At 38.9% G+C, this 104119-nt stretch carries 93 protein-coding genes and 2 riboswitches; of the genes, 17 read left to right on the plus strand and 76 right to left on the minus strand.

Annotated features, from left to right (window positions below):
* The 6 genes from ABH902_RS11495 to ABH902_RS11520 form a co-directional block, all read right to left on the minus strand.
* The coding region (locus tag ABH902_RS11495) for a DUF916 and DUF3324 domain-containing protein (RefSeq protein ID WP_404590860.1) at positions 1 to 1049 on the minus strand (1049 nt) is incomplete at its 3' end.
* Between the two features lie 72 nt (positions 1050 to 1121).
* Complete coding sequence (locus ABH902_RS11500; RefSeq protein WP_404590861.1) at positions 1122 to 1946, minus strand: WxL domain-containing protein; 825 nt, start codon at positions 1944 to 1946, stop codon at positions 1122 to 1124.
* Between the two features lie 37 nt (positions 1947 to 1983).
* Entirely contained in the window at positions 1984 to 2823 is an 840-nt protein-coding gene (locus ABH902_RS11505; RefSeq protein ID WP_404590862.1) for a WxL domain-containing protein, read from the minus strand.
* Positions 2820 to 3149 (minus strand): LPXTG cell wall anchor domain-containing protein, encoded by a 330-nt coding sequence (locus tag ABH902_RS11510; protein ID WP_404590863.1) that lies wholly within the window; start codon positions 3147 to 3149, stop codon positions 2820 to 2822. Before ABH902_RS11510 ends, ABH902_RS11505 begins: the two co-directional genes overlap by 4 nt.
* A gap of 158 nt (positions 3150 to 3307) precedes the next feature.
* Complete coding sequence (locus tag ABH902_RS11515) at positions 3308 to 4009, minus strand: winged helix-turn-helix domain-containing protein (RefSeq protein WP_404590864.1); 702 nt, start codon at positions 4007 to 4009, stop codon at positions 3308 to 3310.
* Positions 4010 to 4168: 159 nt separating this feature from the next.
* Entirely contained in the window at positions 4169 to 5287 is a 1119-nt protein-coding gene (locus tag ABH902_RS11520; RefSeq protein WP_404590865.1) for a tyrosine-type recombinase/integrase, read from the minus strand.
* Positions 5288 to 5660: 373 nt separating this feature from the next.
* On the opposite strand from ABH902_RS11520, the gene ABH902_RS11525 reads away from it, so the two are divergent.
* Positions 5661 to 6419: a LytR/AlgR family response regulator transcription factor gene (locus tag ABH902_RS11525; RefSeq protein WP_404590866.1), complete on the plus strand. Its 759-nt coding sequence runs from the start codon at positions 5661 to 5663 to the stop codon at positions 6417 to 6419.
* A 780-nt stretch (positions 6420 to 7199) separates the two neighbouring features.
* Positions 7200 to 7805 carry a GHKL domain-containing protein gene (locus ABH902_RS11530; protein ID WP_404590867.1) on the plus strand — a complete coding sequence of 202 codons (606 nt, stop codon included), beginning with the start codon at positions 7200 to 7202 and terminating at the stop codon, positions 7803 to 7805.
* 161 nt (positions 7806 to 7966) lie between these two features.
* Here ABH902_RS11530 and ABH902_RS11535 read toward each other — a convergent pair whose 3' ends face one another.
* The 4 genes from ABH902_RS11535 to lepA form a co-directional block, all read right to left on the minus strand.
* Positions 7967 to 8368 carry a MerR family transcriptional regulator gene (locus tag ABH902_RS11535; RefSeq protein WP_404590869.1) on the minus strand — a complete coding sequence of 134 codons (402 nt, stop codon included), beginning with the start codon at positions 8366 to 8368 and terminating at the stop codon, positions 7967 to 7969.
* Positions 8369 to 8385: 17 nt separating this feature from the next.
* Positions 8386 to 9219 carry an SDR family oxidoreductase gene (locus tag ABH902_RS11540; protein WP_404590871.1) on the minus strand — a complete coding sequence of 278 codons (834 nt, stop codon included), beginning with the start codon at positions 9217 to 9219 and terminating at the stop codon, positions 8386 to 8388.
* Between the two features lie 670 nt (positions 9220 to 9889).
* On the minus strand, positions 9890 to 10183 hold the full coding sequence (locus tag ABH902_RS11545; RefSeq protein ID WP_404590873.1) for a hypothetical protein: 294 nt from the start codon (positions 10181 to 10183) through the stop codon (positions 9890 to 9892).
* 943 nt (positions 10184 to 11126) lie between these two features.
* On the minus strand, positions 11127 to 12962 hold the full coding sequence (gene lepA / locus ABH902_RS11550; protein WP_404590875.1) for a translation elongation factor 4: 1836 nt from the start codon (positions 12960 to 12962) through the stop codon (positions 11127 to 11129).
* Between the two features lie 263 nt (positions 12963 to 13225).
* On the opposite strand from lepA, the gene eis reads away from it, so the two are divergent.
* From eis to ABH902_RS11565, 3 genes are read left to right on the plus strand one after another with little or no spacing between them, the layout of a single operon-like run.
* Entirely contained in the window at positions 13226 to 14446 is a 1221-nt protein-coding gene (gene eis, locus ABH902_RS11555) for an enhanced intracellular survival protein Eis (protein WP_404590877.1), read from the plus strand.
* 46 nt (positions 14447 to 14492) lie between these two features.
* Positions 14493 to 14990, plus strand: coding sequence for a nucleoside 2-deoxyribosyltransferase (locus ABH902_RS11560; protein ID WP_404590879.1), 498 nt, complete (start codon positions 14493 to 14495; stop codon positions 14988 to 14990).
* On the plus strand, positions 14987 to 15664 hold the full coding sequence (locus ABH902_RS11565) for a hypothetical protein (protein ID WP_404590881.1): 678 nt from the start codon (positions 14987 to 14989) through the stop codon (positions 15662 to 15664). Before ABH902_RS11560 ends, ABH902_RS11565 begins: the two co-directional genes overlap by 4 nt.
* Before the next feature lie 84 nt (positions 15665 to 15748).
* Here ABH902_RS11565 and ABH902_RS11570 read toward each other — a convergent pair whose 3' ends face one another.
* The 14 genes from ABH902_RS11570 to ABH902_RS11635 all read right to left on the minus strand — a co-directional run bounded on the left by ABH902_RS11570 (position 15749) and on the right by ABH902_RS11635 (position 32681).
* Positions 15749 to 16153, minus strand: coding sequence for an organic hydroperoxide resistance protein (locus tag ABH902_RS11570; protein ID WP_404590883.1), 405 nt, complete (start codon positions 16151 to 16153; stop codon positions 15749 to 15751).
* Positions 16154 to 16313: 160 nt separating this feature from the next.
* Positions 16314 to 16754 carry a MarR family winged helix-turn-helix transcriptional regulator gene (locus ABH902_RS11575; RefSeq protein ID WP_404590885.1) on the minus strand — a complete coding sequence of 147 codons (441 nt, stop codon included), beginning with the start codon at positions 16752 to 16754 and terminating at the stop codon, positions 16314 to 16316.
* Positions 16755 to 16950: 196 nt separating this feature from the next.
* On the minus strand, positions 16951 to 19551 hold the full coding sequence (clpB, locus tag ABH902_RS11580) for an ATP-dependent chaperone ClpB (RefSeq protein WP_404590887.1): 2601 nt from the start codon (positions 19549 to 19551) through the stop codon (positions 16951 to 16953).
* A 314-nt stretch (positions 19552 to 19865) separates the two neighbouring features.
* On the minus strand, positions 19866 to 20795 hold the full coding sequence (gene dnaI, locus ABH902_RS11585; protein WP_404590889.1) for a primosomal protein DnaI: 930 nt from the start codon (positions 20793 to 20795) through the stop codon (positions 19866 to 19868).
* Entirely contained in the window at positions 20795 to 22195 is a 1401-nt protein-coding gene (locus ABH902_RS11590) for a replication initiation and membrane attachment family protein (protein WP_404590891.1), read from the minus strand. Before ABH902_RS11590 ends, dnaI begins: the two co-directional genes overlap by 1 nt.
* 20 nt (positions 22196 to 22215) lie before the next feature.
* A complete protein-coding gene (gene nrdR, locus ABH902_RS11595) occupies positions 22216 to 22686 on the minus strand; it encodes a transcriptional regulator NrdR (protein WP_154775411.1) in 471 nt (156 codons plus the stop codon).
* Positions 22687 to 22913: 227 nt separating this feature from the next.
* Positions 22914 to 23516 (minus strand): dephospho-CoA kinase, encoded by a 603-nt coding sequence (gene coaE, locus ABH902_RS11600; RefSeq protein ID WP_404590893.1) that lies wholly within the window; start codon positions 23514 to 23516, stop codon positions 22914 to 22916.
* A 3-nt stretch (positions 23517 to 23519) separates the two neighbouring features.
* A complete protein-coding gene (gene mutM / locus ABH902_RS11605) occupies positions 23520 to 24356 on the minus strand; it encodes a DNA-formamidopyrimidine glycosylase (RefSeq protein WP_404590895.1) in 837 nt (278 codons plus the stop codon).
* 89 nt (positions 24357 to 24445) lie between these two features.
* Positions 24446 to 27091 (minus strand): DNA polymerase I, encoded by a 2646-nt coding sequence (polA, locus tag ABH902_RS11610; protein ID WP_404590897.1) that lies wholly within the window; start codon positions 27089 to 27091, stop codon positions 24446 to 24448.
* A 269-nt stretch (positions 27092 to 27360) separates the two neighbouring features.
* Complete coding sequence (locus tag ABH902_RS11615; protein ID WP_404590899.1) at positions 27361 to 28272, minus strand: aldo/keto reductase family oxidoreductase; 912 nt, start codon at positions 28270 to 28272, stop codon at positions 27361 to 27363.
* A gap of 60 nt (positions 28273 to 28332) precedes the next feature.
* Positions 28333 to 29172 carry a hypothetical protein gene (locus tag ABH902_RS11620; RefSeq protein WP_404590901.1) on the minus strand — a complete coding sequence of 280 codons (840 nt, stop codon included), beginning with the start codon at positions 29170 to 29172 and terminating at the stop codon, positions 28333 to 28335.
* Between the two features lie 141 nt (positions 29173 to 29313).
* Positions 29314 to 29808 (minus strand): helix-turn-helix domain-containing protein, encoded by a 495-nt coding sequence (locus ABH902_RS11625; protein ID WP_404590903.1) that lies wholly within the window; start codon positions 29806 to 29808, stop codon positions 29314 to 29316.
* Between the two features lie 111 nt (positions 29809 to 29919).
* Positions 29920 to 31950 (minus strand): heavy metal translocating P-type ATPase, encoded by a 2031-nt coding sequence (locus ABH902_RS11630; protein WP_404591022.1) that lies wholly within the window; start codon positions 31948 to 31950, stop codon positions 29920 to 29922.
* 170 nt (positions 31951 to 32120) lie between these two features.
* Positions 32121 to 32681 (minus strand): hypothetical protein, encoded by a 561-nt coding sequence (locus ABH902_RS11635; RefSeq protein ID WP_404590905.1) that lies wholly within the window; start codon positions 32679 to 32681, stop codon positions 32121 to 32123.
* A 289-nt stretch (positions 32682 to 32970) separates the two neighbouring features.
* Between ABH902_RS11635 and ABH902_RS11640 the strand changes: the two genes are divergently transcribed.
* The 3 genes from ABH902_RS11640 to ABH902_RS11650 all read left to right on the plus strand — a co-directional run bounded on the left by ABH902_RS11640 (position 32971) and on the right by ABH902_RS11650 (position 35830).
* On the plus strand, positions 32971 to 33771 hold the full coding sequence (locus ABH902_RS11640; RefSeq protein WP_404590907.1) for a helix-turn-helix domain-containing protein: 801 nt from the start codon (positions 32971 to 32973) through the stop codon (positions 33769 to 33771).
* A gap of 194 nt (positions 33772 to 33965) precedes the next feature.
* On the plus strand, positions 33966 to 35264 hold the full coding sequence (locus ABH902_RS11645) for a murein hydrolase activator EnvC family protein (RefSeq protein ID WP_404590908.1): 1299 nt from the start codon (positions 33966 to 33968) through the stop codon (positions 35262 to 35264).
* Positions 35265 to 35392: 128 nt separating this feature from the next.
* Complete coding sequence (locus ABH902_RS11650; RefSeq protein ID WP_404590910.1) at positions 35393 to 35830, plus strand: universal stress protein; 438 nt, start codon at positions 35393 to 35395, stop codon at positions 35828 to 35830.
* Between the two features lie 39 nt (positions 35831 to 35869).
* On the opposite strand, the gene ABH902_RS11655 is transcribed toward ABH902_RS11650, so the two are convergent.
* The 14 genes from ABH902_RS11655 to ABH902_RS11720 all read right to left on the minus strand — a co-directional run bounded on the left by ABH902_RS11655 (position 35870) and on the right by ABH902_RS11720 (position 52504).
* Positions 35870 to 36685, minus strand: a complete 816-nt coding sequence (locus ABH902_RS11655) for a DUF2877 domain-containing protein (protein ID WP_404590912.1) — start codon at positions 36683 to 36685, stop codon at positions 35870 to 35872.
* A gap of 33 nt (positions 36686 to 36718) precedes the next feature.
* A complete protein-coding gene (locus ABH902_RS11660; protein ID WP_404590914.1) occupies positions 36719 to 37942 on the minus strand; it encodes an amidohydrolase family protein in 1224 nt (407 codons plus the stop codon).
* Positions 37943 to 37961: 19 nt separating this feature from the next.
* Entirely contained in the window at positions 37962 to 39320 is a 1359-nt protein-coding gene (locus ABH902_RS11665) for a citrate transporter (protein ID WP_404590916.1), read from the minus strand.
* Between the two features lie 394 nt (positions 39321 to 39714).
* Positions 39715 to 39873 (minus strand): hypothetical protein, encoded by a 159-nt coding sequence (locus ABH902_RS11670; protein ID WP_404590917.1) that lies wholly within the window; start codon positions 39871 to 39873, stop codon positions 39715 to 39717.
* Between the two features lie 10 nt (positions 39874 to 39883).
* Positions 39884 to 40453 carry a class I SAM-dependent methyltransferase gene (locus tag ABH902_RS11675; RefSeq protein WP_404590919.1) on the minus strand — a complete coding sequence of 190 codons (570 nt, stop codon included), beginning with the start codon at positions 40451 to 40453 and terminating at the stop codon, positions 39884 to 39886.
* Positions 40454 to 40713: 260 nt separating this feature from the next.
* Positions 40714 to 41985, minus strand: a complete 1272-nt coding sequence (locus ABH902_RS11680) for a glycoside hydrolase family 125 protein (RefSeq protein ID WP_404590921.1) — start codon at positions 41983 to 41985, stop codon at positions 40714 to 40716.
* Positions 41986 to 41997: 12 nt separating this feature from the next.
* On the minus strand, positions 41998 to 42795 hold the full coding sequence (locus ABH902_RS11685; RefSeq protein WP_404590922.1) for a MurR/RpiR family transcriptional regulator: 798 nt from the start codon (positions 42793 to 42795) through the stop codon (positions 41998 to 42000).
* 54 nt (positions 42796 to 42849) lie between these two features.
* On the minus strand, positions 42850 to 44172 hold the full coding sequence (locus ABH902_RS11690) for a PTS sugar transporter subunit IIC (RefSeq protein WP_404590924.1): 1323 nt from the start codon (positions 44170 to 44172) through the stop codon (positions 42850 to 42852).
* Between the two features lie 22 nt (positions 44173 to 44194).
* The gene (locus ABH902_RS11695; protein ID WP_404590926.1) at positions 44195 to 46816 is read right to left on the minus strand and encodes a glycoside hydrolase family 38 C-terminal domain-containing protein; all 2622 of its coding nucleotides are present in this window, start codon (positions 46814 to 46816) and stop codon (positions 44195 to 44197) included.
* A gap of 168 nt (positions 46817 to 46984) precedes the next feature.
* A complete protein-coding gene (locus ABH902_RS11700) occupies positions 46985 to 48406 on the minus strand; it encodes an ABC transporter ATP-binding protein (protein WP_404591024.1) in 1422 nt (473 codons plus the stop codon).
* Positions 48406 to 49101: an energy-coupling factor transporter transmembrane component T gene (locus ABH902_RS11705; protein WP_404590928.1), complete on the minus strand. Its 696-nt coding sequence runs from the start codon at positions 49099 to 49101 to the stop codon at positions 48406 to 48408. Before ABH902_RS11705 ends, ABH902_RS11700 begins: the two co-directional genes overlap by 1 nt.
* Positions 49076 to 49693: an MptD family putative ECF transporter S component gene (locus tag ABH902_RS11710; RefSeq protein WP_404590930.1), complete on the minus strand. Its 618-nt coding sequence runs from the start codon at positions 49691 to 49693 to the stop codon at positions 49076 to 49078. Before ABH902_RS11710 ends, ABH902_RS11705 begins: the two co-directional genes overlap by 26 nt.
* 4 nt (positions 49694 to 49697) lie before the next feature.
* A complete protein-coding gene (locus ABH902_RS11715) occupies positions 49698 to 50834 on the minus strand; it encodes a hypothetical protein (protein ID WP_404590932.1) in 1137 nt (378 codons plus the stop codon).
* A gap of 161 nt (positions 50835 to 50995) precedes the next feature.
* Positions 50996 to 52504, minus strand: a complete 1509-nt coding sequence (locus ABH902_RS11720) for an Lsa family ABC-F type ribosomal protection protein (RefSeq protein ID WP_404590934.1) — start codon at positions 52502 to 52504, stop codon at positions 50996 to 50998.
* A gap of 439 nt (positions 52505 to 52943) precedes the next feature.
* Here ABH902_RS11720 and ABH902_RS11725 point away from each other — a divergent pair, with 439 nt between their 5' ends.
* The 3 genes from ABH902_RS11725 (at position 52944) to ABH902_RS11735 (ending at position 55145) form a co-directional block, all read left to right on the plus strand.
* Positions 52944 to 53324 carry a VOC family protein gene (locus ABH902_RS11725; RefSeq protein ID WP_404590935.1) on the plus strand — a complete coding sequence of 127 codons (381 nt, stop codon included), beginning with the start codon at positions 52944 to 52946 and terminating at the stop codon, positions 53322 to 53324.
* Positions 53325 to 53342: 18 nt separating this feature from the next.
* Positions 53343 to 54182, plus strand: a complete 840-nt coding sequence (locus ABH902_RS11730) for a Cof-type HAD-IIB family hydrolase (protein ID WP_404590937.1) — start codon at positions 53343 to 53345, stop codon at positions 54180 to 54182.
* Positions 54183 to 54293: 111 nt separating this feature from the next.
* Positions 54294 to 55145, plus strand: a complete 852-nt coding sequence (locus ABH902_RS11735) for a MurR/RpiR family transcriptional regulator (RefSeq protein ID WP_404590939.1) — start codon at positions 54294 to 54296, stop codon at positions 55143 to 55145.
* Between the two features lie 16 nt (positions 55146 to 55161).
* Here the strand turns inward: ABH902_RS11735 and ABH902_RS11740 are convergent, their stop codons facing one another.
* From ABH902_RS11740 to ABH902_RS11750, 3 genes are read right to left on the minus strand one after another with little or no spacing between them, the layout of a single operon-like run.
* Entirely contained in the window at positions 55162 to 55947 is a 786-nt protein-coding gene (locus tag ABH902_RS11740; protein ID WP_404590941.1) for an NUDIX domain-containing protein, read from the minus strand.
* Positions 55948 to 55996: 49 nt separating this feature from the next.
* Complete coding sequence (gene pnuC, locus ABH902_RS11745) at positions 55997 to 56806, minus strand: nicotinamide riboside transporter PnuC (RefSeq protein ID WP_404590943.1); 810 nt, start codon at positions 56804 to 56806, stop codon at positions 55997 to 55999.
* Positions 56807 to 56827: 21 nt separating this feature from the next.
* Complete coding sequence (locus tag ABH902_RS11750) at positions 56828 to 57919, minus strand: AAA family ATPase (protein ID WP_404591026.1); 1092 nt, start codon at positions 57917 to 57919, stop codon at positions 56828 to 56830.
* Between the two features lie 334 nt (positions 57920 to 58253).
* Between ABH902_RS11750 and ABH902_RS11755 the strand changes: the two genes are divergently transcribed.
* Entirely contained in the window at positions 58254 to 59114 is an 861-nt protein-coding gene (locus tag ABH902_RS11755) for a restriction endonuclease (protein WP_404590945.1), read from the plus strand.
* An 87-nt stretch (positions 59115 to 59201) separates the two neighbouring features.
* On the opposite strand, the gene ABH902_RS11760 is transcribed toward ABH902_RS11755, so the two are convergent.
* Positions 59202 to 60374, minus strand: coding sequence for a glycoside hydrolase family 3 N-terminal domain-containing protein (locus ABH902_RS11760; protein ID WP_404590947.1), 1173 nt, complete (start codon positions 60372 to 60374; stop codon positions 59202 to 59204).
* Between the two features lie 219 nt (positions 60375 to 60593).
* Between ABH902_RS11760 and ABH902_RS11765 the strand changes: the two genes are divergently transcribed.
* Positions 60594 to 60992: a VOC family protein gene (locus ABH902_RS11765; RefSeq protein ID WP_404590949.1), complete on the plus strand. Its 399-nt coding sequence runs from the start codon at positions 60594 to 60596 to the stop codon at positions 60990 to 60992.
* A 62-nt stretch (positions 60993 to 61054) separates the two neighbouring features.
* Here ABH902_RS11765 and thiT read toward each other — a convergent pair whose 3' ends face one another.
* Positions 61055 to 61645 carry an energy-coupled thiamine transporter ThiT gene (gene thiT, locus ABH902_RS11770; protein ID WP_404590951.1) on the minus strand — a complete coding sequence of 197 codons (591 nt, stop codon included), beginning with the start codon at positions 61643 to 61645 and terminating at the stop codon, positions 61055 to 61057.
* 52 nt (positions 61646 to 61697) lie between these two features.
* Positions 61698 to 61796, minus strand: a riboswitch (TPP riboswitch).
* A 189-nt stretch (positions 61797 to 61985) separates the two neighbouring features.
* Between thiT and nrdI the strand changes: the two genes are divergently transcribed.
* Positions 61986 to 62417 (plus strand): class Ib ribonucleoside-diphosphate reductase assembly flavoprotein NrdI, encoded by a 432-nt coding sequence (nrdI, locus tag ABH902_RS11775; RefSeq protein ID WP_404590953.1) that lies wholly within the window; start codon positions 61986 to 61988, stop codon positions 62415 to 62417.
* A 14-nt stretch (positions 62418 to 62431) separates the two neighbouring features.
* Here nrdI and ABH902_RS11780 read toward each other — a convergent pair whose 3' ends face one another.
* From ABH902_RS11780 to ABH902_RS11860, 17 genes are all read right to left on the minus strand, one after another.
* The gene (locus ABH902_RS11780; protein WP_404590955.1) at positions 62432 to 62848 is read right to left on the minus strand and encodes a polyketide cyclase; all 417 of its coding nucleotides are present in this window, start codon (positions 62846 to 62848) and stop codon (positions 62432 to 62434) included.
* A gap of 108 nt (positions 62849 to 62956) precedes the next feature.
* A complete protein-coding gene (locus tag ABH902_RS11785) occupies positions 62957 to 63418 on the minus strand; it encodes a phage tail protein (RefSeq protein WP_404590957.1) in 462 nt (153 codons plus the stop codon).
* 181 nt (positions 63419 to 63599) lie between these two features.
* On the minus strand, positions 63600 to 64295 hold the full coding sequence (locus tag ABH902_RS11790; RefSeq protein WP_404590958.1) for a hypothetical protein: 696 nt from the start codon (positions 64293 to 64295) through the stop codon (positions 63600 to 63602).
* Positions 64296 to 64489: 194 nt separating this feature from the next.
* Positions 64490 to 64894, minus strand: coding sequence for a hypothetical protein (locus ABH902_RS11795; protein ID WP_404590960.1), 405 nt, complete (start codon positions 64892 to 64894; stop codon positions 64490 to 64492).
* Between the two features lie 251 nt (positions 64895 to 65145).
* Entirely contained in the window at positions 65146 to 65829 is a 684-nt protein-coding gene (locus ABH902_RS11800) for a hypothetical protein (RefSeq protein ID WP_404590962.1), read from the minus strand.
* Positions 65830 to 65995: 166 nt separating this feature from the next.
* Positions 65996 to 70759: a pectate lyase-like adhesive domain-containing protein gene (locus tag ABH902_RS11805; protein ID WP_404590964.1), complete on the minus strand. Its 4764-nt coding sequence runs from the start codon at positions 70757 to 70759 to the stop codon at positions 65996 to 65998.
* Positions 70760 to 71273: 514 nt separating this feature from the next.
* A complete protein-coding gene (locus tag ABH902_RS11810; RefSeq protein WP_404590966.1) occupies positions 71274 to 72377 on the minus strand; it encodes an NADH-dependent flavin oxidoreductase in 1104 nt (367 codons plus the stop codon).
* A gap of 84 nt (positions 72378 to 72461) precedes the next feature.
* Entirely contained in the window at positions 72462 to 72836 is a 375-nt protein-coding gene (locus ABH902_RS11815) for a MarR family winged helix-turn-helix transcriptional regulator (RefSeq protein ID WP_404590968.1), read from the minus strand.
* A gap of 159 nt (positions 72837 to 72995) precedes the next feature.
* Positions 72996 to 74837 (minus strand): ABC transporter ATP-binding protein, encoded by a 1842-nt coding sequence (locus ABH902_RS11820; RefSeq protein WP_404590970.1) that lies wholly within the window; start codon positions 74835 to 74837, stop codon positions 72996 to 72998.
* Positions 74838 to 74850: 13 nt separating this feature from the next.
* Positions 74851 to 77232 (minus strand): ABC transporter ATP-binding protein, encoded by a 2382-nt coding sequence (locus ABH902_RS11825; protein WP_404590972.1) that lies wholly within the window; start codon positions 77230 to 77232, stop codon positions 74851 to 74853.
* A complete protein-coding gene (locus ABH902_RS11830) occupies positions 77232 to 77678 on the minus strand; it encodes a MarR family winged helix-turn-helix transcriptional regulator (RefSeq protein WP_404590974.1) in 447 nt (148 codons plus the stop codon). Before ABH902_RS11830 ends, ABH902_RS11825 begins: the two co-directional genes overlap by 1 nt.
* A gap of 228 nt (positions 77679 to 77906) precedes the next feature.
* A complete protein-coding gene (locus tag ABH902_RS11835) occupies positions 77907 to 78578 on the minus strand; it encodes a hypothetical protein (protein WP_404590976.1) in 672 nt (223 codons plus the stop codon).
* 233 nt (positions 78579 to 78811) lie between these two features.
* Positions 78812 to 79591: a sulfite exporter TauE/SafE family protein gene (locus ABH902_RS11840; RefSeq protein WP_404590978.1), complete on the minus strand. Its 780-nt coding sequence runs from the start codon at positions 79589 to 79591 to the stop codon at positions 78812 to 78814.
* Positions 79592 to 79607: 16 nt separating this feature from the next.
* On the minus strand, positions 79608 to 80711 hold the full coding sequence (locus ABH902_RS11845; protein ID WP_404590980.1) for an SPASM domain-containing protein: 1104 nt from the start codon (positions 80709 to 80711) through the stop codon (positions 79608 to 79610).
* Positions 80704 to 81570 (minus strand): formylglycine-generating enzyme family protein, encoded by an 867-nt coding sequence (locus ABH902_RS11850; RefSeq protein WP_404590982.1) that lies wholly within the window; start codon positions 81568 to 81570, stop codon positions 80704 to 80706. The genes ABH902_RS11845 and ABH902_RS11850 overlap by 8 nt, the downstream gene beginning before the upstream one ends.
* 70 nt (positions 81571 to 81640) lie before the next feature.
* Positions 81641 to 83137: a sulfatase gene (locus ABH902_RS11855; protein WP_404590984.1), complete on the minus strand. Its 1497-nt coding sequence runs from the start codon at positions 83135 to 83137 to the stop codon at positions 81641 to 81643.
* Positions 83138 to 83151: 14 nt separating this feature from the next.
* Entirely contained in the window at positions 83152 to 84579 is a 1428-nt protein-coding gene (locus ABH902_RS11860) for a PTS transporter subunit EIIC (protein WP_404590986.1), read from the minus strand.
* Between the two features lie 124 nt (positions 84580 to 84703).
* On the opposite strand from ABH902_RS11860, the gene ABH902_RS11865 reads away from it, so the two are divergent.
* Positions 84704 to 85468, plus strand: coding sequence for a MurR/RpiR family transcriptional regulator (locus tag ABH902_RS11865; RefSeq protein ID WP_404590987.1), 765 nt, complete (start codon positions 84704 to 84706; stop codon positions 85466 to 85468).
* Positions 85469 to 85519: 51 nt separating this feature from the next.
* Here ABH902_RS11865 and ABH902_RS11870 read toward each other — a convergent pair whose 3' ends face one another.
* The 9 genes from ABH902_RS11870 to ABH902_RS11910 all read right to left on the minus strand — a co-directional run bounded on the left by ABH902_RS11870 (position 85520) and on the right by ABH902_RS11910 (position 96045).
* Entirely contained in the window at positions 85520 to 86407 is an 888-nt protein-coding gene (locus ABH902_RS11870; RefSeq protein WP_404590989.1) for an ROK family protein, read from the minus strand.
* Between the two features lie 42 nt (positions 86408 to 86449).
* Positions 86450 to 86758: an SdpI family protein gene (locus tag ABH902_RS11875; RefSeq protein ID WP_404590991.1), complete on the minus strand. Its 309-nt coding sequence runs from the start codon at positions 86756 to 86758 to the stop codon at positions 86450 to 86452.
* A 16-nt stretch (positions 86759 to 86774) separates the two neighbouring features.
* Positions 86775 to 87404 carry a DUF4767 domain-containing protein gene (locus tag ABH902_RS11880; protein ID WP_404590992.1) on the minus strand — a complete coding sequence of 210 codons (630 nt, stop codon included), beginning with the start codon at positions 87402 to 87404 and terminating at the stop codon, positions 86775 to 86777.
* A gap of 123 nt (positions 87405 to 87527) precedes the next feature.
* Positions 87528 to 89234, minus strand: coding sequence for a DUF4091 domain-containing protein (locus ABH902_RS11885; protein WP_404590994.1), 1707 nt, complete (start codon positions 89232 to 89234; stop codon positions 87528 to 87530).
* Positions 89231 to 90205, minus strand: a complete 975-nt coding sequence (locus ABH902_RS11890) for an alpha/beta hydrolase (protein ID WP_404590996.1) — start codon at positions 90203 to 90205, stop codon at positions 89231 to 89233. Before ABH902_RS11890 ends, ABH902_RS11885 begins: the two co-directional genes overlap by 4 nt.
* A gap of 3 nt (positions 90206 to 90208) precedes the next feature.
* A complete protein-coding gene (locus ABH902_RS11895; protein ID WP_404590998.1) occupies positions 90209 to 91576 on the minus strand; it encodes a glycoside hydrolase family 1 protein in 1368 nt (455 codons plus the stop codon).
* Complete coding sequence (locus tag ABH902_RS11900; protein WP_404591000.1) at positions 91566 to 92459, minus strand: ROK family protein; 894 nt, start codon at positions 92457 to 92459, stop codon at positions 91566 to 91568. Before ABH902_RS11900 ends, ABH902_RS11895 begins: the two co-directional genes overlap by 11 nt.
* A gap of 18 nt (positions 92460 to 92477) precedes the next feature.
* Entirely contained in the window at positions 92478 to 93824 is a 1347-nt protein-coding gene (locus tag ABH902_RS11905; protein WP_404591002.1) for a PTS sugar transporter subunit IIC, read from the minus strand.
* 19 nt (positions 93825 to 93843) lie between these two features.
* Positions 93844 to 96045: a glycoside hydrolase family 3 N-terminal domain-containing protein gene (locus tag ABH902_RS11910; protein WP_404591004.1), complete on the minus strand. Its 2202-nt coding sequence runs from the start codon at positions 96043 to 96045 to the stop codon at positions 93844 to 93846.
* Positions 96046 to 96230: 185 nt separating this feature from the next.
* Here ABH902_RS11910 and ABH902_RS11915 point away from each other — a divergent pair, with 185 nt between their 5' ends.
* Positions 96231 to 97406: a helix-turn-helix domain-containing protein gene (locus ABH902_RS11915; RefSeq protein ID WP_404591006.1), complete on the plus strand. Its 1176-nt coding sequence runs from the start codon at positions 96231 to 96233 to the stop codon at positions 97404 to 97406.
* Positions 97407 to 97484: 78 nt separating this feature from the next.
* Here ABH902_RS11915 and ribE read toward each other — a convergent pair whose 3' ends face one another.
* From ribE to ABH902_RS11950, 7 genes are all read right to left on the minus strand, one after another.
* A complete protein-coding gene (gene ribE, locus ABH902_RS11920; RefSeq protein WP_404591008.1) occupies positions 97485 to 97949 on the minus strand; it encodes a 6,7-dimethyl-8-ribityllumazine synthase in 465 nt (154 codons plus the stop codon).
* Positions 97950 to 97967: 18 nt separating this feature from the next.
* On the minus strand, positions 97968 to 99143 hold the full coding sequence (gene ribA, locus ABH902_RS11925; RefSeq protein WP_404591010.1) for a GTP cyclohydrolase II: 1176 nt from the start codon (positions 99141 to 99143) through the stop codon (positions 97968 to 97970).
* Entirely contained in the window at positions 99140 to 99760 is a 621-nt protein-coding gene (locus tag ABH902_RS11930) for a riboflavin synthase (protein WP_404591012.1), read from the minus strand. Before ABH902_RS11930 ends, ribA begins: the two co-directional genes overlap by 4 nt.
* The gene (gene ribD / locus ABH902_RS11935) at positions 99745 to 100818 is read right to left on the minus strand and encodes a bifunctional diaminohydroxyphosphoribosylaminopyrimidine deaminase/5-amino-6-(5-phosphoribosylamino)uracil reductase RibD (protein WP_404591013.1); all 1074 of its coding nucleotides are present in this window, start codon (positions 100816 to 100818) and stop codon (positions 99745 to 99747) included. The genes ABH902_RS11930 and ribD overlap by 16 nt, the downstream gene beginning before the upstream one ends.
* A gap of 109 nt (positions 100819 to 100927) precedes the next feature.
* Positions 100928 to 101060, minus strand: a riboswitch (FMN riboswitch).
* Positions 101061 to 101139: 79 nt separating this feature from the next.
* The gene (locus tag ABH902_RS11940) at positions 101140 to 101691 is read right to left on the minus strand and encodes a hypothetical protein (protein ID WP_404591015.1); all 552 of its coding nucleotides are present in this window, start codon (positions 101689 to 101691) and stop codon (positions 101140 to 101142) included.
* A gap of 21 nt (positions 101692 to 101712) precedes the next feature.
* A complete protein-coding gene (locus ABH902_RS11945; protein WP_404591017.1) occupies positions 101713 to 102627 on the minus strand; it encodes a helix-turn-helix domain-containing protein in 915 nt (304 codons plus the stop codon).
* 66 nt (positions 102628 to 102693) lie between these two features.
* Positions 102694 to 103074, minus strand: coding sequence for a DUF7006 family protein (locus ABH902_RS11950; RefSeq protein WP_404591019.1), 381 nt, complete (start codon positions 103072 to 103074; stop codon positions 102694 to 102696).
* A 691-nt stretch (positions 103075 to 103765) separates the two neighbouring features.
* Here ABH902_RS11950 and ABH902_RS11955 point away from each other — a divergent pair.
* Positions 103766 to 103969, plus strand: a complete 204-nt coding sequence (locus tag ABH902_RS11955; protein WP_404591021.1) for a DUF2798 domain-containing protein — start codon at positions 103766 to 103768, stop codon at positions 103967 to 103969.
* Positions 103970 to 104119 lie beyond the last annotated feature (150 nt).

Genomic DNA, 104119 nt, shown 5'->3' on the forward strand with positions numbered 1-104119 from the left:
TCTTGACGGCGCCGTTTTTTCCTTTTTTTCGCTAAAACAACCAATAAAATAATCAGTAAAATCACAAGGACTAAAATGACCGCAGCACCAATAATAATATACAGTAGATAATCTTTTTCCAGATCTACCGCTTTGTCATTCAGTTCTCGCGCTTCTTTGGCGCTAATGACAAATTCCTGTTTGAATTCCCAGGTTTGACCGGTTTTCTCCGACTTGGCTTTGACCTTGGCAACATATGTCCCGGCTGTAAACGGTTGGTTTTCCCAACTGACCGGTACATTGTAATTCGTGTTCGGCGCCACCCGATAACCTTTGACTTTGTTTTCGTGCAGCGGTGCATCATCGCCTTTTTTACTGATCGTTGCTTCATAAGAAACCTCATTAATAATAGTCGGCGTTGGATTTTGTAAATTGATCTTGACTGTATTTCGACCCGCGATTTGAGTGGCAAAAACCTTTTTTATCGCTAAATCTGACTTCGGCATATCGTCTGATTCCCGTAGCTGAATTGCCACTGAATAGGCGAAATTATTGACAATATTAAAGCCTTTCCTCGCATTCTCCGTTTGCTCGTCAGCGCTTTTAGCACTGGTCACACGAATCGCTCCAAGAATGACGCCTTCAAACGGTTCACTAGGGATTGCCAACTTGATTTTGGTGATTGTGCTACCTTTTGCCGGAATACTGACCGTTTGTTCAGAAGTTGCAATACTTGAAAGTGGATATTTCATAGACGGATCTTTGTTGCTTTCATTGTCCGTGTAGATGAAGGACCCACCATCTCCTGTATAGGCAGGATTGATTGCCACGTTCACCGTTGTATCCTTATCCCCTTGATTATTTAGTTGAAATGATAATTCTTGCTTCTCATTCGGGCTCACTTTTAAATCATAGTAGCCAACATTTTTGTCTATTTGGTTCTCCGGTAAAATAGCTTTGACCGAAATGGGAATTTCTGCTCCGTAAGCGCTGGTAAAAGGAGTCAAGGTTATACAAAACACGAAAAAAAGCAGTATTTGCCAAAAAATAGATCGTTTTAATACACTCATCACTTATTCCTTTCTAACTAAGTGGCAAAAAGCTCCCCTTGCAGGAACTTTCTACCAACAAACCACTAAGTTTTACGGTTCTACCGTTAATGTCCAAGTTAATTTAGCATTATAAGCTTTGGCTTGTACCCCATCATTTTGAGGAACGTTTAGTTTTACATCATCATTTTTCGCCGTTGTTGCCGGTGAAGTAGATGTACCAAAATCTGCTGCATTATAATCTTTTTTAAAGACAACGGTACTGATAGTTCCGTTCGTCGTTGCAGCATCAGTTTTTGCAGCTTTTGAGGTTAAAACAGCAATGGCTCCAGTTGTTTCTTCTCCTTTTACTGGGATCTTTGCGGAAGAGCTACTGGGAATTGAGAGTCCAGTTACCACATCTGCTACGTTTGTTGCATGGACATTATTGGTCAACGTTTGATTATAAATATTGATACGCGAGTTTTTTAGTGAATGTCCGCCCGCTTCTTTAAATAATGCATCTTGTTCCACAGTCACGTTCCATTTTGTTCCTTGAACACCGGAAACATCGCCGACTTGGACAAAGTGAGGAATTGCGAATTTTTCTGTTTCCCCTTTTTTAGTGTAGCTTTCATAAATCGCTTGATAATCTTGCGTATTCACACTTGTTTCATTAGCACCAAAGTCAAAATCCGGCACATGAATCATTTGAATATTAGCTACTTTAATCGGGTCAGTATTCCCACCTTCTACATCAATTTTTTCATCCGTACCTGGTTTAATCGCATCAATGTCCGTGGTTTGCGGTGAAAAACTTGCGCGTCCATCTGTTTTAACTGAATCCTTTTGCGGTGCTGCTGCTACCGGTATTGAAAAGCTAGTTACCGCCAACGTTGTCAAACTTAGACCTAAAATACTCTTTACTGATTTTTTCATTGTTCTCCTCCTTTTTTGTAAAACCATTCCTGCACTTTTATGGCTCAACAGTTAATGTCCAAGTTAAGCTTGCTTTATACGCCTTTGCTTGTACTTGATCACTTGCTGGTACATTCAATTTAATTCCTTCATAACGACTTGCAGCAGCTGTTTTCGTTGCATCATAATTTGCAGCATCATAATTATTTTCAAAAACGGCTGATGTATAAGAGTTCAAGGTAAATCCTGCTGTTTTGTTTTCCAGAACGACTAAATCACTTTGATTTTGTGCTGCTACTGGAATTTCAGAATAAGCGCCAAAGGCATCGGATTGACCCAGTGCTACTCCAACGATTTTACTTGCTAAATCTGCTGAAGAATTTGTTGTGTTGGTCAACGTATTTCCATAGATACGAATCCGTGTATTTGCTAACTCGTGTGGTGTTGTATCTGCCGTTTTGAAGACTTTGTCCTGTTTCACACTTAGTTTCCACTTGGTCGCGCTATTTCCTGATAAGTCTGCGACCTGCACAGAATGAGGCATATAAAAGGCCTCTGCGCCTTGATTTTTCGTTCTTTCCTCTGTTAAGGCTTTGTATTCCGTTGTTTTTAAGTCTGTTTTATTACTGCCGAAGCTAATATTTGGCAAATGCGTTACATAAACATTATTGGCATCTGGCAGTGGCGCAGGATCACCTTTTTCATCAGTATCTGGATCAAGCGCTTCAGGTTCATCGGGGCCTTCTTCTGGCTTTGCCGGATCTGGACGATCTCCGGCTGTAAAGGTCGCATCTGCCTGCGTAGTTCCTGTAGCATCATCAGCTAAAGCCACAGGTGCTGCAATATTACTTAACAATACGCTGCTCAATAATAAACTTGCACATAATTTCTTTTTCATTTGTTTCTCCTACTTTCTATTTTCCTTTTTACTTGAACAACGAAACCAATCATGAAAATAAGCGTTATTCCTATTATCATCAAATAAAGACCTCGTTGTTCCCCTGTACTGGGTAATACTCCTTTAGGAAATACTTTTCCAATTGGGTCGTCCTTTTCAGGAACATTTGGATTCGGCTCATCCTTTTTGGATTCTTGTCTTTTTGGTCCTTGAGTGAAAGTAACTTCTGCTTGCGTTTGTCCAGAGGGATGATCTGCGTAAGATACTACTGGAGTAAATAGCAATAGAAAACACACATAAATCCCATACAAATATATTTTTTTCATAGCTGCCTCCCCTCTTACTTTTAGTATTTGCTTGTAGTTGACATTTTTAAGATCCTGCAAATATAACCTCACTGTCAAACAGTTCTTTCACATAAAAGGGCTATGTTTCATCTCAAAGGGTGCCAGCGTAATAACTCACCTCCTCTCCATGTGTTATGTTAAGCGGTCAACGTTAACATATAGCCTCTAGAACGAATTGTTTTGATTAGATTTAATTCGCCACGATTAACCTGGGCGATTTTAGCTCGAATCTTGCAAATAATATTGGCTACTCGATTCTGTCCCAACACAAAATCAGCCTGCGCACCAGCCTCTAATAATGTCTGCGCCAACATTTCATACGTACATACTTCTTCTTTATTTTCATAGAGCGTTTTTACTAACCGGTATTCCAGTTTAGTCAACTGAACCTCTTTTCCATTTTCAATAATAATGCTCAATTTTGAATCCTTCAGTTCAAGGGGTGATTCTCCTCTTTGATTTGCATTAGAACTAATATATGTAAATTTCGAATCAATCTTAATGATATAATTACGAATAAGCATTGCCACTTCATTTATTCGTTCTGGTTTTGTGACGATTCCATTTACACCCAACTGTAAAAGAATGTCTCTTTCTTTTTCACTGCATTGAGGAAAAAAAATCCAGATCGGTGTTTTCAAATGTTCTTGAGCAAAAATGACCCACTCTTGTACTTGGCGAAATTTCATCTGATCACCGCCTAAAATAACGAGGCTTTCAATAGAAACCCGTTCTTTCTTATCTTCAATAGCCCGTACCTCATAACCATTTGATTTTAATAATGTACATATCGTTGAATGACTTTCAGATTCTGTCGAAACTATTCCAATTTTATACATCTACAACCACTCCCCTGTCTTATGTTGATACCGAAAATCTTGTTAAGCAAATCAATTGTATTTTTTCGTAAATTATATACATTTACGATAAATAGCCAAAACACAGGATTAAACAGCTCCAACTCCTTTCCTTCGACCATTTGAATGACGGCTTTTCTTTTAAAATGAATGATTAAACATTCTATCCAGCTTGGTCATTGCCATTCGTCTGGTTTCTAATAATGAACCTGTATAGGTATCTAACGTCATTTTTGTTGACTGATGTCCTAAAATTTTACTCAAACTCACAATATCCACGCCTTTTTCAATGCAACGCGTAGCAAATGTATGCCGCAATACATGAAAATTCGTATCTGGCAGGCCAGCTTCTTTTAGTGTTTTTTTAAACCGATACGTAATAATTCTTGGCTCGGTGATACTGCACGTTTTAGAAACAACATAAATGGATGAAGTCCTTTGACTATATTGTTTCAAGTATTCCTTCAAATTTTTAGCAAGTGGAATTTCACGATTGGAATGCTTAGATTTCGGTGATCCTTCAATTAACTTCGTTTTCGCATCATAAGAATTTTCTGCAACAATTCGCGACACAGTCCGTCTAACTTGAATTAAATTATTTTGAAAATCGATGTCTGACCATTTCAACCCGCTAATCTCTCCGACTCTCAATCCTGAGTAAAGGGATAAAATAATTGGTGAGCACCATTCTTCTTTTAAGGCTGCTACTTCAAGCTTTCTTTGTTGCTGCACCGTTAACACACGAATCTCCTTTTTAATACTCTTTGGCAAGGTTGCCGAATAACACGGATTTTCAGCTATGAATCCCTGTACCTTGGCTGCATTTAAACATTTTTTTAAAATTGAAAAAATATTATAAATTGTTCTTGGTGAGAGCCCCTGTTCTTGCAGAGAAACGACAAAATTTTGAATAACGCTAATTGTCATTTTCTTCAATTCATAATCTCCTAGAAATGGTAAAATATATTTTTTGATCATACGATAATAGCTGGAATAGGTGGTTGGTTTTACTTCATTTTTCACCTTAGATGTAAACCAAAAACTTAACCATTCTGAAAATGTACCGGCATAAGGATTTATTTTTTGCACGGGTTCTATATGTTTTGCTTTTAATACGATTAATTTTTGTTTTGTTTCACTGTATGTTTTTCCATAAACAGAACCATAAATAATTTTATTTTCAGAGGTTCGTCCTTTAATATACCTGCCCTCCCAACGTGAATCCTTTCTTTTATAAATATTTTCACCCTTCTTTGTCACAATAGTTATCTCCCTTCTTTTAAATAATATTGACAATTAAAATGACGGCTTATGTCCGAAAAACCTCTTTTTAATTGTTAGAATATCGTTAGTTTATTATAAAAAACGATACTTATTTGAGAAGTATTGACATTTTAGTCAAATGATAATAAAATTAACCCATGTGTTTGACAATTCACTAATTATTTTTACATTCTTAATTGTATATAATTTACGAAATCTAATTTATGTTTTTATTTAAACTTCTTATTATTTAAGAAGTTTTTTTATATATTCATATCTAGATGATATAATAATGATAACTTTATTTATTTTTATTTATATGTACTTTCGGGATGGTTTTTAGACCATTGGGAAGATTGGGGGTTTTATAATGGAATTAATTCGGGTATTCATTATTGAAGATTTATTTACTCATCGTTCCTTATTAACGAGAGCTGTCAAAAATATTGGTCTGCCTAACTTGTCTTTTGAGGATTTGCCTATTGAGGATTACATTGGCTTTTATGAGGAAATTGACCATTTGATCATTCGAGACACAGATATTTTTATTATTGATTTAGATTTAAAGTCTTTTTATAACGGGATCGATTATGCTAAAAAAATTCGAAAATATAATTTATATAGCGGCATTATTTTTTTAACGGCTGATGATCAGCAAGGTATTAATGTGATTAATCAACGGATTCACGCCACAAGCTATTTAGTAAAAGATGTTTTTGATATTGCGACAATTGAAAGTACACTAGGTGAAGCAATTTTGGCGATTCGAGAGCTTCACGAAAAAATTTATGTGGAGCATAATGACCAGTATCTATTTGTACAAACAGAAGGCAAATATCTTAAAATTCGGCTCTCTAGTGTTCTTTATTTTGAAACAATTAAAACAATGAAGGGTTATTTACATTTAAAAACATTGTCTCATGATGTAATTATTAGAGGAACGATTTCAGAAATGAGAACCAAATTGGAAAATATCCATTTTTTTATTACAAATTTACGATCTTTAATTATTAATTTACATACGGTAGAAACGATTAATCCTTCTGAAGGACAGATTATTTTTTGTAATGACGAACAGCTTTTTGTTGGCAGAAAGGTGTTGAAAAAGGTGAAAGTCCATATCTATTAATGATTACGACTACTTGTTAATAAGCAGATGAGTTTGAAACTACTAGGGGGAGTTATGTTTTTTTTGGAGTGTTTTAAAGAGGTTGGGATCTCTGTATTATTTATTATTAACTTATTTACTATTGACTTATTTATTATTCACTTTTATATGTTTAAAACGATTTTGAAGGAGTATAAAGCCTTTCTATTATTGTGTTTATCTAATTTTTTCAGATTGATGATTATATTATTATTATATAATTATTTCCCACTGACCTTTAGGGAAATTTACTTAATCATAATGTTTTGCAGTCCTTTTATATGGGCAACAGAGTTTTTACTCTTATTCAAATTGACCAAAAACTATTTTCCACCGCTTATGATTATTGCTACGAACTTAGTTATGCTGCAATTATCTTTTACATTTTTGGACTTATTTGTTTTCTTTAAAGATACGGCTTCAAATTTATATTTCAATGTAGTCGCCTATTCGCAGCCAGTCCTATTAAGTTTATTATTATTTTTACATCATAAATTCAATTCAAAGTTCAAAATCTTATTTCATTTACTTCATTTAAGAAAAAAATATAAGCTTTATTCACTCATTGGTTTTGGTAGTTTTTCCATTGTTTTTGGCTATCACATGCTATCTGAGCATTCAAAGGAAAATTTTAATATATATGTATATACCTCTTTGCTTACTTACATCTCGCTGATTTTTCTTTATATGCTGTTGAATATAACGCTTCGACAACGACAAGAAAACAATCAGCTACGTATGCAAGCACAAAAAGCATTTCGTATGAATGAACAACTAACTTTGGCGCAAGAATTTCGGCACGATTATAAAGCGATTCTAATCAGTCTTTCAGAGTCACTGGCTCAAGAAAATCTCCAAGCCGCCAAACAACAGTTAAACGATATTATTGACTATTCTAAGCCAGTAATAGAATCCTTTTACGGAGAGCAGCTTGCAAAAATGCAGCTGCCGACCATTCAATTCCTACTGTATGATTTTTTACAGAGATGTGAAGAACATGGCATTCAGACTAAAGTAAGCATCAATAAGGAAATTACGGATGTCGCTATGAACATAATCGACTTATCCCGGTGTATTTCTATACTATGTAACAATTCCTTTGAAGCCGTTATGAATTCCCCAGCAGCTTCGATTGAACTTTTGATTAGTCACTCGGAAAATCAGTTCACCTTTTCCATAAAAAACACTGTAACAGAGCCTGTAAATTTAATGGCTGCCATGAAAAAAGGGATGACAACAAAGAAAATGCATCAAGGCTATGGACTGTTTATCTTTGTAAAAACGCTTAGTAAATATTCAAATACTCACTATTTTTTTGACAATGAAAAGGATTATTTTACCGCTTCCTTCTCTATTTTACACAAATAAAAAAGCACCTTCACTTTGTAGTGATCAAAAAAAGAAAGTGATTTTAGAGAATACAAAGCTCTTATTTGATACTTACATTGGTTCATTCATTCCATTCCGATCTTATAAATAAAAATAGACTAACAACTATTTAAACAATAAATCAGCTGTTAGTCTATTTTTTATTCGTTAAATGCAGCGTTCATTTTTTTGATCATTGCGGTTGTTTTTGGGAGCAAATCCTCGTAATAATCCTTGATTTTTAAATCGATCATGGACTGGCGCTGTTTTAAAGCAAAAATTTTCTCTGAAATCCGTTCACGCTCTTCTTCCAACAAATTTTTGCGGGCTTCAATCGTGGTGTCGCCAATATTAGCTAAACGGACATATTCGATGATCATTTCCAAGGTCATTCCGGAGGCTTTCAATTTTAAGATAGATTCGATCCACTCTAAATGAACCTCGCTGTAGGTCCGAACCCCATATTCTGTTCTGGGGACTGCTGGTATGACTCCGATTCGTTCATAATAACGAAGAGTATCTGCTGAAAGACCTACACGCTCCGACATCTCTTTAATTATCATTTTATAACCTCTTTTTCTTAAAAATCAACTGATCGTGACAAGTCTTGATATTTTTCAGTCATTTCAATTTTTTCCTTCGCTTTTTCTATCGCAACCTCATACCCGTCGCTTCCCACCATTAACTCTAGTGGTGGTTCGTCCATTGCAACAATTGTTTGATATAATTCTGCCACCTTTTCCGGATCTCCCGCTTGATTTCCATTCATTGCAGCTACAAACTCTAAACGTTCCTCAACATAGCTACGATAAGGATCACTAATTGTTTTGGACATACTATATGAGGTTTCTGTAAGAAATTCTGTTCGTAAAAAGCCGGGTGCAGCATTGATGACATGGATACCAAACGGCTTCATTTCTTCTGCCAAGGCTTGCGTGATTCCATTAATGGCAAACTTTGTTCCTGAATAAGCACTTTCAAAGGCACCTGAACGTAATCCTGCTATTGATGAGGTATTGATAATATAGCCGGATCGCTGTTCTCTCATGACCGGGATGACTGCTCGCAACATATTTAGTGTACCAAATACATTGACATCAAAACAAGCGCGCACTTCAGCATCCGCCAAATCTTCAACAGCACCTGCTACCATGTATCCTGCATTGTTTACCAATACATCGATCCGCCCAAATTTCTCAAGTGCTAAATGAACAACCTCAGCAACTGCTTTTTCGTCCATTAGATCTAGACTAACAGGTAAAAAATCTGTGCTTTCAGCACCAACTTTTTGCATCAACGACTCTTTCGTTCGACTTGTCGTAACCACTTGATGACCATTTTCCAATAATGATTTTGTTAGAATTAATCCTAGTCCTTTTGAACCGCCTGTGATAAGCCATACCTTTTTATTCATTTTTCGTATACTTCCCTTCTTTTTCTGCTTTGTCGATCGCTCAACAAGGAAAGTATAGACCTTGGAGCCACGTCCAAGGCAAGCATCTTTTTCACTTTTCTTAAAAATTAAATTTGAGATTAGCGTGATTAGAATCATTCTAGCAGCTTAACTCCCATTTTTTAATTATATTTAGTGCTGGAATGCTACATTTTTTCTACTTCTGATAAACAATTTTGATATAAGAAAATTAAACTTTTATTTAGATCTTTATAAAAGATCAAAAATATTTAAGTATCTGAAAGCTCGAAAAAATTGTTTTAAAATCCATCGACTTCGATTTTTAACTGAACAAAGATTTTTTTATAGGTGTCTGAACACAACCACTAATATACCTAATAGAATCAATCCAAGTAATTTGGCACTGTTGATCTTCATTTATTACCTTATTTATTCACGCTAAAAACTTCAGACGTGAGATATTCTTCTGAAGTTTCAAGTAATAGTAGTTCCTGTTTAAATAATTTTTTAGGAGGATATATAATAGCTACAGTTAGCAGCCAGGCTTATCCTACACAGATGCATTCGAATCAATCAACAAAACACCTAGATCTTATACAGCGAGTGCAAAAAATCTAGGTGTTTTGTATACTTCGAGAAATTTTCTCAAAAACAGCTGTTTCGCTCATGCTTATAGTAAATTTCTTTTCTCCATTTCTGCACGATATAATTCATAGACAGCATCGCTTTGCTTTGCATGGCTTCGGTAAAAGATACCGTAAGAGAAAATCGCTTGAAAAGTGCTTCCTTGATTTGCTCGTGCCACAGCTTGATACAAATTTGCCAGCTGCTGATCAGACATTTTTCCGCTTTTGATACGTTTGGCAACTGCTTTTTGTGAAAGGGTAAATAAAATCGTTGTAAACAATTGATAAACCAGCCAAATAGCTAGAATAACCAAAATGAATTTCATTAAATCAAGCATAACTTTTCAACTCCTTATAAAAAGTAAATCATTGAAACTATTTTATGTCAATAATAATGTAATGGAAAATTTTACGGCCCGAACAAGTTATTTACTCTTAAAAAAGTCGGCTATAAATTTGCACTTTGTTCTTTACTCAATAGACAGAAGCCTCTCTTGTGTTTAACAGGTCTACTCAAGTTAAATCAGTAGGAGGACTTACTTAAAAAGATAATTTCTGACCCTTTTTAAAGTAAGGCACCTTCAATATCTTTTTGTTCTATTTAATGCTGATTTCTCTAGTCAGAGAAATATACTTTTTAGCATTTAGATTGGGGATTACATCAAGTATATTTTTTTATAAACTATCCTTCCAGAGTAATAGGTGCACTAGTGATATACACGGTATACTCCTTCAGAACTATTATTTAATTTGGAGTATCATAATATTTCACTAAAATGCTCTATATTATAAAGACATTTTTATTAAAAAAAATTAAGCCCGATGAATATTTTGAATTATTATTCGGAAAAATATTTCTTTTTCTCTAACCAAATTACTATTTTTATCAATAACAAGTTTTTTTCACATTTTAATTAATATAATTAATTAAAACTAAGCAAAGAAAGTTATTATACCGTTTTCATATTTTACAATCATAATTTGAGAAGTCTAAAAATGTTTTTGCTAACGCTTTTTTCATTTAACTGCTTACATTAGCCGTACTTTTTTTAGTAATTCCGCTTCAATTTTTATTTAAGGTATGAAAAAAAGCACCTCCTTATGAGATGCTTTCATCATACTGCTGACGGTTAAAAACCTTCAGAGAAACTATTCCGTTTTCGTTAATTTTAACATTGCCGTGACAACCGTATGACAGTTTAAACTTTTTTGAACGACTAAATCACACTTTTTCCGCCACACGAAAAGATTGATTTAATAGGCTTTTCAATTTGAAACAAGCTATTTCTTCGGTTCGTCTTCATCCATTTTCAAAACGGCCATGAAGGCTTCCTGTGGTACTTCTACTGAACCGATTTGTTTCATGCGTTTTTTACCTTCTTTTTGTTTTTCCAGCAACTTACGTTTACGGGAAACATCTCCGCCGTAGCATTTTGCCAAAACGTTTTTCCGCAAGGCTTTAATATCGGAACGTGCCACGATTTTTTGGCCGATTGCCGCTTGAATCGGCACTTCAAATTGTTGTCTTGGAATCAGCTTTTTCAGCTTTTCAACAATCGCTTTACCACGCTCAAAGGCAAAGTCACGATGGACGATAAAGCTTAAGGCATCGACTTTTTCCGCATTCAATAAAATATCCATTTTCACTAAGCGGCTGGTCTTATAGCCGGTCATTTCATAATCTAATGAGGCATAGCCCTTAGTTCCTGATTTTAATTTATCGAAAAAGTCATAGACAATTTCAGAAAGTGGAATTTCATATACTACGTTAACCCGATAATCATCCAGATAATCCATCGTAATAAAATCACCACGTTTTCGCTGAGATAATTCCATCACAGCCCCAACGTATTCATTTGGCACCATAATTTGAGCTTTAACATAAGGCTCCTCTACAGAATCAATCGTTACTGGTTCCGGAAATTCTGCCGGATTATCAACGACTACTTGTGTTCCATCCGTCTTATTGACATGATAAATAACAGACGGCGCCGTTGTAATCAGCTCTAAATTAAACTCTCGTTCCAGACGCTCTTGAATAACATCCATGTGCAGTAAACCTAAGAAGCCACAACGAAAACCAAAGCCAAGAGCTTGTGAGGTTTCAGGCTCAAACTGTAAGGCTGCATCGTTTAGCTGCAGCTTTTCTAACGCTTCTCTTAAATCATTATAGCGTGAGGTATCAATTGGATACAAACCGCAATAAACCATAGGATTCATTTTCCGATAGCCAGGCAAAGCTTCAGTAGCCGGATTTTCTGCTAAGGTCACCGTATCCCCCACACGTGTATCCTGCACTGTTTTAATACTAGCAGTAATATAGCCGACATCTCCTACCATCAAATAATCTCTAGGAAGCGCCTTTGGTGAAAAGACACCGACTTCAGTTACGTCAAAGGTTTTGCCGTTGCTCATCAGCTGAATCTTATCTCCCGGACGGACTACACCGTCCATCACACGAATGTTCAGAACTACTCCGCGGTAGCTGTCATAAACAGAATCGAAAATCAACGCTTTTAACGGCGCATTCAAATCCCCTGAAGGAGCAGGCACATATTCCACCACCTGCTCTAAAATATCCTCAATCCCAATCCCAGCTTTCGCGCTTGCCAGAACAGCTTCGCTGGCATCCAATCCAATAACCTCTTCAATTTCAGTCCGCACCCGTTCAGGATCAGCAGCAGGTAAATCAATTTTGTTAATTACCGGTAAAATTTCTAAATCGTTGTCCAAAGCTAGATAAACATTCGCCAAGGTCTGGGCTTCAATCCCTTGCGCTGCATCCACAACCAGCACCGCACCCTCACAAGCCGCTAGACTGCGGGAAACCTCATAGGTAAAATCGACATGCCCCGGTGTATCAATTAAATGGAAAATATAGGTTTCACCATCTTTAGCCGTATAGCTTAACTCAATGGCATTTAGTTTAATGGTAATCCCGCGTTCTCTTTCCAAATCCATGGAATCCAGCAGTTGATCCTGCATTTCACGACTGCTTACGGTATTGGTTTTTTCAAGAATTCGATCCGCTAAGGTAGATTTTCCGTGGTCAATATGAGCGATAATGGAAAAATTACGAATCTTTTCCTGTCGCTGTTTCATTTCATTTATATTCATTGGTTATCCTCATTTCTTCGATAAAAAGCTAGGTAAGCGGATTTTCCAACAAAATAAAAAAAACGCCCCCTGCTCCGATCATTTTCAATCAGCACTTCCCATTATAACAAGATTTAAGGAAGATTTAAAGAACTTTCCTGTTTGCTTGTCACAGGTATTTCATCCTTCTCTTATTTGGTTTTCTTTGGTTTGATACGCAATTACTCTAATTATTTGCAATTTTTTGTTATACTTAAGTTATTAATGTAATTGGAGATGGAAAAATGGACCAAAAAGAGTTCAGAGAAAATTTAGAATTAAAGGTTGTTGATGAAAAATATGTCGATCAGTTCAATGAACTGCTAAGTTATGTCTTTCAGTTTACAGAAGCTGATTTAGAAGAAAGTGGCTATGAAAGCAAAAAGGAATTGATTAAATCAAAGCAGCCGATTTTAGAACAATCCAAAGTATTTGGCTGGTTTCATGAAGATAAGCTGATTTCACAAATTGCCATTTATCCTTGTGAAGTGAACATTCACGGAATGTTATTTAAAATGGGTGGCGTAACCGGTGTTGGTACTTATCCAGAATACGCCAATCATGGGTTAATGCAGGATTTAATTCATTTAGCACTGAAGAATATGCGCAAGGACAAGCAGTGGATTTCTTATCTTTATCCCTACAGCATTCCTTATTATCGCCGTAAAGGCTGGGAAATCATGTCGGACAAGCTTACCTTCCGGATTCGTGATACGCAGCTGCCGAAGCAGGTTGACGTGCCGGGTATGGTGGAACGTGTAAGTGTGGATCATGCAGACGTATTCACCGTTTACGCGAAATTCGCCCGTCAAAATCATGGTGCACTCATTCGCAGTGCCTTTAACTGGGAAGAATATTGGCGCTTTGAAAATGAGGAAGAGCGCACGGCTGCGGTTTACTATGGCGCTAATCAGGAACCTTTAGGAGTGTTATTTTACTGGGTTGCTGAAGAGGTTTTTCACGTGAAAGAAATGTTTTATCTCAATCAGGAAGCCCGCAACGGACTATGGAACTTTATTTCTGCTCACTTTTCAATGATTTATTGGGTTCAAGGTGATATCTACAAAAATGAACCGCTGGCGTTTTTACTGGATGACAGCCAGATTAAAGAAACGATTGAGCCTTATTTTATGGCTAGAATCGTAGACGTGAAGGAAATCTTGTTGGCTTATCCTTATAGCAGCACCGCCAAACCGTTTCACTTTATAGTGACGGATCCGATCGCTGAATGGAACAATGGTGTTTTCAGTTTAATTTGGGATGAAGAGGATCAGGTTTCTATTTCGAATGAGCCACTGGGCCAGCCAGTAAAACTGGATATTCAGACCTTAACCTGTCTGTTGATGAACTATCGCAGACCGACTTACCTTAATCGAATTGAGCGACTTGAAACGGATAAAGAAACGTTGAAATCGTTGGAAAGAATTTTGCCGGATCAGGAAGCTTATTTTAGCGATTACTTTTGATTGAATGCCCCTTTATAATGAACAAAGTCACTGGAGGAAAATGACAATGAAACTATATTTTGCAGGACCAATGTTTGCGAAAGCAGATTTACTTTATAATGACTACTTGGTGAAAAAAATCCGTGCGCTGGACGACTCCTTTGTTGTCTATCTGCCACAGGAAAATGCGTCCATCAACGACAAAGCAGCCTATGCAGACAGTAAAATGATTGCTTTGGCGGATACAGAAAAAGTGTTGGAAAGTGACCTGTTGGTTGCCGTATTAGACGGATTAACGATTGATCCGGGTGTCGCTTCTGAAATTGGGATTGCTTATGCAAAAGGCATTCCAATTATTGGTTTATATACCGATACACGCCAGCAAGGCGGCGATAATCAGAAAAAATTAGCCGCTTTATCCGAAACTGCCGAAAATCAGTTTCATTATTTAAACTTATATACGGTTGGTTTAGTCAAGCTGAACGGTACGATCACCAACAATGAGGAAAGCTTCTTGGAAAAAATTCAACAACAGAAAAAATCATCGTCTGGAGGTGCTTTATGAAATTAGACTTTGAAGATCGGCAGGAAAAATTGGTCTTTTATGCTTTAGTAATTTTTGGTTTTGCTACCTTAATCGTCAATATAATCAAATCGTTTATCGTGCAGCCGACAAGTCAATATGTACTATTAAGTGCTGAAATGATTGCAGGAATTGCCATTATTTTTGTGCCATTCATTTTTACCCGCTTTACTGGGCTGGTGTTTCCAAAAATGGTGCGGCTTTATTACTGGTTTTTTATTTGGATCGCGGTATTTTTAGGAACAGGTCTGCGGTTAATTATCGTGATTTCGTTTTGGGATAAGATTTTACATGCAGTAAGTCCGATTCTGTTGGTTGCTGTCGGCTATGCAATTATTGGTTATTGTCTACGTGAAACGGATTTTGCCAAAATTAGCCCTTGGTTGTTTATCATAATGGGCTTTGCTTTCGCTGGTTTGTGCGGTGTGTTTTGGGAATTCTGGGAGTTCATTTGTGACTCCATCGGCAACATGAATTTACAGCGCTACATGACAGAAGCTGGTCAGCCCTATATTGGGCGCGCAGCTTTGATGGATACCATGGGTGATTTGCTGACCAATACTATTGGCGCCCTGATTTTGACAGTGTACAGCTTTACGCAGCGGCATAAACCAGATTATTTTAAGGCTTATGCATTTCGAAAAGCGCAAAAATAGAACAAACAAAAAAGAGCGGATGTCAGCCATCCACTCTTTTTTGACTTAGTTGATAAATGAGTTTGTCGCTTCTTGCACTAACGTTTATTCTACTTCCAATTCGACTGAAATATTGCCTTTTGTCGCTTTAGAGTATGGGCAAACTTCATGGGCTTTTTGAACTAACTCTTCTGCTTGTGCTTTTTCTACACCATCAATTGCTACAGAAAGGACTACTCCAACTTGAAAACCAGAAGTTTCATCGCTGAATAGTGAAACCGTTGCCTTCACTGTACTTTTTGCATCAATGCCAGCTTGTTCCATCACAAGCTCTAACGCACTATTAAAACATGAGCTATATGCTGCAGCAAATAATTGTTCTGGATTAGTTTTGTTTTCTTTATGCGGTCCTGGTGATGTCACTTGATAGCTGAAAGACTTATCAGGGGAAAATACCTCACCTTCTCTACCACCTGTATTAATGATTGTTGTTGAATAAATTTTCTTCATGCCTGTTTCCTCCATTCCTTTTTTTATTTTCACTCTAAATATATTGTACACAACCTTTTTTTGTTTGTACAGTTATCTGTTTGTCTTTTTTAACTCTATATGGAAGAACAAAAAAAATAAGCCTCGTTCAAAGAAAACTCGGCTTACCATCTTTTTATATTTAATACGTAATCTCGCTGATTTTTTGACTTAGCTCATTTAACTGCGTAATCAGCTCAAAATATTCCTGTTTCTTAAAATCCAACTGTTTAATACAGCTTTCCACACTATTATAAATCTCCGCTTCCAATAACTTTGCTTTTTCTGAAAGAGAGATAATCACGATTCTTTCATCATCTTCCAGTCGATTGCGCTGAATATAGCCGTTGCTTTCCATTCGTTTCAGCATTGGCGTCAGTGTGCCGGTGTCCAACTGCAGTTTTTGACCAATGTCAGAGATACGCTGATCTGAAAATTCCCATAAAACGAGTAAAACAAGATATTGAGGGTAAGTAAGATTGAAAGGTTTCAAGGCCTTTGCATACATCCGATTAAATTGCTTTGATGCCGTTTGTAAGGAAAAGCATAATTGTTCTTCTAGTCGTCTTTTTTTGTTTTCCATATAATCCCTCTTTTTACAATGATGGTTAATTTGATTCTACACAACTGCTTGCTAACAAGCAACCTTTTTCATGAGTATTTTATTTCAGCGACGACTATTTCACTTATTATGACTTCTTTTTAGTTCATATTCAGAATGCTTATTTCTCTATAATGAAAAAAAAGACAACCAAATCTGGCTGTCTTGTTTTACTCTTCTATTCAGCGATTGCTTCATTTTCAAAGACTAGTTGTCCGTTTAATAGGCTAATCGTCACCTTGGTTTTCGGCATAACTCGTCCGGAAACAATTTCTTTCGCCAATGGTGTTTCGACTTCTTTAGTAATAAAACGTTTCAGCGGTCGTGCACCATAGGCTGGATCATAGCCGCTTTCGGCAATCCAGGTTTTGGCTTCATCAGAAATTACTAACTCGATTTCCTGATGTTCAAGTCGTTTTGCTAATTGGGCCGTCATTTTGTCAATGATGCCCTTTACGTTATCCAGACTAAGCGGTGTAAATAGAATAGTATCGTCAATCCGATTTAGAAATTCTGGTTTAAAATGACCACGTAAAATCGTCATGACTTGTTCCTTCACTGCTTCTGGAATCGTTCCTTCAGCGGTTACACCTTCAAGCAATAATTGAGAACCAATATTGCTAGTCATAATTAGTACCGTATTTTTAAAATCAACCACCCGTCCTTTAGAATCAGTCAATCGTCCATCATCTAAAACTTGTAGAAGAATATTGAAAACATCAGGATGCGCTTTTTCGATTTCATCAAGCAGAACAATCGTATATGGATTTCTGCGAACGGCTTCCGTTAGCTGACCGCCTTCTTCATAGCCAATGTAGCCTGGAGGAGCTCCAACCAAACGGGAAACACTATGTTTTTCCATATATTCACTCATGTCAATCCGCACCATATGCTCTTCTGAATCAAACAAATCCTGAGCTAAGGCTTTCGCTAATTCGGTTTTTCCGACTCCCGTAGGACCTAAGAATAAGAATGAGCCCAGCGGCCGATTTGGATCCTGTAGTCCGGCTCTTGAACGTATAACGGCATCACTGACAGCATCGACTGCTTCATCTTGACCGATCACACGTTTATGCAAAGTTTCGTTCAATTTCATTAATTTTTCCCGTTCGCCTTCAACTAGTTTCGTCACTGGAATCCCTGTTAGACGCCCAACAACTTGAGCAATTTCATTTTCTGTGACAGCTTCCTGTACCATTTTAATACTGTCCTTATCAGTTTTTGCTTCGAGTTGTTTTAACTCCTGCTCTAATTGCGGAATCGTTCCGTGGCGTAACACTGCAGCTCGCTCTAAATCATAGTTATTTTCAGCATCTTCTAGTTCATGCTTCGCCTTATCAATTTCTCCACGCTTATTGCTGACGGCGTTAACTTCTTCTTTTTCCGTTTCCCACTGCATTTTTAAAGCATTGGCTTCTTCGCGCAGATCAGCCAGCTCTTCCTGCAAATTATTCAAGCGTTTTTTGCTGGCATCGTCCGATTCCTTTTTCAGCGCTGCTTCTTCAATTTCAAGCTGCATTAAACGTCTTGTTACTTGATCTAGCTCAGTCGGCATGGAATTCATTTCCACACGAATCGTCGCACTGGCTTCATCGACTAAATCAATGGCTTTATCTGGTAAGAAACGATCTGTTATATAGCGGTCGGACAAAGTTGCCGCTGCTACTAAGGCATTATCGTGAATGTTTACACTGTGGTGAATTTCAAAGCGTTCTTTCAAGCCACGCAAAATACTAATTGTATCTTCAACTGTTGGCTCTTTTACCAGAACCTTTTGGAAACGGCGCTCCAACGCTTTGTCCTTTTCCATGTATTGACGATATTCATCTAATGTTGTGGCACCAATTAAATGCAATTCACCACGAGCCAGCATTGGTTTCAATAAGTTACCGGCATCCATGCTGCCTTCTGTTTTGCCTGCACCGACAATATTGTGAATTTCATCAATGAACAAAATAATTCGTCCATCACTTTTTTTCACTTCTTTTAATACCGCTTTTAGCCGTTCTTCGAACTCACCACGGAATTTCGCTCCGGCGATTAAAGCCCCCATATCCAAGGAGAAAATGGTTTTATCTTTAAGGTTTTCCGGAACGTCTTTTCGGACAATTCGTTGGGCCAAGCCTTCGACGATGGCAGTTTTACCAACACCAGGCTCACCAATTAGAACCGGATTATTTTTTGTTTTACGAGATAAAATGCGAATCACATCACGAATCTCTTCATCCCTACCGATAATCGGGTCTTGCTTCCCACTTTTGACCTGCTGTACCAAATCCACGCCGTATTTTTCCAAGGCTTTATATTGTTCTTCCTGATTTTGAGAAGTCACGCGATCCCCTCCTCTGATTGCTTCAATATTTTTTCGTAATTCCTTTTCATTGATGCCGATACTGGTTAAATATTTGGTTAACCGATAATTTTTCAGTTTCATTAGCGCTAGAATAACGATTTCTGTCGCTAAAAATTCATCTTGAAAAGCTTCTCTTAATTTGTCTGCTTCATTTAATAAGTTAAACAAATTCTGGCTCATAGTTTGACCGTACTGGACATTCCCGCTGACACTAGGATATTCATCCAGCGCTTGATCGACCTCACGTTCAAAGGCTTCTACATCCACACCAGCATCTGTATAAAAATTACGACCAAAGTGATTTGGCTGTAAAAATATTTTCCATAAATGAGCAATGTCAATTTCTTGATGATGTCTTGTAATGGCAATTTGCTGGGCTTCAGCAATCGCCTCTTGTAATGTAGTTGTCATTTTTTCACTATTCATGCTCATACCTCCTAAAAAAGTTGATAGCATTATGCATACTTTGTTTCCACTCGTTATCCTGTTTATCATACTATGAAAAAGCCGTTACAGGCTTCCATCCTACGACTGATTTTTTCAAGGAATAAAGTTTGATCTTTTTTGACCTTATGAATTTATTATATACCATTGGTCAATTAAGGTCAAACAAAAACAACAGATATCTTTAACTATCATGATACAACTTCTGCTATTTTACGCAACTAATTATAACGCTGCTTTGGCTTATTTTAAAAAAAAGGCAGAGACAAAAGTAGCATGTACTTCTGCCTCGACCTTTAGCCGTTTCGACGATCGTTTCCGATCATAATGATTTCTTTAGATAAATAACGAATACGTTCCATAATGCGGCGTGCTTTTAACGGTTCTTCATCTCCGCGCTGACTAACAGTCAAATGGGCTTCTAACTCCTTCATCTTCAAATTAGAAGAGAAAAATGTCGGCAGCTGTTCTTGCATTCTATATTGTAAAATAACACTCAATACATCATCGCGAATCCAGCTGGTCATTGATTCGGCACCAATGTCATCAATCATCAACACCGGTGACTTCTTCACAGCATCCAGCTTTTCACCGACCTGATCTTTGCCTATTGCCTGCTTCATTTCAACCGAAAACGTTGGAAAATGTACAATAGTGGTCGTAAAACCTTTTTCAGCCAAGGCATTAGCAATTGCTCCCAACAAGAAGGATTTGCCTACACCGAACTGACCAACTAAATACAGACCTTTGTGAAATTCCTTCGGTGCAGTCGGATAGTTTTCCAGAAAGTCAGATGCTTCTGATAACGCACGCACTCTGCCTTCAGAGGATAAATCGAAACGATCCAACGTAGCTTCTTTAATATCTTTAGGCATATCCATAGCTTTCACACGCTTACGAATTTCTTCTTCACGCTGCTTCGCAATTAATGCTTCTGTTGGAATATACGTTACGTCAATATAATGAAAGTTCATAGCCAAACGCGGCTCATATCCGGGAGCAATCATCGTGGGATCATTTAATTGGAATTTGCGCTTTTCTTGAACGAATTCATAAAGCTTGGCATAGCTTTTTTGAATATCTTCATCTGTTAATCGTTCTCTGTTTTCAGAAATAAAGGCTTGTACATCACTATCCTGTAGAACTTTTGCCATTAAATCCTGATAACGCTCAGTATAATCCCTATTTTGAATCATTTTCGTAAATTCTTTGCCGACATCTTCCATTATTGATCACCACTCTTCCCTGTTAATTTGTTGATGCGTTCACGTAATTTGGCTTGCTCTTCCTGTGAAAGCGTCTGCTCTTCGCTTGGCTTATCCAGCCAATCCGGCAGTACTTCCTTGCGGGTATTGCGATTACTAAAGGAAGATTTTTTTGGCTGCTGCTTGCTTTTTTCTGAGCGCTCCTTAACGTAAATCATGGCTTCTTCGGGTGCCGTGATTTGTTTACGTGCCCAGTCATTGGCAATTTTATTTAAATGCTCTGATTCTAATACAGGCTTCTTTTCAATGTAGCAAACATAATAAATCAGCATGTTAATCACGCTATTGGGCAATTTGGAATGCTCAATTAAAAAGCGGACGTTGTATTTCTCAATGTTCGTTGGAAAACCGCTGACAGCTTCTTTTAATGCGCTTAAATACTGTTCAGGAGCCAGTCTTTCACAATCCATGATGACTTGAATATCCTTATCAGAAAATCCAGAAAGCTTTTTCAGACTATTGTACCGATAGGTTTGCTGATCGTCTTTTGAAAGAGCAGGATTCACATATAAGCTTGTCGCTTCATTTTGTCTTTTTTTAGGATAATAAACAGCATCAATTTGCTTTTTCAGCTCTTTACCGTCCAGCTCACTCGTGTAATAATCAAAGGACTTGGAAGCAAAATTCACCATCTCCAGCTCATCAATGCCATAGCTTTCGTGAAAAAGGAAAATCATATTTTTCACTGACTTAGAATCCTCCGGTAAACGAATACCCAGCTTGTTTAATTGTTCGGAAAACAACGCCCAGTCGAACGTCGTGGATTCAATCGCTAAAGGCTGCTTGGGTCTGGGATCATCGAAATTCCGCTGAATGTCTGCTAATAATTCAGCTTCTGCAATAATTTGTTCTTCTTTGAAAAGATATACCTCTTTGAAACTTGCCGAAATATTTTCATACCCAGTAAGCTTAAGAAACTTTGGCTTAAAGCAATCCAATAACAAATCAAATTTTCTTTGACCAATTCGATTCAACAAGGTAATACTTAAAATCTCATCTTTGAAGAAACGTTCCGCTGATTCTGGTGCGTTTAAGCGATATACATAGACAGTCCCTAATTGAGGATCGTCTTTAACAAATGTATCTAATAAACCGATGCCTTCCAGCTTTCTTCTGGCAGTTAGCACTTGTGGTAAACTACAATCCAAAAGCATCACCAAATCCGCATGAAGCAATTCTTCACTTTGATTTGTTGCAGGTTTAATTTCCGACAGTAAGGTTAAATATAAGCTAAATGCCGTTGCACCAATGATAGGCTGATATAGTTGGACTACTATTTCTTTTTCTAAATCAGACAGCGGTGAACAGATAATCGCTTTAAATATAGTTTTAGGCAGGATTTCTTTCCAAGTGTCTTTCATGGAAAGACCCCCTTTTTTGTTTAAGATTGTTCATTTTTAGCTTTTTCAACAATATCCTGTAATTCTTTTAAGAACACACTCATATCTTTAAACTGGCGATAGACACTAGCAAAGCGGATATAAGCAATCTCATCCAGATTAACTAAATCTTCCATAACATATTCGCCAATTAGTGTAGACGAAACTTCATTTTCTCCTAAGCTGCGAATACGATTTTCAACATTATCAACAATTTGTTCCATTTGTTCCATAGCAACAGGTCTTTTTTCAGCTGAGCGGATCAGACCACGTAGGATTTTTTCTCTATTAAATTCTTCACGATCACCATTTTTCTTAATAACCAGTAATGGTGTTGCTTCGATTCGTTCAAAAGTAGTAAAACGATAATTACAGTTTTCACACTCTCTCCGCCGACGGATTGCACGTCCATCATCAGCCTGACGACTGTCAATGACGCGTGAATTATTGTGATGACATCTTGGACAACGCATAGTGTTCACCTCTTTTTATCTGATAATTTCATTTTCATACATTTGGATATGTATTCATCGTATGTATTAGTATTATAACATGAAATGCTTCAGAAACCAGACTTAAAGTGTTACTTTTAAAGGAATTTCTTGCAATTGTTTACGATTCATTTAATAACGTTTTTGTTCAATTATTCATTCATTTTTTCAAAGAGAAGAAAGCGATTCTAAACATTTTTATGCAATTTTTAAGCATGATTGAAATGATTAAGCGTCAGCCATTCTTTTACGACATTTTTTGTTTCTTCCTTTGTTCCTTGGTTGTCGAAAACAATCTCAGCCAGCTGTTTCTTTTGTTCGATCGGCCATTGACTGTTGATTCGCTGCTGTGCCTCTTTTGCTGTTAATTGGTCGCGCTGTATCAAGCGCTGCAGCTGAATTTTTTCTGGAACGTAAACAACAGCAACTTGATCAACAAATTGCTCGTAGCCGCCTTCATAAAGTAAGGGGATATCAAGGACTACCAAAGGAGCTTGTTGCTTTTTCTGCTCTAATTCAGCCAAAATCGCTTTACGCAAATAAGGCGACATGATTTTGTTTAGCTGCACCCTTTTCGTAGAATCGTTAAAAATGATTTTACCAAGTTTTTTGCGATTTAAACTTCCCTTAGCATCAATCATTTGAGAGCCGAAAGCAGCGGCAATTTCTTTTAAAGCCGGTTGTCCGGGTTCTACTATTTCTCTTGCGATAAGATCCCCGTCAATAATCGGAAAGCCAGCCTCTTTGAATACTTGGCTGACAGTGCTTTTGCCAGTCGCAATCCCACCGGTCAGACCTAAAACCATGCTCATAACCTATTTCCTCCCTTTTAGGGTTTGACAAGTAGGACAAAAATGCGTCCCTCTTTGAGCCACTTTGATTTTTTGAATAGGTGTGCCACAGCGCGGGCAAGGCTGGTTGGTTTGGCCATAAACATTCAGCATAATTTGAAACTTACCGGCTTCACCCAAGGCATTTAAATAACTGCGAATGGTTGTTCCACCTGCCTCTACTGCGCGGGCAAGCACATCAATAATCGCATAATACAAGGTTTCAACTTCTTTATTTTTTAGTGAATCTGCCGGCTGCTCCGGATGTATTTTAGCTTCCCATAGCGCTTCATCTACGTAGATATTACCTAGTCCCGTCACTAGTCGTTGATCCAGTAGCAGTGGTTTAATCGCCTTATGATGTTTTTTTAGCCCTAAACGAAAGTCAGCTAACTTGAAAGCTGCTGGAATCGGTTCTGGTCCGAGCGCTAAAATCCCTTTGTAATTTTGTCCTTGATCCTTTTCAACTAACACCATACGACCAAATTTCCTTACGTCTAAATAGCGCAGCTGAGTACCATCTGTAAACGTAAAAATAACATGAGTATGCTTCGTGCGCTCGTCATCTTTTTCATGGACTTCATACTTTCCTTCCATTCGCAGATGAGAAATCAAATCAAAGTCTGTCAATTTAAATATTAAAAATTTCCCGCGACGCTCCATTTTCTGAATGGTTTGGCCGATTAGTTGATGTTCGAATAGTTCTATTTCCGGTGTTTCAATAATTTTTGCCCAAAGGACGGTTACCTCTTGTATGGTTTTTCCTACGACTAAACGTTCCAGCCCTTTTCTGACAGTTTCTACTTCCGGTAGTTCAGGCATTTTTTCATCTCCTTAGCAGAAAAAGACTGCTTGAACCACAGAAACATTGCAGCAACTTTTGGTTTTTCAGTCTTTTCCATTTTTGTTATCTATTTTGCTTCATACCAAGTTTCGCCCCAGCTGCTGTCTGTAATCAGCGGTACTTGAAGAGAAACGGCATTTTCCATCACATCTTTCACTAGCTCGTTTAATCGCTCTAATTCAGCTTTTGGTGCTTCAAAAACAAGCTCATCGTGAACTTGCAGCAGCATTGTTGCCTGCAGGTTTTCTTCTTTAAGTCGCTGTGCCATATTAATCATTGCGATTTTTAATATGTCGGCCGCACTCCCTTGAATTGGCGTATTAATGGCGGTACGCTCCGCAAACGAACGCAAATTATAGTTGCGAGAATTAATATCCGGCAGATAGCGACGGCGATGGTAAAGTGTTTCAACATAGCCCTTATCTTTAGCTTCACGAACGATTTCTTCCATGTATTGTTTGACGCCAGGATATTTTTCAAAATACGTATCAATGTATTCCTGTGCTTGCTTTCTCGTGATGCCCAAATTTTGCGATAAGCCGTAATCACTAATTCCGTAAACAATGCCGAAGTTAACTGCCTTAGCCTGACGACGCATGTTCGGCGTAACATCTTCCGGATTTTCAATACCAAAGACCCGCATTGCTGTACTAGAATGGATATCTTGTCCTTCAATGAAGGCTGCTTTTAAATGCTCATCGTTTGAAATATGAGCCAAAACCCGCAGCTCAATTTGCGAATAGTCAGAAGAAAAAATCAGCCACTCTTTTTCTCTCGGTACAAAGGCTTGACGAATTTTCCGACCTTCTTCTAAGCGAATCGGAATATTTTGCAAGTTGGGGTCAATCGAGCTTAGACGACCTGTTTGCGTCAAGGTTTGAACGTAGCGAGTATGAATTTTATCATCAGGCTGAATCACTTTCAGCAAGCCTTCAACATAGGTGGATTGGATTTTAGCAATTTGACGATACACTAAAATATCTTCCACAATCGGCGCTTGCTCCTTTAATTGTTCCAACACATCAACTGCTGTTGAATAACCTGTTTTCGTCTTTTTAATGACTGGCAAGCCCATTTTTTCAAATAAAATAACACCTAGTTGCTTCGGCGAATTTAAATTAAACTCTTCACCGGCCTCCGCATAAATTTTATTTTCAATTTCTTTAAGACGATCGGAAAACTCAATGCGCATTTCTTTCAAGCGGGTCGCATCTACACGAATACCCGTAATTTCCATATCGGCTAAGATCGTTGATAGAGGCAGTTCCATTTTGTAGAACAAATCACTTTGGTTCTTTTCTGCAAGCTCTGCATCTAGTTTTTCAGAAAGAAACTGAATCGCTTTTACTTTACGCGCTAAATGACTGAAAAAGGCTTCTTCATCTTCCGGCAGGCCTTTTTTAGCTCCTTTACCATAAATTGCTTCATCTGATTGAATTTCTGTGTAACCATAATGAGCAGCTACTCCTTCGATGTCCGCATTGTTGTCATTCGTATCCAGCAAATAAGCGGCCAGCAGCACGTCAAAGCTTGTACCTTGCATTTTACCTACATAACGATTTAAAGCGACATAGGTACGTTTGGCATCGTACACGAATTTTTTATACTTATCGGATAATAGCCAGTGAATGAATGCTTCATTTTCAAATAGTGCTAAGCTGCTAGTTGCGTAAATCTTTTTCTTTGTGCCCCAAGCAACGCCCACGATTGGAGAAGTATGATAATTATCTTCCATCATTTCAACATAAAGAGCCATGTCTTCAGTAAACATTTCTTCAGTAAAAGTATCCACTACGTCAAAATGAACATCTTCCATTTCAACAGCTTCTTCTTCGATATCCAGCTTGCTTAGAAATTGTTTAAAGTCCATTTCTTTGTAAAAAGGAACGAGCTTATCCAAGTTCTTGCCTTCATATTTCAAGTCATCAATGTTAACGTCCACTGGAGAATTGGTGTCAATTGTCGCCAAGCGTTTGGACATGAAAGCTTGTTCTTTGTCGTTGATCAGATTTTCTTTCATTTTGCTGGCTTTCAGCTTGTCGATATTTTCATAAATGCCTTCGACAGAACCGTATTCTTTTAATAATTTAATCGCTGTTTTTTCACCGATTTTTGTGACTCCGGGAATATTATCCGAAGCATCCCCCGCCAGGCCTTTCATATCAATAATCTGATTAGGTGTCAGCCCGTCATATTTTTCTGCTACATGCTCAGGTGTATAGGATTCAATATCACTAACGCCTTTGATGGTAATATCCACCTTGATCGAATCGGTCGCTAACTGCGTTAAGTCGCGGTCACCAGAAAGAACGACCACATCAAATTCTTCCTTGGAAACTTTATTGGCAAGTGTACCGATAATATCATCCGCTTCATAATTGTCCAACTCGTAATATTTTACCCCTAAACCAGTCAGCAATTCGCGAATATAAGGCATTTGCTCTTTAAATTCGCCGGGAGTTTTAGAACGGCCTGCTTTGTATTCCGCATAAAATTCTGTACGGAAAGTGGTTTTTCCTGCATCGAACGCCACCAAAACATGGGTGGGATTCTCTTTAGCCATTACATTTTCAAACATATTGTTAAAGGCATAAATTGCATTGGTATGCAGCCCATTTTTATTTTTAAAACGTTCTAAAGAATTGTGTAAAGCAAAAAACGCTCGAAATGCCACACTATTCCCATCGACTAATAATAATTTGTTTTTTGTCATTTTGTTTTCTCCTCATCTTCGGCAAACTGATTTCCTTCTTATTCTAACAAAAATTGAACAACTTTGCAGTAGCTGGGGATTAAAGAAAAATAAAAGACTTCTTCGTGGCAAAAAAAATCCCGCTCTGCACACTCAGAACGGGAAATCTAGAAATTCACACACATGAAATTCTCTACATTACGTATCATACAACTTATGTTTGAAAAAAATGTGAACGAATCGTTTATAAATTGTAAATTATTGTATCAATTGAAAACAGCAAGCATGCATTAAGGTAGAATGTTCCCTGCTGCCCGATAAATTTCGTACCAGTCTTCACGACTAAGAACAATATCCGCGGCCGCCGCAATTTCCTTGATGCGAGTCTTATTCATGGTTCCAGCAATCACTTGCATATTCGCCGGATGTCTTAAGATCCAGGCAGAAGCAAGCCCAGTTTGGGTACAATTATATTTTTCTGCAAATTTATCTAATGCTGCATTTAATTCAGGGAATTTTTCGTTGCCGATAAATACTCCTTCAAAAAAGCCGTACTGATATGGAGACCACGCTTGAATCGTCATTTGATTTAACCGAGAATAATCCAACACACTGCCGTCACGTTCCGCACTGGCTTCATCCGTCATATTAACGTGAATTCCTTGATCAATCATGCCTGTGTGTTTTAAGCCAAATTGAAGCTGATTCGCCATAAGTGGCTGCTTCACAGTCTTTTTCAGTAATTCGATCTGCATAGGTTTTTGGTTGCTTACACCGAAATATTTAACTTTACCTTGTGTTTCAAGCTGATCGAAGGCTGCAGCCACTTCTTCCGGCTCAACTAAGGTATCTGGACGATGTAAAAGCAGGGCATCAACATAATCTAAGCCTAAACGCTGCAGGCTCCCTTCAACGGAAGCAACGATATGTTCCTTGGAAAAGTCAAAAAAGCCCTTTCTTATGCCGCATTTGGTCTGAATAAATAGCTCTTCTCTGTTAATGCCGGTTTCTTTTAATGCTTGGCCAAAAATAGTTTCACATTCGCCGCCACCATAAATATCTGCATGGTCGAAAAAGTTAATGCCGTTTTCGACGGCTGTTTCAATGATTTTTGCTGGATTTTCAGCATTAATTAGGCGCATGCAGCCCAAAATAACCGCTGCTGCCTGTATATCACTGGTACCGAATTGAATTTTTTTCACTGGAAGCCCTCCTAGTATTTATACTACTTAGCTATTTTACCACATAAAAATGAAAGGGCTTCAATAATTTGTCTTACTTAAAAATTCTTCAAGATCCTCAAGCATAGTATTTGGTTCATCTGCTTCAATCAGCAGAATTTTAGTTGCATGCTCTTTGTAGAAAACTGGGTCGATTCTCGTTACTAGTATAATGTCAGAATATATAAACGAACTGATCCTTCTTGCGTATATAACTTCGATGTTATATGTATTTGCAAAAAATCGATAAATTCTTTTGCCAAGCGCTACTTCTTTTTCAAGAGGAAAATCAGTCATTAAGCAAATAAATATTTTTCTTTCACATAAAACGGGAGAAATCAAAGATGAAAGAATAAGAAAATAACGATAAAACAGACTTTTTTCTGAGATTTGCTTATAATCGTTCCTTTCTATCTTTAATTCATATAAACATTTTTCCAACTTCCTTGAAAAATTAGGATATTGCTCTTTCATTTTTAACTGCTTGGGGATTTGCTCGAAGAGAATCTCAATCACAATCTCATGATATAAATGAAATCCTAAAAGAGCTACGACTGTTTCTTTTGAATAATTTATAGAATGCTCCCAAAAAACCTGTTTAAACTTGTTCACTGCAGCCAAAGTTTTTGCATAGCAGCTAGTTTTATTACAATAATGCTCATGAATAAATCCCGACTGTCTATGTAAACTAAAATAAGATAGATATTTTGCTTGAATAATTAGAAAGAGAAAAGCTAATTCATCACGACTAATAGAATTAGTCGGCTTAGATAGGTAAAAAGTTTGATAGAACACAGGAAAATAATAACTTTGACTAAGGTACTCATGCCATTCATTTTTTATTTTAATTACTTTTCCATTTAAAAATCGCCATAATGACACTTGAATCAAACGCCCTAGCGAGCTTTTCTGTAGCTCATTCAAGTGAAGGTGAAAAAAAGAATAGACATGATTCGTTACTTGCTGCAGCAGTTTTTTATCAATCGCTAAAAAAGACGACTTGCTAGAACGATAAACAAACTCCTAGAAATAAAAAATAACCAGCCGCAGCTTTGCTTCATCTCCTATCAATTCGTAGGTGCCTCTCTTTAACTGTATATTGTTCGCCCGCAGCCAATCGTGAATCTTTTTAACTCTCTTTCTTAAGTTTGATTCACTCATTGACAATTGTTCGGCAAGTTGTTTCGTTTGAATCTCTTTTGCTTCAATCGCAGTTTTTAGAAAAATAATTTCCGGTATATTAGAAAGGTAACGTATGCGAAATTGCTCCAAAGATAGGCTCTGTTTACATTCTAAACAAACATGTGCTCTGATTGTATTATTGATAGTTAATTGATCCTTTAGATCAAATTGGTGTACAAGTCGTTGTAACTTTTTGATGTATCTAATAATTGTTTTTGGATTTAGCTGTAAACGGCAGGAAAGCTCCTCTAATGGAATTATCTTATTAGGCGTCATTGATAAGAATAGATTCAATAGCTTTGTTGATTCAAAGTCTAATAATTGCATAAAATCCATTGAATTCCTCCTTTTTCTTTCTGTCAGCTTTCGCATCAAAAAAAGCAATGTTATATAGAACATACGCTCTAAACATTGCTTTTCATTATTTATTTTAAATAAATTTGATTTTTAGTTCTTAATTCTTAGTGTTAACGCGTTAGCCGCAACAATGATTGTACTTAAAGACATCAACACGGCACCTACAGCAGGACTTAAAAGAAAGCCCCAAGGTGCTAAAATCCCAGCAGCAAGTGGAATCGCTAAAATATTGTACCCTGCTCCCCACCATAAATTTTGAATCATTTTTCGGCGGGTTAATTTCGCTAAATCCAAGAAACGTAAAATATCATTGGGATCGCTATCTGTTAGTACAACATCCGCTGAATCAATTGCTACATCAGTTCCCGCTCCTATAGCAATGCCGATTGCTGCTCTTGCTAGACTTGGTGCATCATTAATACCATCGCCCACCATCATTGTCTTTTTACCTTTCGCTTGATAGCTTCGGATAATTTCTTCCTTGTCTTCCGGCAGTAAAGAGCTGTAATATTCTTCAATGCCCAAATACTGAGCGACTGCTTGCGCTGCTGCAGGATTATCACCAGTAAGCATTACTGGAACAATTTTTTCTTGCTTTAGGGATGCGATAAAACGTTTGGCATCCGGCTTAATTGAATCGCCCAATGCTAGAAGCGCTGTCAGTTGATCCGCAACAATTAAATAACTGAGCGTATTTCCTTGCTCTTCATATTTGGTCTTTAAGTGAGCATCAACGTTTAAATGCAGGCGTGCCACTTCTTTTTCATTAACAATTTTTATGGTCCTCCCTTGTACCTTTCCGGAAAGTCCCACTCCAGAAAGGTTTTCAACGGATTCAGCCTGATAAGGAGTAATATTATTTTCCTTTAAATAGTTCATTATGCCAATAGCTAAAGGATGGTTAGCATTATTTTCCAAGGCACCGATTAACTTCAAAACTTCTTCTCGATCAAGACTATCTGTCAGTAATTCCACGCCTGTAACTGAAAACTTGCCTTCAGTTAAGGTACCTGTTTTATCCAGCATGATATACTGCATGTTGTTTACTTGCTCTAAAGCAGTCCGCTTTTTGATAAGCAGACCATTTTTAGCAGCTATTGAAGTTGATCGTGCAATAACTAAAGGAATTGCTAAACCCAAAGCATGTGGACAGGCGATAATAAAAACGGTGACCATTCGTTCGAAGGCTGCGCTGACATCTTTACTAATCATCAGCCAGATCACAAAAGCAAGAAAACCCACCGTTAAGGCCACGTAAAACAACCATTTCGCCACTTTATCCGAAAGTGACTCCAACGCTGATTTTTCGCTTTGCGCTTGTTTTACCATAGTCATTACTTGCGCAAGATAACCGGATTCACCCGTTCCTGTCACCGTGATTTCAATCGTGCCATTGCCATTTACGGCTCCGCCTATAACCTTATCTCTTACAGTCTTAGTCACCGTTTTTGATTCTCCTGTGACCACTGATTCATCTACAGTCGTGCTTCCTTTAATGATAATACCATCCGCCGGAATCTTATCTCCCGGGCGAACAAGTAAATGATCCTTTTCCTGAACCTGCTCCAGCTTAATAACTTGCTCCTTACCGTCCTGATCAATTTTTTTGACTTCATCAGGTAAAAGCTCCGCCATTTTTTGTAGAGCATCACTGGCATTCATGACGGCATTCATTTCCAGCCAATGACCGAGCAACATAATGACAATTAACGTTGCCAGCTCCCAAAAAAAGTCCATTGTATGTTCATGCGGTCTTAGCTGATTCATAATAAACGCATACACACTGTAAAAATAAGAAACAGTAATCCCCATAGCGATTAAGGTCATCATCGCAGGACTTTTTTGCTTTAATTCAGATTTGGCGCCGCTTAAAAACGGCTGACCACCATAGAAAAATAGGATCGTAGCTAGAATCAGAACCACCCACTGAGAACCGGGGAATGTAAATTGAAACGGCAAATCTACTCCCATCATCGGAGATAAAAAAATAATGGGAATCGCTAATACGAGAGAGAACCAGAATTTCTGCTTAAAATTGCCCATATGCATGGAATGATCCATACCTCCGCTCATCTGCTTATGGTCGGGCATATGCTTTTCATGCTCCATATGTTTCTTCATATTATCCATTAAAAAACCTTCTTTCTTTTTTCACTATCATTCGTTAAAAAAAGGATCCAGAAGACCGTCAGCACTTCAATTTAAGCATAGCACAACACAAGTTTTAGTAAAAATAAAGCATCTCGAAAAAAATGACAGTTTTTTTGCGTATATTATTTTGTAGCCCTACTTTAGCGCCAAGTATAACTTTTTAATACCCATAGTGCATAACTACGCTTTTCTTTGATTCTTTTATGTTTTCTATTAAAGGAGTCCCTTATGTAACGCCAAAAGCTCTTTTCTGATTCTGCTTTAATTTCAAGATATATTTTTTTAATTACTTTTCTGTTGGACTGATATTTTTTTCGATTGCCACCGGTAAAATTATAAAAAATATCTAGGCCTACCGATTTTTTGACCAGCGGCGACTGCTGCAGTAATTCCTTTTGTGCTTTTTTCAGCCTTTTTAGCAAGTCTTCAGCAAGCTGCGTTTCGTAATCTTGGTTAATGATCACTTTACACAGACGCTTATACTCAACTTTTACTACGTGATTATAAAGTTTACCAGCAAAGTCTAATCCTTTATACAGAATATTCGCGCTAAAGGACATGTTTACCAGTAGTTTGTATTGATTAACATACGTGTCTTCCAGCTTGGCTTCATTATGGTTAGGTATTTCCCGATTTAATCTTTCTAAAAACTGATGAAGTAGCTGCGTTTTTTGCTCTTCGATTTTTTCAAATTTTCTCATAGCTTTTTCCTTTCTTTTTGAATATTTTTCGGCACACTCAATAGAAATAAAAGTTTCAGAATATGCCAAACCAACCAGACAAACAATCTTTGTTCTAAATTTATTTTAGAACGTAAACATTCATGCAACTTTTTACCAATTGTCTTAACCACTAGTTAAATGAATACAATTCGGTATAAAAATAATAACATTTAGAAAGAAATAACACAATAGCAAAATGTAAAAAAAATAGTACAAATTTTTATTGAATAATGATATAGTAAAATAAAGTTCTTTAGGAGGTTATATTTTGGAAATAGATTTACATGCATCAGGAAAAAGAATCAAGTCTATCCGCACAAAACACAAATACTCAATGGCTCTTTTTGCAAAACTGGTAGGTAATTCTAGTGCCAGTACTGTCAACAATTGGGAAAAAGGCAATAATCTACCCAAGCAGGAGCGTCTGGAAAAACTAGCCATTTTAGGCAACACCACCGTTAATTGGATCAAATATGGAGAATTTGAAGACTATGTGATCGCCCTACTCCGGCAAAATAAACCCAAGGAGCCGCTTTCTACTAAACAGTTACAACAGCTCCTTAAATATCTAACTAAGAAAAGAATCACCTACACTGAGGATTTAAAAATCTTAACCGCAGCGCAAAAATTATTTCCCAATTTATTTGAAAATAGTTATCAACTTAACTACACTCAGCACCAAGATGCTTTAATTGCAGAAGATTTTCCAAGCTACAGTATTGAGAAAAACAACCGCTATCGAAGTGAGTTTTTACCAATGATTGAAGAATTACTAAGCGATTCCAGTAAGAAAGAAATCAATGCCATTGCATTTAAAGAGGTATTTGAGCTGTTGCAGCGCTCGGAAGATTCCACTCATTTTTCATCTATTCCGCAGCTTATTTCACTTATTAAAGCGATAGTAACCAATGATGTTTCGTACAAGCTTCATTTTGAAGAAGCAGCTGATCAATATACATTATCGAGCCAACAGCGGCTCTCTAAAGATAAGGCAGCTAAACAGTACTGCCAATTCAAAGAAAAATTAATTGATCTGTTGGACACTTTTTATGAAGAGTACCAAACATAAAAGTAATGATAAAAATTTCGTATATTACAATTTAATGATAGCTTTATTGCAGGATTTTAAATTTTGTTATCCTCCGTTAATTCTGCTCATTTCATCAGATTATTTTCTTATAATTATGGTATACTGTGACTTGTACATTTGTTTTTTTCTAAAGACATTGATGTCTTTTATCAATGATAAAGCGGGGAATTTACTTGAAGAAAAAATTATTAGTCACTCTTTCTTTTATATTACTGGTCCAAGCGGCACCGGTGACTGTTAAAGCGGAAGATTTTGATCAGAAAATAGAAAGTCAAACCAAAAAGATTGAAGAGATTGTCAAAAATGAAAATGATGCCAAAGCCTATTTAGCAGAATTAGAAGAGCAAATTAGTACTATCGAAACAGAATATCAAAGCGTTCTTACTGAAAAGCAAACACAAGAAAGAAAGATGAACCAATTAAACCTTGATATTGCTAATTTGAAAACAAAAATTGAAAAAAGAAATGATCAGTTAAATGCACAAGCTCGTGTCACTCAAACGAATCAAGAGCAAGAATCTATGCTGAGTGTGCTACTAAGTGCAGAGTCTTTATCTGATGCCATCTCAAAAGCACTGGCAGTAAACACCATCATGACTGCCAATAATGACATTTTAACTGCTCAAAAAGAAGACCAAGAAAAGTTAGAATCGTTAAAAACAAACTTAGCCAAAACGATTCGTTCACTTGAGAAAAAAACAGCGGAGCTTGAAGAAAAAGAGACAGCTTTAGCAGAAGCAAAACTTGAACAAAACGTCAAGATTAACGAAATTGCAGCAACTCTCGCTACTGAGAAAGCTGAAAAAGAAAAATACGTTCAACAAAAAGAGGCCGCCATTAAGAAAAAAGAAGCACAATTAAAAGCAATTGCTGAAGAAAAAGCTAAAGAAGCACAGGCTCAAGCAAAAGCTGAAAAACAAGCTGCCGAACAAGCGAAAAAGACAGCTCAAGCACCTGAGAGCAACACAAGTACGTCTAGCAGCAACTCAACAGATAATACAAGCTCAACAACTACCAATACTCCAGAAGAACCTGCTGCAGCCCCTACTCCCGTGCCTACCCCGGCTGCTTCTTCCGGTGGTTGGTCAACACCTGTTGCTAGTCTCATTGTCACCAGCGGATTTGGCGGACGTGCTGACCCGACAGGCATTTCGGGTACATTCCATGATGGTATTGATTTCGGTGGGGCCAGCGGTACACCGATTATGGCCGCTCGATCTGGTGAAGTAGTTTCCGCAAATTATGGCGGTATGGCTGGGAATCACGTAGTAATCAAGCATGATAATGGCTATTATTCTTATTATTTGCATATGAGCAGTTTGAGTGTGTCTGCCGGTCAAAGCGTGAGTGCTGGTCAAACACTTGGCGGCATGGGAACGACGGGCAACTCTACTGGAGTTCATTTGCACTTTAGCATTTCAACTGGCTTATGGAGCGGCTTTGTTGATCCAGCACCATTTTTAGGCTTATAATACACAAAAAGAAGAAATCCAGCCGGATTTCTTTTTTTTGTGAAATACATATGCACAGCAATTCTTTTACCGATATTGAACAACATGGTATACTTTAAGTGAAAAGAGAAAGAAAGGTGCTGATCAAAATGCTAAATAATTACAAAAGTATCTTAGTCGCCGTTGATGGGTCAAAAAACGCTGAATTAGCGTTAAAGCACGGTGTTGCTATTGCAAAAGAAAAGAATGCAACTTTGTACCTGTTGTCGGTTGTTGACGAAAATGCAATCAGCCATAGCTCTTATGCCTTCACAAAAGTACTAGCCGAAGAAAAAGAAGCTCTTGAAAAAGAATTATTGAAGAATATTTACTATGCAACCGAAGAAGGCTTGAATGATGTTAAACCAATCGTAGAAATTGGAAATCCTAAAGAAATGATTGCGACGATTGTTCCTGAAAATCAAGCCATTGATTTAATCATTGTTGGCGCAACCGGAAAAGGAAAAATTCAATCTTCGCAGCTAGGAACCACAACAAGCTACGTTGTCCAGTCTGCACCTTGCAATGTATTAGTCGTTAAGGAATAATACCAAACAAAAAGCTGCGACCTTTGAGGTCGCAGCTTTTTAGTTATTTCTCACAGCCAAAGCACCTAACAATATGCCAAAGCACATATCTTTTCCGGATGTATGCCCCACCTGTGATAGATGAACAACACTTTTTTGAAACTCTTCCAGAGAGCCACCTTTTTTCAACAGCTCCCATAAAGCAAAAATAACCGAACTTACAAAACCATCTAGCAAGGCATAAAAATAATTCTCGCTGATGCTTGTTGTTGCTGTAATATTTTCCTGTAAATGAGCTGCAAGGAATCGCGCTTGCGGATGCTGATAGGTTTTCAGCATAAAAAGATACCCTAAGAGAATGTCATCTCCACTTGGCGTTAACCCTTTTCCGCGTCCAACTAGATAAGTCACTAGTTCAGACCAATCCTTCACTTGATTTTCTTGCAATTGTTGAAAATAGCTTCGACTTACTTCATTCAATTCAATACCAATTTTAGCTTCTAACTGCTGATCGCTTAGAACCTGAATAATCTTTTTAAGCACATTAGGCTGTATAGGAACTGCCGAAAATTCTAAGTCTTTAACATGAATCGGAGCAAGATCCACCTCTTCCATTCCTCTGCTGCCAGAAAGAATCAACCGACTATTCATAATAGTTACGGAATTGCCTTGTTGACAATATGGCTGCATTTTTTGGAACTTCTCCTGTGAAATCTGAACACCAAAACTCGAAAGAAATTCAGCAGCCGTATTAAAATTAATCAACCGGTTATTGACTATAATATTAAATGAATTGGCAAAGGTACTATGAATTTTTCCATTCTTTCCAAACCGGTCTAGTCGAGAAAGATAGGAGCTTATAAGCGTTTCTACCATTACATGCTCCTCCTTACAAACAGTCTATTGCCATTATTTAACAATTGTTACCTTTTTGTCAACTTTAACCGTGATTTTTCCGTTTTTAATCACATAAGAACGCTCAGGAAAATCAATTAAAGCGGTCGCCACAGCCTTTGTATCCAATAATACCAAATCAGCTTTTTTACCAACAGCCAAGCCATAATCTTTTAAACCTAGCGCTTTTGCCGGATTTTCTGTAATCATCGGTAAAACCGTTGGTAAATCATCCGCACCGCCAAGATGACCTACTGGAACAGTCAACATGGCAATTTGGATCAAGTCGCCGTTTCCATAAGGAGTAAAGCCGTTCCGAATATTATTTGTTCCCAGAGAAACATTCACACCTGCATCACGCAGTTTGCGAATTGGAGTGACTGCTCGGCGCACATTATACTTGTCATTACGCGCACCTAAATGTAAATCTGTTGCTGGCAATGGCATGACGTTAATTTTCGCTTGCACCATCAAATCTATAACTTTTTGTAAGCGTTCCGGCTCCATGGCATGCAATGCAGTCAAGTGACCAACGGAAACACGCCCTTCATAGCCTTCCTTGATCGTTTTTTCGCATAGGTATTCAATCGAGGTATTATCCGCTTCATCCGCAAAATCCTGATGCAGATCAATGTCTTTATCGTATTTTTTAGCAATTTCAAAAATCAAATCAATATGTTCATTCGCCGGTGCATCGTTATAAGGGATTCCCCCTACAACATCAGCCCCCATTTCCATCGCTTCATACATCATTGCTTCTGTTCCAGGTGCTTTGAAAATTCCTTCCTGCGGAAAAGCCACCACTTGCATATCAATTAACTCTTTGTATTCCTCTTTTAATTTCATAATGGTATTAAAACCGGTAAAGCCTTGCGCCGGATCAAATTCTGCATGCGTTCTTACTGCTGTCGCTCCATGGCTAATAATCATTTCCAACGCCTTTTTTGCTCGTTCGTAAATATCTTCTTCTGTAAAGGTTGGTTTTAATTTAGCCGTAACCTGAATTGCTTCCTGCAGCGTACCTGATTTATTTGGTTCTCGATCCGCGATTAACGCTTTATCCAAATGAATATGGCTTTCGACTAGGCCAGGAATCAAGACACGTCCATTTGCCTCAATCACTTCCTGCGCTTCACCAGAAATTTGTGGCGCGATTTCAATGATTTTGCCATTTTCAATAGCAACGTCCTGCAAGGGTTCGCCATCTTTAATGCGAGCCTGTTTAATTAATAAATCCATTTTTCCCACTCCTTTTCATTTATCCAAAAATAAAGCCAATGACCAATAGAATAACAGAAGCTAGACTAAGCCACTTCACATTGCCTTTTACAACATCCAAAATTGGAATTTGGAAACCGGAAGATAAGGCCTGCATTGTAATATTTACAAAGCTCATTTGACTGCCTAGACCTACACCTACTGTCACAAAACCTAAAGCTAATGGTGGAAATCCCAATGATACAGCGACAGGCAGTACTAACGTTAACACCGAGCCGACATAAGCCCCCGCCGGTACTCCAATCAAAATCCCGGTCAAAATAGCTACTGGAACCACCACAAACTCTGGTGCATTTTGCGCAACACCCGCTATTACAGCAAAGGTTCCTGTTTCAGCAATAACATTAATAAATGCTAAGAAAATCCCTACTTGAAACAGGCGTGTTAAAATATAAGTCGAACCATCCACCATAGCTTCCACTGATTCGTTCATTGAAAAATCGGTACAGATAAAAACCAAAGCTAAGGTTAAAACCATATAAACTAGCGGTGTAAAGAGTGCAAAACCAATCAGCTCATTGATCAGCGGTCCAAAAATAACGGCAAACAGCAAGAAAATAGCCGGTAAAGTTATTTTGAATAATTCACCGTTACTCTTTTGATCAAATACGTCATCTTTAGATTCCTTAAAGCCGATATTCCGATGCTTCGTTCCCCAAAAAGCTAAAACAATCGCCAGAATTACGAATAATAACCAGTAGGGGCGCATTTGTGAAACGTAAGACGCAACACTTACATCGCCTAATTTTGAAACAATACTTGATTCTAAAGAAGCAGGTGATGTCGTAAATGAAACTGCTGCTGCTAAAGACATCGCCGCAATTAACTCAGGTACCACGCCTACTGCAGCAAAAGCTAACGGTGCAATAACCATAGCGCTCCCACCGCCAATACCGGACATATAGGTGGCCGCTGCCAATAAAATAACAATAAATGCTGAAACATACTCGACTTTCCCTTTAGTTCCACGTTTAGCAAGGGTTAAAGCTGCGGAATAACTTCCTGCTTTAAAAACTGCCATAGCCACTGCGGAGTTAATAATCGGAACTGTAATACTCAACATTGCAGGAATACTTTCCAACAGCTGTTTGTTCGCTTCGGCTAAGCTGACACCGCCAATCAGCATTGCTAAAATCCCTGCTATTAGCCCTGCAATAATCATATCTACTTTTTTAAATAACAAGACCAAAACTAACACTAATGGTACTAAAACTAAGAGTGCCTTAATGCCTGTTGGTGCAACTACCTTATCAATTTCTTCGGCATATGCGGTAATGCCTGATAATCCACCAATCAAAATTGAAAGCAATAAAAATGATACTTTCTTCCTAGTTCCCATAATTTAACCCCTCATCCATTTTTTATTAAATGCGTTGACTCCTTTCATCAGAATCTGCTCATCCATCCTTTTAAAGCACTCCATGCCGGTATCAAAGACTGCCGAAAAAGTTTAAAAGCAGGCCTCTAACGCAAACAAATCAACCACTTCAATCGTTAGCGTTTTCATTCTTTTGCTAAAGCCAATTGAAGCTAATACAAATAGTACCAATTCCTCTTTAAACAAGCAAATGCTCTGCTTGAATTCGTATAAGTTAGAAGCGGACGCTATAAATCTGTTTCTTTTTGTAGAAAACGCTTGTAAAAAAATAACTAGGACATAACTTATAAAGTTACATCCCAGTTACTTGTGGTTCGAAAATTAATCAGAAATGGCTTTTCAAATAAATAACAAACTAAGTCGTATTTTTAGCTAGAATGATAAAGCGATGTTGATTATTTACCAACTGTTTCTGTTCGTTTAGCTCGGCCTGCAAAGCCAACAACTGATCAAAATATTTTTCTACACTAAAATTAGGATATTCCCAAGGAATTTGTTTGACATAATAAATCAATCCTCGAATATCATAAAAATATTGTACTGGAAAAGACTATCTCAAAGTCAGCCTCCATTAATTGTTGCTTTGCAACTGCTAACGACCATTCAAGTCGTTCTGGTGGATCTATCTGTAATTGATTCGCAAGCTTCTGACCATTTTTGGAACCTACCTGCTGTGTAATAAAATGACCATTCTTCTTTAGAACTCGCCGTACTTCTTGAATATCATAGTCCGCATGATGATTTAAAACAATATCAAAAGCATTATTTTGAAAAGTCAATCGATTGTTTTTAGAAATCCATTCAACCGCTATTCCTAAAGGCTCTAACCGCTTTTTTACCAAGTGGTAATTGGGGAGCCAACCTTCGGTAACTGATGTCTTGTTATAAGGATGCTTAAAAGCTTGTAGCAACTCACCGCCGCCTGTTCTTATATCTAACAGCTCATGACTTTCCTTCAGTATTTCTCCGACTATTGAAAAATAGTTCCAAGGCAAAACTTCATTTTCCCATTTTCCTTCTAAATAAGAAAAATCCCAGCCTATAATTTTTTGCTGTTCGACTTCCAACCATTCTTTTTTAAGTGTTTCTTTCATAACTTTTTCTCCCTTACATTCTTTATAATTGTAAGTACGATACAGTTATGTTGACAGCGAAATAATTCTGCTCGATACAGGTGCTATCAAAAACTAAACTGTATCGAGTTGCTACATACTGTCGCTTTTTTGATCATAAATGATCCCCTCCAGTTTATTCGCTTAAATTCTCATAGAGCTTTTCTTCACTATATCATATAGGCTTTCTTCAATCTATCTTATTTAACGAAAAGAAATATATTTATACCTCGTTTTGTTATTTATTCATTCAACCCTAAATATTCCAAAAGGAATTCACAAAACATCATGTTTGCCCAAGAAAACCATTCTCTTGTATAGTGTGACGGATCATCAACATTGATGCCTTCATGCATGTGATTCGTACCGTTTTCTGTAGAAACTAGCATATCCAGTAGTTCTTTTTGGCGGTTTCTCTCTGTAGTAGTCAAGCCTTCCATCGCCAAGGCAATCGGCCAAACGTATTGTTTAGGCGTGTGCTCGCTGCCGATTCCCTGTAAATAGTTTCCTGTATAATAATATGGATTTTGCTTCGATAAAATCAGCGCTCTGGTATTTTGATAAATCGGATCTTCAATTCGGCAGTAGCCTAAATACGGCGCTGCGAGTAAGCTGGGCACATTGGCATCATCCATCAATAAAAAGTTTCCTAAACCATCCACTTCATAAGCGTAAACTTTTTTGCCTTCATGCTCAACAATGCCCCATTTCTCTATTCCAGCAGTAATCTCTGCTTTCAATTGTGCTGCTTGTTCAGTCAATTCCTTATCCTGATAAATCACGGTAAATATTTCTGCTAAATAGCCTAGAATGACTGCGGCAAACATATTTGCGGGTACTAAATACGGATAGGTACAACTGTCATCACTGGGTCTAAAGCCTGACCAGGTCATGCCAGTATAACCACAAGACTCACCGCGTCCTTGATGACTTAAGGTATCTTCTGGTCGTTCGCCAAAGCGTTCAAACCGATAAGGCGAGTGTTCATGGCGCTGCTCTGTTTTGAACACTTGAATAATAGATGCGGCGGCTTTTTTAAAGGCGGTCGTAAAATGACTGGTTTCTCCTGTTTTCTGCCATAAGAGATACGCCAGCTCAACAGGATAGCATAAGGAATCCACCTCATATTTTCGTTCCCAAATCCAGCCGTTCATCTCCGTCTGATCCTGATGATAGCACTGGCCATTTTCTGTTTCATTAAATGCATTTGCATATGGATCAATTAATATGCATTTTATCTGACGCTTAACCAAACCACAAATCATCTTTCTAATCGCCGAATCAGTTTGAGCTAGGCCCAGATAAGGCTTCATTTGCGCAGTAGAATCTCTTAACCACATCGCGGGAATATCCCCGGTGATCACAAATGTATCCCCTGCAGTTATTTTGACTGTGGTTGCTAAGGTATTATCAAAGCAAGCTGAGAATACTTCGCTCCATCTGGGATTACTGGCTGTTTGAGCGACACGATGCTTTAGCTGTTCGATAGCTGTTGTTGAATAGAAACTTGTCATTACTTATACGGCCTACTTTCCTTTTAAAATTACTTCAGATTTAATCCAAGATTTAATCGTTTCTTGATGATACATCGCTAAAATTTCGGTATAAAAAGCATCTATCACCGTCAAAACTGGTATTTGTGGAGAAATCCCGCCCATATCTTTTTTGCCCATAGAGCTGGTTAAACAGAAAACTGCGACATTTTCTTTATACGGGCTACTTTCATTGGCGGTGATCACAATTACCGGTACCTCTTTTTCAGCAACTGTTTTGACTGCTGCAGCGATAGTTTCATTATTTCCTGATAACGAAGAGAGAATCACAAGATCCCCCGGCTGAACAGTGTGGGCCATCATGGCAATCGAATGCTCGTCTTTAATGACGTTCACCAGCTTGCCTAGCCGCGAAAATTTAAATTGAAAATCTTCACCACAAAAAGCATTGTAGCCGGTTCCCCAATAATGAATAATCCGACTTTTATCAATTAGCAATGCAGCCTCTTTCACAGCTTCTGTATCCAGCTTTTCAATAAGGTCATTCAGCAACAAAGAATAATTCAATTGTACGTAGCTGATACCGGAAGTTTGTTCCTTTTGTGTATTTTTATTGGAATATTTATATAAGTAAATCAATTCCTTATAATTGCTTAACCCAATTTTCTTGCAAAATCGAGTGATTGAAGAATTGGATACATTCAACGTTTTCGCTAATTCCTGAATGCCCAGCGCTTTACGCCCAGCTAGAAAGTAAGCCGCAATGACTTTCTCTACATCAGTAAATTTCTTTTCATTCGCTTGAATAATCAATTCGATATAGCTTTCCATTTCGTTGCACCCCTTCACGCTATTCTACGACGACACCGACTATTGACTTTGAGATTAATTTTTTGCGTTTAACAGCTGACTTTCATCAAATTTCATATTCATACGAACGAATGGCGCATAGATGAAAATGTCTAAAATGACTAGGACAGCGGTTAAAACAACAGGACTCAAATGAAATGCGCCCAAAATCCATGTGCTGACAAAAATCGGTTCATTCCCTGAATTTAGCACCACTAGCGGTACAACCCAGCCAATTTTGGTTACAATAAACGCAATAACCGCATTCATCACTGGTACTAAAACAAAGGGGATAAACATCAACGGATTTAAAACAATTGGAAAACCAAAGATGATCGGCTCATTGATACCAAACAGCCCGGGAATGAGCGATAATTTTGCTACTTCTCGACCAGCGTAGGTTTTCGGCGTAAATATTAAAATCGCCAAAATTAAACCAAAAGTAGCTCCTGAGCCGCCAATCATCGCATAAACATTAGTCATTGTATTTGGAGCAATCGAAATGTCGGCAAAACTTTTCGTTTCCGCAAATTTCGCTACATTTTCTAAGAAAATAGGCAACCATAAAGCAGAAACCACACCCCACACAATATTAAAGCCATGCAGTCCCAAAAACCAAAGGATTTGTTCGAGTAAAATAACCACAATAATCGCTGGTAAACCGGTTCCTACGGATGTTAACGGCTGGACGAATAGTTGACTGACCAGCGCCATGAATGAATTAAAGTGAAAAGCTTCAATAACGACTTTTAACACAGAGCAAATCAATAGCACAAGCGAAATTGGAATAAGAGCAAAGAATGAATCGAAAACATTTGGCGGCACATTTCCAGGTAATTTAATTGCGATTTTATGTTTGGCTAAAAGCGAATAGATAAACACAGCCAATAATCCTACAATCAATGCGGTAAACATGCCTTCATAGCTAAAGAAATTATTGGCATAGCCTTGAATTATCTCAGCAGTACTATCCGCAAAATTAACGTTGTTTGGTACCATGACAAAATACGCAGCAAAAGCTAATAAAGTGGCCAGCAGTGGATTAATATTGGCTTCCGGCTGCTTTTTCATTAGCTCTTTTGCATAGTTATAAGCGGTTGAAAAAACAATCAATAAGGCCACAATGCCTAAGGTTGCCTGATAAACGTTCCCGAAAATAGCTGATACCGTTGGTCCCCATGATGTTTTACCAAAAAAGGCATCGATCTGCATTTTAATCAAATTTGAAAAAGAACCGACAACAGTAAATGGAATACTGCTGATAAAGGCATTTTTAATGGCTTGCAGAATGCTGTTATTGTCGACCTTATTCGCTATTTTCAATAACGGCTCTTGAATCTTTTCAATTTCTACTTTCATTTTTTAACTCATCCTTTCCCACTTATCTTTTAATTGAAAATGTTTTTATTTCCCCCGGCTTAAAGGTGCCTAATTCGAGTCGTTTGCTTGGTTCCATGCGATGTACGATTTCGCCCTTAAGATTTACCTCGGTGATGGTACAGGTTGACGGTAAGGAAATGCTTTCCCCTTCTACAACAGCTGTTAACGAAGGATTGTATAAACGCACTATGATGCTTTGATCAGCCTGATTTTGTTCAATTGCACTAAGAACTAATGCTGTATTTGTTAGATCAATTATTGGCTTCAACGGCTGTAGCTGATCCACTTTGTTGCTTTGGAAATATTGAATTGGATTGGTAAAACGATTTAAACTTTGAATATGATAATATACGATTTCTGTCGCATAGTGCTGATATTCCTTTTGAATCGTAGCCGGGTCGAAGGTCTCTGAAATTAGTAATGACAGCTCCATTTCTCTTTCGCCCAACAGCTGACTGTCCGGTGTTGGAATATAGCGGAACTGATTACCGGAAGCATCTCCGGGCCGGCGCAACAATTCTGGTCTGCCTAAATAGCCGACGCCTCTAAAAAGTGTCAGGTACAAGGACTGATCGATTACCTGATATTCTTTAATTCCTTTGCTTAGCATCGTCCAGCTTGCTTTTGCATCATGAACATTAGCATAATGAATCATCGGATAAATTTCTGTCGGCTCTTCTTTCCAGCCAAGCTCGCACCAGTCGTGGATATGCGGATCCTGATTCGCTCTTTCGACTATACCGAACAACGTGTCAGCGTAGCTCACTTGACTTACTACTGGTGTTTTGACGACCAAACGCATGCGATGATCCTTTGCTTGATTATCGATTTTCAGTTTTAAATCAATTCTTTTGCTCCCTTTCGCTAAAGTCACAGTCAAGCTATAAGGGATTTCTGCATCTCGTCTCTGATCTTTTCTGGAAGCTAAATCTTTTGGCACTTGAAATCTGCCCTTAACCGTCAGCGTAGAAAGAAAGGGGCCGTGTTCTGCCACAACTGAATCGCCGCTAAACGACAGCTGGTATATAGCATCATGATAGGCAGGAGAATAATCATACGTATCGCCTTCATCTCCAGAATCCTCTAGATAGAAGCAATTAGCGTACATCTGATCCTCTTCTTTAACATAAATAGTAAATTGTCCTTGGTTATAGGTTAGCTTGTAAGCCTCATTTTCGATAACGTTGTTTTCTTTGTTTACTGCTGTCTCTGTTGTTTGCTCCGTTTCTTTCACATGAATTACTTGATAGGACAGTGGTTCAATTGGCTGCATCACGCTTAGTCGATGAATGTAATAATACTTTTCTTCAGCATAATCTGCTTCTGATCTTCTTACTTCTCCTCCGTACACCCGCTCTGATGATAAAACTTGGATGGCAATTTCACTTCCTTTCTCGTCCATTAGTTGAATCATCGGTTTTTTAGTACTTACTTCCACCACAAACGGCTCTGCCCGTCGATAAGGTAATGTATTGAAAAGCACAAGATCATTTTCCTGTACATGATCAAGTGATTCTGCAATTTTTCGAACTAAATAGTCCACTGTTGAATAAGATAATTGATCTGCTTCTTTGTAGCGCGCTTCGATCATTTGATTGGTTTTATCTGTGTTGCAGCCGCCGATACTGTCGTGCGCATGATTTTTTAAAAGTAGCTTCCAAATATATTCCAGCAAGCCCGGCTTAGACGGAATTCCCATCTCCTGTGCCATCAGCATTAATGGCGCCAGTTGAAAAATCAGTCGATGCTCCACAACATCATTTAATCGCTTCAAATCGTAGCGCGAAGAATAAATCGAGCGATGAATTTTTGACACACTACCGCTGATAAATTCCCCTTGTACATTTGGTAGCTCCTTGGCAGAACGCCTTAACAATTCAAAAATGTGAGGATAATTGCTTTCAAGTATCTCGTAATCTGGACCTAGCTGCTGGTTTACCTCATGAATAATTTTTTTCAGATGTCGATCCACTGCTCGCTGATCACCGCCTACCGGCAACGTTACAATTTCCGTAGCTGTATCTTCTGACACAAGCTCTATTATGTTCTTTTGCTGATAAAGATCTCCTTCTACTAAAGCAACTCCAGCATAATAACCATTGCGAATATTGATAGCTAATACTTGCGAGCTATCCTCAGCAGTCCAGTAAAACTCCCGATTCTTCGTGACTTCACCCGGCATGCCGCGCCAAAAAACAGCATCCGTAATCCCAAAGCCGTTATATATTTTAGGCATGTCCTTTCCTTGACCAAAGGAATCCGGCAAATAACCCAGAGCAGTGGCACCGCCCAAACGTTTAGCCAAAGATAAACCGATTTGTAAATTCTTTACTACTGATTCTCCTGCAACCACGAACTCATCCATTTGTGTGTACCAAGGACCAATAAATAATTTTTCCGCCGTGACCAGCTCTTTGATCACCGTTTCTTTTTCCGGAAATACCTTTAAATAATCGTCAAGAATACTCAACTGACCGTCCAAATAATAATAGTCTAGCTCATGATGCTGCAATGCGTAAATCACTTCATCCATATGATAGGCAAACTGGACAAATGCTTCATTATCACTAAAATACCATTCACGATCCCAATGAGTATGGGCTACAATGTGAATCTTCTTCATGGTGATGCTCCTCTCCTCTTACTTCACGATAAATATACCTTGAATTACTAACAAAGAAAACGCTTTAGGTAATACTTTCAACTATTTTCTTATTTTTGTCATTTCACTGAAAATACTTTCAAAAACCATAAAAAAATAGAACAAAAGTCTGAGACTTCTGTTCTATCTTTAGTACTCCGTATGAAGTAAATCGTCTGCTTTAAGCTGACCCTTTTCAATATGCACCACTCGCTGACAGGTACGCGCTAAAAATTCCTTGTCGTGAGTAATAACAAGCACCAGTATATTTTCCTGCTGCAGCCAAAGCAGCGTATTGCTGACTTCTTCCATGTGGACCAAATCCAAACCGCTGGTAGGCTCATCAAAAATAATGATTCGCTTTCCGGACAAAAGAGCGCTGGCAATCGCCACACGCTGTTTCTCTCCACCCGATAAGGTTTGCGGATGTCGGTCAAGCAAGGGTTCTAAATGAAGCATCTGCACAACCTTATCAAACACCTTAAGATTTTTTGCCTTAACAGTGATTTCTTTTTCAACCGTTTCAAAAAATAACTGCAAATTAACATCCTGCATCACAACAAAGCTTTCCTTTAGCAGCTGTTTAGCGGTTAGTTCCTGCCCATTTAAAAGAATCCGTCCGCTTTTTGGTTTGATCAAGCCCGAAAGCAACTTGGAAAATGTTGATTTGCCTGCACCGTTTTTACCGATAATACCGGTAATGTACTGACTGGACAGCTGCAGCTGGTCAATAGCTAAAGCAGTTGCTTGCTTGCGATAATGATAACGAAGCTTTTGACATTCTAAGATAAGCGCACCAGTATTTTCCGGCGTTTTACTGCTTCGTGCAAGTCCTGGTTGTGTCAAAGCTCTCAAGCCCTGCTCCTGTAAAAACGCAGGGGCTTTTGCCAACAGCTCAGCCTTTGTCCAATTTGCTACGATACGTCCATCTTCCATCATTAAATAGCGATCTGCTAAATCGGTTAAATAAAACAGGCGATGCTCTGAAACGATGATCGTCATGCCTTGTGCTTTCAAAATTTCCAGATAGCTTTTCAATTGCTCAATCGTTTCCACATCCAAATTACTGGAAGGCTCATCTAATAGAAACAAGCGATGCTCTAACATACTGGCTGAAGCAAAAGCGATCAACTGTTTTTGTCCGCCGGAAAGATGAAACATGCTTTTTTCCAGAAAAGGCTCTAAGGAAAACTGCTGCGTAATTTCCTGCAAACGTGTGAGCATTTCTACTTTGGGAACCCCATAATTTTCCATGGCAAAAGCTAATTCTGAATACACATCACTTGTAAAAAACTGTGTTTTAGGATTTTGAAATACCACGCCAATGTCTCGCACATAGCTGTTGAATTCCTTCGTTAACAGTGGTTGGTTCAATACCGTGCCTTGCCCTTTTAATTCCCCTGAATACAATTCTGGAATGAGCCCGTTGATAATTCTTAGTAATGTAGATTTTCCGCAACCACTTTTTCCGCAAATTACGACAAATTCGCCTTCTTCGACTGTTACATCAACAGAATGAAGAATTTCTATTTGATCCTCATAGGCAAAAGACAGATTCTTTAGCTCAATCATCATAGCGTCCTCCCAAAAACAAGCAAAATGATAAGTACAGCAAATAGGAAATAATCCTGCAACCTTAATTGAATCGTATAAATACTTGTATGCTGTTTCGGATTGCCAAGTCCGCGTACCAAAGCCGCGGCAGACAAATCAGACGACGTATTTTCAGCAGACATCAGGATCGGTACAATGATATATTCCAAGGTCTGCAGCGGATGAATAAACAAATCCATTGTCGACACAGCAATTCCCCGATACTTCATCGCGTTGCGGATGCTTTTAAAATCCTGAACAATCGTCGGGAAAAAACGAAATAGAACTGTTAAAGGAATCAACAACGCAAACGGCACCTGCCATTTTTTTAATGCAGCAATCCATTCGCTGATCGTTGTCCGGTTCACCGCAAAGGCGGCCGCCATAATCGTTGGCAGCATGCGCCGATTCCCCACAAAAGCAAAATCAAAAAAAGCCGCAACTGGATGATCAATCAAAGGAAAAAGCAGCTGGTCGCCAAGAGTCAGCAGCCAAAAAAACACATAAAAAATCGTGCCTTTTTTCCAGCCGCCATTTAACAGAAATCCCACATACAGCAAAGTAACGAAAAGACATTCTCCCTTAAACGAAGCTGGTAAAATCAAAAATAAGCTGGCGCAAATAATCGCAGCCAATTTACTTCGCGGATCAAATTTCACGTACACGTTTGCCATAATTTTTTCCTTTTGCTTTATCAAAGTGTTTGACATAAAGATTCTGTCCGATTGCTAAACCAATGATGCTGCAAATAATCACAGCTGCCACACTGACAAAGAAGGTCGTCGTCGTAATCGGTGCAAAAACCTTGTTAATATAAGCCGCATCTTTTCCTCTAGCCACTAGCGAATCAACGTAAGCATTTTTCATGAACCACAAAGGCAGAACCGGTCCCATCAGCCCAAAGCTAAAAACGGTATAGCTCAGTAAGGTTCGTATTTTTTCATTGATTGAAGTCTTATATTGCAACCAATCCGCAAGAACGGCACAAATAATATTTGGCAAAAATGACAACGGAAAGTGTCCGCTAATGAGGAAAAATCCCCCCATAACTCCGCCCATAATCGTGATCGCGCCAAAACGCGGTACGCGTTTAATCATCAATAAATAAACAATTCCTGCTAATAAAGCTGTGCCGCTTGGAATAAAAATAGAATGAAATAATGGCACTGTAAAACGCAGAATCAACATAGCAACAACCACTACTAAAAAATAAATTGCTGTATAAATACCTATGGAAATAAAATCTTGAATCCTTAACTTTTTCAATTCTTTAGTGCTCCTCTCTAAGCATAAATAAAAACAACAGCTGGCCATAATTCGAACGATTGATCTTCAACTGATAATGTCCTGCTTCTGTAAATTGTTCCCCAACAAGAATCAAACGTTCTTCCTTCGTATCACAAATAACCGCAGGATGATTCATACATTCTTTCCCTTTAAGTACTGTTAGCTGTGCCTGATGATCCAGCTCTGCCAGTAGCTCAGCATCAACCGAAAGAATCACATCTTCTCCCAATGAATAAGCCCTTTTTGACAACATCGGTCGTTGTTTTAGCGCTTGTTTCATCGTAGTTGTCAAAACTACATCCTCAAAGCCTTCCGCTAAAATCTCAACAGCAATTTCCTCGCCAGCTTCCCATTGCTGAAACGGAGCATAACGCTGAGCTTCAGTATCCGCCAAAAGTCCAAACTCTAAGTGATTTTCGGGCTGATGGTACAAATAATCCGGCCAAAGCAAAGGAACAACCTGATTGCCCTTTTTAAGGGTTACGCTGTAGATATATTTTCCATAAGTTTCATGAAATTGCTCATAGGTCTCAATCTGATATTCCGGTAAAAACTGAATGGTTCCGGCATAAGTATAAAAACCGAAATAATAATATTCTTCCCCGAAGGTCAGCTTCTTCTGTATCGCTTGAACAGGCGCCTCTTGCACTCCTTCTATCAACGCTCTTGAGCCAAAGGTACCATCTAAATATAAACGCTTCCGTTGACAATCTGTCGTCATTTCTAAAAACTGCAGCCGTGACAGCTTGGTTAACTGTTCATTAAAATCAGGATAATGCTCCGGCATTAAGAGTGCTAAAAGATAATCCTTCGTAGCAATGCAAATTGGGACTTCCTTTATCCTGTAACTGCCTTTGCCGTCAAACTGAACTTGTTGATTCGTATGGGGAAATCTATTGATGATCTGCTGAAATTGCTCTGTCAGTTGATAATCATTCTTTTGAAGCTGCGGACACTCTGCCTGATAATACTCAAAAAGATTCAACGTACTAGTCCCGGTTAAATAACGCGGTAATGCTTGCTCTTCAATATAAAGTGACTGCTCCAGCCTAACAGGACATGCCGTTGTCATTTTTGTATCGTATTGAATAGAAAGCAGCTCGGTGGTTAGCTGTGCCATTCTTTCACCTCTTTTCTTATTTCAATTAGTATAACATAGTTGATAATGAGAATCATTATCATTTTGTGAACTTTTTTATTTTCCAATAAATTAGGTAGATGACAATCATATTAAGGGTACGAAAGAATCCTATCCTTCTTCCGCACCCTCATTATCACTGCTTAAATTGATGACTGATCTTGTGTTAATGAAATGACTTGCGTTGCAATTTTTGCCAGAAAGGTTTGGTCATGTTCTACCAGCAGCATACTTGGCTTAACAGACAAAATCAGCTCTTCCAGCTGCTCCTGATTGAACACATCCAAATAGTTCAGCGGTTCATCCCAGATATAAAGCTCCGCAGGTTGAGCCAGAGATTTTGCTACTTCGACCTTTTTGCGCTGCCCCATGCTCATCTGTTCAATTCGATTATGAAAAACGGAGCGCTCCATCCCCAGCTTATGAAGATTATTAAGAAATTCCTGATAGTCTAAGCCCTGCTCCTTTGAGAATTCTAGCAACGTTCCCCGATTGTCTTCATAATTTTGCCGAACATAGCTGATCTTTAGCTGCTGGGGCATTACGCATTCACCTGTATGCTCTCCTGCAAATTGCCCTAAGAGAAAACGAATAATAGATGATTTCCCCGAACCGTTTGCTCCATTCAAAGCAATCCGCTCTCCCTGCTTCAATTCAAAGGAAATGGGCATAAATAATGGCTGATCATAGCCCAGAGATAAATTCTCGACAGTGATTAAGCGCTGATGGTGACTCGCTTGAGCATTCATCGTTAACGGATCAATGTATTCGATATCCTTTAAAAGCTGTTCCTTTTCAGAGAGCTGAGCCTGCATACGATTAGCAATCGCCTTTGACCGTTTCATCGTCCGCGCTGCTCTGGCTCCGATAAAGCCTGTGTCATAAATTGCGCCGCTGCCTTTTTCTGACGCCTTGCCATACTTGTCCTGCTCCTTTGAACGGGACCATTCAGCTTTTTCCGCAGCTGTTTTTTTCAAGCGGCTAACTTCTTTTTTCAGCTTTTCATTTTGAGCGAATTCGTAGGCATCCTTGCGCTGCTTTTGCTCTTCATAAACTGAAAAATTGCCTTGATATAGCTCCAACTGACTTTTTTCGATAGATAAAATATGATCAACTACCTCATCCACAAAGCTGCGGTCATGACTAACAACAATAAAGCCCTGCTGTTTTTTCTTCAAATAAGCTGCGACCTGCCGACGACCAGCTTGATCCAAATGATTGGTCGGTTCGTCAATTAACGGAAAATATTGATCATTAATAAAAAGCAATGCCAGTAAGACCTTCGTTTGTTCACCGCCGGAAAGCGTCGTAAACTCTCGCCATAAAATCTCGGGATCGACCTTTAAAAGATTCAGTTCTCGCTCAATCTCCCATTGCTCAAAATCGCTAATTTCCTGTAAAACATAATAGGTCAGCTGTTCCTTATTTTTCAGCGGCTGAGGAAAATACAAAAACTCCAGCTGATGCAGCACCTGACCGCTATACGGCAGCTTCCCCTGCAAAATATTCAGTAAAGTCGTCTTCCCTCTGCCGTTTCGGCCGATCAAACCAAGCTTCCACTGTGTATCGATAGTTAAATCCGCCTGATCAAATAATAAAGTTGCCTGACTATCAAACCCAAACGTTACGTGTTTCAATTCAATTTTGGACATTTTCTCACCTCTATTAAAAAGCACAAAGAATCCTTCGATTCTTTTAAAAGGCTTTTCAGAACTGACGATCAGAAAATGAGCATACAAAAAGACCCATACACCGAAAAATCATCGTCAATCCTGAAAATCTGCACACTGCTCCCCCGTAAACACAAGGTACAGTCTGAATGCAGCTTCAACAATTGACTTAATTTTTCAATGCACGGATCCCTCACTTCGTTTTTGATTAAATTCAATATAGCATGCGTAGTTAATTATTGTCAAGAACACGCTTCGTTTCCTGCATTAGGAAGAAAAAATGAGTTGAAACTTTTTTTTCAAACTAATAAGTTGTTATTTCTTCGTTTTGAGAAATTTCTGTCAATCGTCAAGCCGTTTCGCTTCATCTTTCTTTTTTGCTTTATACTAGAAGAGTAATGAGGAATTGGGAGGGATTCAATTGAAAATCGAACATGTTGGTTTGTGGGTAACGGATTTGGAAAGGATGCGGCAATTTTATGAAACCTATTTTAATGCAAATGTTTCAGAGCTGTACCACAATCCAAAAACAAATTTTCGGTCTTATTTTCTGATGTTTGCTGACGGTGCCCGACTAGAGCTTATGCAGCGTGATGATCTCAATCACAGGAATGATCATGAGGTCTTGGGCTTTGCTCATCTGGCCATCGCTTTGGGCAGTAAAAATAAAGTAGATCTATTAACGAAAGTCTTAATAATGGAGGGCTATCAATTAGTAAGTCCCTGCCGTACCACCGGCGATGGTTACTATGAATCAGTTATTGCTGATCCAGAAGGCAATCGTCTTGAATTAACCGTTTAAAAATCAGGAGGAAATAAAATGACAATCAAAGCAATTGTGTTGGATATTGACGGAACTTTATTAAACAACGAAAAGCAAATTTCCAAAAGAACAAAGGATGCACTGATTCATGCGCAAAAAGAAGGCATCAAAGTTGTATTAGCCTCCGGACGACCTACGCCGGGCATGATGCACTTTGCTGCTGAGTTGAAAATGCACGACTATAATGGTTTATTAGTTTCATATAATGGCGCGCATGTCTTGGAGGTAGCAACGCAGAAAGAGCTTTTCAGCCAGCCGCTTACTGTTGAAACAAGCCGCGCGATTTTAGAACACTTAAAGCAATTTGACGTGAAGCCAATGATCGCAAATGAGGGCTATATGTATGTCAATGATGTGTTTGACGGCATTCTTAATCTTGGTGAAATGGGCGAACAATTCAATATTATAGAATATGAAGCTCGCGGTGGTCACTTTCAATTATGCGAAAAAGCAGATTTAGCAGCCTTTGTCGATTTTCCACTGCATAAAATCTTAGTAGCAGCTGACCCGGCTTATCTAAAGGCCAATGCACCAAAAATTCTTGCTCCTTTTGAAGGTCAAGTCAGCGGGGTCTTTTCAGCGCCAATGTATTTTGAATTTACCGATTTAGGCATTGATAAAGCCAACGCCTTGGAACAAACCCTGAAGCCTTTAGGCATTCAGCAAGAGCATATCGTTTCGTTTGGCGACGGACACAACGACTTGTCTATCATTAACTATGCGGGCACTGGCGTTGCTATGGGCAATGCCGTTCCCGAATTAAAAGCCGCGGCGAATAAAATTACTGTCTCCAACAATGAAGACGGCATTGCAGAAGCATTGGCGGAGCTGCTTTAATCAAAAGCTGAAACACACAAATTTCTAGTGGTGTTTCAGCTTTTTTTTCGTAAAAGTAAATTATCAGGTATACTAAAAAAGGATAAACATAACGGAAAGGTGCCTGATAGTATGAACTTACTTGCCAAGCTGAAAAATTTAGAATCCTTAACAGCCAGTGAACAAACCTTGGTTCACTATATTTTAGAATTTCCTGATCAAGTTATTCGGTTTTCACCTCAAGAATTAGCCGAACATTCTTATGTTTCGATTTCAACAATTTATCGTTTAATTAATAAGCTGGAGCTTGATGGTTTAAATGACTTAAAACTCGCTTTAGTCAATAACCTGAATGAACAGCGGACGGAACCCATCATTGATATTGATTATCCGATTTCTGCTGAAGATAATCTCTATGCTATGACAAAAAAATTAAAAACCGTTTATGAGCAAACACTTCAAGCAACGATGGATACCAATGATTTGGATCGGATGTCAATCAATAGTGAATTGTTGAAAAACGCCAAATATATTGATATTTATGCCAGCTCGGCGAATATTTACTTTGCCCAAAATTTTCAATTTCAAATGCAGGAAATCGGCAGGCAAATTCAAGTGCCAATTGATGATTATATGCAAAATTTGAGTGCCGCTAATAGTACCGCCGAGCATTTAGCGATCGTCGTTTCCTATGAAGGACGAGGCTCCAGCGTTAAAAAAATTCTCGCAACTCTTCAAAAAAATCAAACTAAAATTCTTTTAATAACAGCGAAGAACAGTCCTTTACGCCAGTTGAAGGTTGATGGCTTATGCCTGTTCCCTTCGCTTGAGAATCATTACAATAAGATTTCTTCCTTTTCTACGCGGATGTCTTTAATGTATCTTTTTGACAGCTTATACCTCAGCTATTTTAATCAGGATTACGAAAAAAATCTTGCCTATAAACTGGAAAATTATCAAAAAATGAACCCTAAGTTGATTTAATCCTGCGGCAAGCTTTTTAAACTTTTAGTTTATAGATTTTTCTGGGTCGGCCTTTGGTTGTTTTGGTTTCAAAGCCGACCTCTGTAAAAAATTTGCCATGAGTTTTCCGAAAATTACTGTTGTCTAATTCATCTACTGAAATGCCTAAAAACTTACTGTAAACTTTTCGCGCTTCCGTTAAAGTAAAGGTCGTTCCTAAAATCTGGAGAACAGTTGGCTGATAATCTAAACGATTTTTAATTCTAATGATCGCTTCACGAATAATCTCTTTGTGATCAAAAGCCAGCTCGTCCAAAGGAATATTTTTTCCTTTATAAGAAAGCCTTGGTGTACCGGTTTTCGTTGCTTCAAGAGTAACCCAATGTGCTTCTTTGGCATCATCGCCAGCCGTAATCTTCACATCGTCCATTGACGGCAGATAGGTCAAATGTGCCACTGTAATGGTCCATGACCGCGGATCACGATTTGGGGTAGCAATAGTTTTCAACTGCTCCACATAGTTTTCGCTCAACCGAATCCCGACTTCTTCTTTTACTTCGCGCAGTACCGCTTCAGTTGTATCTTCATTTTTGTCAATAAAGCCGCCGGGTAAAGCGTAATGATCCTTGAACGGATTGGCCTTTCTCTTTATCAGCAGCAACTTCACTGATTCCTCTGACCAGCCTAAGATAACATTGTCTACTGTTACCGAAGGTTTTTCATACATTGGCAGGTCTTGCTTTTGATACCAATTTAAAAACTCTGACTCACTTGCTTCTTGTTCATAATACTTTTTTTCTTCTTGGTAATTTTTAAATTCCACTAGCCTCACTCACTCTATCTGTCATTTGATTACTCGCTAAATTCGACTTTTAACTATTTTTCGTCCAGCGAATATATCCTACTATTGAGTTTACTAGAAAGACCCAGTACATGACAACCATTTCTAGGCTGGCACCCCACCATAAATAAATACTAAAGACATTCGTGCCAATCCAAAATAGCCATTGCGCAGCATAAGAACCATTCATTAACCATTGGCCTACATAGTTTGTACCGTCCGTCACAGAATCCCTAAATGGGCGATTTGCCCCAATTCCGCGATAAATAAAACCGAACAAGCCCCAGATAAAAAGCATACCGACTATGGCCTTTACCCAGCCGAAGAGTGATAATTTTTTAGGCTTGATGTAGACAGGCTCTTTTTTACTTTGGTCCTTTTTATCAACGTTTAATAACCATAAATACGCTCCTACGAACTGCATCAGGAAGAAATAAACTGAGGTCAGCACCTCACCATAAAAACCACTGATTACACTTAGATAAAGATAAATGGTCACATTAATCAAGCCAAAAAAGTAATTACTGATTTTTCCTTTTGTTACAAAAATAACATTAACAATTCCGGAAACGCCGGCAATCATTCCTAAAAAGCTCTCCGGCTGCTTTAAATAAACGCCGATTTGAATACCAACCAAGAACAGCATATAGACTAGCTCCCAAGGCTTCCAGCCAAGACAGACATCCTTCAGTAAAGCGCCTACTACACCCTTCCAGCCAACTTTTCTGGCCTCTCTTGCCAGCTTTTTAAGGTTTAAACTACTCTCTGTTACACGCTTTTGCCAATAGCGGATACTAACTTTTTCAATTGCCCATTTTTTTGCCATTTTTACTGTTTCCATTTTACTCACTCCATTCTTTTTTTACCAAACTTTAACGTTTAAACGACCCTCAATAACCTCTTGAGCCATTACGTACCTGCCGTAAAATCCTTGCGGGTCTGCTTCAGTTGATTCTACGTCCAAAAATACCATTTTTTCTTCTAAGCCTGCCTCCACAAAGAGCTTCACTAAATGATGATGAAACGCCCAGCGAATACTTTCAGTTGCCATACTCATATCCCGAAACTGGTCATCCACATACTTCGTGACAGGCGGTATGATAAAAATCAAATCCCATTTTTCTTGCTGAACGATTAGCTGATATTGGCTGTTCAAGGCTGCCAGTTCTTCTTGGCTGATCAGACTCTTGCCGCTTTCTTTTGCTTTTTTTGCATCTGTGGTGAGATACCAGTCGATATAAGCCTTGGTTACCGTGCTGTTGGTGTCTGCAAAAACGAGTCCGTTATTAGCGGTTCCTTCAATTTCATTGGAGGTTTGGCGGTATTGATTGGTTAAAAGATACATATAATCTCTTCCATTTAGCTCTTCATCAAGAACATTGTATTTTTCCTGATAATGGCGCGCATATTCGAGTGAAAAAGGACTGCCATAGCTCCGAGCCAGATCCTTGACCAATGTCGTTTTCCCGCCAGAGGCTGAGCCGGCAATCAAAATATTTTTACTAAAGTGGCGCCGAAACGGACGCGCAATTTTTTGCCAATATTTTAACGGATTTTCACGAACCATACTTGCCGAAAGAGGCAACAACTGACGATCGATAAGCTCAACCTTCCATGCAGGACGCAGCTTATTCAATTGTTCTTGGTATACCTTTTCACCAACAAAAATCGTTAGTTTTGGTGTCTGTACCTCACACTTTTCTTCAATAAGTTGTTCCAATAAAATCAACCACTGCTGCCAGCCCTCTGGATATCTGGGAATCCCTGTTTCATCAATTTTCCCAACCACAACCAACGCATCATCCTTAAAGGTCTCTCTTGTATAACGAAATCTTTTCTCCAGATTCAACCCAATCTGATCTCCACGGTCACCAGCATAGCCGCTAACAGCAAGTAAAACACCGTCACACTGACGTTTGGCTTGATGAACAGCAGCAATGTGACCAATATGCATGGGCGCCCACGTCCCCAAAAATACCCCTATGGCTTGTCCGTTCAACTTTTCTCTCATGATGCTCGTCTCCTTTTTAGGTAATGTTTACCTTTAATATTTTAAAATAAAAAACCAATACATGAACGATTGGTAATTTCTAATTTTAGGTAAACTTTACTTTTAATATAAACATAGTTTAACACGGTCACAAGATTTTGTAAATATCAAAACTAAAATTTTTTTATTGTTCATAAATTCTTCCCAGTTCTTTTCCCGATCTATTCATTAAATGATATAAAAACTATTAACTATTAAAAACAATATGTTAGAATAAATGTATAAGGAGTGAATAAAAATGGCATTTTTTAATTTTTTTCCGAGTAAAACAAGTGGCACTACACGAAAAAAAGCACTTGAATCAACTGACATTAACACGCTCTTGGCACCTAACGGCAATGTTCCAAGTGATGAGTTATTAAGTGAATTGCTAAATTTTCAAGATTTGTCTGGCGAAGCATTTGAAGAATTACTAGCGAGGCTTTTGCGAAATGCCGGCTATCATGTAAAATTGACCAAAAAATCTTATGATTACGGCATTGACCTGATTGTCAGTCGGCATGAAAAAGAAGAACCTTTGTATCTTATTCAAGCCAAAAAAAGGCGTCATAAACATCGACAGGAGTTCATTACTCGCAGCATGCTGGAAAATTCCGCAGCCGGCAAAGAGGTCTATCAGGCTCCAAATGCGCAGATTTGTTTTATTACAACCAGTTATTTTGACGAAGCTGCACTACGCTTTGCCGCCAAAGCCAATATTATGACCATTAACTTTAAAGATCTTTTTATTTTTATTAGTAAGCATAATCCAGCAATTATTTATAACCGATACATAGAATTGAGCAATCAACAGCTGCCGGCTACGGCTCAAGCGAATAATCCGGCTAACGGTACGCAAAAGAAAAAAAGTACCTGCACCTGTGAAAATTGCGGCAATGTATTAGCTGTAAAAAAAGGCAAAAACGCCACCTACTTTCTTGGCTGTGCCAATTATGAAAAAGAAAGTAAACGAGCTTATACGCTACCAAAATGTAAAAATTGCGGTACTGCCCTTCGACTAACTAAGTTTCGCTATAACCAGCAATATGCCTTTATTTGTCCAAATAATAAAGAATCGGCTCAATGCAAAGCTAATATTATTTATATTACAAATACTTAAAACAAGATAAAGAGAATGGACAACTAGCCATGTGGAGTTATGGCCAGTTGTCCCAACTTCATCGTTACTTAAGTTTTTAATCAATACTCATTTAATAATTCCGGCATCCATTTTCATTTTCAATACGCGATAAACAGATTGGTTTAGCGCTTCTTCCGAGTACTGACCTTCTTCTATGCCTTGAATCACATACGGAATCTGTTCTTGAAAAGAAGAGGATAAAATCAAATCATTGCCTGCTTGTAAGGCAGCCAAGCCCGCTTCCTCTTGAGAAATGAATTGGGCTAACCCGGCCATATCCATATCATCCGTCATAATGACTCCTTGAAAACCTAATTCATTTCGTAAAACATCATGTACAGGTTTGGAAATAGAGGCAGGCATCGTATTATCAATACTTGTTACAATATTGTGCGACACCAGTACACTATCAGCCCCTGCCTCAATTCCGGCTTTAAAAGGTAAAAAGTCATTGGCTTGTAATTCCTCCAAGCTCCTATTGTCATACACAATTTCAACATGGGAATCCCGATTATTACCATAGCCCGGAAAATGCTTCAACGTCGCGATCAGCTGCTGCTTTTTCAATTCTTCAACACTGGTCTTAATATACGCACTCGTTTTTTGCGCATCTAGACCCAATGTTCGATCATAAATAAATGCCGCCGGATCTGTGGCAACATCGGCAACTGGAAATAAGCCGCTTTGAATGCCGTACGAATGTAAGATAGCAGCTTTTTGCTGGATATCTGTACGAATGCTGGTTAATCCATCCTCCTGATAAAGCTCCTGCGGTGATTTGAACGGCTCTGCTACTAAGCCCGTTCCCCTGCTCAAACGTGATACCGTGCCGCCTTCCTCGTCCGCAGCGATCAATAAGGGAATCTTGCTTGCTGCTTGATACGAAGCAATTTTTTCTTTTAAGGAGGTCGCAGTTTCGTCTTCTACATCGCGGCCAAACAACAAATAACCACCTAAATGATTCGCTTGAATAGCCTCAATTTGTCCTTCTTCCGGTACACGAGCCAAGAACAGTTGTCCGACCTTTTCTTCTAAACTCATAGAAGCAATTTTATGGTTGATCAGCTCTTTTTGAGACATAACGGGCGCTTGCTCAGTAGCTGGTGTAGTGGTTGGTTCCTTCGCTTCACTAGTCTGCGCTTGTTGAGAATTCGTTTGTTTTTTACTCTGGTGGACGATCATTATCACTCCTAAGCTAATGACAAGAATTAAAAATAAAAGTAGACTTGCATGGATCATTGTTTTTCTATGTTTAATAACGCATCCTCCTAATTGACAATTCTTCTTCATTATTTTACCAGTTTCTACCAACGAAATACCAGCCCCAGACCTTTCACGGCGGGAAGTTGTCTTATTATTGCGCTTTTCTACTTTTTTGGTTTCTTATTTTTGACAAAGAAATCCTATCATGAGATGCTCTACTCGTACAAATCAAAAAATGAAAGAAGGCTGAGCTTTATGGCTACAATGGTTTTTGTGAACTTTCCAGTGAGTGATGTCAAGCGTTCTACAGAATTTTATGAACAGTTAGGCTTTAAAAAAAATGAAGAATTTTCAACGGACGAAGCAAGCTCCATGGTTTGGGACGATCATTTTTGGATTATGTTGTTAGATCATGCGTTTTATAGTAAATTTATCAAAGATAAAAAGATTGCTGATGCACATACGACTAGTAGCGTACTTGTTTCCTTTAGCATGGAAAGTGCAGAGGCTGTCAAAGAATTTGGAGAAACCGCAAAGGCCAACGGCGGCGATTTTTACCATATCGATATGGGCATGCCGGAAGAGCAAATGTTTGGACTTGAGGTGCAGGACCCTGATGGAAACACCTTAGAACCAACTTGGATGCAGATGTAATCACCAGTAGAAAACAGGTCTAAATTGAAGTTCCTCCCCCAAATTAGACCTGTTTTTTTTGCTTATATTCGTTTATGACTATGTGCTGCATGCTCCGGTAAAAATAGCTTAGGGTTGATTTTAAGTAGTACGATTAGAGCAATTGCCGTCACAATAGCCGTTGCTAACCCACTTAAGCCGTTCATCACAAAGGAAAACAACCATGGATTCATCCCCCACAAAGCAAAGCTGCCCCAGAAGATAACACCGGCAATAAAATGCCAAAAATAACGCATAAGCGTACCGAAGAAAGTAGCATAACAAATAAGTAAACTACTTTTTCTAAAAGCACTCTCTTTCACTGCTTCCTGCAGTTTATCGCTAAACATCCCCGCAAACCCAGCAAAAGCAAATGCCAAAATATATTCAATAATAACTTGTACCGGTGTTAAATAATAGACTTGCGCCAAAGGAAAATGTAGCAGTCCCCAAATAAACGCCGCGAAAAAACCCGCTTTTGTTCCTCTTCTTAAAGCAAAAAGTGTGATGGGAATCATTCCTAGAGATACAGAAAAACTACTGCCGATACTGGTTGGAATAAAGGTAAGCACCATCGCCAGCGCAGCGAACATGGTTCCTTCAATCCAGACCTGCAGCGCCAATTTTCTTTGCATAAAAAATTCCTCCTTTAGAACAGCCAAGTCACAAAGGAGGAGTAAAAGATCTATTTTACTCCATCACAATTCCTACACTCGTATTAACGAACAGGTTCGAAGGGTTTAGAGCGGATACTCATTCTCAGCCAAAGCTCCCCTTTGTGATGGGTTCTATTTAATTATTTTTATGTTATTCATTGATAATAACGGTTCAAGATTACCATGAGTTGAAGGAAAAGTAAAGAGTCAGCCTTGGGATTCGGGGAAATTACGAACCAAAATTTTTCTGCAGGAATAGGTTGTAAAACGGCTAGATTCCTACTATAGTAAAAGAGAACCTAGAATTGGAGGTCTAGCTATGAAAATACTTTATATTTCTATTTCCGGTAATACTCGTTCGTTTGTGCAGCGCTTGGCTGCTTATATTCAAAATCAGTATGAGGTCACTGTTGAGCTGAAAGAAATTCATGAAAATTCTGTCTTTGAAGATGAGCATGACTCGTTTTTCACCTTTGTTCCAACCTATTTGGACGGCGGGAATGGTGTGGATAATGGTGATACCGAAATTTTAACAGAAACCATGCGGGAATACTTAGAATTTCATGATAATTATCGTTATTGTTTAGGCGTTATCGGCAGCGGTAATAAAAACTTTAATCATCAATATTGTTTGACCGCCAAGCAATATGCGGAAAAATTTCAGTTTCCTTTCTTGGCTGATTATGAATTACGCGGCACGCAGGAAGACCTGGAACGAATTTCTGCTGTTTTGATACAAGCCGTTAAATAGCTGAGAACAGATAATTATTTTGTCTTTGCTTTCAGTTTGTTTTCTAAATCCTTCATATAAGTTGTCTGCATTTTTTTCAGATTAAGCATGAAAAAAGAAAGTAGATAAATCAGTGGATTTTTGAAATCTAGAGATTCAGTGAAAATCATCGTTGTTTGCTGTTCGGCTAAAGAAACGAATCGTCCTTCCCATTTGCCCGTAAAAAGCTTGTTGGACAGCTCAAAGGCGTAGAATTTGGTCTCTTCCTTGGCTATAATATGAAATTCAGTTGCACCGCCACCTCGATAATACTCGGTGAACTCCTGCGGACTTGAGGATTCTATCCTCTCAAGATCGCTGCGCCAAGCATATTCTTGATTGTCGGTCACAACGCGCCAGATGGTCTTACTACTTTCGTTAAATGTCCATTCAATAGTTGAGGTTCTATTCATTTTCTACTCCTTGGTTTTCCTTAATCTTCTCATATTCTACTAAGGTATGCAATGACAGACAAAAAGAGTGTGACGAAAAAATATTCTCAGTTTTTCGTCACACTCTTTTTAGTATTCTCCTTTAATCACAAAAAATGATCCGCGAATCGTGCCGGCTAATTTAGATTTCTGGCGAGCAAATTTGAATTTCCCTTCAAATTCCTGCGGGATCTCCATCCCATCCGACAGCTTGAAACCAACCGCCCGTTTACCGCCTTCTGCTAAAGTATACATAACATTCACAGACAAGCCATTTTCATAAAAAACATAGGCCATTCTGATGCCGTCCACTTCAAAGCTGGAAACCTCCAACGCTTTATACGGAAAGGACAAATCACGTTCAGCTAAAATTTTTTCAATCCACGCTAAGATTTCGGGTGCTTCGCTTGCCGGTACCGTCACAAATTCATGCTTGTATTTATTCCAAAAATATCTTGCTTCATTGGCTCGTAACCCTGCCATTTGCTCAGCAAAAGGCGACTCTTCAAAGCCCGTTGTTGCTACCTGTTTGAAATCCACTTTATAAGCCATTTTTGCTCCTCATTTCTAATTTTATAGGCTTATTATAGGTAAGTAGATAGACAATAACAAACAATTGAGCTTTCCTCTGCTCTTTTACAGTTATTCAGATAATATTCTTTAGAATAAAAGTAACAACTCTTTTAGAATTTTGTCACTTTCTTCATTCTTAACTTCCCTAAATTTAGCCATTTTAATCTTCTATTTTCAAAAGCGGACTAAGACGATAATCGTAATGAGTCAGATAAAATAGGTAAATTAAAACAGCTGTTGGATATTCAGATACCTTATCCGATAATACTTTAAACTTTGTTTTATTTTTTAAAAAGGTTATCTCAATTAGCTTTTTGCCTGTAGCACGATCTTGAAAATAACATCGCTTTTCCTGCTCTATAAAATTAAGTCCTTCTTTTTCTCCTGCCTCTATTCCATCCTCATTTTTAATCAAGTCAACAAACATAGGTATCTCATTCTCATATACTTCATGAAAATAGTATCCACTCTCGCTTACTCCTCCATATTTACTTAGATAATAATTACTTCTCAACGGATAAGTCTGACTTTGTGACTCCTCCTTTAACCACAGAATATAATGATCCTCTTCTTTATCTCCCATAGAATACAACGCATCATCTGAAATATATCCAATATATTCGCGGTCATATACCACTAAATATTTTGTATAAGAAGTTCCCGCTAATCCTCCTATGGTTTGTTCGTCTATTGCCATCTGATCCTCTTTTTTCAGGACTATGGCATTATAATCCTCTTCACTATGGAAGTTTAAGTTTTCAGTCGGCGTTAATAGCTTCTTAACCAACGCTCTACTAATTCCTACTAAACAGAACAAAAGAAACAACACTAGTAGAATCTTTTTCAGTTTCTTCATTTTTTGCTCCTCCTTTAAAAAGGTTAAGTTAGTTCAGTGGAACTAAGTTATTTCGCGCTATTAAATAATACGTTTGTGGTAAATGTGGATGCGCCATTCCTCCTAGTTTGATAACCTTCACTGGTCCACTGCTAATGACAAAAGTAGCCTTTGCAAAGTCATATTTGGGTGCGACATTATGACTTATTATACTTTTATTCGCTTTCTCTTTTCGAGAAACTATTCTTCACTAGCCAAACAACCAAACAAATTGTTGCTTGTACAATAGAAAAAAATATACTAGCGATTATTGGCGTCAAACGAGATAAATCCATTCTGATAAAACCTGATGGTGAAGGAAACGGTAACACCTGTAATGGAAATAAAATCAGATAAAAAACAGTATTATATAAAACAAATAATATAGACCAATATAAATAATTTTTGGTATATTTCCATGCAACATACGAAGTTACTACAACAACATTAACAATCCAAAAAAAGAGAAAGTTGTTATATGTTCCATTTACATCCACAAACCAATCAACAACACCCAAAATAGTAATATATATCTGTACACCTAAAACAATTAAGAGTTTTTTCCTTACAACATTGTCCATTTCCTCACCTTTTCTTAATAGTCCTGTATAAGCTGATTATTATCCAATATCAAAAAATTCCAGAAATATTCTTCTTTTTATTTTATTATTACAAACTCTCATTAATCCTCTAACATATTGATTCACTTCCCACCTTATTATTTTAGAGGAACAAAATTATTCTGCGTTATTAAATAATAGGTTTGCGGTAAATGCGGATAAGTCATATCGCCTAAATTAAGGTCATTTCTATATATAAATATTAAGCATTTCTATATTCGGTCATAATGAATCATAAAAAATAGATAAATTAAATCCATGGTCGGGTAATCAGATACCTTGTCTGACAATATTTTAAAATGATCTATTTTTATATCCTTCTTATTTTTTGAGATTATTTCAATTATGTTCTCACCTGTATTGTGATCTTGAAAATAGTATTGGTCTTCTATTTTTATAAGATTAAGCCCATCTGTTACAGGCAACCCCGTTTCTCCATTATTTTTTACTAAATTTACTTGTAAAAGTTCTTCTTCGTAGTATTCCACATAAATATAAAAATCGCTTTCGTTCCACTTATTATACTTATCTAGGTAGTAATAATTGTTTCCTTCTGGGAAAGTGATACTTGGCGAATTCGCTTGCAATCGTATAATCTTATGATCTTTGTACTTGTCACCCATCGAATATAGTCGTCTATCTGGCTCTATAAGACCGATATATTCATGTTTATAAATTAAGAGATATTCTGAGCGAGAGCCGAACAAGGCACTGATTTCTTTTTCTTTTATGGTAAATACAGTATTTTTTTCTAACTTGATTTGATTATAATCTGCTTCCGTATGAAAATTAGGGTTTTTATTGGGTGTTATGATTTGCCATACCACAATCGCCAGCACAGCTAGGCTCAAAACAAGATAGAAAATTCGTTTCTTTTCTTTCCGAAGCTTTTTCATTTTATTCCTCCAACTTTAAACTTTACATTTAGCGTTTTGATTGCCTTATTCACTATCATTTCTTTATTTCCAGCTTTTTCTTAACCGATAAAAGAACGTATCTCAGCTAATATCGAACTATCAATTAACTGAGATCACAAGTTTTTCACTACATTCTCTAAATTGTCTATTTTAACGGTACTAAATTATTTTTTGCGATTAAATAATAGGTTTGAGGTAAATGCGGATGCGCCATTCCTCCTAATTTAATGACTGGAACTGGACCACTCGTTATCGCAAATGATGCCTTAGCCACTTCATATTTTGGTGCTACATCTGTTCCAATTTTTGGTGGAAATAAACTAAGAGTTTCTTTTGCAGCTAAATACGCTAAGTCCTGCATTAAGAAAGCTGGCGTTTGATATAAGCCTCCCCAATAACCTAAACCTTCTGAAAAAGTCCCAACTTGAGCAAATTTTTGTAATTTATCCGGTAACTCACGGTAAGCCTTCTCTGCTGCTTTTAATGCATTTTCTTCAGAAAACAAATGTAAATTACCACATCGTGCTGCTGTATTATTATTCTTTAAGTCAAATTTATACAAATCTGCGCGATCATTTGCAATTTTTTCGAACTCTTTCAAGGTTCGATTAGTACCACCATCTGGATTATAGTCATGCCCGGTTAGCCATTCAAAAGTGCCTTCTTTATCCCCAAATAGATTGCTATCCTCATAGTAATCGTTGACACTAACTTTTTTGTATTTTCCATAATTGGTAAATTCCCATGCTGTCAATGGTAAGTATGGCACCAAATCATCTGTGTTAATCACATTAAAAATTGTTTTATAAGTCTTTTTATTAATCGTATTGTTAGGTGCCGCAAAGGTATATACATAGGTTTTATAATTCGCATCAGCCTCATATTTTGCTCCTAAAAGATTCGCAATAGCCGCACCGCGGGAATGTCCCACAACGTAAATGATTTTTTCTGCGGATGAATCTACCTTATCTTGAATATAATCCTGAATGTGAGCATCCAAACGGTTCGTGGTCACGTCAAAGCCTTTATGATGTTGTTTATTTGTCCAATCTGGATTCTCTCTATCCCAGTAATCGTCTATGTCTGCTCCTACATCAAAGTTACTAGACCATTCCTGAACGGTTCCATTTGTACCTCGAACTGAAACAACAATCAATTCTTTCGTTTTGCCGGCATAAGTCATTTTCCGGTGACCTAGACCAACTTCAGAAATATCGTCATCTTTATACCCACCATTCTTATCAAGTTTGTAACGTTTAACATCACTCATTCCATATTGTTCCAACATGCTTGTAATGTCTCCATTGAAAGCCGTCCCTTGGTTAATCGCAAGAGTTCGATCTTCATAGACAACACTCGATAATAAAGAACCCAACACACTTAAATCCTTGTGGTAAGCGGTATTACTACTTGTAAAGAACTTCCGATAATCTAACTTAAACTCCACTTGAATTTCATCATTAATCCCATAATCTTCTTTCCCTTTTTCATCAACCATTTTCCCAGCAAACTGATTACCATTAATTTTTTCTGCATCTTCCTTATCACCAATACCATCATAATCGGTGTCCGGTAAAACCGGATTGGAGGTATATTCATACACTTCAATCGTATCCTGACCCTTATATAAATCTGAGGAAACACCATTAACTTTGCACATTTGTTCAATAAACGGCGTTAAGCTGATCGTTTTCTTTTTACCTAATTCTGTGTAATCAGATAAACCATCCTGATCTTTGTCTCGTCCACTACCTGCATCTACTTCTCCATCTAAACGAACGGCTTGAAAATCGTTTAATAAAACCCATGTTCCTTCATTTACATTTTCTCCAATATTGTCAGCAATCTTTAAAAGCTCCTGACTAAAATTCCCATAAATGTTTGCATAGATGCCACCGGTTTGTTCATATAATTCTCGATAGGTGGATTGTAAAGATGACGACGTGATAACAGACGTTGTGATATCATCACGTTCTAGTAATGCTGTCATTTCTGTTAATGTTGGGTCATTTTTCCCATAATCTCCACTTTCATCTGTTAATAAAATAATAAATTTTGCAGCATTGGATCGATACTTCAATTGTTGAGCAATTCCTAAGGCTCTAGTAACGTACTCTGTTCCACCAGATACATTCAATGTACCCATTTTTTGCTTAAATTTTTCGACATCAGAAAAGAATTGATGTTGATTATCCGGAAGTAATTGAACCTTGTCATCCGTATACTCCACCAAAGCAAAATTAGCATCTACTTGATAAGTATTAGTTAGCTCGTCTACAAATTGATTGACATTGTTTACTACATTTCTGATTTCGTCACTCATTGAACCAGAAGTATCAACAACAAAGGCGATATCGGCTTTTCCCATCGTCATATTATTGAGAGTTCTAGCAACTCCTGCAGCATCCAAACGACGGGCTTTAGTAACGGGTACTTCGATTTCTTCTGCTGGTGCATACTTCGCTTCATCATCCGTTGTCGGTTCCTTTGGTTCTTCCACCTGCAAAGCTGGTTTAGCCGTTCTTAATTTACTATTATTCGTAGCTAAAGCCGTATTTACACCTAGACTCTTCAAAAAGAGCTCATTATTTATAACAAGATACACACCCTGCGAAGTAATATCAGCTGAAATTTTCTCTTCTGATAAGGTGGTTGCCAGTGGCGTTAAGGAATTATTTTCATACTTACAAACAATCAGATTTTTTAAATAGTCTGCTCCTTGTGCAAGGACTGCTTCCGTCAACTCAAAATGTAGGGTCATTTCAGCAGTTTCAAAGCTGGTTGTAAGCTCTATCGGTGCACCTAAAAGAGCGCGTTGTTCATTAAAATTGTCAACAGTCGAAACCTCGACCTCTGCCTGTTTATCCAAAACTTTTGCTACAGTTGCAGTTAATTTAGGTACAAAAACAGAATCTTCTTCATAGAATTGTTCATTGATTCGTTCAGTGCTTAACTCTTGTGGAACAAGGCGTTCACTATCAAGAGTCACTCCATCACTTTTGGGATTTAACGGATCAAGTCCAAGCTTTATTTCATCGCCATCCGATAAGCCATCTTCATCCGTATCTTTTTTGGTTGGATCTGTTTTTAACTCTTTTTCTTGTTTATCTGTTAATCCATCATTATCACTATCTGCTTTAGAAGGATCTGTTCCATTGTTAATTTCTTCGCTATTTGAGAGACCATCACCATCGTTATCGCGATCGCCATCCTTGATTCCATCCTCCTCACTGCTTGCTTTCGTAGGATCGGTCAATGTTTGATTCCATTCCAGTCCATCATTCAAGCCATCTTCATCACTATCAGGATTCATCGGATCGGTACCAATAGCTTCTTCTAGCTCATTCGTCAAACCATCATTATCGTAATCATCATTGCTTCCCGAAAAATTACTAATTCTTCGATAGTCTTTAAGTTTAAGGGCTTTTAGTTCGGCATTTACTTTTGCTTCATCCGAAAATGTACAGTTCTTTTCACCACTGAAAATAATCGTTTCCATTGAAGGAATTGTCGTACTTGGACTACCTGTCTTCATTTCTTCAATCGTTGCAGAGTTCTTCCACAGATGAACTTCCTGTTGACGAAGAATGAATTGATTTGTATCATTTCTTAAATTTAAAACCCGATGACGCGCCTCTTTTTTACCTGTTGAAACGTTTTGAACATCAAAAACGCCTCCTGCCTCTATTTCAATAGCGCTGTTTGATACGCTATAGGCTTTAGCAAACTGGCATATGCTTCCTCCGGTAAAGTCAACTACACTTACATCACTAGACTTATCTGTTTGACCACTCACGAAAAGACTTCCCCCAGTTTCAACTGTTAATCGACACTCGGAGACCTTAGTTGGACTAAGCGGGCCTCGTCCAAACTGTAAAACTTTGCCTTTTCCTGAAGAATTTAAGCTTAAGATAGCTCCCTTTTTTATATTTAATGTGCTACCTTTTTGATCAAAACGCCAACCATTCCCTTTATTCTCAATTGTTACTTTACTTTTTTCATCAATCACTGCTGCTTTGTAATGTCCATAAAATGCTGGATAGCGACTCCCGTGCTTCTTATTGTTTAGTGAAATCTGACAGTTTTTTCCAATAGATAGAGCTTCATTTTTCCCAGTACCATCTTTAGGTCCTGCCACAACAAACCAAACAGTTGAATTGTCATAGTGTTCTGTTGTACCTTGCCAATTAGTGCCGTCTTCCACTATTAGCGAACCCACATACATATTTTCGGCTGAGGTACTTAGCTCTAAATTGCCATAGACACTGACTTGTGCTCCGTAAGCCATAGCTAAACGAGTAACACCCTTAGCGTTGTCTTCGTTGTCGTCATTTTTGGTATCCACATTGCCAAAACGGAAATACCAGTTTTTGGTCATATTTTCCTCATATTTTGACGTTTCCAGCCCCCAAGTTGAGTGACTATCACTAGCTCCAACGAAGGCATAAGAGGAATAGTTGCCAATAGCCGCTCTACTTCCATTTAAATTTTGTGCAATTGAAAGATCATGCATATGAAAAATAGAACGCGCCAATTTTTTGCCGGCCTGTTCCTCTACAAAACCAGTTGGTTTTTCACTTGTACGTAAGCCGTGATACTTTTTTAAGGTTAGCGTATGCCCTTGTCCGTCAATCTCAATAGAATTTTTTCTTTTATAATTCGTGGGACCAAATGCACCATTTTTAGACTTGTCCTCAACATCATTTGTGAGTTTAATTTTTGTCACTTCTTCATTTTGATAAGCTTCAATAAAGGTCTGCCAATCAGCGGCTTCTATAACTTTCTTTTCAGCTTGAAATCCTCCATGTTGAACATAGTATTCCTCTGTACTTTGAGCCTTCACTTGCAGCGGATGTCCCAACATGAACAGACCACCTACCAACAACGTTAACCACATACCTTTTTTCATTTTTTTCCTCCTTATTATTAATGCTTAAATCATAGTATTTGATGAAATTGCGTAGAAGCCGACTGCTTCCACCATTTAATCAGCAGAACTTTGAACTGACTCATGACAACCTTTAACGAATTGTCAGTGTTAATGAGCGCGCTTTCACCAAAATATTTCTTCATGAATGTGTTTATTTCTCTAGATATCTGCTCCTACACTTTTCAACCCTACATTTTCATTCTAATGTATTTCTCATATCCACACAATGTTAGTAACGTATATACTTCTTTTAGACCGTCAAAAAAGACCAAATATCTACTTATTCGATTTTTTTAATAAAAAATCTTAAGCATTTTTTAATCTTTTTGTTGCGATTAGAAATAAAACAAAAAAAGCACACGAACCAGTAAGATTAAGCGAATTAATCTAAACAGGCGTGTACTTTCTATATAAAAATTCTACTATCAATCAAACCACATTTTCCTGAGACAATGGAAATAAGCGGATGAAAAACTAAGATTTATGTGTCGCATTACTTCAACCGTTCAGGCATCATTCCTTGTAAAAAGCCCCAAACGCCATTACTAATCAACAATTCTTCCCGATCGTAATGTGATAATTCCGTTCTAATTAACTGTTCCTTGTGATCCAATACTTTTTGCACCCAATGCGGTTCAATCAAGACTGCTCTTCCGACAGCTGCCAAATCCGCATGCGCTAAGATATTTTGTGCATCTGTACCGGTACGGACATCGCCCACACCAATTAACGGTATACGATCTTGAAGCGTTTCTTTTACATATGCCAACATGGATTTTTCACTATAGTCGGCACTGACGGATACTTTATTGTAATCATTAATCGACATATGCAAATAATCCAGTGGCTTATTAGCCAGCTGATCCACTAAATACAGGGTATCCTCAAAGCGAATTCCCGGTGTTTCATATTCTTCTGGTGAAAAACGATAACCAACGATAAAATCCTTCACGCCGGAACGATCAACAACCTCTGTCACTCCATCTACCAATTCATTGATGAAGCTAAACCGTTTTTCCAATGAACCACCCCAACGATCTGTTCTACGATTGGAATGAGGAGAAAAGAATTGCTGAATTAAATACGTATTCGCGCCATGCAGCTCTACACCGTCAAAACCGGCTTTAATTGCTCTCTCTGTAGCCTGCTTATAGCTCTCTAAAAGCTCCAAAATTTCCGCCTCAGTTAATTCTCTTGGCGTTTGAGCATTCTCTCTTTCAGCAGCGACAGCGCTTGGTGCAACTGGCTGCCGACCATTTAACACACTGCTGTCAGTCATTCGTCCTGCATGAAAAATTTGTAGAATAGCTTTCGTATGATTTTGTTTGATAGCTGCCGCTAGTTTTGCCAACCCAGGTATAAAACGATCATCATAAACACCAAGCTCGCCTTCCCAGCCCTTGCCGCCTTCATGAACATTGGCTGCCGCAGTAATGAACGCGCCAGCTTCACCGGAGCGCAAACGATAATAAGCTAGCTCGTCACCTGTTACTACACCATCAAAATAAGACATTTTTGTCGTCATAGGGGCAATAACTAAGCGGTTTTTCAAACGTAATCCTCTTTTAAATGTAAATTCACTCTGTAACTCCTGCATGATTCATCCTCCTCTTCTTAACTATATGCATGCGCATGCATATATAATAACACAGTCTAAAAGAAAAATCCAAGCAGACTGATTTTAGGCTTCATTAAAATACGTTTCTAAGGCTTTTTCTATTAGTGTATTTATTTTTTCTACTTCAGCAATGCCTGCTTCAGTCAGCTTCACATAAATGCCTCTTTTATCCTCTGAACAGTTGACCTTGATTAAATATTGCGGGTCTTTGCTTTCCAGACGATTTATCAGGCGTGAAAGTGCACTTTGACTCAGATACAGATACTTGCCCAGATCATTCATGCGCATCTTGCCGTCATGCTGATTCAATTGATATAAGGCATAATATTCACTCAAGAGAATATCCGATTCTTTGCGCATTAATTCCTCTAATTTTTTTTCAACATACATTTGCTTCTGCGAAAAAGCTAGCCATTGATCAATTTGTTTTGTGTTCATGCTCTCATCCCTAACCTTACTCATCTATTCCTTTTCATTTTGCTTGTTTTTAAGACAAATGTCAAAGTATTTAGCAGAGGAAGCTTCTTTTGTTAAAAAAGCAATTCCGCCCAAACAGCTCTTTAAAGCGAGTTGCTTGAACGAAATTGCTTTTAGCTTTTATTCAGCTAATTCTTCAAATTGTGAATTGTACAATGACGCATAGAAGCCACCTTGTGCTAATAACTCTTCATGCGTTCCTTGTTCTTTAATGTCACCATTTTGCATATAAAGAATCTTATCTGCATCTTTAATTGTAGATAAACGGTGCGCAATTACAAAGGAAGTACGTCCTTTCATTAAGTTATTCATCGCTTCTTGAATCAAGCCTTCGGTTCTTGTATCAACGGAAGAAGTGGCTTCATCCAGAATTAGAATAGGCTTATCTGCCAAAATTGCTCGGGCAATCGTCAGTAATTGTTTTTGTCCTTGAGAAATATTGGAAGATTCTTCATTTAAAACCATGTTGTAGCCGCCAGGCAGGGTTTGGATAAAATGATGCACGTGGGCAGCTTTCGCAGCAGCATATACTTCTTCATCGGTTGCCTCCAAACGACCATAGCGCAGATTTTCCATGATGGTGCCTTTAAATAACCAAGTGTCTTGTAAGACCATCCCAATATTTTTACGTAAATCCGCCCGATTAAAGTCTTTGATGTTATGACCGTCGATTTTAATGGCGCCTGAATTCACATCGTAAAAGCGCATTAAAAGTTTTACCATTGTAGTCTTACCAGCGCCTGTTGGTCCAACAATCGCTACTGTTTGTCCTGGATCAACATGTGAACTAAAGTCATTGATAACGATTTTATCTGGCGTATAACCAAAGTGTACATGTTCAAAATCAACCATGCCTTTGGCTTTGTCGATTTCTACTGGATTTGGTACGGTTTGATCCTCTTCTTCTTCGCCAAGGAATTCAAATACTCGTTCAGCTGCTGCCGCCATTGACTGTAGCATGTTGGATACTTGCGCTAATTGAGCAATCGGTTGTGTTAGATTACGCACATATTGGATAAATGCTTGAATATCCCCTACAGTAATTGAACCATTATACGCCATAATTCCGCCGAAGATCGCTACAGCCACATAGCCCAAGTTACCGACAAAGTTCATAATCGGCTGCATTAAACCAGAAAGGAATTGAGATTTCCATGCGGATTTAAACAAGACATCATTTTGTTCTTTGAATTCTTTTAGTGAATTTTCTTCGTCATTAAACAAGCGAACGATGTTGTACCCGCCGATGGTTTCTTCCACCTTACCATTGATAACCCCTAGATACTCTTGTTGGGTTTTAAAGTATTTTTGCGAATTTTTAACGACGATCATAATAAGAATAAAGGAAATTGGTACGATCAAAATCGCGATTCCGGTCATTTTTACTGAAATCGAAAGCATCATGACGATAACTCCGATAATCGTAAAGGTTGAGGTAATCAGCTGCGTAATGGACTGGTTCAAGGATTGACCTAGTGTGTCCACATCATTTGTGATCCGTGATAACACTTCACCAGTTGTACGGCTTTCAAAATAGTTCATCGGCATGCGATTGATTTTTTCTGAAATTTCTTTACGCATCCGGTAAGTAATCTTTTGCGAAATTGTTGACATGATCCAGCCTTGGACAACTCCGAAGAGTGTGGCTAACAGGTACAAGCCCAGCATAAAGAGTAGAATGCCGCCAATTTTTTCAAAATCAATACCGCCAGTTCCTTGGTATTTTTTAATTAAACCGTTAAATAATTCTGTAATTGCTTTGGATAAAATCTTTGGTCCCCAAATATTGAAGATCGTAGAGGCGATCGCAAAGATGATCACAAAGAATACAGGAATTTTATAAGCGCCAATATAAGAAACTAATTTTTTAATGGTGCCTTTAAAATCTTTTGCTTTTTCAACTGGAGCAATTTGTCCAGGGCCGCCGCCGCGACGAGGCCGATGTTGTTTTTCTTCTGCCATTTTTTGCTCCTCCTTACTCCGCTTCTTCTATGCCTAATTCAGCATTGCTTAGTTGTGACTGCGCAATTTCCTGATAGACTTGTGACGACTGCATTAATTGTTCATGGGTGCCTTGATCAACTACGCGTCCTTCATTTAATACGATAATGTTATCGGCATGCAGGATAGTAGAAATCTTTTGAGCCACGATAATTTGTGTAACTCCTTTGATATTTTCAGCTAAGGCTTGGCGCAAGGCTACGTCGGTCTTGTTGTCAAGTGCTGAAAATGAATCATCGAAAATCAGAATTTTTGGCTTTTTAGCTAAGGCGCGTGCAATGGACAGACGTTGTTTTTGTCCGCCGGAAACATTGGTTCCGCCTTGAGAAATTTCCCGAGTGTAGCCTTTTTCATTCGCATCAATAAATTCTTCTGCTTGAGCGATTTGAGCGGCTTTTTTCATTTGTTCATCGCTGATTTGCGCATCACCAAATTTAATGTTTGAAGCGATATCGCCGGAGAACAAGACGCCTTTTTGCGGAACAAAGCCGATAATTTCATGTAATTTGTGTAAGGATATTTCACGAATATCCACACCATCAATGGTAATCCGTCCGCCAGTCACATCAAATAAGCGCGGGATTAAATTAACGATGGTTGATTTTCCTGAACCAGTAGAACCAATTAAGGCTGTCGTTTGACCAGGTCTGGCTGTAAAGTTAATATGATGCAACACATCTTCATCCGCATCTCCATAACGGAATTGAACAGCTTCAAATTTCACTTCACCTTTAAAGTCCACGTCATCTTTTGGTTGGGCAGGATCTTTGATTACAGGATCTGTATCAAGTACTTCTTCCACCCGACCAGCAGCAACATTGGCACGCGGTAAGATAATTGAAACCATAGAGAGCATCATAAACGCCATTACGATCTGCATGGTATACGTGATAAAGGCCATCATATCGCCGACCTGTAATTGACCATTATTCATATTGTGACCGCCGACCCATACGATTAAAACAGAAATCCCGTTCATCATCAGCATCATCACCGGCATCATAATAGACATCGCACGGTTAACGAATAATTGAGTTTTCATCAAATTTGTATTCGCTACATCAAAACGTTTTTCTTCGTAGCGTTCACGAGAGAATGCACGAATCACAGGCAGTCCAGTGATAATTTCACGAGAAACCAAGTTTACCCGGTCAACAAGTGTTTGCAATGCTTTGAACTTCGGCATCGTAAAGACTAGCAAGGTTAACACGAGAATCAATACAGCAACTACGGCTAAACCAACAATCCAGCCCATGCCTGTACCGGTTTTATACACATGGTAAATCCCGCCAAGCCCAAGAATCGGCGCATATAAGACCATCCGCATAATCATAACGATCCCCATCTGCATTTGTTGGATGTCGTTTGTGTTTCTTGTGATTAAGGAAGCCGGTGAGAATTTTTCCATTTCCGTATTTGAAAATTGTAAGGTTTTCTCATACTGTCCGACACGTAAATTACGACCGACAGATGCTGCTACTATAGAAGCGATTAAGCCTACGAAAATCGCAGCTACGGCTGAAATTAACGTTAAGATAATCATTTTTGTTCCTGTTTTGATAATATAGTTGGTTTGAATTTGCTGGGTATTCATATACAACGCTTTATATTCTGCCAAGGTTAGCTGAATCCCAACGGTTCTTAATGAATCAGTGCCGAGATCGCCTAAACCGTCTTTCGTTTCTTTTCTGGCTGCTTCGACTTTTGCAGGCATTTCATCCGTTAATTTTTTAAGTGAATCACCAAGCTTTTGGGCTTCTTCACCTTTGGCTTGCGCTTGCGCTGCCAAGGTTTGCGCTTGATCCGCTTGAGCTAAAGCAGTGGCAGGGTCTGTTGCCGTAGCGGCTTTTTGGCCGGCTTCTTTGGCTTGCTCCCCTAAGCTTTTAGCTTCTTCACCAAGCTTTTGCGCTTTTTCGGCATCTGCGCCAAGTGTTTTGTAATCTTCTATGATAGCTTTTGCTTGACTGGCGCCGGACGCATCCTTGGCTTGTGAGGAAGCCAGCATCATCATCGGTAAATCAAAGATGTCTCCAAGTTTTTCTTTGGTCATGCCATCTTTTAAAGCTAATTTGTAAATGTCAACTTCCTTGCCGTCAACGGTTTCAGTAGTTGATTTGTAATTATCCTCAACAATTTTTTTCTCATCTTCAGTCATGAACATTTCAATTCCCTGAAGAGTTGTCTTTCTGATTTTTTCAGGCGTTGAGTTTTCAAGCCCTCCTTGCTGAATACCGATATCCACAATATCAGATGTTAAGTTTGGTAAGCTCAAATCACTATTCGCTTGTATGACTAAAAGCACAAGCACGGCGATGACCGCATACCAGTATTTCCCTAGATGTTTAAAAATCTTCACTATTGGTCACCTTCCTCTTTCAGAGATATTTTTTGGGCGTAGTCTACGAATTTCGCAATCAGCTCGAGAAACTGCTTCGTATCTTCTTCACCCATTAGTTTAAAAATTTGAACGATCTTATCGCGCATTTGTTTCTTCTCACGCTTGGCCGCTTCTTTGCCGCATTCGGTTAAGGTAACATTAATCCGTCTGCGGTCATTAGGATCCATGTTCCGAACAATCTGGCCTTTTTTCTCCAAGCTTCCCAATACAACCGCAATCCGGGCACTGGAAAGATTCAAAGACTCAGCTAAGTGTTTAGGGCTCGTTGGTTTCCCATGACGATAAAGAAATTTGATGACGATATTTTCGCCTTGATTGCTCTTTTCAAATTTGCTGAAAGCACTGTTGCGATTTTCGACCATCAAACGAATCAGTTCTTGTTCGGCTTCTTCTGCGAATGACATATGACTCCTCCTTCTTTTAGAATAGTTACTTTCATCATTAATAGCTAACAGTATTAGTAACTAATGCTGTTTGATGTTAACTCATATAGATATTAAAGTCAATAGGATTGAATAAAAAAGAAAAATGAATCCGTTTTTATTAAGAAACTTTAATAAACTGTTCAAAAAAAGAAGGCTTTTCAGCTAAAAAAGTCAGAGACACTAATGAAGCTGCTCTGACTTTTTTAGCTATTCACTTGTGCTTTTTACAAAGCTTTTTCGTTTTTCAAAGTAGGCTTCCGTAAAAAAAGAAGACTCCTGCACATGTGAAATAGAAGAATCATATTTTTCTTTTTCATTCAGATAACGATCGTAAAGCACTACTTTCGATACTGCTTCGCCACTTAAAACATTGTTTTCTACTTCATTAGCAGTTATCCCAACCACTTCTTCCAGCGGATAGATTGCTGATTCATCATAGGCCAATTTAAAAAGCGGATGCCCAACTCCCGCCCCAGAGCTAATTTGAACAAATAAATAGTTCCCATCAAAATTGTACCCTAAGCCAAACCCTTGTAGACCAGGTGTTTCTGCACGATGATCAACAATTGTTGTTGCCAGCAACACCTTCAATGCAAGATCCAATTGATTATATGAAGCGATCTTTTGTTCTTCTTCGTTGGTTTCTGATGTTTCTGTTTGAGTTGTCTCTAGAGTCGATGAGTCTTGTGATTGACTCGTTGTACTTGTTTTGGATGCTGCACTCGTCTGAGCAGAAGACCGGGACGAGTCTGATGTCCTTTTTGTTGTATTCGTTACTTCACTGCTCTCAGAGCTGCTTGTTGTCTTTGCTTCTTTGGGGCTTGTCGTACAAGCTGTTAACAAGAATAAACTCCCAACTATCAATAACCCTTTTTTCATTTTAACTCCCCTTCTGTTTTCTTCATCTAAATTACAATGGATACAAAAAGTATAACATAATTAAATAAAGGACAAAAGCAGAGGGCGATGAAAACTGAAAGCAGTTTTCATCGCCCTCTACTCACGCATAAAAGATCTTTTATTGGTAATTCCATAAAATCCACTTGAGATAAAAAACACGGCGCTCGTCTTTTACTCCAATTACTCGAACCTAAACGACTTGGGGCTTAACCTCATAAAATAGTCGTCATTAAATTATAAAGATTGATCAACAAAACACCGATAATTGTCAGGCTGTATAATCGAACAACCGTTTTCTCCGGTAAACGTTTGTTAAGCAGTCCGCCAAGATAACCGCCTAATAATGCAGCTGGGATAATGAACAATAAAAAAGTTGGGTTTACCAACGCAAAATCGCCCTGCAAAAAAGAAGTTGTTAGCTGGGACGCTTGAGCAAAAAGAATGGTTGCTATTGAATAGACAGTTGCTTGCTTGATGGAAAAACCAAAACACAGCGTTAATAAGGCCACATTGATAGGCCCGCCGCCGATCCCAAGCATTGCCGAAATACTGCCGAGAAATAGTCCCACAAGACCATATGCTAGCTTGCTTTTCAGCTCAAAATGCGTCTGGGCTGAATTCACATAAAACAAGGATGCTCCCAAAGTAGCAATTGTAATAAAAATTTGGACCAGCAGCACCTGACTATCTGTACTTCGACTTAACAATAGATTTAACAGGTTATTTCCGACATAACCGCCAAGCACTGCGCCGATAGATAGAAACAACGCATTTTTCACATTAATTTTAGTACCGCTTCTCCACTGCTTCACAGTGGAAGACAAGCTCATGGTAAACACAGCAATACTCGAATACAAAACGATTTGCTGCAGGCTGTGATAGCCAATAGCGTCCAATGCTGGCTTGATAATCACACCGCCACCCATGCCAGAAACTGCACCAATAGTATTAGCTAATAAAATGACAATAAAATAAAGAATATAAATATACATCCAAAGACTCCTTATATCAGATAATTGCTCGACTTATTTGCCGAATATCGGCGCCATGACTATTCAAAAACGCTTGATATCCGCAATAGGTTTCCTGTTGATCCAAGTACATGGAATGCTTCATTCGCTTGCAGCCGCCCATGCACATTGACAGAAACGAGCAATTTTGACAATGCTTTGACAGTTTTTTAGGTTCTGTTAAGAAATGTTCCATGACGTAATTTTTATAAAGTTCGCGCAATGTTTGCTGGGTGATGTTACCCATTAAATAATCATCTAATACATAAAAATCACAGGGATAGACATTGCCGTTAGCTTCAATAACATATTGAGGCTGACATTGTCCAATCAAGCCGCAGGCAGTGACTCGTTGCGCGCCAAATAACTGTATCAAGTCGTCAAAAAACTTGATGCTGCGGTACTTTCCTTTACGAAAATCTCTTTGCCAAAGGTTCCACAAAATATGATAGAAATGGTAAAAACGTTTTGGCGTTAACGCAAAAACAGAGTCGCTATCATCTAAATTACCCAAGCACGGTATAAATTGGATATACTGAATGTTTTCCCGTTGTATAAACTGATAAACCTTTTGCGGGTAACGAGCCAATTCATTGGTCAGCACACATAAGACATTAAACGGAACTTCATAAGTTTCCAGTAATTGCTTCGTTTTTAGTACTCGCTGATAGGTTCCTTTACTTTTTGGGTCCACACGATTGCGATCATGGATAGAACGATCACCGTCAATCGATAAGCCCACCAAAAAGTCATGTTCCTTTAAAAACCGGGTCCATTGTTCGTTGATCAATAGCCCATTGGTTTGAATCGCATAATGAATCGACACACACTCTGTATTTTTTTCGGCTAAATATGAAACGAAAGCACGAAAAAAAGCTAATCCGGCCAATGTCGGTTCTCCACCTTGAAAAGTGATATCCAGCTGATCTTCATCTGTTAAATCTACTAAAAGTTGGTCAATCATTTTTTCCATTACTTGCGGCTTCATTTTACCGTAGGACTTAATTTGCCGCTGATCCGTTACATCCGCATAAAAACAATATTTACAGCGGATATTGCACAAAGAAGAGGCGGGTTTAATCATGACTGCTAGTTTACGCATTCGTCTCGTCCTCTTCCCCAGCAAAATCCTTTACACAACGAAAGCCCAAATTGCTGGCGGTATTTTCTCGATAAGTGCCGTTTCTGGAGAAAACGCGGTATCTTTTACAATAGCTTTGATGACACAAAAACGAACCACCGCGAATCGCAAATTCATCCGCTACCGGCCCTACAGCTGTTTTTCCTGCAGCTAAATCCGCTAAAGAAATCTTACTCGGGTTAGCACACCATTCCCAAACGTTGCCAATCATTTGTTGAACGCCATACTGATTTTTATGGAAAGAGGCAGCTGGCGCTGTTCCTAAAAAGCCATCCGCCTGAGAATTCTCGTAAGGAAAATTACCTTGCCAGATATTGCAGTGGTACTGTTGATCTTTCAGTAAATCATTTCCCCAAGGATATAGGGTATCCTGTCCGTTTCGAGCAACGTATTCCCATTCTGCTTCTGTCGGTAGACGCTTTTTCGCCCATTTGCAATAGGCCTTGGCATCATCATAAGAAACGTGAACGACAGGATGATCCAATCGCTTCTCAAGCGTACTGTCTGGGCCTTCTGGATGCTTCCAACAGGCACCGGGAACCGTTAACCACCAAAACATACGATTGGCCGGCAGGTAATTTGCACGTTCAGCTTCCGGAATCAGCAGATAAAAAACACTCGAATCTCCATAGCGCTCAGCAGTCGTTACATAACCCGTCGCCTGAATAAATGCTTGAAACTGCTGGTTAGTAACAGATGTTTCATCCATATAAAAAGAGGTCACGGAGATTGACTGTACAGGACGTTCCGCATCTTCAAAAAAACCGTTTTCGGTACTGGTATTTCCCATAATAAAGGTTCCTTCTGGTATTAACTGCATCGTTTTGCCCTCCATGTATTTGTTAATAAAGTCAGCAGCTTGAGCATAAATCTGTTCAAGCTGCTGCACCCTATACTGATTTTTGGTAACCTAAGCGGATAAATTCTTCCGCTGGGGCGCCAACTTCCTGCATTTTTTTGAAAAGCTTTTGGTCTAATTGCTTGTGCAGTTCCGAGTCTTCAATCGGTGAATTTTGTTCAGGATCCGTTTTAAGATCAAAAAGCAGCGTACCGATTTCATAAGAATTAGCAAAAGAAAACAGTAACGGCACTTTCAAACAAGGCACGCCGTTGGTGAAGCGATCGCCTTCGGATAACGACATTTGCGCCAGCGACTCTTTTGGATAGAAGCCTCTGATCATCGTAGGCATCAAGGTATAATTTACCAGCGGTGTATTTTCCTTCGTTGCCGCTGCTTTCATGTACGTATAACGTCCATCAAAAAGATTCACATGACCGCCATTGGTTCCAAATAAAATACTCTCGTGATTCACTTGCTGCTGGTCAATTAAGTGGAATAAGGAACGACCATCCATGTTTTCAAAGGGCTCAATAGCGAAATACTCAGCTAAGGTTGGCGGCAGATCAATTGTTTGGGCTAAACCATCAATTCTTTGACCATTTAACTTGTGCTGTGGCACATGCATGAAAAAGGGAATATGAACTATTTCTTCATACATAGGCGCTACATTTTTGCCTAACCAATTATGCTCACCTAATAAGAAACCATGATCAGTATTGACAATCAGCAACGTATCGTCCCAGAGATTTTGTTCGTCCATAAAGTCCAGAACGCGTCCCAGATGATAATCACACATACTAATTAACGCGGCATATTCCTTTTGTAGCTCGTCTATATCGCCTTCATAATGCGCTTTTTCTTCTTCTGATAAATGCTGATATACAGGCCAATAAGGAATATCTTTCGTTTCGGTTAATTTGTACAATTCGCGGTATTTTTCTGGAACAAAGAACGGCTCGTGCGGATCAAAACATTCTAGCTGCAGGAACCAATTGTCTTTCTCGTGATTCTTTTCCAAAAAGTCCAGTCCTCGATCAATCACTTGAACACTGGACATATCCGCCTCCTCGTTGATTTGAGTACGATTAGCAAAATGCTGAATCCTTGAGATGTTATCTGCCGACTTATTCAGCGGGTTTTCATTGCAGTCCTCCAGCGCTTCCAAACGCGGTATCCAGCGATCTCCTTCCTGCCCGCGAAAGCCTTCCCAGGAAGAATAGCGATTATGATACGTCGCTCCGCCATCTTCAAAATAATGTGAATGGTCTGTAATTAAATGTGTATAGATATTTTCTTTATTCAGTTTTTCAAAGATTGAATAATCAAAGGCTTCCAAAGGACCCCAGCATCTGTGTAAAAAATTATATTTTCCCGTATGCAGCTCTCTTCTAGCCGGCATACAAGGCATGCTGCCACCGTAAAAATTATCAAACGTCATGCATTTTTCTCTTAAACGGTCAAAATTAGGCGCTTGAACCCATTGATTGCCATAATTAGGCAAATACGCCTTGGATAACGTATCAAACATAAGCATAATTGCTTTCATTTAAATCAAACCTCTCAACTAGTTTTTACTTTATTCTCTTTCCAGAATAAAAATGTTAAAATAAAGGCGACAATAAAGGCAGCGATAATTCCGATCAGGCTACCATAAAAGCCCATGTCCAGCCCACTTTCTGAAATACGGTTCGGCAACGCAAAAATTCCTAACCCACCTTGGGTATAAACCTTTGATCCAGCAAAGCCCATAATCAGTCCGCCGACCGCTCCAGCAATTAGTGTGCAGTAAAACGGCACCTTGCGTGGCAACGTAATCCCATAAATTGCAGGTTCTGAAATACCAAACAAGCCGGTAACAAAACAAGGAGCACACAGCGATTTAACTTTTTTGTCTTTAGATTTCAACATTACACCAAGAACAGCACCCATTGTTGCAAAAGGAACGGCAAACATCAGCGCCATCACAGGATCATAGCCAAACGACTGAATATTCAACATACCAATAGGAATAAAGCCCCAATGAAGTCCAAACATTACCAAGACTTGCCATAAACCGCCGATCACTGCACCGGCTAGTGGTGGGCTAATATTGTAAATCGCCAAGACTGCCGAGCTTAAAATCGAGCTGGCCCACGTAGCAATCGGACCGATGATGATAAACGTTAATGGAATAACAATAATTAAAGTAAAAAATGGCACGAAAAACATTTTAACAACATCCGGACAAACCTTTTGCAGCCATTTTTCTAACTTCGCTGCAAAAAAAGTGGCAATGATAATCGGAATAACAGATTGTCCATAGCTCATCATCAGAACTGGAATCCCTAAAAATTTAAAATACACCGGCGCTTCAAAAACAGTTCCCTGAAACATCACAGACGGAGCTTCCGTTCCAATCAAATTAGCTAAATTTGGATATAGCAGCGCACAGCCAATGACAATTCCGAATAATGGATTTAACCCGAATTTTTTCGCTGACGTGTACCCAAGCGCTACCGGGAAAAAGTAAAACAAGGCATCTCCCACTGCCCAAAGAACCTGATATGTCCCTGATTCCTGTGTTGTAAGTCCGGCAACCAACAAGACAGCCACTAGTCCTTTAATCATTCCGGAAGCTGCTAATAGACCTAAGACAGGTGTAAACACGCTGGAGATAATATCAATGAAACGGTTAAACAAATTTTCATGTTCTGCTGCTTCTTCGTTAGCTTCTGCTTCAATTTCCTGTGGCTTTTCCTGAGCCAGATCAAGTTGTGATAAAATAAAGGCATAAACTTGGCTCACATGAGTTCCAATAACAACCTGGTATTGCCCACCGCTTTGCATAACGGTTACGACCCCATCTAGTTGATTGATTTCGTCTGTTTTGGCAATCTCTTCATTTTTTAGTTTAAATCTTAATCTTGTGGCACAGTGTGTGACACTTTTTACATTTTCTTTATTCCCAATCAGCTCTACGATTTTTTCAGCTAAAGGTTCAAAGCTCATTTCACATTCCTCCTATTTTTTAACGGAAAGCGCTTCCCGTCATTATCATAACTATGTTAAGATAAAAAGGAAATACTCTGCACACGCTTCGGGAAACTTCCCTAAGTGTTGGGAAAGGAAACCAATGAAATTCCAACAAATTATTCAAAATAATGCACAAATCCTTAGTGAAACAGATAAAACCATCTGTAGCTATATCTATACGCATCAGGAACAAATTCCTGAACTGAGCATTACCAAACTAGCAGACGCCAGTTACACCTCAAAGTCTTCCGTATTAAGATTTGTTCAAAAATTAGGGTTTAAAGGCTATAGCGAGTTTAAACATCTAATTGACTGGAACGGCAATACCCGGACTGTACAAGAAGCTCTATCGCTGGAGCAGCTGACTGATTACATCGACAATGTACTGAACAGAATCCAAGAATCTGACTTAGCCGGCTTTTTTGAGTTATTACGAAACGCGTCTCGCATTTACCTTTTAGCAACCGGCACCGATCAACAAATTCAAGCCCAAAACTTTGCCCGCTCCTTCTTAAAAATGAATATTGTCTGTACTGTTATTCCCGGCAACAGCAATATTGAGCTTACCAGCATTGTTCTTGATAATGTTGAAAAAGAAGATATTATTATGGTCTTTTCTGGTTCAGGAAGTAATGGTCAAATCAACGAATTGTTGACTGTCCCTTTGTTAAAAGAAGTACCAATTATTGCATTGACTGTGGCGGAAAAGAATTGGTTGACGGAACATTCCTGTTATCATTTTTCAGTTTCAACAAAAAATAATGACGTGCTGCCGTTTTTTGCTTCCGGCATGTGTCATTTACTCATTGATTATTTAGCGGCAAAATTCCAACAATATGTGGAAAAGCTGCTGGCTGGTACTTAAACAATAAACAAAAACAGGGAAACGAAGAAATGCTTCGTTTCCCTGTTTTTGTTATTCTTTTAGCCACTGTTGCTTGGCGTGTAAGATAGCACCAAGCAGATTCGCATCATTGTTATAGTGGCAGGCTTCAATTCGTGTAGTGACCAATTCACTAAAAACATGCTGGACTTCATTTGAATATAGCTTTTGAATTTTTTCAATAAACCACTGTTCTTCACTAATGCCACCGCCAATACAAATCACTTCCGGATTGTAAAACATGGTAACTACGTATAATGCTTGTACGATATTTAAACACCATTCTTCCATCACTTGAAGAGCCACTGCTTCACCAGCCAAATAGCGCTGTGTAATTTCTTCCCCTGTTAGGAGCTGATGTTCCGAAGCTTTCAGCTGATACAATTCGCGTAATGCCGTCATGGAGGTTACGGAGCTAATTCCTTTTAGTCTGCCGTTTTCAATTGCAATAGGTAAATGAGAAAATTCACCTGCCAAATTATCAGCTCCCGTAACCAGCTCCTGCCCATGAAAAATTGCACCGCCGATGCCGGTTCCGATTAACCAGTAAACACTAGTCGCAGCAGCTTGACCGTTGCCCAAGCTGACTTCACATAATCCTGCGGCTCTGGCATCATTAATAGCATACGCTGGTTTTTTCAAACGAACTTCAATTTCCTGGCGAATATTGGTCTGATACATGACTGCGACTGTTTTAGCGGCTTTAGAGGCAACCGTCGTGTCTGCGGTAATAACTCCCGGAGCACTCACCCCAATACAATGAACCTTCTCAGTATCAATTCCTTTACAAAGCTCGTCGTAAAAATCCTGCGCTTCCGAAAAAAATCGGGTCGGCTTTTTCCATTTGCTCGTGATTGCCAGTTGTTCATTCAGATAAGCATATTTTATAAAGCTGCCGCCGATATCAATACTTAAGAACATTCTGCTTCCTCCATAAAATTAGTCTATTTTTAGTTGCAAATCTTAGTAACTATTTTTATTTTTTTGAAAAGAAAAAAGCAGCAGCGTCGCAAGTCCTGCCAAAATAATTATGGCCACGCAAAGTCCGTTATACAGCGCACCAGACACTAGCTGACTGATTTTAGCAAGAAACACTAAAAGAATGCCTACAAGAATAAAAACATAAAAGGTTGTTTGTGCCTTTTGCCAATGCTTTTTCGACTTATATAAGGACGGTATCCGCAGACCAACAGCGCTGTTTCTACTTGGATAAAAAAGATTCATTAAAAGAAAAAAACTGCTGAGACACCCAATTATCAGTCCTAAATCCATACCTATTCCTACCTTTCTATTCTTGCGCCACGATCTCAGTGAAGCCCGCTTTTAAAGCAGCATTTTCCGTTTCCCTAAAATATAAATAGTTCTGTTCATTCCCTTGATTTTGACTCGTCACCAACACAGTCGGTTGTCCGTTTGAAAGCGTAAAAAAGTAAACGTGCTGTGCCAAATAAGGCTGGGTTTCAGCATCTGAATAGACTGCTACTAGTGCATATCCGCTTGTGCCTGTGCCAGCTTCCGACCAATGAAGATCAATTGGAGTACCTTCAATCACTGCCTGCCAGCCAGAAATGCCATTTAACACGCCGTCTGGTAAAGATAAGCCATATAAGCTAACATTATTTCCCGGAGCATATTCTTTATAGGTTTGGCCCATCGTTGCTCCCCAGCTTTGCATAAAGCTGTTCAACTGCTGCGCTTTTTCCGCATTCCAGAGTGCTGTGGCAACCTCGCTCGTTTCAGTAGTTTGGCTGGTGGCAGCTGTTTTTGATGAAACGGTGGACGAGGAGCTTTCTTGACTGTTTCGTGTGCTTGTTGTTGTAGTACTAGAAATATTAGGCGCTACTTTTGCATTTTTAGATTGACAGGCGCCCATCAGCAAGCCGGTCACAAGTAATACTCCCCATACTGTTTTTTTCATCGTCATCCTCCATCTTGTGTTTTCTTCATTTTACCCCTTAACTATTGGGTGCGCAACTGACCTTTCACAATAAAAAGATCGAGAACAGAAACGTGTTCTGCATTCTCGACCTTGTGTTTTTTTTTATTTACCTGTTTGTACGATCGCCAATAAGCTTTGACGGAAACGTTCGTAATCAGAAAATGTTTGATGGAAAACCGTTGGATTGCTGGTATGGCTATCCAGCATCCATTCCTTGGGATCAGTGACCACTAGAAAGTCATTGATCAGCTGTGCAGTTTGTTCTGGCATTATTGCTTCAGCTTGTTTAATCAGGTAAAAATCTTCAATTCCTCGCTGTAGCTGTTTATAGCGCAAAGACAATAACAAATGGCCAGAATTTGATGGATAGATGAAACATAAATCACCAATTGGCAAAGAGCTTGTATTGTAGCGAATATCTTCGCGCGCATTTTCCGGCCAGCAATTATAAGCCCAGCGCAGCATACCGTTTGTTTTAAAATGATGGGCTAAAAGCCCCTGTAAACGGGTTTCCAATATCGGACTATGCAGGAAGGTATTCGGTTTATCCGGATAATTGCATACGTAGTATTGCGTTTTACCAGAATGACTTTGATTAAGTGCTTCATAGTTGTTGCAAGTGCAATAATAAGAAGTCACCGGATAATCAATTTGCGGCAATAATTGCTGCAGGACATCCTCCTTATCAAAGGCAACCTTGATTTGAATTGTTTCATCAATAGCTTTAAGCTCCGCTAAAGAAGCGTTAAAGGTTGCGATTTCATGGACTTTTGGTTCATCAGAAACAATCCGTACTTTATCCCACACGCCCAGTGCTTTGAAATGAGCAAAGACCTGACTTAAATATTCCTGCAGATCGGCTTTTTGCTGAATGAAATCCATTGTTTCCTCTGCTTCATTATAATAACGGATCACCAGCTTTTCCGGATGCTCTAACGCTTTTACCAATGGGAAAAACGGTGGCTGCCAAACACCAAGTAGACCAAACACATCAATTTCCTGATCCACACCAGCAGCGAACATACAGTCCAAATAACGATCCAAAATTGAAAAATCGCAGATGAGCTGACCCGCTATTGTTTTCTTAACACGAATCATTGAATATTCATAAAGATTAGCTGGATAATCCTTGACAATATAGTTGAACCAGCCCTTCCAAGGAATTTCACCGGCAATAACCGTTACTGCTTTTTGACCAATTGCAGCTAAGCTTGATGCCATTTCGCCAATCAAACGAAAATGTTCCTCGCTCCACAAAGGAACATCAAAACTACGCGCCAAATTCGACGGCTGCTGCCAAAAATTCAGGTTGAATGCTTTTGCTGGATCAGCCGGAAAAGCATGATCATTGACCGTTACTTTTAGTGTTTTGGTCAGCACTAGCTGATCCTTCCCTGTTAATTGCGAGCGAAAAAGCTTAATTGTGACGGGATAATCGCCCGCACTGATGTCTTCACTTATTGGAAATTCAACGTAAAGCGATGCAAAACGGTCACCTGAATAGGTCCGATTCGTTTGATCGATTAATTTATCGGCAAATAAAATATCCTGATTTCCATAATAATATTCTACAAATTGTGCCTTAACTGGTAAATCGGATTGGATTTCTATACGATACAGCGGAATCTCAATAGCATCGGCAATCGAAAATTCTTTCCCTAAAATAAAATGATTTTTGCGCCCATCATGAAACAAAAGCTGGCAAGCGCCAAAGCTATTTTGACTAACCCGCACTTCCTCAATTTCTACAGGCACTGAATTGAAACCCGTTGTAGCTTTATAGCTTTCGTGAACGACAAATGCTTTCATCTTGCATCTCCTTTTTCAAAATCTGACAGCTGAGCAACCAGCCGGCTGCACTGTTCCGAATTAAAGCGCTCTGGAATCATCGTAGTCAGCTGCTGCAGGCTAAAATTCTTTACGATTTTAAACACGCTCTTATCTTGCCAGGACGGAAAAGTGCCAAGCAGAATACGTTGATTATGCGAGCTTTTCATTAATTCTTTAATTGGCTGCTCTACTAGCTTGTCGACAAGCGGTGCAGCTGACTGAGTGGTCCAATTAAGCTCCAGCCACTCCACACATTCCGGAAACCAGCGGGCAAAGCGTGGATCAATCATTTCCTCTCGATTGCCAAAGTATTTGGTTGCCAAGGACAACCCATGGAGACCTTTTTGAAAAATATGTGCTTCAAAAGGCACCTCATGTTCTTCCAGTGCACGTAAATAAAGCAGCGAATTTTCAATCGGCACCACATTATCTTCAAAGGTTGAAAATAAAAAGGTCGGCGGTGTTTCCGAGCTTACGCAGGCTTCAAGCGAAGGTGCTTCCACCTGCATTATTTGTGCAAAGGACTTCAAAATTGCCGGATAGCCTAAAATACACAGACTTGGTTTCACAGGCGCTAGTGTCGACAAGGCTGCCGCTAAATGACCGCCAGCAGAAAAACCGATTACTGCAATCTTCGTTTCATCGATGTGATGTACTGGCGCTAATTCACCAATTTTTGCTAAAGCAGTTTGACCATCTTGTAAGGATTTTTCAAAGCTGCGGTATTCACCGACATGATAGCGTAATACGCCGGCATGGTAGCCTTGTGCCAAAAAATTAAGCGCAATCGGCTCGGCTTCCCTTTCACTACAAAAGGAATAGCCGCCGCCGGGAATCACTAAAATAAACGGACGTTTTGTCACACGAGCAAATTCTGGTTTTTCTTCGTGCAGGTAAACGGTCAAACTAGCTCCTGCCTGTTCATCGAAGGAAAAGACCTCTGTTTTCATCTTTTACTCCCCTAAGCCATTATCGGCGATTACTTTTTGATACCAATAAAAGCTGTCTTTTTTATAACGTGCCAAATCCAATAAGTCGGTTTCTGTTCGGTTTACATAAATAAAGCCGTAACGTTTGGTTATGCCTTCATGAGTACTAATCAAATCAATCGCACTCCACGGACAATAGCCTATAATCTCAACACCGTCTTCAATCGCAAGTCCCATTTGTGCAATATGCTGTTCTAAATAATCAATGCGATACTGATCGTGTACTTTCCCGTCTTTCGTTAAAACATCCTTTGCACCGATTCCGTTTTCAGTGATTAACAAAGGCAAGCGGTAACGTGAATAGATTTCGTTTAACGTAAAGCGGAACCCTTTTGGATCAATCGGCCAGCCAAATTCCGTCATCGGCAGATTTTTATTCTCTGCTGTTTGGAAAAAGCCGGGAATACCAAAGCCAGATTGCTGATCAATTTTATTTTCCTTTTGATAATAGCTGGATACAGTCATTGTATTGTAGTAATTTAAAGCAATATAATCACAGGTGCCTGCGGCTAAAATCGCGTAATCTTCTTCGGTGATCTCTGGTGCGGCACCGATTTTTTCAAGTAAATGCCATGCATTGTGGTTGTATTTTCCGTAGACTGCAACATCTAAAAACAGCCAATTTCTCAAGGCACTCATGTAAAGGGCTGCCATTTGATCCTCTGGCTTATCAGAAGCCGGATAGACACTGGCAATATTTGGTGCCGGTCCAATTTTCCCCTTGTAATTTCCTTCATGAAACTGCTTCGTGACCAAGGCTTGTGCCACCAGCATATGATGATTTTCCTGAAATTTTTCCTTCATGCTTTTTTGACTAGTGCCAATGACCGAGCCAGCTAAAGCCATTACATTTTGTTCATTGATGGTTTGCCATAAAGGTACGTCCTGGCCGAAATGGTTAAACAACACTTGACAGTAGTCGGCAAAGTCCTGAATAGTTTCACGATTTTCCCAGCCGCCTTTTTCAGCAATCCAGACAGGTAAATCAAAGTGAAATACAGTGACTATCGGTTGAATGTCATTGTCGATTAAAAGCTGAATCAGCTTTTTGTAAAACGCAATTCCCGCCGGATTCACCACACCGTTCGGCATCACACGGCTCCATGAAATTGAAAAACGATAAGCTTTTAGCCCAAGCTCTTTAAATAATTTTACGTCTTCTTCGTACTTATGATAATGATCAGCAGCAACCTTAAAATCCGTCGTTCCTGCCGGAATCTCTTTTACATCCTGAACCGAAGGGCCTTTTCCATCATCAGCCCAGGCCCCTTCTACTTGATAGGCACTGGTTGATGCGCCCCATAAAAAATCCTTTGGAAATTTAGTTGTCATATAAACACTCCTTCACTGCCCCGATGAGATTAGCATCCGCCTGAAATTTAGCGGCTTCGATAGTCATCGGCTGTAATGTTTGTTGAATAATTGGCGCTGCCTGAAATAAGCCTTCATAGCATTGCTGGATCGTTGCAATCAGGCGCGGCTGTTGACTAATGCCGCCGCCAATTACAAGTTTCTCAAGATCTAATAAGCATTGAATATTAAAGCATAGGACAGCGACCTCTTGACAATAATTTAAGAACAAGGTACTTGCTTCCTGATTTTCTTGCTTGTCCAAGGCTTCAAATACCGTTCGTCCTTCATTTTCCACCTGTAAACATGCCGCCAGCTTTTCAATTAAAGCTACAGCGGACAACCCGACGCCCACAAAAGAATCTGCGCCGACAATTGACCGATCACGAATCATAAAGCTGACTTCCCCCGCCTGATAATGACACCCTTTATAAAGCTGACCATTGAGGCAAAGACCGACACCAACGCCAGTTCCTAAAATAATCGCGGCGCCGTTAGTTACCTGCTGTAAATTGCCTAGAGTCAGCTCACCCAGAGTCGCTACTTTCGCATCATTTTCCGCTGTAACCACGAAGGGTTCCTTCAGCTGCTGACTGATTAGCTCCCCTAGATTGACTTCATTTAAATAAGGAACGGCTCCGCCAAAAAAGACCGTATTGGCTTCATTCACTGATCCGGGTACTGAAAATGCAATCTGGGTGAATGTTTGACTTTTTCGATAAGTGGTCACAATATGTTTTAGTAATTCGCTAAATTCAGCTAAGGATTGAGGCGTAGGAAAATCTTTTTTTTCAGTAACTAACTCTTGCTCAACTATTCCTGTCTTGATTCTTGTCCCGCCGATGTCGATGCTTAACGTCGCCATACTTTACTTCCTTTCTTGTTATGCCTGCATTTCTTCCTCTGCTCTTGCCACAGATGATTCCGTTGCTTTGACCTTTGCTGCTTCAAGCTCTAATTCGTATTCCTTTTTATCGGCAATTTTGATGAATGGATACCACATAACAATCCCGATCAGCATACAGATAACCATTAAGATAGTATAATTTAGACCACCTGAAAACGGCATTTTAATAAAGGTCGGTGTTGTCCAAGGCAACAGACTCATGGTTGGATTTAGGCTAATTGGTAAAATCGTCGTCGTTAAGCCCCAAGTGACAAAGCCGGCGATTAATTGCGTAAAGACCTGTGGAATAAAGAACAATGGATTTAAGATAATGGGCATACCGAACATGATTGGCTCAGTAATATTGAAAATCGCTGGAATAAAAGACAGTTTCCCTAATTGTTTCATTTTTGCGGATTTGCTGCGAATCATAAAGAAGGTCACAAAGCCCATAAAGCCGGCAGCGTACATGCCCATATAAATAACGGAAGGAATCAAATACGGTAAATCCGCGCCCTTTTGATAAGCGGCAATATTTGTCACTACCATTGTCATACTGATTGCCCCTAATGGACCTTGCAATACAGCATTGTGAATTCCAAAGAACCAAAGGACAGCCAAAAGCTCCATGATGATAATAATAGACAAGGGACTAGCCACCAATGAATTTAACGGTGCATTCACAACGTCAATAAAGAATTGGAAAATTGAACCAGAGGCTGTTAAGCCAAAAAGAACACGTAACACAAAAACAAGCGTAAAAATAATCGTTACAACAAAAACAGGTGCGAGAGATTGTGTGACCATCGGCGGTACACTATCCGGTAATTTAATCATGATATTTTTCTTAGATAAAAAGGCATAAAAGCGTGTTACCAATAATGCAGTCAGCATGCCGATGAATAAGCCTTGTCCCCCTAAAAAGTCCAACTTCAATGCGCCCACTGCCTGCTCTACTGCTTGACCATCTTTCATAACGGTTGTCATAATCGTTTGCGGCATTAACATAATAAAGCTGGCTAAAGAAATAATTGCTGAATTACGTTCATTTGCGCCTAATTGTTTTGCATAAGAATAAGCTAAACTATACACAACGTATAGAGAGAACACGCCGGTTGCGCCATTAGTAATAGCTTCCACATGCTGGAAAACACCAATTTTTGTCAGATAATCGGTCCAGCCCGGAATCGGAAAATTCCCGATAATTGTAATAAACGCAATCCCCAGCGTGATCGGACTGGTTCGAATAAACCCTTCCATTAAAGCGGCTAAAACCTTATTTTGCTGTAATTTTTGTGATAATGGTAATAATTTGCTGCTTAAAATATCTTCTAACTTTTCCATAATAACACGCTCCTCAATTTTATAAGCTCAAAGTAATGAAATCCTCAGTGCCGCCAATATCCAATATAAATTGGTAATCGCCAGTTGCTAAATGCTGATTGCCTTCATTATCATAAAAAATCAATTCTGCCAAAGGAATCTGGCTCTTTAATTGTTTTTCCTCCTGTGCTTCTAAAGTGACCGCAGCACTGGCAACTAGCCGTTTGACTGGGCGGACAATAGCCGCAGGCGCTTGTTTTACATAAACATGTACAGCTGTATCAGCGGTAAGTGCTCCCTGATTTTTTACTCGATAATCTAATTCCACTGCTTGCTCCGTTACCACTCCAGTCAGCCATCTACCTTCAAATTCAGCATACGTAAGGCCTGTACCAAATTTGAATAACGGTTCATTAGACTCATCAATATATTTAGAAACAAAACGATCCGAATGACTGCTACTAGCTAAAGGGCGACCAGTTGACAGCTGAGCGCCATATATCGGAATCTGTCCTTCGCTTCGCGGGAAAGTCATGCTCAATCGAGCTGAAGGACTGCTTTTACCTGTCAATAAATTAGCGACGCCAATTCCGCCCATAATGCCCGGATACCAAACCAGCAGCAGACTGTCAAACAATGGCTCAACCTCTGTCAATACTAACGGTCGACCGGTATAAAGAACGCCTACTAACGGTTTGCCGGTTTCTTTTAACGCGCGAATTAAACGTACTTGTTTCTCTGGCAATCCCAGCTTCGCTTTAGACGCCCCTTCACCGCTTTCCAGAAATTGCTCGCCGAAGGTTAAAACAACCACATCCGCTGCAGCTGCTGCCGTAAGTGCTTCCTCAAATAATTGCTCAGCCGGTTCAATAGGACCATTCAATCGTTCAATTCCCTGCTTCAACGGGCCAAAGCCATCATATGAATCAAAAAGATTATAGCCTCTGGCAAATGTCAGTTTTTCAGCAGCAACATTATTAAGCAAGCCTTCCTTTAAAGAAATTGCATCCTGCGGCTTCCCACTGACAGAAGCCCAAAACCCTAAGGTCAACCGACTTTCTCCATAAGGACCAATCACTGCTACCTTTTGTTCAGATTGAAGCGGCAATGCGCCATTATTTTTTAAAAGTACCGAACTTTTTTCTACTAGCTTGACTGCTGTAGCCTTCGCTTCTTCTGTTAGAATCTCTCCCGTTTGCGGTAGATCCAAGCCTCGATAAGGATTTTCGAACAAGCCTAAATGATTCTTTAGTTCCAAAATACGCCACACCGCTTCATCCAGCAAAGCAGCAATTTTTGGATCATTAACTAACTCCGGTAATTGTTTGGCATAAACCGAAGTCATCATATCAAAATCTACCCCAGCTTCCAAGGCTTTTTGAGCAGCCTCTTTCTCATCTGCCGCAAATCCATGTGGAACTAATTCCTTCACTGCCGCATAATCAGAAACCAAAACACCGTCAAAACCAAAGCGCTCCCGCAAAATAGCCCGATTTAGCCATTTATTGCCCGTTGCCGGCACGCCGTTTAAAACATTGAAGGCTGTCATTACCAGCATCGTTTGTGCTTCAAGTGCTGCTTGATAAGGCTGAAGATATTCGTTAAATAAACGCTGGTTGGACAAATCAACTGTATTATACTCTCTTCCGGCTTCCGGCGCGCCATATCCGGCAAAATGTTTAATACAAGCCGCTACATGATTTTCCGGAACTCCTTTCGAACAATCTCCTTGGTATCCTGTCACGACACTTTTAGCAAATTGCTTGGCTGTATATACGTCCTCACCGGGAGATTCCATCACCCGACCCCAGCGTGGATCGCGCACAAGATCTAAAACCGGAGAAAAAATTATATGCAGACCATTCAAATAGCTCTCCTTGGCTGTTATTTCAGCGGCTTTACGAATCAAATCGAAGTCATATGAGCCAGCCTGTGCCAGCGGAATCGGGAAAATAGTCCGAAAGCCGTAAATCACATCTGACATAAACAACATCGGAATTTGCTGCGGCGTCTTATTTAAAACCTGCTCTTGTAATCGCTTTAATTTTTCAAAATCATTTACGTTATAAATGGAACCAATTTCATAAAGATTCAAATCACTCGGTAAGCCCAGCTCCTGCATGGGACCTGTATTCATGACATCATTTTCAACGACTAAGCTGCCATTGAGTTGAATCGTTTGAGCAATTTTTTCACGAATCGTTAGTCGCTCAAATAGTTTTCTCAGCTCTTTAGTATCCATAATAATTCCTTTCTGTAACCGTTTTAACACTTTGAATTATAGGGTGATTTTCCAAGGATTTATACTACAAAAGGAGCCTTTATATCAAAAAAAGAGTTGCTTTTCAAATTTTTTTTACTATACTTGAAGTGAAGCTTAGGTGTTGACAGTGTAACAAAGAGAGCTATTTCGAACGAGGTGAAATGATGGACTTAAAAAGTATCACGACTACAATGGATCTGCTTTACCATAAATATCTAATTCCCATGATGCTTTTGAATGAACAAGGAGAATTACTTCATCCGCATAATACGCTAGATACAAAAACACTGGTTAAGCGTTACTTGAATCAAACGGCGAATGAAACTGTCTATATGTATCATATGGGCAACTATCTTTTGGGCTGTCTGCAATTTCAAACGGACGATGCATTTTACTATTTATTCGTTGGTCCATGCGGTGTTATTGGTACACCGGAAACCTCCTGCTATTTTTTAGGCCATGAATATCATTATAATATTCACTATTCAAAAGAGGATAAACGTTCCTTTGAAGAATACCTGCAGCTTTTACATACTATTTTTGTACAAAAAGTGGTAGAAAAAGAGCACATTCGCTGGTTCTATCATTCTGAAAAGGAAAGCCACGCCTTAAGAACGGATTTACGCTTGGAAACCAATCTTTACAATCGCCGCGTACACGAAGCCACCTTTGATTCTTATCATTTTGAGCTACGTTATCTAGATTATATCCGCCGCAATGAGCCGGAAAAAGGCGCTTGGGTGTTTAATAAAATGAAGGAAACCTACGACGTCTCCCTTTCTCCTTTTGAGCTAGAAGGGTTAAAATTAAAATTTTCAGCGTTTGTCGCTGTCGTTACCCGCATGAGTATTGATGAAGGAGTACCGGTAAATCAGGCCTTTGCACTTTCCGATTCTTTAATTCAAGGACTCATTCATATTCATTCAGCAGAAGAATGCCTGCGCTATATTAAAGAAGCTACCTATCGCTTTATGGAGCTCTTGCACAGCTATCCTTTGGCGCAAAAGTCCTTGTTGGTCAAAACAATCGTCAATTACATCGACAGCCATTTGTATGAAAAAATTACCCTTGAGGAGCTGGCCGAAGTCACTCAAAAGCACAAAACACACATTTCCGGACAATTTAAAAAAGAAATGTCAAAAACTATTCATACTTATATTCAAGAAAAGAAAATTATCGAAGCGAAGCATTTGCTGCTATTTACGGATTATTCCTGTGAAAAAATCAGCAACCTGCTGGCTTTCTCCAGTCAAAGTCACTTTATTCAAGTGTTTAAAAAAATAACGCAAACTACACCCAAACAGTTTAAAGACGTGCATTATGCCCATTATTTAGGTTAAAAAAAGCCGGCTTATGTGCTGCCAGCCATTAAAAATAAAAGCCAGCCAAAATTCGGATTTTGGCCGGCCTCTATTTATTTAAGATACAAGCTGCGTCAGAGAAATCATTTCCAATAAGCCTTGCGCCGCTTCACTGCCCTTGTTGCCTGCTTTTGTTCCTGCACGTTCAATCGCTTGTTCAATCGTTTCCGTGGTAAGTACACCGAACATAATCGGCACACCCGATTCTAACCCGATATGCGCCACGCCTTTCGCAACTTCGTTGGAAATCAATTCATAATGTGTCGTGGCTCCGCGAATCAAAGCACCTAATGTAAGTAGCCCGTCGTATTTATTGCTCAACGCAATTTTTTTCGTAATAAATGGGATTTCGAAGGCTCCCGGTACCCAGTAAACATCAATATTTTCTTCCTTCACCCCATGACGAATCAGGCTATCCTTGGCCCCAGATAATAATTTTGACGTAATAAATTCGTTAAAACGACTAATGACAATCCCCACACGTACATTTTCTCCTTGAAATGCACCTTCATATACTGGCATGCTAATTTCCTCCTTCTCTTAAATAGATAAATAATGATGGAATTTCTCTTTTTTGGTTTTTAAATAAGCTTTGTTTTCTTTTAATGCTTGCGTTTCAAGCGGAATTCTTTCCACTACTTCAATGCCTAGCTTTTCTAGTTCTTGGACTTTTTGTGGATTATTTGTTAAAAGCTTCACTTGCTTAATCCCGAAAGAACGTAAAATATCAGCTGCAAACGTATAATCCCGCTCATCCGGCGCAAAGCCCAGCTCAACATTTGCTTCATACGTATCACGTCCTTGCTCCTGCAGTTGGTAAGCCCGCAGCTTGTTTTTCAGCCCAATCCCGCGACCTTCCTGCCGCAAATAGATAATCGCACCTTGACCGGCTGCTTCAATTAACGACATAGCCTGCTGCAGCTGTTCACCGCAGTCACAGCGATTGGAACCAAAGAGATCGCCCGTTAAACATTCAGAATGTAAACGAACCAAAACTGGCTGCTGTGCCTCTTGCAGCTGTCCTTTGGAAAGAACCAAGTGTTCATTCTGCTTTCCATCCTCAATTAAAGTAAGCGTAAAATCGCCACTCTTTGTCGGCAAAGATACAGAAAGTTTCCGTTGCTTCAACATATATTGACTAAGTTCTTCTACCGTAATTAAGGGTAACTGCCAAGTCTGCGCAAGTTCCTTTAAATCAGCAAAACGCGCCATCGTTCCGTCTTCCTTAAGAATCTCGCAAATATACGCCGCCTCATAACTACCGGCCAGTCTGGCTAAATCAAGTGCTGCTTCGGTATGCCCGCGTCTTTGAAGTACTCCGCCGTCTTTTGCAATTAAAGGAAAAATATGTCCGGGCTTAAAAAAATCCTGTCCGTTCACTTTTGGATCTGCTAATTTATTAATTGTTTTGGCCCGATCAAACGCCGAAATTCCTGTACTCGTTTCCTTGTGATCCACACTAATAGTAAAGGCTGTGCCAAAAGCATCGGTATTATTTTCCGTCATTTCGTGCAGCCCTAGTCTTTGCGTAATGGCTTGGGAAATCGGGGCACAAATCAAGCCACGACCAAGCTTCGTCATAAAATTAATACTTTCTGGTTCAGCAAACTCTGCAAGCCCTAATAAATCGCCTTCCGCTTCTCGTGTTTCATCATCCGCGACAATAATTAAACCGCCTGCTTTTAACCATGCTACTGCTTCTTCTACTCGGTTCATGCTAGCCCTTCTTTCGCAAATTTAGTTAATAAATGATTTTGTGCTTTAAGGTATTTACCGATCATATCTGTTTCAAGATTGACATGTTCCCCTCGCTGCAGCTTTCCCAGTGTGGTTTGATCCTTTGAATGAGGAATCAGTCCGACTGAAAAAGTTCCTGCCTTAACCTCCGTCACAGTCAAGCTCACGCCGTTAATGGCAATGGAGCCTTGGGGAATAATTTCACCTTGTAAAGCTGGCGGATAGGCAAAGGTTAAGATTAACGCATTTTCCCGAGTCCTTTTTTGCAGCAAACGTGTCATTGTATCGATATGTCCAGCGACCAGATGACCTTCAAAACGTTGATCATACCGCAGCGCACGTTCTAAATTAACCTCTGAGCCAACCTTTAAAAGTGAAAATGTAGTTCTCTGAAAGGTTTCCGGCATAATGTCTACGGTAAAATCCTGTCCTGTTTTTTCAATTGCGGTTAAACAAGTACCATTTATCGCCATACTGTCACCAACCTGATAATCCGAGAGTAATTTCTCCGAAGCACTGCAGGTTAATTGGATTGTATGAGCTTGTCGCTGCAGCTTTTTCACACAGCCCTTTTCCTGAATTAATCCGGTAAACATGACGTTTGCCTCCTTCCACTGATCCGTAAATCTGCACCTATTTGTGTTATTTTTACATCTGTTAATTCACTTAGCTGCTCTACTTCTCTTTCACTGCCAAAGCTGCTCAAGCCGGCGCCGCCCATCACCTTAGCCGCTACATAAGTAATCACTTCATCCCAATAACCGCTGGCTAAAAAGGCATCATGAATCCTTGCACCACCTTCTACATACAGTGCTTGAAGCTTTCTTTTAGTTAACTCTTTAATGACCTGTTCAATCGTAACCTGCGGCAGACAAATCACTTCTACATGTGGCGGTAGTGGCTGTTGAGCCGGCTGTTCAGTAAAAATCCAAACCGGCACTTTTGAGCCTTGAAAAAGCTTTAGCCGTGGTTGAGCCAAAATCCGGCCGCGCCGATCCAACACAATTCGTACAGGAGGGAATTCCGGTGTTCCAACAGCCAGCAATTCCGGGTCATCCGTCAATACCGTTTGGCTGCCGACTAAAATTCCTTGATACGCTAAGCGCTCTTCATGTACCTTTTGCCACACTGCTTTTCCAGTGATCGCTGTTCTTTTTTGATTCATTGCAATGCGGCCGTCTAAAGTGATCGCTTGCTTTAAAGCAATATAAGGACGCTGCGTTTGATAAAAGAAATTGTAAAACGGATTTAATTGCCGAACCTTTTCTTCTGCTACTCCCACAATTACCTCTACGCCGCTTTCTTCTAAAAATGCCTTGCCTTTTCCGCGAACCAAAGGGTTGGGATCAAGCTGTCCAATAACCACTTTTTTAATACCACTGTCGATAATTAGCTGTGAACATGGCGGCTGCTTCCCAAAATGATTACACGGCTCCAAAGTGACATACAAAGTTGAATTGATTAGTTCTTCGGAGGATTGACATTGCTCAATAGCATTTTTTTCAGCATGATTCTGACCATATTTCAGGTGGGCGCCCTTTGCAATTACGTGGTTGTCTTTGACTAGTACAGCGCCAACCAAGGGATTGGTAAATGTCTGATTTAAGCCCTTTTTCGCTTCTTCTATGGCCAATTCCATAAATTCTTGATGCATCAAATCCTCCTTTCCATAAAAAAAATGCCACGTGAAAACATTCACGAGGCATGCACAAACAAGACCTGCAAAAGAGGCCAGTGGCTATAGTAAGCCCTTGCTCTTTTGTGGTTTTCTTCTCTCATCCAGACTTTAACTGTCGGTGCCAGAGTCTCACTGGCTCCACCGCTTACGCGGGTCACGGACTTCAAGCAAAGCTTGTCACCGTCGGTCGGGAATTACACCCTGCCCCGAAGAATACTATTCAATTCGCTAAAATCATAACGCATAATTTTATGTCCGTCAATAGTTAAAATGTAAAGAAAAGAATACTCAATCAAATTATTTATGCGATTCTTTACCATAATGCTCAATATATTCAATCAATTCAATCCACTTTTCGGTCGTCTGAAAGCTATTCCATTTAAAGAATTGTACCTTGCTGTTTTGCTGTAAAAATTTTTGCCGATCCACTGGATAATCTGTTAAGACAATCTCTGCATTTTCCTCTACAAAAACGATGCGGTCATTAAATAATTGCTTGATGCGCTTCTTTTGTTTGGCATCTTGAATTTTACCAAACTTAGATTCGTGGAACACTCGAATTGGTTTCGAAGAATTCTGCAGTAAAAGAGACAAAAGCATCGTATATTGAAAAATCAAGCGGTCATTTGCCTTGTAAAGCTCAATAAAGGTCGCCGACTGCTCACATAAAAAAGTAAACATTTCTTTGACCTTAAGATATAAAACAGGAAATACTCTGACATAATCTTCTTCCGTTGTTGTTTTGCCGAAGGCATCAATTTTAGTGGGCGAAGCAAAAACAATCGATGTCGAATGCATAATTAAGGTATTCACAATCAAATAATTCTGCTCTTTAATCGTCAACGGCAAGCCAAAATATTCCTGCGCGGTCTACGCAAACAGGCGGGTCGCCTGACAAATTTCTTTGGATTGTCGACTTGGTAAAAGCTGTTCCGGTACTTCTGTCGGCAAATAGGTTGTAATGACGGAAAACATGTAATATAAAAAGCGGTATTCGGTTTCTGGAATGGGAATATTTAAATAGTTTTCTGAAAAAATCGGTGTAAGAATGGAGCGTTTAAAATAATCGTAAGGGATGTACACATGGTAAAGTTCTTCCATCTCTGAGGGAATCTCCGTTACATAATAATGACGTTTCATTCGATAGACGCTTAAGGCAACGATCTGGACAAATTTATCAATGTCAATATTGCGGTAATGTGTAGGGGCTTCTTTTATGCGCTGACGCAGATTTTGAATGCTTTCATGCGTGAGATTAAAATGTTTCTTATTATTGCCGTCAAAGACTTGCCAGTACATCGTATGGAAAAAGTAACGAATACGGTATTCCTGACCTTTAAACAACGACTTGCTCTTTAAATCCAGACCGATATTGTAATTGGACAGAATTCGGTCCAGTTCTTTTAATTTTCGTTGGACTGTGCGATTGCTAATATAATATTGTTGCGCGGTATTTTCTAAAGAGATATATTTTTGGCTAAAAAGATGATCTAAAATTCGGAAGGGAATCGTCTCTTCCAGCATGAGTGCATAGAGTTTCGATAGTAAAAAGTTTGCAGACAGATGTATATGTATTTCCAAACGATCTGAAACCTCTATAGAGAAGTCAGTATATTGCTCCTGCAGCTCCTTAACTCGTTCAATGATCATCAGCATACGATTCTTCGAATGATTCAGCCTTTTAGCCACGTCACTCAGCTCGCCTGCTTTAAAATTAGACGCCAACACATAAGAGAAAAAATCATAGACTTCCTGATCGATTGTACTTAAAAGAAATTTATACATAAAACTCCCTCCTTTCCTCGCATTATACCCGCCGTTGCCAAATTGTACAATTTGAATGATTCACCCTTACTTTTCAACTAAGAAAAATAAGGAAGAGGCTGTATCTTGATTTAATTTATAGCCCATATTTTCTGAATGGTATGTCACATAATCTTTTTCAATCAGTGTTAGAATATCCGTTTCCGTCAACTCCATCAAAGAATCCTGCAAACCTGCGATAAAAAATTCCAGCAAATGTAATTTTGCATCAAATGTCATAACTTTCGCAAAATCTGCCCAAAAACGATCAACCGTTTTCATTTTTGAATAATGAATGAACTGCTCTAGTAACGACTGTGCATAAGCATAAATAAGCGGATATTCCTGTTTGACCCATTTCTGATTAAAGATTTGTGCGTAATAATTTTGATACTCTCGCAAAAAATCGTCAATTTGTTTATCAGTCATGTTGTTTCCTCCTTTTTTCATCCCTATTCATTTAACTTGAGGGTGCATAGCAAAAGCTTGTGCTTTCGTTTAACACCCTTAAATTCGCTGCGACAACCTATTATTTCTTTTTTACTTTTCTCTTCATTACTCGATAATCTATAATGCAGCCGATCAGTACAGGAATCAGAGCGATCAACAGCCACAGGTTTACCTCTGTCATAATTCTAGCAACTTTCCTTTCCCACGAATAATCAAGTACGGCGTTTCCTTGATTATCTGTTATGATTTACAACAACCTACTTTTTTCAAAGAGCTGTCTAATTTCCTGTTTACTATTTAGGCAGCCCTATGATGGTCGTCAACTAGTATTGACTTATACTTTAATTATATTCAGAAAAAAGCCTCTATCATGACAACATTTTTAGATTTTTTTCAAACTTTTGTCTTATTAAGAATGCCCCTTATCAATGCTTGAAAAGCAAAAGCACTCAGCTTATCTGAACGATAGAGTGAGTGCTTTATATTTTATATCATATAACTTTAGCAGGGCTTCTCTTCTTTTTCATAATATCGAGGCGGTGCTTGATCAAAGGAAACCGTTGCAAGCCAGCTTGCCAGCATTTTCCTTTACCAGCCGCTTCATTTGCTGATATTCTTCTACAATTTGTTGAAAAAAATCGTGTTGATTTCTTCTTGGATGATCTGCAGAATGGTCTTTTTCAAGTCCTTCTACGGTGTGGTTAAGCATAGCGGCCTAAGCTCAGCTATTTTTCTAGCTTGGGTTAAAAATATCGGTAAAAATATTATCTTCGCTATTCCTTTACAGCTAATAATTGCCGGTCCGATTATTCGTCGTTTGTTCCGGAAATTATTTCCACACGGAACAGTACAAGAAATCCCGGAAATGGGCTAAAATTTAATTATAAAAACAGAGTAGAAAAATGAATTAGCCCTTTGTAGTGACCCCCAAAAGTTAGACCTAAAAATCTAACTTTTGGAGGTTTTTTTGTATGGCAAAGTACAGTTTTGAATTAAAATTACAGATTGTTCAAGAATATCTTGA

The sequence above is a fragment of the Enterococcus sp. UD-01 genome (assembly GCF_044909655.1).
Classification (GTDB): Bacteria; Bacillota; Bacilli; order Lactobacillales; family Enterococcaceae; genus Enterococcus_L.

Excerpts from the sequence above, each read along its gene's own strand:
- ABH902_RS11570 (WP_404590883.1), bottom strand. The coding sequence starts at position 16,153 with ATGAAGAAAATTTATTCAACAACAATCATTAATACAGGTGGTAGAGAA.
- ABH902_RS11695 (WP_404590926.1), bottom strand. The coding sequence starts at position 46,816 with ATGAAGAAGATTCACATTGTAGCCCATACTCATTGGGATCGTGAATGG.
- ABH902_RS11835 (WP_404590976.1), bottom strand. The coding sequence starts at position 78,578 with ATGAAAAAAGGGTTATTGATAGTTGGGAGTTTATTCTTGTTAACAGCT.
- ABH902_RS11945 (WP_404591017.1), bottom strand. The coding sequence starts at position 102,627 with ATGTATAAATTTCTTTTAAGTACAATCGATCAGGAAGTCTATGATTTT.
- ABH902_RS11525 (WP_404590866.1), top strand. The coding sequence starts at position 5,661 with ATGGAATTAATTCGGGTATTCATTATTGAAGATTTATTTACTCATCGT.
- ABH902_RS11850 (WP_404590982.1), bottom strand. The coding sequence starts at position 81,570 with ATGCAGTTAATACCAGAAGGAACCTTTATTATGGGAAATACCAGTACC.
- ABH902_RS11765 (WP_404590949.1), top strand. The coding sequence starts at position 60,594 with ATGGCTACAATGGTTTTTGTGAACTTTCCAGTGAGTGATGTCAAGCGT.
- ABH902_RS11700 (WP_404591024.1), bottom strand. The coding sequence starts at position 48,406 with ATGATTGAGCTAAAGAATCTGTCTTTTGCCTATGAGGATCAAATAGAA.
- clpB (WP_404590887.1), bottom strand. The coding sequence starts at position 19,551 with ATGAATAGTGAAAAAATGACAACTACATTACAAGAGGCGATTGCTGAA.
- ABH902_RS11510 (WP_404590863.1), bottom strand. The coding sequence starts at position 3,149 with ATGAAAAAAATATATTTGTATGGGATTTATGTGTGTTTTCTATTGCTA.
- ABH902_RS11760 (WP_404590947.1), bottom strand. The coding sequence starts at position 60,374 with ATGATCCATGCAAGTCTACTTTTATTTTTAATTCTTGTCATTAGCTTA.
- ABH902_RS11930 (WP_404591012.1), bottom strand. The coding sequence starts at position 99,760 with ATGTTTACCGGATTAATTCAGGAAAAGGGCTGTGTGAAAAAGCTGCAG.
- ABH902_RS11820 (WP_404590970.1), bottom strand. The coding sequence starts at position 74,837 with ATGGCAGAAGAAAAACAACATCGGCCTCGTCGCGGCGGCGGCCCTGGA.
- ABH902_RS11955 (WP_404591021.1), top strand. The coding sequence starts at position 103,766 with ATGGTCTTTTTCAAGTCCTTCTACGGTGTGGTTAAGCATAGCGGCCTA.
- ABH902_RS11895 (WP_404590998.1), bottom strand. The coding sequence starts at position 91,576 with ATGACAACTAAATTTCCAAAGGATTTTTTATGGGGCGCATCAACCAGT.
- ABH902_RS11950 (WP_404591019.1), bottom strand. The coding sequence starts at position 103,074 with ATGACTGATAAACAAATTGACGATTTTTTGCGAGAGTATCAAAATTAT.
- ABH902_RS11755 (WP_404590945.1), top strand. The coding sequence starts at position 58,254 with ATGGCATTTTTTAATTTTTTTCCGAGTAAAACAAGTGGCACTACACGA.
- lepA (WP_404590875.1), bottom strand. The coding sequence starts at position 12,962 with ATGAATATAAATGAAATGAAACAGCGACAGGAAAAGATTCGTAATTTT.
- ABH902_RS11870 (WP_404590989.1), bottom strand. The coding sequence starts at position 86,407 with ATGTTCTTAAGTATTGATATCGGCGGCAGCTTTATAAAATATGCTTAT.
- ABH902_RS11590 (WP_404590891.1), bottom strand. The coding sequence starts at position 22,195 with ATGAAAGACACTTGGAAAGAAATCCTGCCTAAAACTATATTTAAAGCG.
- ABH902_RS11880 (WP_404590992.1), bottom strand. The coding sequence starts at position 87,404 with ATGAAAAAAACAGTATGGGGAGTATTACTTGTGACCGGCTTGCTGATG.
- ABH902_RS11530 (WP_404590867.1), top strand. The coding sequence starts at position 7,200 with ATGAATGAACAACTAACTTTGGCGCAAGAATTTCGGCACGATTATAAA.
- ABH902_RS11685 (WP_404590922.1), bottom strand. The coding sequence starts at position 42,795 with ATGGAAAGCTATATCGAATTGATTATTCAAGCGAATGAAAAGAAATTT.
- ABH902_RS11790 (WP_404590958.1), bottom strand. The coding sequence starts at position 64,295 with ATGAAGAAACTGAAAAAGATTCTACTAGTGTTGTTTCTTTTGTTCTGT.
- ABH902_RS11900 (WP_404591000.1), bottom strand. The coding sequence starts at position 92,459 with ATGGCGACGTTAAGCATCGACATCGGCGGGACAAGAATCAAGACAGGA.
- ABH902_RS11815 (WP_404590968.1), bottom strand. The coding sequence starts at position 72,836 with ATGAACACAAAACAAATTGATCAATGGCTAGCTTTTTCGCAGAAGCAA.
- ABH902_RS11875 (WP_404590991.1), bottom strand. The coding sequence starts at position 86,758 with ATGGATTTAGGACTGATAATTGGGTGTCTCAGCAGTTTTTTTCTTTTA.
- polA (WP_404590897.1), bottom strand. The coding sequence starts at position 27,091 with ATGACAAAAAACAAATTATTATTAGTCGATGGGAATAGTGTGGCATTT.
- ABH902_RS11635 (WP_404590905.1), bottom strand. The coding sequence starts at position 32,681 with ATGAGAAAATTTGAAAAAATCGAAGAGCAAAAAACGCAGCTACTTCAT.
- ABH902_RS11890 (WP_404590996.1), bottom strand. The coding sequence starts at position 90,205 with ATGAAAACAGAGGTCTTTTCCTTCGATGAACAGGCAGGAGCTAGTTTG.
- ABH902_RS11650 (WP_404590910.1), top strand. The coding sequence starts at position 35,393 with ATGCTAAATAATTACAAAAGTATCTTAGTCGCCGTTGATGGGTCAAAA.
- ABH902_RS11540 (WP_404590871.1), bottom strand. The coding sequence starts at position 9,219 with ATGAATAAAAAGGTATGGCTTATCACAGGCGGTTCAAAAGGACTAGGA.
- ABH902_RS11720 (WP_404590934.1), bottom strand. The coding sequence starts at position 52,504 with ATGTCCAAAATTGAATTGAAACACGTAACGTTTGGGTTTGATAGTCAG.
- ABH902_RS11830 (WP_404590974.1), bottom strand. The coding sequence starts at position 77,678 with ATGTCATTCGCAGAAGAAGCCGAACAAGAACTGATTCGTTTGATGGTC.
- ribE (WP_404591008.1), bottom strand. The coding sequence starts at position 97,949 with ATGCCAGTATATGAAGGTGCATTTCAAGGAGAAAATGTACGTGTGGGG.
- ABH902_RS11750 (WP_404591026.1), bottom strand. The coding sequence starts at position 57,919 with ATGCATATTGGTCACATTGCTGCTGTTCATCAAGCCAAACGTCAGTGT.
- ABH902_RS11535 (WP_404590869.1), bottom strand. The coding sequence starts at position 8,368 with ATGATAATTAAAGAGATGTCGGAGCGTGTAGGTCTTTCAGCAGATACT.
- ABH902_RS11625 (WP_404590903.1), bottom strand. The coding sequence starts at position 29,808 with ATGGATTTTATGCAATTATTAGACTTTGAATCAACAAAGCTATTGAAT.
- nrdR (WP_154775411.1), bottom strand. The coding sequence starts at position 22,686 with ATGCGTTGTCCAAGATGTCATCACAATAATTCACGCGTCATTGACAGT.
- ABH902_RS11780 (WP_404590955.1), bottom strand. The coding sequence starts at position 62,848 with ATGAATAGAACCTCAACTATTGAATGGACATTTAACGAAAGTAGTAAG.
- ABH902_RS11575 (WP_404590885.1), bottom strand. The coding sequence starts at position 16,754 with ATGGAAAACAAAAAAAGACGACTAGAAGAACAATTATGCTTTTCCTTA.
- ABH902_RS11915 (WP_404591006.1), top strand. The coding sequence starts at position 96,231 with ATGGACTTAAAAAGTATCACGACTACAATGGATCTGCTTTACCATAAA.
- ribA (WP_404591010.1), bottom strand. The coding sequence starts at position 99,143 with ATGAACCGAGTAGAAGAAGCAGTAGCATGGTTAAAAGCAGGCGGTTTA.
- ABH902_RS11660 (WP_404590914.1), bottom strand. The coding sequence starts at position 37,942 with ATGGATTTATTAATTAAACAGGCTCGCATTAAAGATGGCGAACCCTTG.
- ABH902_RS11690 (WP_404590924.1), bottom strand. The coding sequence starts at position 44,172 with ATGAAAGTAGAAATTGAAAAGATTCAAGAGCCGTTATTGAAAATAGCG.
- ABH902_RS11675 (WP_404590919.1), bottom strand. The coding sequence starts at position 40,453 with ATGAAAGAAACACTTAAAAAAGAATGGTTGGAAGTCGAACAGCAAAAA.
- ABH902_RS11795 (WP_404590960.1), bottom strand. The coding sequence starts at position 64,894 with ATGGACAATGTTGTAAGGAAAAAACTCTTAATTGTTTTAGGTGTACAG.
- ABH902_RS11800 (WP_404590962.1), bottom strand. The coding sequence starts at position 65,829 with ATGAAAAAGCTTCGGAAAGAAAAGAAACGAATTTTCTATCTTGTTTTG.
- ABH902_RS11500 (WP_404590861.1), bottom strand. The coding sequence starts at position 1,946 with ATGAAAAAATCAGTAAAGAGTATTTTAGGTCTAAGTTTGACAACGTTG.
- ABH902_RS11545 (WP_404590873.1), bottom strand. The coding sequence starts at position 10,183 with ATGCTTGATTTAATGAAATTCATTTTGGTTATTCTAGCTATTTGGCTG.
- ABH902_RS11855 (WP_404590984.1), bottom strand. The coding sequence starts at position 83,137 with ATGAAAGCAATTATGCTTATGTTTGATACGTTATCCAAGGCGTATTTG.
- ABH902_RS11730 (WP_404590937.1), top strand. The coding sequence starts at position 53,343 with ATGACAATCAAAGCAATTGTGTTGGATATTGACGGAACTTTATTAAAC.
- ABH902_RS11505 (WP_404590862.1), bottom strand. The coding sequence starts at position 2,823 with ATGAAAAAGAAATTATGTGCAAGTTTATTATTGAGCAGCGTATTGTTA.
- ABH902_RS11560 (WP_404590879.1), top strand. The coding sequence starts at position 14,493 with ATGAAACTATATTTTGCAGGACCAATGTTTGCGAAAGCAGATTTACTT.
- ABH902_RS11805 (WP_404590964.1), bottom strand. The coding sequence starts at position 70,759 with ATGAAAAAAGGTATGTGGTTAACGTTGTTGGTAGGTGGTCTGTTCATG.
- ribD (WP_404591013.1), bottom strand. The coding sequence starts at position 100,818 with ATGCATCAAGAATTTATGGAATTGGCCATAGAAGAAGCGAAAAAGGGC.
- ABH902_RS11860 (WP_404590986.1), bottom strand. The coding sequence starts at position 84,579 with ATGAGCTTTGAACCTTTAGCTGAAAAAATCGTAGAGCTGATTGGGAAT.
- ABH902_RS11810 (WP_404590966.1), bottom strand. The coding sequence starts at position 72,377 with ATGCAGGAGTTACAGAGTGAATTTACATTTAAAAGAGGATTACGTTTG.
- ABH902_RS11630 (WP_404591022.1), bottom strand. The coding sequence starts at position 31,950 with ATGAAGAAACATATGGAGCATGAAAAGCATATGCCCGACCATAAGCAG.
- ABH902_RS11515 (WP_404590864.1), bottom strand. The coding sequence starts at position 4,009 with ATGTATAAAATTGGAATAGTTTCGACAGAATCTGAAAGTCATTCAACG.
- eis (WP_404590877.1), top strand. The coding sequence starts at position 13,226 with ATGGACCAAAAAGAGTTCAGAGAAAATTTAGAATTAAAGGTTGTTGAT.
- ABH902_RS11655 (WP_404590912.1), bottom strand. The coding sequence starts at position 36,685 with ATGGTAGAAACGCTTATAAGCTCCTATCTTTCTCGACTAGACCGGTTT.
- nrdI (WP_404590953.1), top strand. The coding sequence starts at position 61,986 with ATGAAAATACTTTATATTTCTATTTCCGGTAATACTCGTTCGTTTGTG.
- ABH902_RS11715 (WP_404590932.1), bottom strand. The coding sequence starts at position 50,834 with ATGGCACAGCTAACCACCGAGCTGCTTTCTATTCAATACGATACAAAA.
- ABH902_RS11665 (WP_404590916.1), bottom strand. The coding sequence starts at position 39,320 with ATGGGAACTAGGAAGAAAGTATCATTTTTATTGCTTTCAATTTTGATT.
- coaE (WP_404590893.1), bottom strand. The coding sequence starts at position 23,516 with ATGAGCATGGTTTTAGGTCTGACCGGTGGGATTGCGACTGGCAAAAGC.
- dnaI (WP_404590889.1), bottom strand. The coding sequence starts at position 20,795 with ATGGAAGATGTCGGCAAAGAATTTACGAAAATGATTCAAAATAGGGAT.
- ABH902_RS11680 (WP_404590921.1), bottom strand. The coding sequence starts at position 41,985 with ATGACAAGTTTCTATTCAACAACAGCTATCGAACAGCTAAAGCATCGT.
- ABH902_RS11735 (WP_404590939.1), top strand. The coding sequence starts at position 54,294 with ATGAACTTACTTGCCAAGCTGAAAAATTTAGAATCCTTAACAGCCAGT.
- ABH902_RS11785 (WP_404590957.1), bottom strand. The coding sequence starts at position 63,418 with ATGGCTTATAAAGTGGATTTCAAACAGGTAGCAACAACGGGCTTTGAA.
- ABH902_RS11840 (WP_404590978.1), bottom strand. The coding sequence starts at position 79,591 with ATGTATATTTATATTCTTTATTTTATTGTCATTTTATTAGCTAATACT.
- ABH902_RS11705 (WP_404590928.1), bottom strand. The coding sequence starts at position 49,101 with ATGGCAAACGTGTACGTGAAATTTGATCCGCGAAGTAAATTGGCTGCG.
- ABH902_RS11905 (WP_404591002.1), bottom strand. The coding sequence starts at position 93,824 with ATGGAAAAGTTAGAAGATATTTTAAGCAGCAAATTATTACCATTATCA.
- ABH902_RS11865 (WP_404590987.1), top strand. The coding sequence starts at position 84,704 with ATGAAATTCCAACAAATTATTCAAAATAATGCACAAATCCTTAGTGAA.
- ABH902_RS11885 (WP_404590994.1), bottom strand. The coding sequence starts at position 89,234 with ATGAAAGCATTTGTCGTTCACGAAAGCTATAAAGCTACAACGGGTTTC.
- thiT (WP_404590951.1), bottom strand. The coding sequence starts at position 61,645 with ATGCAAAGAAAATTGGCGCTGCAGGTCTGGATTGAAGGAACCATGTTC.
- ABH902_RS11910 (WP_404591004.1), bottom strand. The coding sequence starts at position 96,045 with ATGGATACTAAAGAGCTGAGAAAACTATTTGAGCGACTAACGATTCGT.
- mutM (WP_404590895.1), bottom strand. The coding sequence starts at position 24,356 with ATGCCTGAACTACCGGAAGTAGAAACTGTCAGAAAAGGGCTGGAACGT.
- pnuC (WP_404590943.1), bottom strand. The coding sequence starts at position 56,806 with ATGGAAACAGTAAAAATGGCAAAAAAATGGGCAATTGAAAAAGTTAGT.
- ABH902_RS11845 (WP_404590980.1), bottom strand. The coding sequence starts at position 80,711 with ATGCGTAAACTAGCAGTCATGATTAAACCCGCCTCTTCTTTGTGCAAT.
- ABH902_RS11565 (WP_404590881.1), top strand. The coding sequence starts at position 14,987 with ATGAAATTAGACTTTGAAGATCGGCAGGAAAAATTGGTCTTTTATGCT.